Origin of the sequence: Agrobacterium sp. CCNWLW155, from assembly GCF_036888815.1 — a bacterium.
Taxonomy (GTDB): domain Bacteria; phylum Pseudomonadota; class Alphaproteobacteria; order Rhizobiales; family Rhizobiaceae; genus Agrobacterium; species Agrobacterium radiobacter.
This window is the reverse complement of record NZ_JBAKFW010000001.1, coordinates 785,448-896,829: the sequence shown is the minus strand read 5'-3', so window position 1 is coordinate 896,829 and position 111,382 is coordinate 785,448. Positions and strand designations below refer to the sequence as shown.

Annotated in this window: 115 protein-coding genes and 4 tRNA genes (2 of these 119 only partly in view); 67 read left to right on the top strand and 52 right to left on the bottom strand. The window is 59.5% G+C overall.

The window, feature by feature from the left end; all coding sequences use genetic code 11:
- A protein-coding gene (locus tag V6S97_RS04520) for a YhdP family protein (protein ID WP_080866246.1) crosses the window boundary here: on the top strand, positions 1-1,111 show its end. It extends 2,273 nt beyond the left edge of the window; the window shows 1,111 of its 3,384 coding nt (coding positions 2,274-3,384); its start codon lies off the left edge, out of view; the stop codon is at positions 1,109-1,111.
- Positions 1,112-1,156: 45 nt separating this feature from the next.
- On the opposite strand, the gene tyrS is transcribed toward V6S97_RS04520, so the two are convergent.
- Entirely contained in the window at positions 1,157-2,410 is a 1,254-nt protein-coding gene (tyrS, locus tag V6S97_RS04515; protein ID WP_003507941.1) for a tyrosine--tRNA ligase, read from the bottom strand.
- Between the two features lie 200 nt (positions 2,411-2,610).
- Here tyrS and V6S97_RS04510 point away from each other — a divergent pair, with 200 nt between their 5' ends.
- The gene (locus V6S97_RS04510; protein ID WP_003507950.1) at positions 2,611-3,732 is read left to right on the top strand and encodes an anhydro-N-acetylmuramic acid kinase; all 1,122 of its coding nucleotides are present in this window, start codon (positions 2,611-2,613) and stop codon (positions 3,730-3,732) included.
- Positions 3,733-3,957: 225 nt separating this feature from the next.
- On the opposite strand, the gene V6S97_RS04505 is transcribed toward V6S97_RS04510, so the two are convergent.
- The gene (locus V6S97_RS04505) at positions 3,958-4,635 is read right to left on the bottom strand and encodes an alpha/beta hydrolase (RefSeq protein WP_003507952.1); all 678 of its coding nucleotides are present in this window, start codon (positions 4,633-4,635) and stop codon (positions 3,958-3,960) included.
- Positions 4,636-4,846: 211 nt separating this feature from the next.
- Between V6S97_RS04505 and V6S97_RS04500 the strand changes: the two genes are divergently transcribed.
- The 7 genes from V6S97_RS04500 (at position 4,847) to sufA (ending at position 11,968) form a co-directional block, all read left to right on the top strand.
- Positions 4,847-6,016, top strand: a complete 1,170-nt coding sequence (locus tag V6S97_RS04500) for a cysteine desulfurase family protein (RefSeq protein ID WP_334426151.1) — start codon at positions 4,847-4,849, stop codon at positions 6,014-6,016.
- A gap of 200 nt (positions 6,017-6,216) precedes the next feature.
- Complete coding sequence (sufB, locus tag V6S97_RS04495) at positions 6,217-7,686, top strand: Fe-S cluster assembly protein SufB (RefSeq protein ID WP_003507956.1); 1,470 nt, start codon at positions 6,217-6,219, stop codon at positions 7,684-7,686.
- 72 nt (positions 7,687-7,758) lie between these two features.
- A complete protein-coding gene (sufC, locus tag V6S97_RS04490) occupies positions 7,759-8,514 on the top strand; it encodes a Fe-S cluster assembly ATPase SufC (RefSeq protein ID WP_003507958.1) in 756 nt (251 codons plus the stop codon).
- A gap of 24 nt (positions 8,515-8,538) precedes the next feature.
- Positions 8,539-9,810 (top strand): Fe-S cluster assembly protein SufD, encoded by a 1,272-nt coding sequence (gene sufD / locus V6S97_RS04485; protein ID WP_003507960.1) that lies wholly within the window; start codon positions 8,539-8,541, stop codon positions 9,808-9,810.
- A complete protein-coding gene (locus V6S97_RS04480; RefSeq protein ID WP_334426150.1) occupies positions 9,803-11,053 on the top strand; it encodes a cysteine desulfurase in 1,251 nt (416 codons plus the stop codon). Before sufD ends, V6S97_RS04480 begins: the two co-directional genes overlap by 8 nt.
- A 36-nt stretch (positions 11,054-11,089) precedes the next feature.
- Positions 11,090-11,473: an SUF system Fe-S cluster assembly protein gene (locus V6S97_RS04475; RefSeq protein ID WP_003507963.1), complete on the top strand. Its 384-nt coding sequence runs from the start codon at positions 11,090-11,092 to the stop codon at positions 11,471-11,473.
- 105 nt (positions 11,474-11,578) lie between these two features.
- Complete coding sequence (sufA, locus tag V6S97_RS04470; RefSeq protein WP_003507965.1) at positions 11,579-11,968, top strand: Fe-S cluster assembly scaffold SufA; 390 nt, start codon at positions 11,579-11,581, stop codon at positions 11,966-11,968.
- A 195-nt stretch (positions 11,969-12,163) separates the two neighbouring features.
- Here sufA and V6S97_RS04465 read toward each other — a convergent pair whose 3' ends face one another.
- The gene (locus V6S97_RS04465; RefSeq protein ID WP_003507967.1) at positions 12,164-12,439 is read right to left on the bottom strand and encodes a hypothetical protein; all 276 of its coding nucleotides are present in this window, start codon (positions 12,437-12,439) and stop codon (positions 12,164-12,166) included.
- 167 nt (positions 12,440-12,606) lie between these two features.
- Here V6S97_RS04465 and V6S97_RS04460 point away from each other — a divergent pair, with 167 nt between their 5' ends.
- Together V6S97_RS04460 and V6S97_RS04455 are read left to right on the top strand one after the other, a co-directional pair.
- A complete protein-coding gene (locus V6S97_RS04460) occupies positions 12,607-12,846 on the top strand; it encodes a hypothetical protein (RefSeq protein ID WP_003507969.1) in 240 nt (79 codons plus the stop codon).
- On the top strand, positions 12,824-13,333 hold the full coding sequence (locus V6S97_RS04455) for a DUF6714 family protein (protein WP_003507971.1): 510 nt from the start codon (positions 12,824-12,826) through the stop codon (positions 13,331-13,333). Before V6S97_RS04460 ends, V6S97_RS04455 begins: the two co-directional genes overlap by 23 nt.
- Positions 13,334-13,425: 92 nt before the next feature.
- Here V6S97_RS04455 and V6S97_RS04450 read toward each other — a convergent pair whose 3' ends face one another.
- The 3 genes from V6S97_RS04450 to V6S97_RS04440 are packed head-to-tail and all read right to left on the bottom strand — an operon-like array spanning position 13,426 to position 16,656.
- On the bottom strand, positions 13,426-14,634 hold the full coding sequence (locus tag V6S97_RS04450) for an ABC transporter permease (protein ID WP_003507972.1): 1,209 nt from the start codon (positions 14,632-14,634) through the stop codon (positions 13,426-13,428).
- Complete coding sequence (locus V6S97_RS04445; protein WP_003507973.1) at positions 14,624-15,343, bottom strand: ABC transporter ATP-binding protein; 720 nt, start codon at positions 15,341-15,343, stop codon at positions 14,624-14,626. The genes V6S97_RS04450 and V6S97_RS04445 overlap by 11 nt, the downstream gene beginning before the upstream one ends.
- A 14-nt stretch (positions 15,344-15,357) precedes the next feature.
- On the bottom strand, positions 15,358-16,656 hold the full coding sequence (locus V6S97_RS04440) for an efflux RND transporter periplasmic adaptor subunit (protein ID WP_003507975.1): 1,299 nt from the start codon (positions 16,654-16,656) through the stop codon (positions 15,358-15,360).
- Between the two features lie 237 nt (positions 16,657-16,893).
- Here V6S97_RS04440 and V6S97_RS04435 point away from each other — a divergent pair, with 237 nt between their 5' ends.
- Both V6S97_RS04435 and V6S97_RS04430 read left to right on the top strand, forming a co-directional pair.
- Positions 16,894-17,049: a hypothetical protein gene (locus V6S97_RS04435; protein ID WP_003507979.1), complete on the top strand. Its 156-nt coding sequence runs from the start codon at positions 16,894-16,896 to the stop codon at positions 17,047-17,049.
- A 71-nt stretch (positions 17,050-17,120) separates the two neighbouring features.
- A complete protein-coding gene (locus tag V6S97_RS04430) occupies positions 17,121-17,609 on the top strand; it encodes a VOC family protein (RefSeq protein WP_233282758.1) in 489 nt (162 codons plus the stop codon).
- A 7-nt stretch (positions 17,610-17,616) separates the two neighbouring features.
- Here the strand turns inward: V6S97_RS04430 and V6S97_RS04425 are convergent.
- Both V6S97_RS04425 and V6S97_RS04420 read right to left on the bottom strand, forming a co-directional pair.
- Positions 17,617-17,693 (bottom strand) — tRNA-Arg (locus V6S97_RS04425).
- A 48-nt stretch (positions 17,694-17,741) separates the two neighbouring features.
- Positions 17,742-18,047, bottom strand: coding sequence for an ETC complex I subunit (locus tag V6S97_RS04420; protein ID WP_003507982.1), 306 nt, complete (start codon positions 18,045-18,047; stop codon positions 17,742-17,744).
- A 266-nt stretch (positions 18,048-18,313) separates the two neighbouring features.
- On the opposite strand from V6S97_RS04420, the gene V6S97_RS04415 reads away from it, so the two are divergent.
- Positions 18,314-18,390 (top strand) — tRNA-Pro (locus tag V6S97_RS04415).
- Positions 18,391-18,443: 53 nt separating this feature from the next.
- On the opposite strand, the gene V6S97_RS04410 is transcribed toward V6S97_RS04415, so the two are convergent.
- The gene (locus tag V6S97_RS04410) at positions 18,444-19,586 is read right to left on the bottom strand and encodes a ceramide glucosyltransferase (protein ID WP_060726421.1); all 1,143 of its coding nucleotides are present in this window, start codon (positions 19,584-19,586) and stop codon (positions 18,444-18,446) included.
- A 214-nt stretch (positions 19,587-19,800) separates the two neighbouring features.
- Positions 19,801-20,070 (bottom strand): DUF982 domain-containing protein, encoded by a 270-nt coding sequence (locus V6S97_RS04405; protein WP_035213169.1) that lies wholly within the window; start codon positions 20,068-20,070, stop codon positions 19,801-19,803.
- 213 nt (positions 20,071-20,283) lie between these two features.
- On the opposite strand from V6S97_RS04405, the gene V6S97_RS04400 reads away from it, so the two are divergent.
- The gene (locus tag V6S97_RS04400; RefSeq protein ID WP_003507987.1) at positions 20,284-20,532 is read left to right on the top strand and encodes a BON domain-containing protein; all 249 of its coding nucleotides are present in this window, start codon (positions 20,284-20,286) and stop codon (positions 20,530-20,532) included.
- A 60-nt stretch (positions 20,533-20,592) separates the two neighbouring features.
- Here the strand turns inward: V6S97_RS04400 and V6S97_RS04395 are convergent, their stop codons facing one another.
- Together V6S97_RS04395 and V6S97_RS04390 are read right to left on the bottom strand one after the other, a co-directional pair.
- Positions 20,593-21,075, bottom strand: a complete 483-nt coding sequence (locus V6S97_RS04395; protein ID WP_003507989.1) for a DUF192 domain-containing protein — start codon at positions 21,073-21,075, stop codon at positions 20,593-20,595.
- Entirely contained in the window at positions 21,075-21,653 is a 579-nt protein-coding gene (locus tag V6S97_RS04390; protein ID WP_035213171.1) for a cold-shock protein, read from the bottom strand. Before V6S97_RS04390 ends, V6S97_RS04395 begins: the two co-directional genes overlap by 1 nt.
- Positions 21,654-21,845: 192 nt before the next feature.
- On the opposite strand from V6S97_RS04390, the gene V6S97_RS04385 reads away from it, so the two are divergent.
- Positions 21,846-22,286, top strand: a complete 441-nt coding sequence (locus V6S97_RS04385) for a VOC family protein (protein ID WP_003507992.1) — start codon at positions 21,846-21,848, stop codon at positions 22,284-22,286.
- Positions 22,287-22,442: 156 nt separating this feature from the next.
- On the top strand, positions 22,443-23,705 hold the full coding sequence (locus tag V6S97_RS04380; RefSeq protein ID WP_003507994.1) for a YcbK family protein: 1,263 nt from the start codon (positions 22,443-22,445) through the stop codon (positions 23,703-23,705).
- Positions 23,706-24,013: 308 nt separating this feature from the next.
- Here V6S97_RS04380 and V6S97_RS04375 read toward each other — a convergent pair.
- Positions 24,014-24,089 (bottom strand) — tRNA-Lys (locus V6S97_RS04375).
- Between the two features lie 282 nt (positions 24,090-24,371).
- On the opposite strand from V6S97_RS04375, the gene V6S97_RS04370 reads away from it, so the two are divergent.
- Together V6S97_RS04370 and V6S97_RS04365 are read left to right on the top strand one after the other, a co-directional pair.
- Positions 24,372-25,118 (top strand): cytochrome c biogenesis CcdA family protein, encoded by a 747-nt coding sequence (locus V6S97_RS04370; protein ID WP_003507996.1) that lies wholly within the window; start codon positions 24,372-24,374, stop codon positions 25,116-25,118.
- A gap of 34 nt (positions 25,119-25,152) precedes the next feature.
- A complete protein-coding gene (locus V6S97_RS04365; RefSeq protein ID WP_003507998.1) occupies positions 25,153-26,091 on the top strand; it encodes an AEC family transporter in 939 nt (312 codons plus the stop codon).
- Here V6S97_RS04365 and V6S97_RS04360 read toward each other — a convergent pair.
- On the bottom strand, positions 26,075-27,283 hold the full coding sequence (locus V6S97_RS04360; protein WP_131861174.1) for a UbiH/UbiF family hydroxylase: 1,209 nt from the start codon (positions 27,281-27,283) through the stop codon (positions 26,075-26,077). The genes V6S97_RS04365 and V6S97_RS04360 overlap by 17 nt on opposite strands.
- 209 nt (positions 27,284-27,492) lie before the next feature.
- Here V6S97_RS04360 and pcsA point away from each other — a divergent pair, with 209 nt between their 5' ends.
- From pcsA to V6S97_RS04310, 10 genes are all read left to right on the top strand, one after another.
- Entirely contained in the window at positions 27,493-28,218 is a 726-nt protein-coding gene (pcsA, locus tag V6S97_RS04355; protein ID WP_107675678.1) for a phosphatidylcholine synthase, read from the top strand.
- A gap of 212 nt (positions 28,219-28,430) precedes the next feature.
- Complete coding sequence (locus V6S97_RS04350) at positions 28,431-29,990, top strand: ABC transporter ATP-binding protein (protein ID WP_334426561.1); 1,560 nt, start codon at positions 28,431-28,433, stop codon at positions 29,988-29,990.
- Complete coding sequence (locus V6S97_RS04345; RefSeq protein WP_020809232.1) at positions 29,980-31,071, top strand: ABC transporter permease; 1,092 nt, start codon at positions 29,980-29,982, stop codon at positions 31,069-31,071. The genes V6S97_RS04350 and V6S97_RS04345 overlap by 11 nt, the downstream gene beginning before the upstream one ends.
- Entirely contained in the window at positions 31,071-31,991 is a 921-nt protein-coding gene (locus V6S97_RS04340; RefSeq protein WP_243016638.1) for an ABC transporter permease, read from the top strand. Before V6S97_RS04345 ends, V6S97_RS04340 begins: the two co-directional genes overlap by 1 nt.
- 35 nt (positions 31,992-32,026) lie before the next feature.
- Positions 32,027-33,100 (top strand): BMP family ABC transporter substrate-binding protein, encoded by a 1,074-nt coding sequence (locus V6S97_RS04335; protein ID WP_003508013.1) that lies wholly within the window; start codon positions 32,027-32,029, stop codon positions 33,098-33,100.
- A gap of 212 nt (positions 33,101-33,312) precedes the next feature.
- Positions 33,313-34,050 (top strand): FadR/GntR family transcriptional regulator, encoded by a 738-nt coding sequence (locus tag V6S97_RS04330; RefSeq protein WP_003508015.1) that lies wholly within the window; start codon positions 33,313-33,315, stop codon positions 34,048-34,050.
- 222 nt (positions 34,051-34,272) lie between these two features.
- Complete coding sequence (gene glmU, locus V6S97_RS04325; protein ID WP_003508017.1) at positions 34,273-35,634, top strand: bifunctional UDP-N-acetylglucosamine diphosphorylase/glucosamine-1-phosphate N-acetyltransferase GlmU; 1,362 nt, start codon at positions 34,273-34,275, stop codon at positions 35,632-35,634.
- A gap of 102 nt (positions 35,635-35,736) precedes the next feature.
- Entirely contained in the window at positions 35,737-37,563 is a 1,827-nt protein-coding gene (gene glmS / locus V6S97_RS04320) for a glutamine--fructose-6-phosphate transaminase (isomerizing) (protein ID WP_003508019.1), read from the top strand.
- Positions 37,560-38,063: a GNAT family N-acetyltransferase gene (locus tag V6S97_RS04315; RefSeq protein ID WP_334426141.1), complete on the top strand. Its 504-nt coding sequence runs from the start codon at positions 37,560-37,562 to the stop codon at positions 38,061-38,063. Before glmS ends, V6S97_RS04315 begins: the two co-directional genes overlap by 4 nt.
- Positions 38,064-38,076: 13 nt before the next feature.
- Positions 38,077-38,745 (top strand): DUF502 domain-containing protein, encoded by a 669-nt coding sequence (locus tag V6S97_RS04310; protein ID WP_334426140.1) that lies wholly within the window; start codon positions 38,077-38,079, stop codon positions 38,743-38,745.
- 3 nt (positions 38,746-38,748) lie between these two features.
- Here the strand turns inward: V6S97_RS04310 and V6S97_RS04305 are convergent, their stop codons facing one another.
- From V6S97_RS04305 to recG, 4 genes are read right to left on the bottom strand one after another with little or no spacing between them, the layout of a single operon-like run.
- Complete coding sequence (locus V6S97_RS04305; RefSeq protein ID WP_003508024.1) at positions 38,749-39,132, bottom strand: type II toxin-antitoxin system VapC family toxin; 384 nt, start codon at positions 39,130-39,132, stop codon at positions 38,749-38,751.
- Positions 39,129-39,386 (bottom strand): type II toxin-antitoxin system Phd/YefM family antitoxin, encoded by a 258-nt coding sequence (locus V6S97_RS04300; protein ID WP_003508026.1) that lies wholly within the window; start codon positions 39,384-39,386, stop codon positions 39,129-39,131. Before V6S97_RS04300 ends, V6S97_RS04305 begins: the two co-directional genes overlap by 4 nt.
- A gap of 54 nt (positions 39,387-39,440) precedes the next feature.
- Entirely contained in the window at positions 39,441-39,713 is a 273-nt protein-coding gene (locus V6S97_RS04295; RefSeq protein ID WP_262513080.1) for a hypothetical protein, read from the bottom strand.
- Between the two features lie 12 nt (positions 39,714-39,725).
- Entirely contained in the window at positions 39,726-41,831 is a 2,106-nt protein-coding gene (gene recG / locus V6S97_RS04290; protein WP_334426137.1) for an ATP-dependent DNA helicase RecG, read from the bottom strand.
- A gap of 188 nt (positions 41,832-42,019) precedes the next feature.
- Here recG and V6S97_RS04285 point away from each other — a divergent pair, with 188 nt between their 5' ends.
- The 3 genes from V6S97_RS04285 to V6S97_RS04275 all read left to right on the top strand — a co-directional run bounded on the left by V6S97_RS04285 (position 42,020) and on the right by V6S97_RS04275 (position 46,322).
- Positions 42,020-42,331: an FAD assembly factor SdhE gene (locus V6S97_RS04285; RefSeq protein WP_003508031.1), complete on the top strand. Its 312-nt coding sequence runs from the start codon at positions 42,020-42,022 to the stop codon at positions 42,329-42,331.
- 3 nt (positions 42,332-42,334) lie between these two features.
- On the top strand, positions 42,335-45,832 hold the full coding sequence (mfd, locus tag V6S97_RS04280; RefSeq protein WP_099085267.1) for a transcription-repair coupling factor: 3,498 nt from the start codon (positions 42,335-42,337) through the stop codon (positions 45,830-45,832).
- 148 nt (positions 45,833-45,980) lie between these two features.
- Positions 45,981-46,322 carry a hypothetical protein gene (locus V6S97_RS04275; protein ID WP_020809531.1) on the top strand — a complete coding sequence of 114 codons (342 nt, stop codon included), beginning with the start codon at positions 45,981-45,983 and terminating at the stop codon, positions 46,320-46,322.
- A gap of 55 nt (positions 46,323-46,377) precedes the next feature.
- Here V6S97_RS04275 and V6S97_RS04270 read toward each other — a convergent pair whose 3' ends face one another.
- Genes V6S97_RS04270 through V6S97_RS04260 form a run of 3 tightly spaced genes read right to left on the bottom strand, consistent with a single transcriptional unit; the run spans position 46,378 to position 49,917 of the window.
- Positions 46,378-47,310, bottom strand: coding sequence for a DMT family transporter (locus tag V6S97_RS04270; RefSeq protein WP_175280437.1), 933 nt, complete (start codon positions 47,308-47,310; stop codon positions 46,378-46,380).
- A 51-nt stretch (positions 47,311-47,361) separates the two neighbouring features.
- Positions 47,362-48,030, bottom strand: a complete 669-nt coding sequence (locus tag V6S97_RS04265; RefSeq protein WP_080866224.1) for a DsbA family oxidoreductase — start codon at positions 48,028-48,030, stop codon at positions 47,362-47,364.
- 39 nt (positions 48,031-48,069) lie between these two features.
- Positions 48,070-49,917, bottom strand: coding sequence for an extracellular solute-binding protein (locus V6S97_RS04260; protein ID WP_020809529.1), 1,848 nt, complete (start codon positions 49,915-49,917; stop codon positions 48,070-48,072).
- 306 nt (positions 49,918-50,223) lie between these two features.
- Here V6S97_RS04260 and V6S97_RS04255 point away from each other — a divergent pair, with 306 nt between their 5' ends.
- On the top strand, positions 50,224-50,880 hold the full coding sequence (locus V6S97_RS04255) for an invasion associated locus B family protein (protein WP_003508037.1): 657 nt from the start codon (positions 50,224-50,226) through the stop codon (positions 50,878-50,880).
- Positions 50,881-50,971: 91 nt separating this feature from the next.
- Here V6S97_RS04255 and hspQ read toward each other — a convergent pair whose 3' ends face one another.
- The 4 genes from hspQ to V6S97_RS04235 all read right to left on the bottom strand — a co-directional run bounded on the left by hspQ (position 50,972) and on the right by V6S97_RS04235 (position 54,232).
- Positions 50,972-51,301, bottom strand: coding sequence for a heat shock protein HspQ (gene hspQ, locus V6S97_RS04250; RefSeq protein ID WP_003508038.1), 330 nt, complete (start codon positions 51,299-51,301; stop codon positions 50,972-50,974).
- A 91-nt stretch (positions 51,302-51,392) separates the two neighbouring features.
- Complete coding sequence (locus tag V6S97_RS04245) at positions 51,393-52,313, bottom strand: DMT family transporter (protein ID WP_334426135.1); 921 nt, start codon at positions 52,311-52,313, stop codon at positions 51,393-51,395.
- Positions 52,314-52,412: 99 nt separating this feature from the next.
- Entirely contained in the window at positions 52,413-53,822 is a 1,410-nt protein-coding gene (gene glnA, locus V6S97_RS04240; protein WP_334426134.1) for a type I glutamate--ammonia ligase, read from the bottom strand.
- A 71-nt stretch (positions 53,823-53,893) separates the two neighbouring features.
- Positions 53,894-54,232 carry a P-II family nitrogen regulator gene (locus V6S97_RS04235; RefSeq protein ID WP_003508042.1) on the bottom strand — a complete coding sequence of 113 codons (339 nt, stop codon included), beginning with the start codon at positions 54,230-54,232 and terminating at the stop codon, positions 53,894-53,896.
- An 89-nt stretch (positions 54,233-54,321) separates the two neighbouring features.
- Here V6S97_RS04235 and V6S97_RS04230 point away from each other — a divergent pair, with 89 nt between their 5' ends.
- Both V6S97_RS04230 and V6S97_RS04225 read left to right on the top strand, forming a co-directional pair.
- The gene (locus V6S97_RS04230) at positions 54,322-54,594 is read left to right on the top strand and encodes a hypothetical protein (protein ID WP_077998371.1); all 273 of its coding nucleotides are present in this window, start codon (positions 54,322-54,324) and stop codon (positions 54,592-54,594) included.
- A complete protein-coding gene (locus V6S97_RS04225; RefSeq protein WP_334426133.1) occupies positions 54,591-56,066 on the top strand; it encodes an NAD(P)H-hydrate dehydratase in 1,476 nt (491 codons plus the stop codon). The genes V6S97_RS04230 and V6S97_RS04225 overlap by 4 nt, the downstream gene beginning before the upstream one ends.
- A 130-nt stretch (positions 56,067-56,196) precedes the next feature.
- Here the strand turns inward: V6S97_RS04225 and V6S97_RS04220 are convergent, their stop codons facing one another.
- Together V6S97_RS04220 and V6S97_RS04215 are read right to left on the bottom strand one after the other, a co-directional pair.
- A complete protein-coding gene (locus tag V6S97_RS04220; protein ID WP_003508044.1) occupies positions 56,197-57,234 on the bottom strand; it encodes a GlxA family transcriptional regulator in 1,038 nt (345 codons plus the stop codon).
- Positions 57,235-57,505: 271 nt separating this feature from the next.
- On the bottom strand, positions 57,506-57,724 hold the full coding sequence (locus V6S97_RS04215) for a DUF1127 domain-containing protein (RefSeq protein ID WP_003508045.1): 219 nt from the start codon (positions 57,722-57,724) through the stop codon (positions 57,506-57,508).
- A gap of 239 nt (positions 57,725-57,963) precedes the next feature.
- Here V6S97_RS04215 and V6S97_RS04210 point away from each other — a divergent pair, with 239 nt between their 5' ends.
- Positions 57,964-58,902 carry a LysR family transcriptional regulator gene (locus tag V6S97_RS04210; RefSeq protein WP_003508046.1) on the top strand — a complete coding sequence of 313 codons (939 nt, stop codon included), beginning with the start codon at positions 57,964-57,966 and terminating at the stop codon, positions 58,900-58,902.
- Positions 58,903-58,956: 54 nt separating this feature from the next.
- Here V6S97_RS04210 and V6S97_RS04205 read toward each other — a convergent pair whose 3' ends face one another.
- Positions 58,957-59,877 carry a methylenetetrahydrofolate reductase gene (locus V6S97_RS04205; RefSeq protein ID WP_060726322.1) on the bottom strand — a complete coding sequence of 307 codons (921 nt, stop codon included), beginning with the start codon at positions 59,875-59,877 and terminating at the stop codon, positions 58,957-58,959.
- Positions 59,878-59,968: 91 nt separating this feature from the next.
- Entirely contained in the window at positions 59,969-60,745 is a 777-nt protein-coding gene (locus V6S97_RS04200; protein ID WP_080866221.1) for a formyl transferase, read from the bottom strand.
- Between the two features lie 192 nt (positions 60,746-60,937).
- On the opposite strand from V6S97_RS04200, the gene V6S97_RS04195 reads away from it, so the two are divergent.
- Both V6S97_RS04195 and V6S97_RS04190 read left to right on the top strand, forming a co-directional pair.
- Positions 60,938-61,099: an entericidin A/B family lipoprotein gene (locus V6S97_RS04195; protein WP_003495552.1), complete on the top strand. Its 162-nt coding sequence runs from the start codon at positions 60,938-60,940 to the stop codon at positions 61,097-61,099.
- 107 nt (positions 61,100-61,206) lie between these two features.
- Positions 61,207-61,971, top strand: coding sequence for a phosphodiester glycosidase family protein (locus tag V6S97_RS04190; RefSeq protein ID WP_003508049.1), 765 nt, complete (start codon positions 61,207-61,209; stop codon positions 61,969-61,971).
- A gap of 9 nt (positions 61,972-61,980) precedes the next feature.
- Here the strand turns inward: V6S97_RS04190 and V6S97_RS04185 are convergent, their stop codons facing one another.
- Positions 61,981-62,331 (bottom strand): hypothetical protein, encoded by a 351-nt coding sequence (locus V6S97_RS04185; protein ID WP_003508050.1) that lies wholly within the window; start codon positions 62,329-62,331, stop codon positions 61,981-61,983.
- Between the two features lie 3 nt (positions 62,332-62,334).
- Between V6S97_RS04185 and V6S97_RS04180 the strand changes: the two genes are divergently transcribed.
- On the top strand, positions 62,335-62,475 hold the full coding sequence (locus V6S97_RS04180; RefSeq protein ID WP_003508051.1) for a hypothetical protein: 141 nt from the start codon (positions 62,335-62,337) through the stop codon (positions 62,473-62,475).
- A gap of 126 nt (positions 62,476-62,601) precedes the next feature.
- On the opposite strand, the gene V6S97_RS04175 is transcribed toward V6S97_RS04180, so the two are convergent.
- Entirely contained in the window at positions 62,602-62,991 is a 390-nt protein-coding gene (locus V6S97_RS04175; RefSeq protein ID WP_161974088.1) for a hypothetical protein, read from the bottom strand.
- Here V6S97_RS04175 and V6S97_RS04170 point away from each other — a divergent pair.
- Together V6S97_RS04170 and V6S97_RS04165 are read left to right on the top strand one after the other, a co-directional pair.
- Positions 62,990-64,393 carry an L-serine ammonia-lyase gene (locus V6S97_RS04170; RefSeq protein WP_003508052.1) on the top strand — a complete coding sequence of 468 codons (1,404 nt, stop codon included), beginning with the start codon at positions 62,990-62,992 and terminating at the stop codon, positions 64,391-64,393. The genes V6S97_RS04175 and V6S97_RS04170 overlap by 2 nt on opposite strands.
- A gap of 65 nt (positions 64,394-64,458) precedes the next feature.
- Entirely contained in the window at positions 64,459-64,893 is a 435-nt protein-coding gene (locus tag V6S97_RS04165) for a DUF1489 family protein (protein ID WP_020012781.1), read from the top strand.
- Positions 64,894-64,977: 84 nt separating this feature from the next.
- On the opposite strand, the gene V6S97_RS04160 is transcribed toward V6S97_RS04165, so the two are convergent.
- Positions 64,978-65,586, bottom strand: a complete 609-nt coding sequence (locus V6S97_RS04160; protein WP_003523403.1) for a transglutaminase-like cysteine peptidase — start codon at positions 65,584-65,586, stop codon at positions 64,978-64,980.
- 257 nt (positions 65,587-65,843) lie between these two features.
- On the opposite strand from V6S97_RS04160, the gene V6S97_RS04155 reads away from it, so the two are divergent.
- On the top strand, positions 65,844-66,104 hold the full coding sequence (locus V6S97_RS04155) for a hypothetical protein (RefSeq protein ID WP_003508055.1): 261 nt from the start codon (positions 65,844-65,846) through the stop codon (positions 66,102-66,104).
- A 247-nt stretch (positions 66,105-66,351) separates the two neighbouring features.
- On the opposite strand, the gene V6S97_RS04150 is transcribed toward V6S97_RS04155, so the two are convergent.
- Together V6S97_RS04150 and V6S97_RS04145 are read right to left on the bottom strand one after the other, a co-directional pair.
- Positions 66,352-66,969 (bottom strand): PilZ domain-containing protein, encoded by a 618-nt coding sequence (locus tag V6S97_RS04150; protein WP_003508056.1) that lies wholly within the window; start codon positions 66,967-66,969, stop codon positions 66,352-66,354.
- Positions 66,970-67,153: 184 nt separating this feature from the next.
- Positions 67,154-67,696, bottom strand: a complete 543-nt coding sequence (locus tag V6S97_RS04145; RefSeq protein WP_162724110.1) for a PAS domain-containing protein — start codon at positions 67,694-67,696, stop codon at positions 67,154-67,156.
- Positions 67,697-68,050: 354 nt separating this feature from the next.
- Between V6S97_RS04145 and V6S97_RS04140 the strand changes: the two genes are divergently transcribed.
- Together V6S97_RS04140 and V6S97_RS04135 are read left to right on the top strand one after the other, a co-directional pair.
- Complete coding sequence (locus V6S97_RS04140) at positions 68,051-68,788, top strand: rhomboid family intramembrane serine protease (RefSeq protein WP_020811297.1); 738 nt, start codon at positions 68,051-68,053, stop codon at positions 68,786-68,788.
- Between the two features lie 154 nt (positions 68,789-68,942).
- Entirely contained in the window at positions 68,943-69,377 is a 435-nt protein-coding gene (locus V6S97_RS04135; protein WP_003508059.1) for a CBS domain-containing protein, read from the top strand.
- A gap of 52 nt (positions 69,378-69,429) precedes the next feature.
- Here the strand turns inward: V6S97_RS04135 and V6S97_RS04130 are convergent, their stop codons facing one another.
- From V6S97_RS04130 to folE, 4 genes are all read right to left on the bottom strand, one after another.
- Positions 69,430-69,759: a hypothetical protein gene (locus V6S97_RS04130; protein ID WP_020811296.1), complete on the bottom strand. Its 330-nt coding sequence runs from the start codon at positions 69,757-69,759 to the stop codon at positions 69,430-69,432.
- Between the two features lie 68 nt (positions 69,760-69,827).
- A complete protein-coding gene (locus V6S97_RS04125) occupies positions 69,828-70,766 on the bottom strand; it encodes a patatin-like phospholipase family protein (RefSeq protein ID WP_003508061.1) in 939 nt (312 codons plus the stop codon).
- A 95-nt stretch (positions 70,767-70,861) separates the two neighbouring features.
- Positions 70,862-71,314, bottom strand: coding sequence for a phosphoribosyl-AMP cyclohydrolase (gene hisI, locus V6S97_RS04120; RefSeq protein WP_020811294.1), 453 nt, complete (start codon positions 71,312-71,314; stop codon positions 70,862-70,864).
- Positions 71,315-71,438: 124 nt separating this feature from the next.
- Positions 71,439-72,065, bottom strand: a complete 627-nt coding sequence (gene folE, locus V6S97_RS04115; protein WP_003508063.1) for a GTP cyclohydrolase I FolE — start codon at positions 72,063-72,065, stop codon at positions 71,439-71,441.
- 283 nt (positions 72,066-72,348) lie between these two features.
- Between folE and V6S97_RS04110 the strand changes: the two genes are divergently transcribed.
- The 4 genes from V6S97_RS04110 to thrS all read left to right on the top strand — a co-directional run bounded on the left by V6S97_RS04110 (position 72,349) and on the right by thrS (position 75,809).
- Positions 72,349-72,795 carry an iron-sulfur cluster assembly scaffold protein gene (locus V6S97_RS04110; RefSeq protein ID WP_026364143.1) on the top strand — a complete coding sequence of 149 codons (447 nt, stop codon included), beginning with the start codon at positions 72,349-72,351 and terminating at the stop codon, positions 72,793-72,795.
- A gap of 3 nt (positions 72,796-72,798) precedes the next feature.
- A complete protein-coding gene (gene yidD, locus V6S97_RS04105) occupies positions 72,799-73,158 on the top strand; it encodes a membrane protein insertion efficiency factor YidD (RefSeq protein WP_003508065.1) in 360 nt (119 codons plus the stop codon).
- Positions 73,155-73,679 carry a DUF1697 domain-containing protein gene (locus tag V6S97_RS04100; protein ID WP_334426129.1) on the top strand — a complete coding sequence of 175 codons (525 nt, stop codon included), beginning with the start codon at positions 73,155-73,157 and terminating at the stop codon, positions 73,677-73,679. Before yidD ends, V6S97_RS04100 begins: the two co-directional genes overlap by 4 nt.
- A gap of 126 nt (positions 73,680-73,805) precedes the next feature.
- Positions 73,806-75,809: a threonine--tRNA ligase gene (gene thrS, locus V6S97_RS04095; protein ID WP_111792196.1), complete on the top strand. Its 2,004-nt coding sequence runs from the start codon at positions 73,806-73,808 to the stop codon at positions 75,807-75,809.
- A gap of 259 nt (positions 75,810-76,068) precedes the next feature.
- Here the strand turns inward: thrS and V6S97_RS04090 are convergent, their stop codons facing one another.
- Positions 76,069-77,049, bottom strand: coding sequence for a hypothetical protein (locus tag V6S97_RS04090; RefSeq protein WP_334426125.1), 981 nt, complete (start codon positions 77,047-77,049; stop codon positions 76,069-76,071).
- A gap of 109 nt (positions 77,050-77,158) precedes the next feature.
- On the opposite strand from V6S97_RS04090, the gene V6S97_RS04085 reads away from it, so the two are divergent.
- The 3 genes from V6S97_RS04085 (at position 77,159) to V6S97_RS04075 (ending at position 79,617) form a co-directional block, all read left to right on the top strand.
- A complete protein-coding gene (locus V6S97_RS04085; protein WP_003508076.1) occupies positions 77,159-77,740 on the top strand; it encodes a nitroreductase family protein in 582 nt (193 codons plus the stop codon).
- Positions 77,740-78,357, top strand: coding sequence for a flavin reductase family protein (locus V6S97_RS04080; RefSeq protein ID WP_334426124.1), 618 nt, complete (start codon positions 77,740-77,742; stop codon positions 78,355-78,357). Before V6S97_RS04085 ends, V6S97_RS04080 begins: the two co-directional genes overlap by 1 nt.
- Positions 78,358-78,462: 105 nt before the next feature.
- Positions 78,463-79,617, top strand: a complete 1,155-nt coding sequence (locus V6S97_RS04075) for a DUF2336 domain-containing protein (RefSeq protein WP_111794200.1) — start codon at positions 78,463-78,465, stop codon at positions 79,615-79,617.
- A gap of 223 nt (positions 79,618-79,840) precedes the next feature.
- Here V6S97_RS04075 and V6S97_RS04070 read toward each other — a convergent pair whose 3' ends face one another.
- The gene (locus V6S97_RS04070) at positions 79,841-80,260 is read right to left on the bottom strand and encodes a hypothetical protein (RefSeq protein ID WP_111794198.1); all 420 of its coding nucleotides are present in this window, start codon (positions 80,258-80,260) and stop codon (positions 79,841-79,843) included.
- A gap of 106 nt (positions 80,261-80,366) precedes the next feature.
- Between V6S97_RS04070 and V6S97_RS04065 the strand changes: the two genes are divergently transcribed.
- Positions 80,367-80,822, top strand: coding sequence for a GNAT family N-acetyltransferase (locus tag V6S97_RS04065; RefSeq protein ID WP_080866211.1), 456 nt, complete (start codon positions 80,367-80,369; stop codon positions 80,820-80,822).
- 246 nt (positions 80,823-81,068) lie between these two features.
- On the opposite strand, the gene V6S97_RS04060 is transcribed toward V6S97_RS04065, so the two are convergent.
- Positions 81,069-82,301 carry an AI-2E family transporter gene (locus tag V6S97_RS04060; RefSeq protein WP_111794197.1) on the bottom strand — a complete coding sequence of 411 codons (1,233 nt, stop codon included), beginning with the start codon at positions 82,299-82,301 and terminating at the stop codon, positions 81,069-81,071.
- A 231-nt stretch (positions 82,302-82,532) separates the two neighbouring features.
- Here V6S97_RS04060 and V6S97_RS04055 point away from each other — a divergent pair, with 231 nt between their 5' ends.
- Entirely contained in the window at positions 82,533-84,266 is a 1,734-nt protein-coding gene (locus V6S97_RS04055; RefSeq protein ID WP_003508084.1) for an ABC transporter ATP-binding protein, read from the top strand.
- A 23-nt stretch (positions 84,267-84,289) separates the two neighbouring features.
- On the opposite strand, the gene V6S97_RS04050 is transcribed toward V6S97_RS04055, so the two are convergent.
- The gene (locus V6S97_RS04050; protein WP_003508088.1) at positions 84,290-84,517 is read right to left on the bottom strand and encodes a hypothetical protein; all 228 of its coding nucleotides are present in this window, start codon (positions 84,515-84,517) and stop codon (positions 84,290-84,292) included.
- A gap of 465 nt (positions 84,518-84,982) precedes the next feature.
- Between V6S97_RS04050 and V6S97_RS04045 the strand changes: the two genes are divergently transcribed.
- From V6S97_RS04045 to arsK, 3 genes are all read left to right on the top strand, one after another.
- A complete protein-coding gene (locus V6S97_RS04045) occupies positions 84,983-86,308 on the top strand; it encodes an Nramp family divalent metal transporter (protein WP_003508089.1) in 1,326 nt (441 codons plus the stop codon).
- 128 nt (positions 86,309-86,436) lie between these two features.
- Positions 86,437-86,805 carry an ArsR/SmtB family transcription factor gene (locus V6S97_RS04040; protein ID WP_020809330.1) on the top strand — a complete coding sequence of 123 codons (369 nt, stop codon included), beginning with the start codon at positions 86,437-86,439 and terminating at the stop codon, positions 86,803-86,805.
- Positions 86,771-88,006 carry an arsenite efflux MFS transporter ArsK gene (gene arsK, locus V6S97_RS04035; protein ID WP_174035330.1) on the top strand — a complete coding sequence of 412 codons (1,236 nt, stop codon included), beginning with the start codon at positions 86,771-86,773 and terminating at the stop codon, positions 88,004-88,006. Before V6S97_RS04040 ends, arsK begins: the two co-directional genes overlap by 35 nt.
- A 185-nt stretch (positions 88,007-88,191) precedes the next feature.
- Here the strand turns inward: arsK and V6S97_RS04030 are convergent, their stop codons facing one another.
- The 6 genes from V6S97_RS04030 to V6S97_RS04005 all read right to left on the bottom strand — a co-directional run bounded on the left by V6S97_RS04030 (position 88,192) and on the right by V6S97_RS04005 (position 95,226).
- The gene (locus V6S97_RS04030; protein WP_087744134.1) at positions 88,192-92,010 is read right to left on the bottom strand and encodes a vitamin B12-dependent ribonucleotide reductase; all 3,819 of its coding nucleotides are present in this window, start codon (positions 92,008-92,010) and stop codon (positions 88,192-88,194) included.
- Positions 92,000-92,131 (bottom strand): hypothetical protein, encoded by a 132-nt coding sequence (locus tag V6S97_RS04025; protein WP_020812850.1) that lies wholly within the window; start codon positions 92,129-92,131, stop codon positions 92,000-92,002. Before V6S97_RS04025 ends, V6S97_RS04030 begins: the two co-directional genes overlap by 11 nt.
- 350 nt (positions 92,132-92,481) lie before the next feature.
- A complete protein-coding gene (locus V6S97_RS04020) occupies positions 92,482-92,688 on the bottom strand; it encodes a hypothetical protein (RefSeq protein ID WP_153464134.1) in 207 nt (68 codons plus the stop codon).
- Positions 92,689-93,186: a xanthine phosphoribosyltransferase gene (gpt, locus tag V6S97_RS04015; RefSeq protein WP_111794193.1), complete on the bottom strand. Its 498-nt coding sequence runs from the start codon at positions 93,184-93,186 to the stop codon at positions 92,689-92,691.
- Positions 93,187-93,485: 299 nt separating this feature from the next.
- Entirely contained in the window at positions 93,486-94,331 is an 846-nt protein-coding gene (locus tag V6S97_RS04010; protein ID WP_087744131.1) for a universal stress protein, read from the bottom strand.
- A 103-nt stretch (positions 94,332-94,434) separates the two neighbouring features.
- Positions 94,435-95,226: a competence/damage-inducible protein A gene (locus tag V6S97_RS04005; RefSeq protein WP_080866189.1), complete on the bottom strand. Its 792-nt coding sequence runs from the start codon at positions 95,224-95,226 to the stop codon at positions 94,435-94,437.
- Positions 95,227-95,504: 278 nt separating this feature from the next.
- On the opposite strand from V6S97_RS04005, the gene wrbA reads away from it, so the two are divergent.
- Positions 95,505-96,104 (top strand): NAD(P)H:quinone oxidoreductase type IV, encoded by a 600-nt coding sequence (gene wrbA / locus V6S97_RS04000; RefSeq protein ID WP_334426116.1) that lies wholly within the window; start codon positions 95,505-95,507, stop codon positions 96,102-96,104.
- Between the two features lie 512 nt (positions 96,105-96,616).
- Here wrbA and V6S97_RS03995 read toward each other — a convergent pair.
- Both V6S97_RS03995 and V6S97_RS03990 read right to left on the bottom strand, forming a co-directional pair.
- On the bottom strand, positions 96,617-96,862 hold the full coding sequence (locus V6S97_RS03995; protein ID WP_003509748.1) for a DUF982 domain-containing protein: 246 nt from the start codon (positions 96,860-96,862) through the stop codon (positions 96,617-96,619).
- Between the two features lie 94 nt (positions 96,863-96,956).
- Entirely contained in the window at positions 96,957-97,259 is a 303-nt protein-coding gene (locus tag V6S97_RS03990; protein WP_003509745.1) for a hypothetical protein, read from the bottom strand.
- Between the two features lie 707 nt (positions 97,260-97,966).
- On the opposite strand from V6S97_RS03990, the gene V6S97_RS03985 reads away from it, so the two are divergent.
- From V6S97_RS03985 to exoR, 8 genes are all read left to right on the top strand, one after another.
- Positions 97,967-98,119 (top strand): DUF3309 family protein, encoded by a 153-nt coding sequence (locus V6S97_RS03985; RefSeq protein ID WP_003495626.1) that lies wholly within the window; start codon positions 97,967-97,969, stop codon positions 98,117-98,119.
- Between the two features lie 240 nt (positions 98,120-98,359).
- Positions 98,360-98,433, top strand: a tRNA-Cys gene (locus V6S97_RS03980).
- Between the two features lie 43 nt (positions 98,434-98,476).
- Positions 98,477-98,722, top strand: coding sequence for a hypothetical protein (locus V6S97_RS03975; protein ID WP_161974084.1), 246 nt, complete (start codon positions 98,477-98,479; stop codon positions 98,720-98,722).
- Positions 98,723-98,905: 183 nt separating this feature from the next.
- The gene (locus tag V6S97_RS03970) at positions 98,906-99,577 is read left to right on the top strand and encodes a protein-L-isoaspartate O-methyltransferase family protein (RefSeq protein WP_020810546.1); all 672 of its coding nucleotides are present in this window, start codon (positions 98,906-98,908) and stop codon (positions 99,575-99,577) included.
- A 391-nt stretch (positions 99,578-99,968) separates the two neighbouring features.
- Positions 99,969-100,955: a cell division protein PopZ gene (popZ, locus tag V6S97_RS03965; RefSeq protein WP_111794217.1), complete on the top strand. Its 987-nt coding sequence runs from the start codon at positions 99,969-99,971 to the stop codon at positions 100,953-100,955.
- 219 nt (positions 100,956-101,174) lie between these two features.
- On the top strand, positions 101,175-104,018 hold the full coding sequence (locus tag V6S97_RS03960) for a valine--tRNA ligase (RefSeq protein ID WP_003509740.1): 2,844 nt from the start codon (positions 101,175-101,177) through the stop codon (positions 104,016-104,018).
- A gap of 459 nt (positions 104,019-104,477) precedes the next feature.
- Complete coding sequence (locus tag V6S97_RS03955; RefSeq protein WP_003509739.1) at positions 104,478-105,767, top strand: outer membrane protein transport protein; 1,290 nt, start codon at positions 104,478-104,480, stop codon at positions 105,765-105,767.
- Positions 105,768-106,329: 562 nt separating this feature from the next.
- Positions 106,330-107,124 carry an exopolysaccharide production regulator ExoR gene (gene exoR / locus V6S97_RS03950; protein ID WP_003509731.1) on the top strand — a complete coding sequence of 265 codons (795 nt, stop codon included), beginning with the start codon at positions 106,330-106,332 and terminating at the stop codon, positions 107,122-107,124.
- A 45-nt stretch (positions 107,125-107,169) separates the two neighbouring features.
- Here exoR and xth read toward each other — a convergent pair whose 3' ends face one another.
- Both xth and erpA read right to left on the bottom strand, forming a co-directional pair.
- Positions 107,170-107,967, bottom strand: coding sequence for an exodeoxyribonuclease III (gene xth / locus V6S97_RS03945; RefSeq protein WP_334426114.1), 798 nt, complete (start codon positions 107,965-107,967; stop codon positions 107,170-107,172).
- 308 nt (positions 107,968-108,275) lie between these two features.
- The gene (erpA, locus tag V6S97_RS03940) at positions 108,276-108,608 is read right to left on the bottom strand and encodes an iron-sulfur cluster insertion protein ErpA (protein ID WP_003509729.1); all 333 of its coding nucleotides are present in this window, start codon (positions 108,606-108,608) and stop codon (positions 108,276-108,278) included.
- Between the two features lie 214 nt (positions 108,609-108,822).
- Between erpA and V6S97_RS03935 the strand changes: the two genes are divergently transcribed.
- Together V6S97_RS03935 and argS are read left to right on the top strand one after the other, a co-directional pair.
- A complete protein-coding gene (locus V6S97_RS03935; RefSeq protein WP_003509728.1) occupies positions 108,823-110,040 on the top strand; it encodes a deoxyguanosinetriphosphate triphosphohydrolase in 1,218 nt (405 codons plus the stop codon).
- Positions 110,041-110,116: 76 nt separating this feature from the next.
- A protein-coding gene (argS, locus tag V6S97_RS03930; protein ID WP_003509727.1) for an arginine--tRNA ligase crosses the window boundary here: on the top strand, positions 110,117-111,382 show its 5' portion. Its footprint extends 492 nt past the window's final position; only the first 1,266 of its 1,758 coding nucleotides appear in the window; it begins with the start codon at positions 110,117-110,119; its stop codon lies beyond the right edge, outside the window.

The window sequence follows — 111,382 nt, the reverse complement described above, 5'->3', positions numbered from 1 at the left end:
CATTCTGCCCGGGCTCGGCTGGAGCAAGGGTATCGGCATTCCCGCCAATGCCACCTTGACCATGGAAGTGGCTGATGGGCGCACGACGATCAGCGACTTCTCACTCGATGGTGACGGTTTCGGCGCTGCCGGCGATATCGCCTTCAGCAAGAACGGGCTGATTTCCGCCGATCTCAGCCGCGTGCAACTCTCGCCCTCTGACAATTACGCCGTTTCGGTCGCCGCGTCGAAGAACGGCTATATCATCAATGCATCGGGCAAATCCGCCGATCTCAGGCCCTTCATTTCGAAGCTGCGCAGCCCCTCCAGCGGCAGCGACGGCGCGTCCCGTTCGCAGCCCACACTTTCCGTCAAGGCGCAGTTCGACAAGGTTTACGGTTTCAACGACGAAATCCTCGGCAATGTCAGCGCCGATGTCAGCGTGCGGGACGGCAAGGTACGCTCGGTTGATTTCCGCGGTGTCACCGGCAACGGCCAGGCGGTCGTCGCCCAGACCACCAATCGCGGGGCGACGGGAACCGTAACGCTGACCAGCAGCGATGCGGGTTCGCTCGCCCGTTTTGCCAATATCTACAGCCGCATCCGCGGCGGCCTGCTCAATCTTGCGCTGACGACGTCCAATGGCAGCGACTGGAGTGGCTCGCTCGACCTGCGCAATTTTGCCGTCGTCAACGAAGCCAAGCTGCAGGACATCGTCGCCACACCGACGGGTGAGGACGGCAGGAGCCTCAACAATGCGGTGCGCCGCAATATCGATGTCAGTTCGGAAAAATTCCAGCGCGGTTTTGCCCGCCTCGTTTATGTCAACGGTTCGGTGGCGGTGGAAAACGGCGTCGTGCGCGGTGAACAGATCGGCGCGACATTCCAGGGGCTCTTGAAGGACCAGAGCGGCCGCATGGACATGACCGGCACCTTCATGCCTGCCTATGGTCTGAACCGGCTGTTCGGGGAACTGCCTTTCATCGGCATCTTCCTTGGCAATGGCCGCGACCGGGGTCTGCTCGGCATTACCTTCAAGCTGTCAGGCCAGACGGACCAGCCGAAGCTGACGATTAATCCGCTGTCGCTCATCGCGCCCGGCGTCTTCCGGCAGATCTTCGAGTTCCAATAAAAAGGGCCGCTTTCGCGGCCCTCAATAACAGCTTTGGTGCGGGTGTTACGCCGGGCGAACCAGAACGTGCTTCTTCTTGCCGACCGAGAGCTTGATGACGCCGTCACCGGTCACTTCGCCGGAACCAACGCTCTGACGCTCATCGGAAACGCCGATGTCGTTGATCTTCACCGCACCGCCCTGAACATGGCGGCGGGCCTCACCATTCGAACCGGCGAGACCGGCGCGCACGATGAGCGAGAGAACGCCGACGCCGGCTTCGAGTTCGGATGCCGGAACCTCGATGGAGGGCAGGTTTTCGGCGAGCGCGCCTTCCTCAAAGGTCTTGCGCGCGGTTTCGGCAGCTTCTTCCGCAGCGGCGCGGCCATGCAGGATCGCCGTTACTTCGGTCGCGAGGATTTTCTTCGCCTCGTTGATCTCCGATCCGCCGAGTGCTGCCAGACGGGCGATCTCATCCATCGGAAGCGTCGTGAAGAGCTTCGCGAAGCGAACGACATCCGCATCTTCCGTGTTGCGCCAGTACTGCCAGAAATCATAGACCGGCAGCAGGTCCTTGTTCAGCCACACGGCGCCCGATGCCGACTTGCCCATTTTCGCACCGGAGGAGGTGGTGAGCAGCGGCGAGGTCAGCGCATAGAGCTGCGGTGTCCCCATGCGGTGACCGAGGTCGATGCCGTTGATGATGTTGCCCCACTGGTCAGAGCCGCCCATCTGCAGGCGGCAGCCGGTACGCTGGTTCAGCTCCACGAAATCGTAGGCCTGGAGGATCATGTAATTGAATTCGAGGAAGGACAGCGACTGCTCGCGGTCGAGGCGCGTCTTCACGCTGTCGAAGGACAGCATGCGGTTGACCGAGAAGTGGCGGCCGACGTCGCGCAGGAATTCGAGGTAGTTCAGTCCGCGCAGCCAGTCGGCATTGTTGATCATCAGTGCCGGGTTCTCAGCGCGGTCATAATCGAGGTAGTTGGCAAAGACGTGCTTGAGCGAGGTGATGTTGTCCTCGATCATGTCGATCGTCATCAGCTTGCGGGCCTCTTCCTTGAAGGAGGGGTCGCCGACCATGCCGGTGCCGCCGCCCATCAGGGAAATCGGCTGATGGCCGGTCTTCTGCATCCAGTGCAGCATCATGATCTGGGTGAGGTGGCCGACATGCAAACTCGAAGCCGTCGGGTCATAGCCGATATAGGCGGTCACGGTTTCCTTGGCGAACAGTTCGTCGAGACCTGCCTCATCGGAGATCTGGTGAATGAAGCCGCGCTCATCGAGCGTGCGGAGGAAATCGGACTTGAACCTGGACATAACCTTTTACTTTCTGGTTTGATCTTTGCCGTCGCTGGAGCGCCGCACGTCCTTTCGGACGCGCAAAGGACGCTCCACAATGCCGTAAGCAGCCAATGAACGACGCGGCTTTATCATTGTTTTTTGAAATGTGCACCCGTTTCGGCCATGAATAACGGCGATTCACGTCATCATGATTCGATATTGAAGGGGAGCGGCGCATGGGCGAGGTCAAAACGGCGATCGGGCTGATGAGCGGGACATCGATGGACGGCATCGATATCGCCCTGTTGCGCACGGATGGCGAAAGCGTGGTGCGGCACGGGCCGAGCGGTTATTTCCCCTATGATCCGGGCCTGCGGGCCATCTGGCAGAAGGCGCTTGTGACAGCCAAATCCATTCGCGAACGGCGCGAGCGTCCCGGCGATCTTGGTGAGGCAGAGCGCAAGCTGACGCTTGCCCATGCCGCGGCGGTCAAATCCTTCCTCCACCGTCACCGGCTTGAAGCCGGCGATATCGATGTGATCGGTTTTCATGGCCAGACGGTGCTGCACCGCCCGGATGAGGCGCTGACCGTGCAGATCGGCGACGGGCCTCTGCTGGCGGAGGAAACCGGGATCGATGTGGTTTACGATATGCGCGCCAACGACATGGTGCATGGCGGGCAGGGTGCGCCGCTGATCCCTGCTTATCATATGGCGCTCTCCGCCAATCTGCCTGATGGCTTCGAAACGCCAGCCGTTTTCGTCAACATCGGCGGCATATCCAACCTGACCTATATCGGCGATGGCGGGCGGCTTGCCGCTTTCGACAGCGGCCCCGGCAACATGTTGATCGACCAGTGGATCGAGGCGCATACGGGCAAAGCCTTCGACAAGGGTGGCAGGACGGCGGCAGGCGGCAGTGTCGTTGCTTCCCTCGTCACGCGTTATATGGAAAGCCCGTTCTTCTCGGCCAATATCCGCCGCTCCCTTGATCGCAGCGATTTTGTGCCACCGCAAAAGGGCGAGGCCTCGTTTGCCGACGGCGCACGTACGCTGTCGCATCTGACGGGCGCTGCAATCCTCAAATCGGCGAGCTACCTGCCGGAAGAAGCAAAAACCTATGTGGTCTGCGGTGGCGGACGTCTCAACCCGGTGATCATGGAAGAGTTTGCAAACCTTGCCGCAAAGGTGGGGGCGCGGGTGATTGCGGCGGAAGAGGCGGGTTTCGATGGCGGGGCAATGGAAGCGGAGGCCTGGGCCTATCTGGCCGTGCGTTCGCTTAAAGGCCTGCCGCTGACCTATCCCGGCACGACGGGCGTGAATGAGCCGGTGACGGGTGGGGTTTTGGTGAGGGCGTAATAGACGACGGCGGGCTTGGCTTACCCCCTCTGCCCTGCCGGGCATCTCCCCCTCAAGGGGGGAGATCGAATCGTGGTGACCTTCCGGCCATCTTTAAGCAGCGTAGGCGAGGAGCAAGCGTCTAGCTGATCTCCCTCCTTGTGGGGGAGATGCCCGGCAGGGCAGAGGGGGGTGAGCCACACCCGCCGTCGATAACTATGGCCTGCCCAAACTATACGCCCCAAATCACCGAATACGCTTCGCTGCCGGTTCCGGCACCAGTTCACCATTCAGGCGGCGGTCGAGGTAGTCCTCGCATTCGCTCATCAGCTCATCAACCTTGCCGTTGAAGAAGTGGTTGGCGCCGGGAAGGGTGCGGTGGGTGATGAGGATGCCCTTCTGGGTCTTCAGCTTTTCGACCAGACCGTTGACGTCCTTCTCAGGCGCGACCTTGTCGGCGTCGCCATTGATGATGAGGCCGGAAGACGGGCAGGGGGCGAGGAAAGAGAAGTCGTAGGTGTTGGGCTGCGGCGCAATCGACATGAAACCTTCGATTTCCGGGCGACGCATCAGAAGCTGCATGCCGATCCAGGCGCCGAAAGAATAACCGGCGACCCAGCAGCTTTTCGAATCGGGATGCAGGCTCTGCACCCAGTCGAGAGCGGATGCGGCGTCGGAAAGCTCGCCGGCGCCATGGTCAAACTCGCCCTGGCTGCGGCCGATGGAGCGGAAGTTGAACCGGAGCGTCGTGAAACCGCGCTTCTGGAAAAGATAGAAGAGCTGATAAACGATCTGGTTGTTCATCGTGCCGCCGAACTGCGGGTGCGGATGAAGGATGATCGCTATCGGCGCGCTCTTTTCCTTGGAGGGTTGATAACGGCCTTCGAGGCGACCCGCAGGGCCGTTAAAAATGACTTCGGGCATTGGTACTCCGGTCGTGTTTTTTCATTCTCCAACCGCATTCTTCCGACGAGAAGACTTGACGAACTGTGTCATCTTTTCTAGAACGCAGTTTAGAATAATTCGAAACTTTGCGTGTGCTTAAGCACTCGGACCGTGTCATAAGGCAAGCGCAACTGTAATTTCAAGAAAAATGCGTTTTGGCGCATGGAAGATTGAGCGAAGCTTTTCCGCGATGACGGTTTTGACGCGCACATATATGGACTGGAACGCCACGGCGCCGCTTTTGCCTGCGGTGCGGGATGCTCTTGTCCGCGCTCTCGATATCACGGGTAATCCGTCCTCCGTACACCGGGAAGGGCGCGCAGCCCGTGCGGCCGTCGAGGCCGCGCGTCGTGACGTTGCTGTGGTCTGCGGCGCCCAGGCGTCGCATGTGACCTTTACGAGCGGTGCGACCGAAGCGGCCAATCTGGTGCTTTCGCCTGAGTTCAAGATGGGGCGCGCTCCCGTACGCTATGGTCGTCTTTACGTTTCGGCGATCGAACACCCTGCTTTTCGCGAAGGTGGCCGGTTCGACAAGGCTGACGTTACGGAAATTCCCGTTACGTCAGCGGGTGTCATCGATCTTGCGGCCCTTGAGGCGCTGCTGTCAGCGCACGACAAGTCCACTGGTCTGCCGATGGTCGCCTGCATGCTGGTCAATAATGAGACCGGCATTCTTCAGCCGGTGGCTGAAGCGGCGCGGCTTGCGCATGCAGCTGGGGGATTGATGGTCGTCGATGCCGTGCAGGCTGCCGGCCGCGTTCCGCTCGATATCAATGCATTGGAGGCCGATTTCCTTGTGATCTCGTCCCACAAGCTTGGTGGCCCGAAGGGTGCTGGGGCGCTGGTGTCCCGCGGCGAGGTGATGATGCCGAAGCCGCTGATCCATGGTGGCGGTCAGGAAAAGGGACATCGTTCCGGTACTGAAAATATCCTGTCGGTCATCGGTTTCGGTGCCGCCGCCGCTATTGCTGCGCAAAACCTCGAGACCGAAGCGACGCGTCTTGCAGCGCTGCGCGCAAGGCTGGAAGACGGCATGCGGGCAGTCGCGCCTGACGTGATCATCTACGGTGAGGATGTCGGCCGTGTCGGCAATACCACGTTTTTCACCTTGCCCGGTTTGAAGGCGGAAACGGGCCAGATTGCATTCGATATCGAAGGCATTGCGCTCTCGGCCGGTTCGGCCTGCTCTTCCGGCAAGGTGGGTGAAAGCCATGTGCTGACGGCGATGGGACGCGATCCCAAGCTTGGCGCACTCAGGATTTCCCTTGGTCATGCGACTGATGAGGCGGATATCGAGCACGCGCTCGCAGCCTTTACGAAAATTGCCGGGCGGCGCAGGCTAACCGGTCAGGCCGCTTAAAATGCGGCAAAGAATTGCGGAATAGCAATTTTCCGCTTGCCGGGATGTGTGAAAAGCGCCATCCCGCACTTACATGGGTATAAGCTCCGCCCCGTTTATACGGGCCCGGATTATTTGCCCGAAGATGGATGAAGGCGGCTATCCGCCTTGATACGTTGACAAGCCACCGGACCTTGGCTCCGGCGAGATTGGAGAACGACATGGCAGCGGTTCAGGAAACGATCGATCAGGTTCGCCAGATCGATGTGGACCAGTATAAATACGGCTTCGAAACCGAAATCGAAGTCGACAAGGCCCCGAAGGGCCTTTCGGAAGAGGTGATCCGCTTCATCTCGGCCAAGAAGCAGGAGCCGGAATGGATGCTGGAATGGCGTCTTGAGGCTTACAAGCGCTGGCTGACGATGGAAGAGCCGACATGGGCGCGCGTCAGCTACCCCAAGATCGACTTCAACGATCTCTATTATTATGCCGCACCGAAAAGCACGCCCGGCCCGAAGTCGCTGGACGAAGTCGATCCGGAGCTGCTGAAGGTTTACGAGAAGCTGGGTATCCCGCTGAAGGAACAGGAAATCCTGGCCGGCGTGGAAAACCGTCGTGTGGCCGTGGATGCGGTGTTCGACAGCGTCTCCGTTGTCACCACCTTCAAGGCGGAACTGGCAAAGGCCGGCGTGATCTTCATGTCGATCTCCGAAGCCGTGCGCGAATATCCTGATCTGGTGAAGAAATATCTCGGTTCGGTCGTGCCGCAGACGGACAATTTCTACGCAACGCTGAACTCGGCCGTCTTTACCGATGGTTCCTTCGTGTTCGTGCCGAAGGGCGTGCGGTGCCCGATGGAGCTTTCCACCTATTTTCGCATCAACGAAAAGAACACCGGACAGTTCGAGCGCACGCTGATCATCGCCGAAGAAGGCGCCTACGTCTCCTATCTGGAAGGCTGCACGGCACCTCAGCGCGACGAGAACCAGCTTCACGCCGCCGTGGTGGAACTGGTGGCACTCGACGATGCCGAAATCAAATATTCCACAGTCCAGAACTGGTATCCGGGCGACAAGGACGGCAAGGGCGGCATCTACAACTTCGTGACCAAGCGTGGCGATTGCCGTGGCAACCGTTCGAAGATTTCGTGGACGCAGGTTGAAACCGGTTCTGCCATCACCTGGAAATACCCGTCCTGCATTTTGCGCGGCGACGACAGCCGTGGCGAATTCTATTCGATCGCGGTTTCCAACGGCCATCAGCAGATCGACAGTGGCACCAAGATGATCCATCTCGGCAAGAACACGTCGAGCCGCATCATCGCCAAGGGCATTGCCGCCGGTTTCTCGGAAAACGTCTATCGCGGACAGGTCTCGGCTCACCGCAAGGCGACCAACACGCGCAACTTCACGCAGTGCGACTCGCTTCTGATCGGCGACAAGTGCGGCGCGCATACCGTGCCCTATATCGAGGCGAAGAACTCGTCTGCTCATTTCGAGCATGAGGCGACCACGTCGAAGATTTCCGAAGACCAGCTGTTCTATTGCCTGCAGCGCGGCATTCCCGAGGAGTCGGCCATCGCACTGATCGTCAACGGCTTCGTGAAGGATGTCATCCAGCAGCTGCCGATGGAGTTTGCGGTTGAAGCGCAGAAGCTGATCGGCATTTCGCTGGAAGGTTCGGTCGGCTGATCGTCATACGAATACGCACTTTGAGTGCGCGGTTTCGCGCACCTTCGCTCACACTATTCTTAGGATAAAACCATGCTTGAAATCATCGACCTGCACGCAAAGATCGCCGATACCGAAACCGAGATCATCAAGGGCCTCAACCTTAAGGTTGCTGCCGGTGAAGTTGCGGCCATCATGGGCCCGAACGGTTCCGGCAAGTCGACGCTGTCCTACATCCTGTCGGGCCGCGAAGACTATGAAGTCACCTCCGGTGACATCCTCTACAACGGCGAAAGCATTCTGGAACTGGATGCCGCCGAGCGCGCTGCCAAGGGTATTTTCCTGGCCTTCCAGTATCCCGTCGAAATTCCGGGTGTTGCCACCATGCAGTTCCTCAAGGTTGCTATGAACGAGCAGCGCAAAGCGCGCGGCGAGGCCGAGCTGACGACGCCGGACTTCATCCGTCGCGTCAAGGAAGCTGCCGGCGATCTGAAGATCGACATGGACATGCTGAAGCGTCCGCTGAACGTTGGGTTCTCCGGCGGTGAGAAGAAGCGCGCCGAAATCCTGCAGATGGCGCTGCTGGAGCCGAAGCTCTGCGTTCTCGACGAAACCGATAGCGGCCTCGACATCGACGCGCTGAAGATCGTGGCTGATGGCGTCAACGCGCTGAAGTCGCCGGATCGCGCCACTGTCGTCATCACCCACTACCAGCGCCTGCTCGATTACATCGTGCCTGATAGCGTTCACGTTCTTTACAAGGGCAAGATCATCCGTTCGGGCGACAAGGCCCTGGCGCTGGAGCTGGAAAACAATGGTTACGCCGACATCATCGGTGAAGCGGCCTAAGCAAGAGGCCAGGAGGTGATGTCCATGAACATTCAAACGACCAATCGGCTGACGCCAGCGGAAACCGCGCTGATCGACGCCTATACCGCCAAGTTCAGCGAATTGCCGGGCAATGGTGCGGTTGTCGCCGCCCGTGACGTGCTGTTCGACGATCTGAAGACCGGCGGTCTTCCGACCCGCCGCATCGAGGCGTGGCACTATACCGATCTCAAGAGCCTGTTGCGTGCCATTCCGGAAGACCAGCCCGCTCCAGTCATCGAGAAGGCCGCGTCCGTCATCGCTGGTTCGCCGGTCGCCTATGTGCTGCATGGCACGGCTAATGTTGGCAAGGTCGAGGATATCAGCGTTTCGAGCTTCGCTGAAAGTCTGCTCGACGGTTCCGCCGCCGCAGGTCTTGCCGAAGCCAGCAAGGACGACGTGATCGGCCGTATCAATGGCAGCTTCGTGCGCGACGGTCTGACGCTCGACATCCCGGCTGATGCCGATATCGAGAAGCCGATCGAATTGCAGGCCATCCATGGTGCCGGTCAGGTTCACAGCCGCTTTCCGGTACGCTTCGGCAAGGGTTCCAAGGCAACCGTTATCGAGCGTCACCTTTCGGTGACTTCCGATGCGGCCTTTGTTTCCTCCGTCACCGACATTGTCGTTGAAGACGGCGCGGAAGTGACCTGGATCATCCTGCAGCAGCAGGGTGCCGCCGATATCCATCTCGGCCAGCTGCGCATGAAAATCGGCGCGGATGCCAAGATTCGCCTGTTCGTGATCAATGCCGGCGGCAAGCTGGTGCGGCAGGAACTGCGCATCGACGTGGATGGCGAGGGTACTGACCTCATCGTTCGCGGCGTCAACCTGTTGGGCGGCGAAACCCATACCGACGTGACGATGGTTCTTGGCCACAACGTGCCGAACACGACCTCGACGGAAGTGTTCCGCAACGTGGTCTTCGACCGTGCAAAGGGCATTTTCCAGGGCATGATCCGGGTTGCCCCCGATGCCCAGAAGACCGATGCGAAGATGGCGTGTAATACGCTGCTGATGTCTGACGATGGCGAGTTCTCGGCAAAGCCGGAGCTTGAAATCTTCGCCGACGACGTTCAGTGCGGTCACGGTGCGACGGTTGCCGATATTGACGACAACCATCTCTATTATCTGATGGCGCGCGGCGTGCCGCGGGCAAAGGCGCGGGCGATGCTCGTCAATGCCTTCGTCGCTGAGATCGCCGAGGAACTGGAAGAAGAAAATCTGGTAGAGGCGCTGGAGACGATCATCTCCGGCTGGCTGGAACATCATGCCTGAGAGCGAACGCGCCGCACTGGCGGCCCCCTATGACGTCGAAGCAGTGCGGAAGGATTTTCCGATCCTTTCGCGCGAGGTCTATGGCAAGCCGCTGGTCTATCTCGACAACGGCGCGTCCGCTCAAAAACCGCAAGTGGTGATCGACGCCATTTCGCATGCTTATTCCAATGAATACGCGAATGTGCATCGCGGCCTGCATTTCCTCTCCAATGCCGCAACGGATGCCTATGAGGCATCGCGCGAAAAGGTGCGCCGTTTTCTGAACGCCGGTTCGGTGGATGAAATCGTCTTCACCAAATCCTCGACCGAGGCGATCAATACGGTCGCTTACGGTTACGGCATGCCTGTTATTGGCGAGGGCGACGAGATCGTCATCTCGATCATGGAGCATCACTCCAACATCGTGCCGTGGCATTTCATCCGCGAACGGCAGGGCGCCAAGCTCGTCTGGGTGCCGGTGGATGATGACGGCGCGTTCCATATCGAGGCTTTCGAAAAGAGCCTGACGGAGCGCACCAAGCTCGTCGCCATCACCCATATGTCGAATGCGCTCGGCACCATCGTTCCGGTCAAGGAAATCTGCCGCATTGCCCATGAGCGCGGCATTCCGGTGCTGATCGATGGTTCACAGGGCGCGGTTCACATGCCGGTCGATGTGCGCGATATCGATTGCGACTGGTATGTGATGACCGGCCACAAGCTTTACGGTCCCTCGGGCATCGGCGTGCTCTATGGCAAGGCTGACCGCTTGCGCGAGATGCGGCCGTTCCAGGGCGGCGGCGAGATGATCCTCGACGTTTCCGAAGACAACGTGACCTATAACGAGCCGCCGCATCGCTTTGAAGCGGGTACGCCGCCGATCGTGCAGGCCATCGGTCTCGGTTACGCGCTTGATTATATGGACAATCTCGGCCGTGCCGCGATTGCCGCGCATGAGGCAGATCTTGCGGCTTACGCCGCTGAGCGGCTGCGCGAGATCAATTCGCTGCGCATCATCGGCAATGCGCCTGACAAGGGCGGCATCTTCTCCTTCGAGCTCGAGGGCATCCATGCCCATGACGTCTCGATGGTGATCGACCGGCGCGGCGTTGCCGTGCGGGCCGGCACCCATTGCGCCATGCCGCTCTTGAAACGGTTCGGCGTCAACTCCACATGCCGGGCATCGTTCGGCCTTTACAATACCCGCGCCGAAGTAGACTCTCTTGTTGAGGCGCTGGAATATGCGCGCAAATTTTTCGCCTGATATCGGAATAAGAGATCAGGATTGAGGTTTAAGACCATGACTGCCGAAGCCACTGCAAAGACCCAGGATGCGACCGAAGCTCAGGAAAAGGTATCCACCATTCCGCCGGATGAGCTGGCGCGCCTCAGCGACGACGTGATTGCGGCGCTGAAAACCGTCTACGACCCGGAAATTCCAGCCGACATCTTCGAACTCGGTCTCGTCTACAAGATCGATATCGAGGACGACCGGATGGTCAAGATCGTCATGACGCTGACGGCCCCGGGTTGCCCGGTTGCAGGTGAAATGCCGGGCTGGGTGGAAAATGCCGTGGGTGCCGTCGAGGGTGTTTCCGGTGTTACCGTTGAAATGACCTTCGATCCGCCGTGGACGCCGGACCGCATGTCGGAAGAAGCGCAGGTCGCCGTCGGCTGGTACTGACGTGATTTTGACAGGTGTCATCCCTTGATGACACTCTCAGGCGCTATTAAGTTGAATTCCATAAGCATCGAGCCTTGAACTCGATTGTCGAAGGAGAATGGGCCGATGGGCTTTGCGATCATGACCATGACCGGGGCTGCCGCCTCGCGTGTTAAAGCAATCGTCGAAAATTCCGGCCCTGATGCCAAGGGCGTGCGCGTCGGCATCAAGAAGGGCGGCTGCGCGGGCATGGAATATACCATCGACCTCGTGACCGAAGCGGATGCGAAGGACGATCTGGTCGAATTCGAAGGCGCCAGGGTCTGGGTTCAGCCTTCTGCCGTGCTTTATCTGCTCGGCACGCAGATGGATTTCGAAGTGACCAAGATGCGCTCTGGCTTCACCTTCAACAATCCGAACCAGACATCCGCCTGCGGCTGTGGTGAATCGGTTGAGCTGAAGCCTGCCGATCTGGCAGCGCTGGCAAAGCAGCGCGAGGCAGAGGCCAGCGTCTGATTGGTTACGGCTATCTCTGCGATGGAGAGGCAGACCTTTCTTATGCACGCAGCGCTCCCACAAACGCGACGTCATCCCCGTCAAATCGCTTGAGACGTTTGTAGATCCTCGGGTCAAGCCCGAGGATGATGGATGAGAGGTTTGAGGTTCTTTTTCCGCAAACTGCGCCCGGCGTAAAAATCAGCTTTCGAAGGATCATGACTGCTGTTTGAGGGTTTCGATAAAATCCGCCAGCGGATGAATTGATGGCGTCGTCGTCAATAGAGGTTCGAGAGCCGCCGCGATCATCCCGCAATCCCCCGCGGAAAGTGGCCGAAGGCTTGAAGTGACCTTGTTATAGTCGGGCTTGCCGCGTGACGCGAGGGAACGATTGATCACAAACACTTCCGTCTGCCCGTCAGTTCGTTCCACGAAGAGAGCGAGCGAACCGCCGTCCGCGGCAGCGGCGCTGTCCGATACCGATTTGAACATCCAGACTCCATCCGATAAACTTGAGGGTGAGCCTATCCGATTGACGCCCTGAAGCAAGGTTATCGGATATTCCGCGAGGTTTGGCAGGAGGTGCGTGACCACCTGCCACCCATACTGAAAAGGTATTTCGGACAGCTGACAGGACTGATCGTGGGGAGGAAACCGGGATGGAAATCAATAGCGCCTCGATTGATATCTGGACCATAGGTCTGATCGTCGCCGGCGTCGTGGCTGGTCTGACGCTGATCGTCGGCATTATTTATCTTACATTTTACTGGGAGGAGAAGGCGCGCCTGCGAGCGCGGTCTGCGACATCCAAGGGTGACACGCAGAATGGCCTTCAGTTCGAGCGGACCGAGGGTGGAGAATGGCCGACGGTGCACGGTGACGGGGGAACGCATCATTGAACAGGCGGATTATTTGATGCGACCGGAGCCAGATATTATCGCAAACGCGAAAGCGGCGGTGAGAGAAGCATTCGCGGGTGTCACCCTGGGTGGTGGCGTCGGCCTTTCCGAGGCGCAGGCGCTTGACGATTATGCGAATAATGAGGTTCGCGCCGCGTGTCGTGCTGGCGACGAGAAGAATGACTGGGCCGCTATCCCCGTGGAGGACCTCAACAGACATTCCGGCAGCCCCGCCTTCCTTGATGCTGAAGGAATGCGATTTCATCTGCCCGCCTATATGACTGCTGATCTCGATGGCGACTACAGGCACGAATTCGCACCCTATTCGTGCGGGTGCCAGGAGAAATTTTCCTTACTGACTCTGCTGCAACGGAATGCCGTGGAAGCGTATCTCCGCGCTATCAGTGAGACGGAAAACCTGCCGCCCTATCAGGACGATATAGAGCGCGCGCTCGAAGAATGGGTGGATATGCGTGCTCCACGGTGAGCGATTAGAGCGGATCGGGTCAATCCCCAAGGAGGAGTTGCAGCTTGCCGTTTCTTCTCACACAAAGCCGGTTGCGGTTTGAACGCCGACTTTCACTCATGCCGCAACGCTTCTATCGGGCTCAGGCTTGCCGCCCGCCGTGCCGGGAAATACCCGAAAATCACCCCGATGGCCGCCGAAAAGGCGAAAGCGAGGAAGATGATCGAGGGGCTGGTGACAAAGGGCACGGTGAGATAGCTGACGACGGCATAAGCGAGGCCGAGGCCGGTAAGGATGCCGACGAGGCCACCGAAGGCCGACAGCATGACGGCTTCCACCAGAAACTGCGTCAGCACCTGTTTTTCCAGCGCGCCGATGGCAAGTCGAATGCCGATCTCGCGGGTGCGTTCCGTCACCGAAACCAGCATGATGTTCATGATGCCGATGCCGCCGACCAGAAGGCTGACGGCGGCGACCGCGCCCAGAAGCCCGGTCAGCAGCGTCGTCGTGCCGGTCATGGCGGAGGCAATCTGCGTCATGTCGTTGACGGTGAAATCATCCTCACGGCCGATGCCGATGCGGCGGCGCTCGCGCAGCAGGTTCTGCAGGTCGCTCTGCACCTTGGCGGTAGAAACGCCATCCTGCGCTGAAACCATGATCGAGGAAATGGTGGTAGTGCCGCCGATGCGCCGCTGGTGGATTTTAAGCGGCATGATGATCGTGTCGTCCTGGTCGTCACCGAGGCCGGACTGGCCTTTTCTGGCCAGCACACCGATGACGGGGCAGGAGATGTTGCTGACGCGGATCGTCTGTCCCACAGGGTTTTCTGCCCCAAAGAGTTCCTGACGCACCGTTTCGCCGATGATGCAGCCGATCTGACCGCCGCGATCTTCGGCGGGCTGGAAGTCGCGGCCGAGCGCAATGGTCCAGTCCTGCGCGATCAGATAATCGTTGGTGGTGCCGATGACACTTGTCTGGTGGTTCTTGCCGCCGAAAATGACGGTTGCGGCGGAACTGCGGTTCTGCGGCGCAACGGCACGGATGCCTGATATCTGGTTGCGGATGGCCTCGATATCGCGGTCGTCAAAGCGTTTGGCTTCGGTGCTCGCCCTTCCGGGGCCGAACTGGCCGGGACGGACGAACAGCATGTTGGTGCCGAGCCGTGACAGTTCCGATTTCACCTGTTCCGTCGTGCCATTGCCGATGGTGACCATGGCGATGACGGCGGCCACGCCGATGACGACACCAAGCACGGTGAGGAAGGAGCGCAGCAGGTTGCGGCTGATGGCGCGCAGCGCAAGACGCGACGTTTCAAAGAACATCTGATGTCTCCTTTTTGTCCGCGGCGCTATCGGAGGCGAGATGGCCGTCGACAAAGCGCAGGAGGCGTCCGGCGTGGGCGGCGATATCCTCTTCATGCGTGACCATGACGACGGTGATGCCCCTGTCACGATTGAGTGCGGTGATCAGTTCCATGATCTCGACACTGGTTTTCGTATCGAGATTGCCGGTCGGCTCGTCGGCCAGAAGCAGGGCAGGGCGGGTGACGATGGCGCGGGCAATGGCCACACGCTGCTGCTGGCCGCCGGAAAGCTCCTGCGTGGTGTGGTCCTCGCGGCCCTTCAAACCTACCTGCGCCAGCGCCTCCATGGCGCGCTCGCGCCGTTCCGAGGCTTTCATGCCACGATAGATCAGCGGCAGCTCGACATTTTCCATGGCCGAGGTGCGCGAGAGAAGATTGAAACCCTGAAACACGAAACCCAGCATGTGCCGGCGCAGCAGCGTCAAATGTTCATTGTCGAAACTGCTGGTCGGCACACCCTGGAACAGATATTCGCCTGATGTCGGCACATCCAGACAGCCGATGATGTTCATCGAGGTGGATTTGCCCGATCCTGACGGCCCCATGATGGCAACGAACTCCTTCTCGCGAATGGAGAGGCTGACGCCATCGAGCGCGCGGATCGTCGCTTCGCCGCGGCCATATTGCTTGACGACATCGCGGAATTCGATGAGCGGCGGCTGTTGCATGCGCTTGTCCTCCGTCAGCCGGCGTTGCGGGCCGTTGCGTCGGTGATCACCTGGTCATCGGCCTTCAACTCGCCCGATTTTACCACGGTATGCTGGCCGTCGGTGGAACCGGTTTCAATGGAAACGGAGACCGGATTGTTGTTGCGCAACACCCAGACCGTTCTTTTGCCTGTCGCAGCCTGGCCGGCGTCGCGGTTCTGCGAGCGGCCCATGCGGGGCGGGCGGAACAGGCTCATCAGCCCGCCGCCACGGGAGGCGGATTCGCGCGGCGGCGTATAACGAAGCGCGGAATTCGGCACCAGCAGCGTGTCCTTGATTTCCTCGACAATGATATTGGCGGTCGCCGTCATGCCGGGGCGCAGCAGCAGTTCCTCATTGTCGACAGTCAATATGCCCTTGTAGGTCACCACGTTGGACACAGTCTCGGACGCGAAGCGCACGGTCTCGATCTCGGCCGGGAAACTGCGGTCGGGATAGGCATCGACATTAAAATTGGCCTTCTGGCCGGTTTCGACCTTGCCGACGTCGGCCTCATCCACTGAGACCTGCAATTCCATGTGGCGCAAATCACCGGCGATGGTGAAGAGAACAGGGGCGTTGAGCGAGGAGGCGACGGTGGCGCCGGGATCGACGCTGCGGGTGAGGATGACGCCATCGATGGGCGAGACGATCTTTGCCTTGCCGAGATTGACCTCGGCGAGCCTCAGATCCGCCTCCGCTGACAGCACCGTTGCCTCGTTGACCTGCAGCGTGGCGGCGGCGGCATCATGGGTGAACTGCGCCGCATCCAGATCCTGCTGGCTGGACACCCGGTTCTGCACCAGCGATCTCAGGCGCTCCATCGAGGTTTTTGCCGAGCCGAGATCGGCGCGCGCCTTCAGCACATTGGCCTTGGCGGAGGCAAGCTTGGCGCGGGCGCTCTGCACATCGGCCTCCAGCTTGTTGGTATCCAGTTCCGCCAACACGTCTCCGGCCTTGACCGGCGTATTATAGGTGACGTTGACCTTGCGCACCGTGCCGGACAGTTCGCTCGATATATCGACCTGATCCGTCGGCTGAACCGAGCCCGTGGAGGTGACGATGACCGAGAGATCGCCCTGACGCGCGGCCTCCGTGGTGTAGCTATAGGCGACGCCGGCTGCGCGTGACTGGTAATAATAACCAAGGCCCCCGCCAATCAGCACAATGGCTGCTGCGGCATAGAGAAACCGACGCGACTTTTTCTTGCGGCCGTTTCTGTTCGTTCCCAGAATCTCGCGCAGATCGGGCTGGCTGTTTTTTGTATCGCTGCCACTCGTATTGGCGTCATTCATTCTCATCACCCGCAAAATTCAAAATACCACAGAGGGTTGTTTCCGCTCTCCGGTTTGTCCGTCCATCTGTCGCCGTTGTATTCCTCTGATTGTGGGAAGTGACATAGCTTGCCCTGAGGGTGAAGTGAAAACTTGGTAATATTTATGATAGTTCTGGTCTGTTAGAGATAAATCCGGAAATATCGATGCCATAAACGCGGCTGAGCTTTCAGCGGCGACATTCAGGACGATGATGAAATGAACGACAATGTGGTGAAGTTCCGCAAACCGGTGCCGCCGAAGAAGCCACGCGAACCGCTGGGGCCGAAAGCCAGGAAGGCCTTGACGATTGCGGCTGTCATCGCGTTTTTTGTGGCGGTGTGGGGGTATTTCACGCTGTTTGGGCAGGGGTAGGGCTGTGAGGGCCTGTTTATGACGGCTATGGCCTAAGCGGACTTTGTTCGGTGAGCGTGGGAAGCCTCGGAATGGTCACCCTGGAGACGAGGACGCCGAATGCCATGAGACTTGCTCACATCAATCTTGTTGCTCGCAATGTGGAAGCACTTGCCACGTTTTACGTGAACGTCATGAAATGCGATGTCCTTCGCGAACCGAGGACATTATCCGGCGAAAAGGTTTCCCGGGGAAACGGGCTTTCAAACTCAGAAATTCGTACAGTCTGGCTGAGATTCCCAGAACTGGAGCAGCCTTTTCTGGAGATTCACGAACACAGGGTCACCCATCCCCGTGAGCAGCCAAGGGTTAATGAACCCGGCTTTGGGCACTTAGCTTTCCAGATGGAAGATATTAGTGCGACCCTCTCCAGCATCATCGAAGCCGGCGGCGCACAGATCGGGCAGATTACTGATTTCGGGACGCCGGAGATGCCCTATCTGATCGCTTATGCACGCGATCCGGAAGGAAATGTGCTTGAGCTTGAACAGACCTCGACGGTCATTCATCTGAAATTGTGAGAAGCGGTGGCGACCCCTGCAGGACTCGAACCTGCGACCTACTGCTTAGAAGGCAGTTGCTCTATCCAGTTGAGCTAAGGGGCCATCATGCCGGGCAATCGATACTCCGGCAAAAACTTTGATCTTGGTGTTTCAGTGCGTCCAGGGCTGGGTGCGGTTGAAACGGAAATTGTCGGTGTAGGAAACCACCTTGCGGGTCGCTTCCTTCGGCTGGATGACGCGGTATTCGATGCCCTTGCGCTGGGCATAGGCTTCGGCCTGTTCCTGCGTCTCGAATGTCAGCTTGAGTTGCTGCTTCATGTCGGAACTGGAGGTGTAGCCCATGATCGGATCGATCTTGCGCGGAACTTCGGCGTCGAATTCCAGAACCCAGACATTGGTCTTCGCCTTGCCGGATTGCATGGCGGTTTTTGCAGGGCGGTAAATCTTCGCAGACATGTCGAAACTGCTCCGGTTGGACAGTGGGGCACAACACCCCGAATTATTCATCACGTACCTGAATAGAATAACCAAATCGTGTCAGGAACGTTGAATTTGAAATGGACTGACTTCAGGTGAGAGTCAAGACGATTATCCCCTTGCAGCCCGATCGCACTCCGCCGTTTCGGCGTCATGTTTTGCCCATCGGGGCCGCGGTTGAACAAAGATGAATTTCCCTGTTGCGGACTGCGGGTGAACCGTGTATTCCCCAGCCATCGCCTCGGCGGAGTGTAGCGCAGTCTGGTAGCGCATCTGGTTTGGGACCAGAGGGTCGGGAGTTCGAATCTCTCCACTCCGACCATTTTAAAGCAAAACATCAGCTTTCCGGCGTAACCCTATCCTAAAGATGACAATTTATTCTGCTGACGGACCGGCCAGTGTGCTCTCGGCCGTGCCGATCGTCATGACATTGCCACGCCAAGCGACCGCGCTGCCGATCCAGCTGCGGGCCCAGACGAGGGGCATGATCATATCCCTGCTGATCATGGCCGGCAGCGTGTAGAGCGAAACCGGCCAGCGGTTGAGGGCGGCAAGCGCGAGTTCCGGCACGTACATGAGGGCGAGGACGGCAAAGGCGGTTGCGGTAAGGTTCACGTCCATCATCGCAGCGGCGGCGAGCGCGAAGAGAAGCGGGGGAAGCGTGCCGGTCAGGATTTCCGGCGCGAAATATTGCGGGAAGGTCACGCGTCGCAGCCGCGCCCAGCGGGTCTGGCGCGACCAGATTTCACCGGCATGGCGCTGGCCGAGCGGTTGCTCGAACGGGGCGGAGACCAGATGCACCCTGCGGCCGGCGCTTCGCACCAGCTTCGTCGAGGCGGCGTCTTCGGCGATTTCGGCGGCCAGCGCGCGAATGCCGCCATTGTCCTCCAGGAACGGCTTGTTCCACAACATCGACTTGCCTTGCGCGAAACCCATGCCGATGGCTTCCGCCGCATATTGCCAGCGGCCCTGCGATCCGTTGAGGAAGGCGCATTCCACATGCGCCCAGAAACCCGCAGGCCGTGAACCGAGCGGCGGCGAGCAGACGAGCCCGCTGTCCTTCCGCCAGGCCGACATCATGGTGGCAATATAGGATTTCGGCATCAGCACGTTCGAATCGGCGAGAATCACCCATTCATGCCGGGCGGCGCGCCAGCCCTTCACGCAATTGTTCAGCTTTGGATTGGCGCTGATGCGGTCGTCACCGATGAGCAATTGTGTGGAAACCGAGGGAAAGGCGGCTTCAGCTTTGCGGACTTCCTCGATCACGGGATCGAATTCATCAGCGACGCAGAACAGCAGCTCGTAGTCGGGCCAGTTGAGCTGAAAGGCGCGCGATAGTGTCAGCGGCGTGAAGTTTTCCACGCCGCGCAGCGGCACGACAAGCGAGACAGGCGGTTTTTTCCGGACAAGATCGTTTTCCGCATCTCGTCTTGTCAGTCGCCAGCCGGCCAGAACGATGCCGAGAAGATTGAAGGCGAGGAGCAGGATTGCGCAAAGGGCAAAAACGGTTTCCATGCTGGCCAGTTCCACTCCCAAGCTTTCGGCGGTCCACCCGCCAATCGATTCCATGGAATTCGTCTCTGCCGATTATAACGTTTGCGTGACAGTTACATGTCATGATCGGACAGGCAGGGAGATCGAGCGGCGCATGAGAGGCGTCACGACGGCTGCGCTCAAAAGAAAAGCCCTCCGCATAGAAGGGCCCAATCGTCATGATGGTCGATGAATTTTAGTGGACGTTCAGGATATGGGCATGACTGCTTGCGACGAGAAACGATTCCCGTGCTTTCTCGATGTCGCATCTGCCGGCGATGGCATCGAGGCAGTTCCTGCGCGCTTCCTCATATTCCGGCCCATGTTCCTCGGGCCAGCGGTACATCAGCATATCAAGCGCCACCAGCGGGCTGTAGATTTCCACGGCCGCCGAAAGCGGCAGATGGATCGCCACCGGTTTCATCCACGCGGCGTGGTGACACGGCTCTGTTCTGTGAATCAGCATGTCATTTTCCTCCCTGTTTTACCTGGCTTGAAAGCCTCTCACACTCCCATGCGCGAAATGCCCGCCTCACGAAATGGTTCCCGATCACCTAAAATGTGATCGATCAGGGGGTTCCAATTTTCCAAGATGAATGGAAGATGAACAAATAGATGAACCGGAGATGAACAAAACTACCGCTACGGCGTTGGTATGTTCATAAGAAGGAGAACACATATGTTTAATTTGTCAGGCATTCAGGAAAGCTTCTTCGGAGACCGCATGGCCGGCGTATGCGAGGCGATCACCTCGGCTCTGGCCTTCGAATCAGGGCTCGAAAAGTCGCGCATTTCCGCAAGTGTCGAAAATGATGTGATTTATCTGGAAGGTACGGCCGATTCGGTCGAGGCGATCGATATCGCCATCAATCTTGCCGCTTCCATTTCCAATTGCCGGATTCTGAGCCATATCGAGCCGGTTTACTGAATATTGTGCCAGCCGGGCGAAACCTCGTCCGGCTCATTCAGACGCAATAACGCGGCAATGTCATTTCCGGTTGCCGATTTGCGCGCTGCGGACCATATCGCCGGGCTTGATGCCAGAACGTTTCGCGGCGCCGCCATTCAGCTCAAGCACAAATTTTACGGGTCCGCGGGAGCTGATGATCGCTTCCGAATGCGGAACGGCGTTTTCGTGAATATGGGTGATTCGGCCATCGCTGCCGATGAACAGCATATCGAGCGGGATGAGGGTGTTGCGCATCCACATGGCGACGGCGCGCGCCTCACCGAAATCGAACAACATGCCGTTTTCAGACGGCATGGATTTACGGAACATCAGACCCTGCGCGCGCTGGGCATCGTCCAGCGCCAGTTCGGCAACGAAGTCGTGCGTTTTCCCGGAAGCGGTTTCAATGGTGAGCGGCTCTGACGTGAAGGCCTGGCGTTCCTGAGCCTGCGCGGCACCGGCCAGCGTGAAAAAAAGAAGCGCCATAACGGCGCTTTTCACCATATGGCGCAGGGCGGACATCAATGCGACATCCCGATGGCAACCGGGTTGTCGGGATGGATTTCCGCCGCCATCAGGCCCTTGTCGCCATCGCCGAAGCGCACCAGAACCACCTGACCGGGACGAAGCTCCGTCAGGCCGAAACGGCGCAGCGTTTCCATATGCACGAAAATATCTTCCGTTCCTTCGCCACGCGTCAGGAAGCCGAAACCCTTGGTGCGGTTGAACCACTTGACGATGGCGCGCTCAAGCCCGCTCGAAGGCGTAACCTGCACATGGGTGCGCACCGGGGGCAGCTGCGAGGGGTGAACGGCGGTCGACTGGTCCATGGAGAGAATGCGGAAAGCCTGGAAACCGCGATCGCGCCGCTGGATGAGGGCGACGATGCGCGTGCCTTCGAGGATAGTCTGATAACCGTCGCGGCGCAGGCAGGAGACGTGCAGCAACACATCCTGCGTGCCGTTATCAGGCACGATGAAGCCGAAACCCTTGGCGACATCGAACCACTTCACGACGCCGGTGATCTCGGTCAGGTCCACGGCATCGCCCGAAAGGTCCTCGACATCGACTATCGTTTTCGATGACATCCTATCAGCCATATCCTGCCAACCCCTCGATTACGCGCCATACACCGGTCAACTGATTCCTGTGCGCCAGATTAACATCTTGGTAACGGTTTCACGCAAGCCCTAGTTTTTGATTTACGCAGCTGCTTTTATGTCGCCGTCCTTGTCCGGGGCTTGCCATCATGCGTTTAACGGCTTCGGACCCGTGTAATGGAGAGGAATAAAATGCGGTATCTGCACACGATGGTTCGCGTCAAAGACCTTGGCGAATCACTTAAATTCTATGTCGACCTGCTCGGTCTTACGGAAATACGCCGAATCGAGAACGAAAAAGGCCGCTTCACTCTGGTGTTTCTTGCGGCGCGCGACGACATTGCTGCGGCGAAGGAAAACAAGGCGCCGTGCCTGGAGCTCACCTATAACTGGGACACCGAGGATTATACCGGCGGCCGCAATTTCGGCCATCTGGCATACGAGGTCGACAATATCTACGATTTCTGCGCCCGGCTGCAGCAGAACGGCATCGTCATCAACCGGCCGCCGCGCGACGGACATATGGCCTTCGTGCGTTCGCCTGACGGTATTTCCTTCGAAATTCTGCAGAAGGGCGAAAGCCTCGCACCAGCCGAACCGTGGATATCTATGCAGAATACCGGTTCCTGGTAGGGATTTTCCGGTGAGTAGCGGCGTTTTCGGGTGCTCTTGCCTTGTCCTGAGGGGATGAGGCATAGTCCGCGAATCGAAACGGCCAGTCCCGTTTTGGGGAAGCACACGATTCCGTTCCCGTGCTGCTGTTGGAAATGCAAGATACGGAGGCCAGCCATGAAAACTGTCGAAAGCGCGAAAAGACGCCTTGTCCGTCCGCGTCTTGTCGTCGCGGTTTCGCTGCTTGGGCTTTCCGGCTGTGTTTCAGCGGTGACCGACGACGAGATGGCCGCCGCTACCAAGAAGCCGGAAATTGCCGCACAACAGAAGCCGCAAACCGCCGCTTCCGCCGCCGCCGGCGCGCAACCGGGACACTATGTGGATCCCGCCGTGGCATCGGCGGCCGGCGCGGCTGCGCCTGCCCAGACGCCGGGCGGCCCGGCGCAGGCTTATGGCGCCGCCGCCGATATTGGCGGATTGACGACGCAGCCCACGGCGATTTCCGCCGGGACGACAAGCATTTATTCCACTGTGGCGCCCGCCGGTGCTGCAGGTGCACCCGGCACGGCCGCCGCCACGGGCGCCCCCTCTCACAAAATCATTCCCGCGGTCAGCAGCGTCTATTCGGCGCCCATGCAGGCGGCGCAACCGCAGCCTCAGCCGGTATCAGCGCCGGTTCAGGTCCCGCCAGCCGGACAGGTGCCGGCGGAACAGCATAGCGAAAACCGTCAGCCGGTTCCTGTGCCCGCGCCGCAGTCCGCCTCGGAACAGCTCGCGGCTGTCGCGGCGCAGCCGGCCGTGGACGCTGCCAAGATGGTGGGCGAGGCGCAGGGAGGCGACGGTAAGGGCGTGACGCTTGCGGCATTTTTCGCCGGCGCGGCCAAGAAGCGCCTGCCCAAGATGATTGAAAGCGGCACGGCGGACAATACGCAGGTCGCATCATTGCCCGGAGCCGCGGACGGGACGATGGGCATTGCGCTTTCCGGCCGCTCTGTCATGTCCGATGAGTTTGACGATGCCCATCTCGATGAAGAGGATGACCAGCCGACAGGCCTGATGAAACTCGCCTCGCTCTCCGGCTTGAGCCGCGTCGCCCCGAATGGGCTTTTCCTGCAGACGGATCGCGTCGAAGTTGGCTGCTTCAAGCCGGAACTGGTGCGGATGATCAAGGATGTGGAGCGCCACTATAACAGCCCGGCGATCGTCACCTCGGGCTATCGTCCTCCAAAGGGCATAAGGCAGGGCTCCAAACACTATACCTGCGATGCCGCCGACATCCAGATCAAGGGCGTCTCCAAATGGGAGCTTGCGACCTATCTGCGTTCCCTGCCGGAGCGCGGCGGTGTGGGCACCTATTGCCATACCGAATCGGTCCATATGGACACGGGTGAGCCAAGAGACTGGAACTGGCGCTGCCGCCGTACCGCTGCGCGCAAGTGATCTCTGGCCGGGTTTGTAGGAATATCAAACCCGATGCTTTCCGAGCCTGAATTTATGCCTGAAGACTGTTCCAAACGTTTTAGAGACGGTCCGGTCGTCCTGGGGAGTTGGTGTTTGAGCCGATAGCCCTGATTGTTGCTACGCGGTGTGGGGCCGGTTGCCTGATTGATGCGCGCAGTGGGTATTCTGAAACCAGGCTTGCCATGGATACAGTCTAAGACTGCAAACGCATCTTTTCCGCTCACATCACAGTCCTGTCACTCGTGGTGATAACTCTTTGCAGAATATCAGAAAATGTAGATTTGAGGTGGTGAGAGCGCAGGGATTCGAACCCTGGACCTACTGATTAAAAGTCAGTTGCTCTACCGGCTGAGCTACGCTCTCCCGTGTCGGGGCTTGGTTGCCCTTCGGAAGTGCGCGGAACATATGTAGAGCGATCCGTTCGGTCAACCCAAAAAAAGCGCTTTCTACAATCAATCCGGTTTTTTTTGTCGCACCCCCGAAAAGGTGATTGGAGAGAGGGGGCGGCTGGGGATAAAACCGGCTGCAGACATGTCGGCCAGACGGGTGAAATCCTTTTGCAGCAATGACATGCATGAAAATGAAGCGTGAGGCGGCGGCGAATCCTAGGAATCGCGGCGGCTTTGCGGGATGCGGAGTTCTTTCTTGTCGATTGCCGATATTTCCCTGTTCAGCGCGCTTCTGGCCGGCGCTCTTTCCTTTCTGTCGCCCTGCGTCCTGCCGCTGGTGCCGCCTTATCTCTGTTATATGGCGGGCGTTTCGGTCGAGCAGTTCAGGACGGAAGATACAGCACCCCGGCCGGAGATTCGCAGGGCCGTGCTGTTTTCGGCCTTTTTCTTCACGCTTGGTTTCGCCACTGTTTTCGTGGCGCTTGGAGCAGGGGCCTCGACGATCGGTACGCTCCTTCGTCAGAATCTGGATATTCTCGCCAAGATCGGCGGTTTCATCATCATCCTTATGGGCCTGAATTTCCTCGGTGTCTTCCGCATCGGCCTGTTTTCGCGCGAGGCGCGGTTTCAGGGGGCGGGCAAGCCGGCCACGCTTTCAGGGGCCTATGTGATGGGCCTCGCCTTCGCTTTCGGCTGGACGCCCTGTATCGGTCCGGTGCTGGGCGCGATCCTGGGTGTCGCTGCCGCGCGTGATACGGTTGGTGATGGTGCGGCGCTGCTTGCCGTCTATTCTCTGGGCCTTGCCGTGCCGTTCTGGATCGCGGCTGCGTTCTCCGGTTCCTTCATGCGTTTCCTCGTCCGCTTCCGCCGCCATCTCGGCCTCGTGGAAAAGCTGCTGGGCGTATTGCTGGTGCTGACCGGTCTCGCTTTCATGTCCGGTTTTATCACCAATGTGGCGATCTGGTTCCAGGAGACCTTTCCGATCCTCATGAAAATCGGTTAAGCCTCCCGCCGGAGTTGCTTGCGGGGGAAACATAGTGACCGATATCGTCGGATTGCTTTTGCCGTTTTTCGGCCTGATCTTCATCGGTTATGGTGCGGCGCGCATAACGAAACAGCCGGTCGAGGCGATGGGCTGGCTGAACACCTTCATCATCTATGCGGCGCTGCCGGCGCTGTTTTTCAAGCTGGTGTCGAAAACGCCGGTTGAAGAGCTGGCGCGCATGGATTTCGTCGCTGCCAGCCTTGCCTGCACCTATGGCATTTTCCTGCTGGTATTTCTGATCGGCCGGTTCGTGCGGAAAAACAGTCTTGCCGAAACCACTATCCAGAGTTTTGCGGCCAGCTACGGCAATATCGGCTATATGGGGCCGGGCCTTGCGCTTCTGGCGCTCGGCGAAAAGGCGGCAGTGCCGGTGGCGCTGATCGTCTGCCTTGAAAACGCCGCCCATTTCATCGTCGCCCCGGCGATGATGGCGGTTGCCGGCGGCGACAAGCGCTCTCCGGCAAGGCTTGCGCTGGATGTGGCGCGCAAGGTCATTACCCATCCCTTCATCGTATCCGTCATCGCCGGTTTTCTGGCCGCATCGCTGTCATGGCAGCCGCCGGAGGCGGTGCAGCGGCTGGTGGATTATCTGGCGCAATCAGCAGCACCCTGCGCGCTATTTGCCATGGGCGTGACGCTGGCGCTTCGGCCGATGAAACGGGTGCCGGTGGAAATCAGCTATATCGTGCCGGCAAAACTGATCCTGCATCCGCTCGCCGTCTGGCTCGTGCTCTCGTCGCTCGGGCGATTCGAGCCGGTGTGGATCTATTCGGCCGTGCTGCTGGCAGCGCTGCCGACCGCAACGAATGTCTTCGTCATCGGCCAGCAATATCACGTCTGGCAGGAGAGGGCGTCTGCGACGATCCTGATTTCGACGGTTCTGTCGGTCTTCACGCTGACCGGCGTGGTGTATTTCATCCAGCCTTTTTGAAGCTGCCGAATAAAAGCGAGGGCAGGGCCTTCAGCCCGCGTCCCGGCTCGATGCCTTCGCGCATGACCATGCTTCTGAGCGTGCCGATTCCCGAGAGGACGTGCAGGCCCGCCGCGCGCGCCATCTGCACCGGCAGCAGGTCCGAAAGCAGTGAACGGTTGAGGAGATCGACACTGAGCGTGCGGCTATAGACGTCCGCACGCCGCCTGCGGTCGAAGCTGCTGCCGGCATCGGCCGCAATCGGGCGGTCGGAGACCGCGCCCAGCAGTTCCGTCAGCGCGATGATGTCGCGCAGGCTGAGGTTCAGCCCCTGCGCGCCGATGGGTGGAAAACCATGAGCAGCCTCGCCGATCAGGGCCACGCGGCCCTTGCCGAAGCGGTGTGCCGTCATGGAAGAGAGCGGCCAGGCCTGCACGCTGTCCTCTACTGTTACCGCGCCCAGCATGGACTGCATGCGCTCCTCGATCCGGAGGCTGAGTGTTTCCAGCGGCAGCGCCGTCAATTCCTCCGCTTGTTGCGGGGTAACGACCCAGACGAGGCTGGATCGGTTCCCGGGCAGGGGAACCTGGGTGAAAGGACCGGTTGGCGTGTGGAATTCCGTCGAGACATTGCCATGCGACCGGCTATGGCCGAAGTTCAAAACAATGGCCGTCTGCGGATAGGACCAGGATTTGACGCCGATGCCGGCTGCATCCCGCACCATCGACTTCCTGCCATCAGCGCCGATGAGGAAATCGGCCGAGAGTGTTTCGCCGTCTGCAAGTGTCACCGATACGCGGTCGTTGCCGATGTCGATCGTCTCGGCCGTGGCGTCGAGGCGGGTAATATTGTGTTCCTGCTCAACCGCTTCGCTCAGAACGCCAAGCAGCGCTTCGTTGGGAATGTTCCAGCCGAAGGCATCGAGCCCGATTTCGGAGGAGCGGAACTGCACGGTTGGCGCGCGTAGCAGGCGCTCGGTGCCGTCAATGATCTGCATGGTGGAAAGACGTGCGGCTGATGGCGCGATGCGTGACCAGAGGCCGAGACGGTCCATGAAGCGGATGGACTGGTCCATCAGCGCCGTGGTGCGCTGGTCCTTCCTGTCGCTTGAAGGTGCGATGAGCGCCACGTGGCGGCCCGCCCGCGCCAGCGCGATGGCCGCGATCTGGCCCGCAAGTCCCGCACCTGTTATGGCGATATCGAAGTGTCTCATGGTCCTGATCCGTTGTTATTTCCAAAGCATCATAATGGCTTTGCGCGGGTAAATCCACTTCGGCTCCGGAACATCCGGTTGCGAAGATTCGTTGGTTGCCCTGTTATATTAGTCCTAGGATAAGCGGATTGAGCCGGTTGCAAAGCGTGGTGAATGGCCGCATACCGGAATAAGCAGGGCGGATGAAAAACGGGGCGCAGACGCTGACCATGAAAATTTTCAACTACAAGCGTGTTCCCTACGCGGAAATCCGCGCCTTTTCCGTTCATATGCTCACGGCTTCCGGTTCGTTTCTGGCCTTTCTTGGCGTCGTTGCCGCGGCTGAACACCGTTTCGTCGACATGTTCTGGTGGCTGGGGCTTGCGCTTCTGGTCGATGGTATCGACGGACCCATCGCCCGTAAGGTGCGGGTGAAGGAAGTTCTGCCCAACTGGTCCGGCGATACGCTCGACAATATCATCGACTACGTCACATATGTGCTCTTGCCCGCCTTTGCGCTTTACCAGAGCGGCATGATCGGCGAGCCGCTGTCCTTCGTGGCGGCCGGCATGATCGTGGTGTCCAGCGCCATCTATTATGCCGATATGGGCATGAAGACGGACGAATATTTCTTCTCCGGCTTTCCGGTGGTGTGGAACATGGTGGTGTTCACCCTGTTCGTCATGGATGCCAGCGCAACGACGGCCATGATCGTCGTTACCGTCTCGGTGTTCCTGACATTCCTGCCGATCAATTTCCTGCATCCGGTGCGGGTGAAACGATTGCGGCCGCTCAATCTGGCTGTCGTGTTCATCTGGTGCGCGCTTGGCGGTTATGCGCTGCTGACGCACTTCGAAACCCCGAGCTGGGCCGTGATCGGCTTCGTGGTCAGTGGCATCTATCTTTATTGCGTCGGTGGAATATTGCAGTTTTTCCCCTCGCTCGGTGCGAAATAAGAAAAAGGTAAAGCCGTTTATTGCTTGTGCAAATCGCATTTAAGCGGCTTCTTTTTCAGTTGTGCGCAGCAGCAAAACCGTTATCAATAAGTCTTGATTGGATGAAATTGCATACGCATTGGCGTCCGATTGGGAACAATGACCGCGATCGTTAGAAACGCCTCGAAGAAGGCATGGATGGTCGGTGAGAGAGGGAACTCGTGACTGGAACTTTGGCGCCGGAGGCCGTGCCTCTCCTGTCCGTTCGCAAGCTGACCAAGCTGTTCGGCAATTTCGCTGCCTGCAACGGCATCGATCTCGATATTGCGCCGGGCGAAATTCATGCGCTTCTGGGTGAAAACGGCGCGGGCAAATCCACGCTCGTTAAGATGCTGTTCGGCGTTCTCGCACCCACCGAGGGTGATATTATCTGGCAGGGCCAGCCGGTTTCCGTGGGCTCGCCAAGCGAGGCCCGCCAACTCGGCATTGGCATGGTCTTCCAGCATTTTTCCCTGTTCGAGGCGCTGACTGTCGCTGAAAACATCGCCCTGTCGCTCGACCCTAAAATTTCATTGAAAGAAATCGCCAGGGAAGCGGAAACGCTGTCGCGGGCCTATGGCCTGCCGCTCGATCCCTATGCGCATGTAGCCGACCTTTCGGTGGGCGAGCGCCAGCGGATCGAGATCGTCCGCGCCCTGCTGCAGAACCCGCGCCTCATCATTCTCGACGAACCGACCTCGGTGCTGACACCGCAGGAGGCTGACAAGCTGTTCGAAACGCTGGAGAAGCTGAAGGCCGAAGGCCGCTCGGTGCTTTATATCAGCCACCGTCTGGAAGAGGTGCAGCGCATCTGCGACCGCGCCACCGTCCTGCGTCACGGCAAGGTGACCGGCGCCTGCGATCCGCGCAAGGAAACGCCGGCATCGCTGGCGCGCATGATGGTCGGCAGCGATGTCGCAAGCGTTTCGCGCCCGACGGGCGAGGCGCTCGGCCAACCGCAGATCGAGGTCATGGGGCTTTCCGTAGCGCCACGCACGCCCTTTGCCGTGGCGTTGAAATCGATTTCCATGCAGGTGCGCGCCGGGGAAGTGCTGGCGATTGCCGGCGTGGCCGGCAACGGGCAGGGCGAGTTGTTCGATGCGCTTTCGGGCGAATATCCGGTCTATAACAACGATGCCATCCATCTGCGCGGCAAGCCCGTCGGTCGCATCGGCATCAATGGTCGTCGTCTGATGGGCGCGGGTTTTGTGCCGGAAGAACGCCACGGCCACGCCGCTGTTCCCGGCATGAGCCTTTCCGACAACCTGCTGCTGGCGCGGGCGCGCTCCGACCGCAAGGCGTTTCTGACCGGCGGTTTCCTGCGCATCGTCAGGGGCTCGGCGATCAGGGCGGCGGCGCGGCGCATTTCGGAAACAATGGATGTACGCAAAAGCGGGGCCGATCCGCTGGCCGGATCGCTTTCAGGCGGTAACCTGCAGAAATTCATCGTCGGGCGCGAGCTTGATCGTCAGCCGACCGTGCTTGTCGTCAACCAGCCGACCTGGGGTGTGGATGCCGGTGCCGCAAGCCGCATTCGTCAGGCGCTTGTCGATCTTGCCAAGGCGGGCTCGGCCGTCATCGTCATCAGCCAGGATCTCGATGAAATTTTCGAGGTTGCCACCAATATCGCGGTCATTTCCGACGGCAAGCTTTCCGAGGCCTATCCGGTGGAAGACATGACGCTTGAAACGATCGGCCTTTTGATGGGCGGCATTAACGCGTCACATTCGGGAGCCGCCCAGCATGCGCATTGAGCTTGAAAAACGGGCAGGGGTCTCGAAGCTTTTCACCCTTATTTCGCCGCTTCTGGCGCTTGTGCTGACGCTGCTCGTCGGCGCCGTCATGTTCGCCATGCTCGGCAAAAATCCGGCTCATGCGCTTTATGCCTTTTTCGTTGAACCGCTGCTCGAAGTCTGGTCGCTGCACGAGCTGGCGATCAAGGCCGCACCGCTGATCCTGATCGGCGTTGGGCTATCGATCTGTTATCGCTCCAATAACTGGAACATTGGCGCGGAAGGGCAATTCACCATCGGCGCGATCACCGGTTCCATACTGCCGGTTCTTTATCCCGACTGGCATTCGCCGCTCATCCTGCCGTTGATGATGGTGATGGGCGCCATCGGCGGCGCGCTTTATGCCGGTATTCCGGCGCTGTTGAAGACGAAGTTCAACACCAACGAAATCCTCGTCAGCTTGATGCTGGTCTATGTCGCGCAGCTTTTTCTCGACTGGCTGACGCGCGGCATCTGGCGCGATCCCGGCGGCTACAACTTCCCGCAGACCAAGCCCTTCAACGAAAGCGCCGTCTTGCCGGAAATGCTGGCCTCGGGCCGGGCGCACTGGGGTTTCGTTTTCGCCATCGTCGCGGCAATCGCGCTGTGGTTCATGATGCGCTACATGCTGAAAGGCTTCGAGGTCACCGTGCTTGGGCAATCGGCGCGGGCCGGGCGTTTTGCCGGTTTCTCGTCAAGCCGCATGGTGTGGTTTTCGCTGTTGCTGTCAGGTGCACTGGCAGGGCTTGCGGGCATATCTGAGGCCTCCGGCTCCATCGGCCATCTACAGCCCAGCATTTCGCCGGGCTATGGTTTCACCGCCATCATCGTCGCCTTTCTCGGCCGTCTCAATCCGCTTGGCATCATTCTGTCAGGGCTGGTGCTGGCGCTGACCTATCTCGGCGGCGAGGCGGCGCAGCTTTCGATTGGTGTGTCGGACAAGGTGACGCGTGTGTTTCAGGGGCTGATGCTGTTCTTCGTGCTGTCCTGCGATACGCTGATCTTCTATCGCATCAGGGTCGTCTTCACCGGCAAGGCGCATAACAGCCAAGGAGCGGCATGATGGATATGCTTCAGGCCATTCTCCTCACCGTCATTACTGCCGCCACACCGCTGGTCATCGCCGCCTCCGGCGAGCTGGTGACGGAGCGTTCCGGCGTCCTCAATCTCGGCGTAGAGGGCATGATGATCATGGGCGCGGTCTGCGCTTTTGCCACTGCACATATGACCGGTTCTCCCTATCTCGGCATTCTGGCCGGCATCGCCTCTGGCGCGGTTTTCTCGCTGCTGTTCGGCTTCCTGACACTGACGCTGGTGACCAACCAGGTAGCGACAGGCCTTGCGCTTACCATTCTCGGCCTCGGCGTTTCCGGCATGCTGGGCGAAAGTTTCGTCGGCCTGCCGGGCGTCAAGCTGCAGCCCATCGTCTTTCCGTTGCTGTCGGATATTCCCTTTATCGGCCCCTTGCTGTTCCGGCAGGATCTGATCTTCTACATGTCCATCGCGCTGGTTTTCGGCACTGGCTGGTTTCTGTTCAAAAGCCGCGCGGGCCTGAAAATCCGCGCCATCGGCGACAGTCACGCTTCCGCCCATGCGCTTGGCATCAACGTCATCCGCACGCGTTATCTGGCTGTGATGTTCGGCGGCGCCTGTGCCGGTCTTGCCGGTGCGCAGCTGTCGCTCGTCTATACGCCGCAATGGGTGGAAAACATGTCGGCCGGGCGCGGCTGGATTGCGCTGGCGCTCGTCGTTTTCGCGTCATGGCGTCCATGGCGGGTTCTGGCGGGCGGTTATCTGTTCGGCGCCGTCTCCATCGGGCAATTGCATGCGCAGGCATTCGGCATCGGGGTGCCGTCGCAACTGCTTTCGGCGCTACCTTACCTTGCAACTATTGTCGTGCTGGTCATCATCTCGCATAATCGCCGCACGACCTTGATCAATACACCGGCATCGCTGGGCAAATCCTTCGTGCCGGACAGGTGAAGCATTCTCACGTCTCCAAACCAACAGGGGTAAAAATGAAAAAACTGGTCATCGCACTTGCCGCTTCCATCGCGGCGCTTGGAGGCGTTGTTTCCTCCGCTGAAGCCGCCGACGCCAAGAAGGTCTGCTTCATCTATGTCGGCAGCCGCACCGATGGCGGCTGGACGCAGGCGCATGAAATCGGCCGCGAAGAGCTGCAGAAGCACTTCGGCGACAAGATCGAAACGCCGTTCCTCGAAAGCGTTCCGGAAGGCCCGGATGCCGAACGCGCCATCGAGCGCATGGCCCGTTCCGGCTGCGAACTGGTGTTCACCACCTCCTTCGGCTTCATGGATGCGACCGTGAAGGTTGCCCAGAAGTTCCCCAAGGTGAAGTTCGAGCACGCCACCGGCTTCAAGACCGCTGAAAACGTCGCGACCTACAATTCGCGTTTTTATGAAGGCCGTTACATTCAGGGCCAGATCGCCGCGAAGATGTCGAAGAAGGGTGTTGCCGGCTACATCGCGTCCTTCCCGATCCCGGAAGTGGTGATGGGCATCGATGCCTTCGTTCTCGGCGCGCAGTCCGTCAATCCCGAGTTCAAGGTCAAGGTCGTCTGGGCCAATACCTGGTTCGACCCCGGCAAGGAAGCCGATGCCGCCAAGGCGCTGATCGACCAGGGCGTCGATATCCTGACGCAGCACACCGACACGACAGCGCCGATGCAGGTTGCAGCGGAACGCGGCATCAAGGCCTTCGGTCAGGCTTCGGACATGATCAAGGCCGGTCCGGAGACGCAGCTGACCGCGATCAAGGACACTTGGGGCGCATATTACATCAAGCGCACGCAGGCTCTTCTGGACGGCACCTGGAAGTCCGAATCCATCTGGGACGGCCTGAAGGACGGCATCCTGACCATGGCGCCCTACACCAACATGCCTGATGACGTGAAGAAGATGGCCGAGGAAACCGAAGCCAAGATCAAGTCGGGCGAGTTGCATCCTTTCACCGGTCCGGTGAAGAAGCAGGACGGTTCGGAATGGCTGAAGGCTGGCGAGAAGGCTGAAGACAAGGTTCTGCTCGGCCTCAACTTCTACGTTGCCGGCGTGGACGACAAGCTGCCGCAATAATGCGGGTTATCTATCCTTATTGAGGCAAGGCCGCACATGTGTCATGTGCGGCCTTGCTTATTTTCATGCGTTTTACTGCATGGATGAAGTTTACCTTTGCTTTTCACGCGACTTGATGTTTTTCACTATAATCTGACTTGAGATACACACGTCTGGCGCGATTTTTTCGAGATCGCCAGCCGAACGGAAGGATATGGCACTTGCAGCGCGGAATGCTCGATGCGGCGATCGGTTTTCGAAAGCTGCGGACAAATCATGCACAGGTCGTTCACAAGCTCGGTCTCGATATCGTCTCCGGCACCTTCAAGACGGGTGACATCCTTCCCGGTGATGCCGAGCTGATGGAGCGTCTGAAAGTGTCGCGCACAGTGCTGCGCGAAGCGATGAAGACGCTCACCGCCAAGGGCATGATTTCACCCAAGGCGCGTATCGGCACCCGGGTGACGGAGCGCGAGAGCTGGAACATGTTCGACAGCGAAGTGCTGCTCTGGCATTTCGAGGCTGGTGTCAGCGATGAGTTTCTGCTGCATCTTTATGATATCCGCCAGGCTTTCGAACCCTATGGCGCGGGCCTTGCCGCCATCAGGGCAAAGGACACCGATATCACCAAGCTTGCCGCCTATGCCAACGAGATGGGCAACACGGCCTATTCCAAGGAAAAACGCGCTCTTGCGGATATGAACTTCCATGTGCTCATCACCGAAATGTCGGGCAACCCGTTCATGCGCACCGTCGGTTCGCTGATAAAGGCGGCTCTGGTGGGCATTTTCCGGATGAGCAACCCGGACACCGATCCCAATGAGATTTCCGATGTCTCCGCCTCTCACCTGAGGCTCGTCGAGGCGTTTCGCCTGCGCGATGAGGCAGCGGCGCGCCGTGAAATGGAAAGGCTGATTGAAAACGGCCGCCAGCAGGTGCTGGAATTCACTGCCCGCAATACCCCGCGATAACTCAAACTGCGGGAGCGGGATGCGACCCTCTCCCAATCACGTTTGATGAAAATCGGTGCGGAAATTTGGTGCAGATTTGCATGGTTTCTTAAGTGGGCCGCCGTTATAGCAATTCCGGAATGAAGTTACCGATGCGCCCGTTCGTTTGCCGGACGGCGTGAAGTCAAACATATGCCGCCGTCCTGGCCGCCATGCGGCCGGTGACAGGGTGTTGGAGGTCTTATGGAGCGCAGCTCTCTAGCCATTATTCTCGCAGCGGGCGACAGCACGCGCATGAAATCGTCGAAGTCCAAGGTGCTGCATCCGGTCGCCGGGCGTCCGATGATCGCGCATGTGGTGGAGGCGGTGGCTGGATCTGGCGTCGGCACGGTGGCGCTGGTGGTCGGGCGCGATGCCGACAATGTCACCGCGGCCGCAAGCATGAAGGGCATTCAGGTCGAAGCTTTCCTGCAGACGGAACGCAAGGGCACCGGCCACGCGGTTCTTGCCGCACGCGCCGCCCTCGAACGCGGTTTCGATGATCTCATCATTGCCTATGGCGATGTGCCACTTATCACCTCCGCAACGCTCGACCGGGCGCGTGAGGCGATTGCCGCCGGCGCCGATGTCGCTGTCATCGGTTTCCATACCGATCGCCCGACCGGTTACGGCCGGCTTCTGGTCGAGAATGGTGAACTTGTCGCTATCCGCGAGGAAAAGGACGCCACCGATGCGGAGCGCAAGGTCACCTGGTGCAATAGCGGCCTGATGGCCATCAACGGCCGCAACGCGCTGGACCTGCTTGACCGGATCGGCAACAGCAATGTGAAGGGCGAATATTATCTGACTGACGTCGTCGAGATCGCCCGCTCTCTCGGACGCCGCGCCGTCGCCATCGACGCGCCGGAAGCCGAGCTGGTCGGCTGCAACAACCGTGCCGAACTCGCCTTTATCGAGAAGCTCTGGCAGGAGCGTCGCCGCCACGAATTGATGGTGGACGGCGTTTCGATGATTGCCCCCGAAACCGTCTTCCTCTCCTTCGACACCAAGATCGGTCAGGACGTTCTGATCGAGCCGAATGTCGTCATCGGTCCCGGCGTCACGATCGAGCCGGGCGCCGTCATCCACGCCTTCTCGCATCTGGAAGGGGCCCATGTCGCGGAAGGTGCGGCCGTTGGTCCCTATGCGCGGTTGCGCCCGGGTGCGAACCTGCATGCCAATTCCAAGGTGGGCAATTTCTGCGAGGTCAAGAAGGCCGAGATCGGCGAGGGCGCCAAGGTCAACCATCTGACCTATATCGGTGACGCCTTTATCGGCGCAGGCAGCAATATCGGCGCGGGCACCATCACCTGCAATTACGATGGCTACAACAAGGCCGAAACGCGCATTGGTGCGAACAGTTTCATTGGTTCGAACTCGTCGCTGGTCGCTCCTGTCACCATTGGAGAGGGGGCCTATATCGCCTCCGGCAGCGTGATTACCGATGACGTGCCTGATGATGCGCTGGCTTTTGGACGCGCGCGTCAGGAAGTGAAACCGGGCCGGGCAACCGTCGTGCGCGAGCGGGCAAAAGCGCTGAAGGAAGCGAAGAAAAAGTCCTCTTGAAAGACGTTACCAAGCGATACCGAAAGTGACCGGCGGCGTAATTGCCGATTTCAGGGAAACGATTAGTAGTTTCGGCGAAGAGATCGCCGTCTGGAGAAATATATGTGCGGAATTGTCGGAATTGTCGGAACCCAGCCCGTTGCTGAACGGCTTGTCGATGCGCTGAAGCGTCTCGAATATCGCGGTTACGATTCGGCGGGTGTCGCCACCATCGACAATGGCGCGATGGACCGCCGCCGTGCGGAAGGCAAGCTGTTCAATCTGGAGAAAAGGCTCTCTGAAGAGCCGCTGCCTGGTGTCGTTGGCATCGCACACACCCGCTGGGCGACCCACGGCGTTCCGAACGAAACCAACGCCCACCCGCATTTCGTCGATGGCGTTGCCGTCGTCCATAACGGCATCATTGAAAACTTCTCCGAATTGCGCGACGAACTGAGCGCCGAGGGTGCAACCTTCACCACCCAGACCGACACCGAAGTGGTGGCGCAGCTTCTGGCGAAATACACTCGCGAAGGACTTGGCCATCGCGAGGCGATGCTGAAGATGCTGAACCGCGTGACAGGCGCCTATGCGCTGGTGGTGATGTTCAAGGATGATCCCGACACGCTGCTTTCGGCGCGCTCCGGCCCGCCGCTTGCCGTCGGTTACGGTAGGGGCGAAATGTTCCTCGGCTCCGACGCCATCGCGCTGTCGCCCTTCACCAACGAAATCACCTATCTGGTGGATGGCGATTGTGCCATCTTGACCCGCCAGGGTGCTGAGATCATCGATTTCTCGGGCAAGCCGGTGAAGCGCGAGCGTCAGATTTCACAGGCGACGGCCTTCGTGGTCGACAAGGGCAACCATCGCCACTTCATGGAAAAGGAAATCTACGAGCAGCCGGAAGTCATTTCCCACGCGCTCAGCCATTACGTGGATTTCGCCTCCAAGACCGTGAAGCAGGCCGACACGGCAATCGACTTCGCCAAGCTTTCCGGCCTTGCGATTTCCGCCTGCGGCACGGCCTATCTGTCCGGCCTGATCGGCAAATACTGGTTCGAACGTTACGCGCGTCTGCCGGTGGAAATCGATGTCGCCTCGGAATTCCGCTATCGCGAAATCCCGCTTGTTCCCACGCAGGCCGCGCTGTTCATTTCGCAATCGGGGGAAACTGCCGATACGCTGGCGGCCTTGCGTTATTGCCAGCAGGAGGGCCTGAAGATCGGCGCGGTGGTCAATACGCGTGAATCGACCATGGCGCGTGAATCCGATGCGATCTTCCCGATCCTCGCCGGTCCTGAAATCGGCGTGGCCTCCACCAAGGCCTTCACCTGCCAGCTTGCCGTGCTCGCTTCGCTTGCCGTTGCCGCCGGAAAAGCGCGAGGCACCATCACGCCTCAGCAGGAAACCGAGCTGGTTCGCCATCTTACCGAGATGCCGCGCATCATGAGCAAGGTTCTCAACAGTATCCAGCCGCAGATCGAAGCGCTGTCACGCGATCTGTCGCGTTTCAAGGACGTGCTTTATCTCGGCCGCGGCACCAGCTTCCCGCTGGCGCTGGAAGGCGCGCTGAAGCTCAAGGAAATCTCCTATATCCACGCCGAAGGTTATGCCGCCGGCGAGCTGAAGCATGGGCCGATCGCGCTGATCGACGAAAATATGCCCGTCATCGTCATCGCGCCGCATGACCGCTTCTTCGAAAAGACCGTTTCGAACATGCAGGAAGTCGCTGCACGCGGCGGCCGCATCATCTTCATCACCGACGAGAAGGGGGCTGCCGCTTCCAAGCTCGACACGATGGCGACGATCACGCTGCCCAATGTCGATGAGCTGATCGCGCCGATGGTTTTCTCGCTGCCGATCCAGCTGCTGGCCTATCACACCGCCGTCTTCATGGGCACGGATGTGGACCAGCCGCGCAATCTGGCGAAATCGGTAACGGTGGAATGATTGTCCGACCGGAACAGCAGGGCGACGAGGAAGCGATCGCTCGCGTTACGGAAGATGCCTTCCGTAACGCCGAGCACAGCAGCGGGACAGAACAGCTGATTGTCGCGCGGTTGCGGGATGCCGGCGCACTGACGGTTTCACTGGTGGCGGAAGACAGCGAAGGCGTCATCGGCCATGTCGGCTTCTCGCCGGTGACGCTGTCGGGCGGCGAGACCGGCTGGTTCTGCCTCGCGCCGCTCTCCGTGACACCGGAAAGGCAGGGAGAAGGTGTCGGTTCGCGGCTGGCGCGTGAAGGGCTTGCCGCACTGGAGCGGCTGAGCGCTGCCGGCTGCGTCGTTGTCGGTGATCCCGCCTATTACGGCCGCTTCGGTTTTCGCCATGTCGAAGGGGTGAGTGCGGAAGGGATTCCTGACGAATATTTCACAGTTCTTCGCTTGCATGGTGGAACTCCATCCGGCATTGTCGGTTTTCATCCGGGTTTCGATGGCGACAACGCTTAATTCCGAACGGTAAATGACCGATATTCCAGTCAAAATTTCATTCGCAGCCCGCCTGCGCAATAGTTTCCTCACGGGCGTTCTGATCCTCGCGCCCGTCACCATCACCATGTGGCTGGTGTGGAGTTTCCTGCAATGGGCGGATAGCTGGGTGAAGCCCTATATTCCGGCCCGTTACGATCCCGAGCAATATTTCGATGTGGCAATCCCCGGTTTCGGCCTGCTGATCGCCGTCATTGGCATCACGCTCATCGGCTTTCTCGGTAATAACCTCATCGGCAAATGGATTTTCGGCGTCGGCGAATCCATCCTTAATCGCATGCCGCTGGTGCGGCCGATCTACAAAAGCATCAAGCAGCTGTTCGAATCCGTCCTGAAAGAGCATTCGAACTCCTTCAAAAAGGTCGGCCTGATCGAGTTTCCATCGTCAGGGACCTGGGCCATGGTTTTCGTCGCCTCCGAGGCCAAGGGCGAACTTGCTCACCGTTTCAACGAAATGGGCCAGCAGATGGTCGCCGTCTTCCTGCCGCCCACACCGGTGCCGACGGCAGGTTTTCTGCTCTTCGTGCCCAAAAACAAGATCGTGATGCTGGAGATGACACCGGAGGATGCGGCGAAACTGCTGATTTCCGGCGGTCTGGTGGCGCCCGATTTCACGCCGCCCAAGATGATCGCGCCGGTTTGACGGTTAGAGAGCGCCGAGGATGTCCGTCTGCGAAAAGTCGTTGCCGACATAAAGCAAAGGGCAGCCCTCGGTTTTCGCCAACTCGTAGGCAAAACAGTCACCGAAATTCAGCCCTGCGGGATGAATGCCTTTGCCCCAGATACGATAGGCTTCGGAAATGCCTTGTGCTGATTTCGGGGTGACATTCCTGATTTCAACTACGAGTCCTTCGATCAGCATGTCCAGTTCCTGACCGCGTCCACGGCGCTGCGCCACGATCATCGCTTCTGCCAGGGTGCCTGCGGAAATGAGGAGAGGTTCGTCCGTTTCGAGCGCCGCCGCGCAAGCATCCGCTTTGGGTTCGTTTAGCAGGATCGCCATCAGTGCTGAAGTATCGATGACGATCATTCAGGCAGGCCGTTTTCGTCATAGAGGAAATCCTGACTATGCGCGGCATCGGGGCCATCATTGGTTTTGTTTGCGACTGCCTTGCGCACCTTTTCCAGCGTGGCACTGCGGGATTTCTTGTCCGCTACGGCAGCGACCGGAACAAGCAGCACTGCTGCATGACCATGCCGGGTGAGAATGATTTCATCTCCCGCCTCGGCGCGGCGCACCAATTCGGTCAGTTGGCCCTTTGCGTCAGTGACAGAGATCTGCATGGCTTGCTCCAGGAATTAAGGCACTCCGCAGACTAGTCCATTCAATGGACCATATCAATCCTCGTCATCCAGATCATCCACTTCCGTCCCCGCATTGGTCGCGTGGAAAACGGGAACGAAAAGCCGCATATAGACCAGGCGCACGCTCCAGCCTGCCTCCAGCGCCTCGCTCCAGGCTTTCTTGCGGCCGGGCTTCTTGAACGCCTTGCCGATCGCCTTTTTCTCACTCTTCGCAAATGTCTCGGGTTGCAGGATATTCTGCGGCGAGCACAGCGCATAACCCTTGCGGAAGGCGGGTGGTGGACGGCGGGGGGCGATCATGTTCATGACAGGTCACTTTCAGCCGGCGTGCAGGAAGCGGATCGCTTCGTCGCGGCGGTGCAGGTAGAGCAGGGTGCGCAGCGCATTGCCGCGCGGGCCCGTCAGTTCGGGGTCGCGCTCGATGACGTAGGCCGCGTCCTTGCGGGCGATTTCCAGAAGGTCGGCGTGGGCTTCCAGGCTGGCGATGCGGAATCCCGGCGTGCCGGACTGGCGGGTGCCGAGCAACTCGCCTTCGCCGCGCAGCTTCAAATCCTCTTCCGCGATCAGGAAGCCATCCTCGCTGTCACGCAGGATGGAAAGCCGGGCGCGGCCGTTTTCGCTGAGCGGGCCTTTGTAGAGCAGGATGCAGGTGGAGGCCTCGTCACCGCGCCCCACGCGTCCGCGCAGCTGGTGAAGCTGGGCAAGGCCGAAACGTTCGGCATGTTCGATGACCATGATCGTCGCGTCAGGCACATCGACGCCCACTTCCACCACCGTCGTTGCCACCAACAGCCGGGTTTCGCCGCTCTTGAAGGCGAGCATGGCGGCGTCCTTCTCCGGGCCGCTCATGCGGCCATGGATGAGGCCGATATTCGCGCCCAGCATCTGCGAGAGAACCGCATGCCGCTCCTCCGCCGACATCAGGTCGGATTCTTCCGTTTCTTCCACCAGCGGGCAAATCCAGTAGGCCTTCTTGCCTTCCTTCAGCGCGGCACGCAGTCGCTCGACGATATCGCCGATCCGTTCCGTGGGGATGGTCACCGTCTGGATGGGTTTGCGGCCGGCAGGCTTTTCGGTGAGCTTGGAGACATCCATATCGCCGAAGGCGGCCAGCACCAGCGTGCGCGGAATGGGGGTGGCGGTCATAACAAGCATATGCGGCGTGATGCCCTTGGCGGTAAGGCGCAGGCGTTGATGCACGCCGAAACGGTGCTGTTCATCCACCACGGCCAGCACGAGGTTCTTGTAACTCACGCTGTCCTGAAACAGCGCATGGGTGCCGATGACGATCTGCGCTTCACCTGATGCGACGCGCTCCTCGATCTCGCGCCGCTCCTTGCCCTTGGTGCGGCCGGTCAGCACTTCGACGGTAATACCCGCTGCCTGAGCGAGTTTGGAAATGGTGGCGTAGTGCTGCCGGGCGAGAATTTCGGTCGGGGCCATCAGCACGGCCTGTCCGCCGGCCTCCACGGCCGTTGCCATCGCCATCAGCGCCACCAGCGTCTTGCCTGCGCCGACATCGCCCTGCAGCAGGCGAAGCATGCGGTCTTCGCCGGCCATGTCAGTCAGAATATCCTTCACCGCAGCGCTCTGGCTCGGTGTCAGCGAGAAGGGCAGTTGCGAGAGGATTTTCGCGGCGACATCACCCCTGGCGCGGACTGGCTGGCCAGCCACCTTGCGCAGCCGCTGGCGCACCAGCGCCAGTGACAGCTGCCCGGCAAGGAACTCATCATAGGCAAGCCGCCTGCGCGCCGGAGCCTGCGGCTCGATATCGGCGCTGTCGCGCGGGTCGTGCAATTCACGGAAGCTAGAAGCGACATCACCGAAGCCCTGACGGGTTTTCAGCGTTTCATCGATCCATTCCGGAAAGACCGGCAGCTTCGACAGCCCGCCTTCGATTGCCCGCCGCAGCACCTTGGGCGATAGACCGGCGGTCATGGGGTAAACGGCTTCCACCAAAGGCAGGTTTTCGGCTTCGGAAATCTTCACCATGAAATCCGGATGCACCATGGAGGCGCGGCCATTGAACCAGTCCACCTTGCCGCTGACGAGAACCTCCTCATCGACGGGCAGCGCCTTGGACAGCCAGTCGCCCTTGGCGCGGAAGAAGGTCAGCGCCAGTTCGCCGGTCTCGTCATGCAGGAAGACGCGATAGGGCGCGGAGCGGTTTCCCGGCGGTGGCGGCTGGTGGCGGTCCACGCGTCCCTGAATGGTGACAATGGCGCCGGGCGCGGCCAGCGCGATGCCGGGGCGGTTTCGGCGGTCGATGACGTTCGATGGCGCGTGGAACAGGAGATCAATCACGCGGGTGTCTTCGGCATTTTCCCGGCTCAGGAGTTTGGCCAGAAGGTCGGCAAGCTTCGGCCCTACACCGGCAAGGGTGGAGACGGAAGCAAACAGCGGATCGAGAATGGCCGGGCGCATGGTCAGCAAAATCGGGGAAGGGCACGGCTTATGCAAGACTTCGCAGGTCACAAAGGCGGGTTATCACCGGCAGTTTTTAGCCGTCGTGGCATTATTTCGATAAAAACCGGTTCCCAAGCGTTCGCCTCCTGTTCTATAGGAGGTCGCAGTCAACATCCTGTTGAATAGCCAACCGAAAGGTGAATGCGATGACTGGACTGGTGCGCACGAGTGCCGACCTCGATCCGAGACGCCGGCGGATACTTTACCGCTGCTGGCACCGGGGCATTCGCGAGATGGATCTGGTGCTCGGGCAATTTGCGGAAGACAATATTGCCGGGCTTTCCGATGATCAGCTCGATGAGCTTGAGATCATCATGGCGGAAGAGGATAACGACCTCGTCAAGATGGTGACGGGTGCCCTTGCCATACCGGAAAAATTCCAGACACCGCTGTTTGAAAAGATCGCCTCCTACCGTCCCGATTTTGATCTCGTCACCGCCGAAACCCTGAAGGCCTGAAACATGATAGCCGGATTCGATGCAAAGCTGGTGGCGTCGGCAGATACGCCGCTGACCATCGGAAATGTGCCCTCCGGCATGGAAGCCCTGCTTCTGGCCGATATGGCGCGGGCGGGGACATCGGTCGCCTATGTCATGTCGGATGGCCAGCGGGTTGCCGATCTCGAACAGATCCTCGGTTTCGTCGCGCCTGACATTCCGGTCATGACGCTGCCGGCCTGGGACTGCCTTCCCTATGACCGCGTGTCACCGAGCGCCGACACCTCGGCGCGCCGGCTGGCGGCGCTCTCCGGTCTCATCAGCCACGCCAGGAAACCGCATCCGGCCATCGTGCTGGTCACCGTCAACGCCATGCTGCAGAAGATGGCGCCGCGCGACATTATCGAGAGCCTCGGCTTTTCGGCGAAGCCCGGCAACCAGATCCGCATGGACGACATCGCCGCACGGCTGGAGCGCAACGGTTTCGACCGTGTGGCGACGGTGCGCGAAGTCGGTGAATTCGCCGTGCGCGGCGGCATTCTCGATGTCTTCGTGCCGGGCACGGAAGAGCCGGTGCGGCTCGATTTCTTCGGCGACACGCTGGAAAGCATCCGCACCTTCGATCCGGCCAGCCAGCGCACCATCGGCCAGGCGCGCTCGCTCGATCTGAATCCGATGAGCGAAGTGACGCTGACGCCGGATACGATCAGCCGTTTCCGCAAGAATTACCTGTCGCTGTTCGGTGCCGCGACGCGTGACGACGCGCTTTATCAGGCCGTCTCTGAAGGCCGCCGTTATGCCGGCATGGAGCACTGGCTGCCGTTGTTTTACGAGAAGCTGGAAACCGCCTTCGATTATCTCGAGGGTTTCCGCATCGTCACCGATCACACGGCGCGGGAGGCGGCAAAAGAGCGCTCCAAGCTGGTGCTCGATTATTACGATGCGCGCCGCAGCTCCGGTGAAACCAAGGGATCGACGCAGGGTGCGCCCTACAAGCCGGTTTCGCCCGGCCAGCTCTATCTCGACGGCAAGAGTTTCGATGCCGCACTGGTCGCCGTCAATGCGGTGCGTCTGACACCCTTCAACGAGCAGGATAGCGAAGGCCGCCCGGTCGCCACGCTCGACGCCCATGTCGGGCCGCGCTGGGCGCGTCCGCCAACCGAAGGCGAGAGCGAAGAACGGGTCAATGTTTTCGATCTGGCGGTGAAGCATATTGCCGAGCGCCGCGCCAAGGGCTGGAAGGTGCTGATAACAGGCTGGTCGGAAGGTTCGCTCGACCGACTGCTGCAGGTGCTGAACGAGCACGGGCTTGAGAAGATCAAGCCGGTCGCCTCGTTGAAAGAGGTGGAAAAGCTCGGCAAGGGCGAGGCGGCCTCGGCGGTGCTGAGCCTTGAGGCGGGTTTCGAAACCGGGACGCTCGCGGTCATCGGCGAGCAGGATATTCTCGGCGACCGCATGGTGCGGCGTTCGAAACGCCGCAAGCGCGGTGCGGATTTCATCTCGGAAGTGGCGGGGCTGGACGAAGGCTCGCTGGTCGTCCATGCCGAACATGGTATCGGCCGCTTTGTCGGCCTGCGGACAATCGAGGCAGCGGGTGCGCCGCGCGCCTGCCTGGAACTGCATTATGCCGACGATGCAAAGCTGTTCCTGCCGGTTGAAAACATCGATCTTCTTTCCCGTTACGGCTCCGATGCGGCGGAAGCCACGCTTGACAAGCTGGGTGGCGGCGCATGGCAGATGCGCAAGGCCAAGCTCAAGAAGCGCCTGCTCGACATGGCCGACGAGCTTATCCGCATCGCGGCCGCGCGTCTGGTGCGGCACGCGCCGGTTCTGGCGGCACCCGATGGGCTTTACGACGAGTTTGCCGCCCGTTTCCCCTATGACGAGACTGAGGACCAGCTGAACGCCATCGAGGCGGTCCGCGAGGATCTGGGTGCAGGCCGGCCGATGGATCGCCTTATCTGCGGCGATGTCGGTTTCGGCAAGACCGAAGTGGCGCTGCGCGCCGCCTTCCTCGCCGCCATGAACGGCGTTCAGGTGGCGGTGGTGGTGCCGACCACTTTGCTCTCTCGCCAGCATTTCCGCACTTTCTCCGAACGTTTCCGCGGCCTGCCGATCCGGGTGCAGCAGGCGTCGCGCCTTGTCGGCTCCAAGGAATTGACGCTGACGAAAAAGGAAGTGGCTGATGGCAAGACCGATATCGTCGTCGGCACCCATGCGCTGCTGGGCGCAGGTATCAACTTCGCCAATCTCGGCCTGCTCATCATCGACGAAGAGCAGCATTTCGGGGTGAAGCACAAGGAGCGGCTGAAGGAACTGAAGAGCGACGTGCATGTGCTGACGCTCTCTGCGACGCCCATTCCGCGCACCCTGCAGCTGGCCATGACGGGCGTGCGCGAACTGTCGCTCATCACCACGCCGCCGGTGGACCGCATGGCGGTGCGCACCTTCATTTCGCCCTTTGATCCGCTTGTCATCCGCGAAACGCTGATGCGTGAGCATTATCGTGGCGGCCAGAGTTTCTATGTTTGCCCGCGGCTTGCCGATCTTGCGGATATCCATGCCTTCCTGCAATCGGATGTGCCGGAGCTGAAGGTGGCGGTGGCGCATGGGCAGATGCCGGCAGGCGAACTCGAAGACATCATGAACGCCTTTTACGACGGCAAATATGACGTGTTGCTTTCGACCACCATCGTCGAATCCGGCCTCGACGTGCCGACCGCCAATACGCTGATCGTGCACCGTGCCGACATGTTCGGTCTTGCCCAGCTTTACCAGCTGCGTGGTCGTGTCGGTCGTTCAAAGGTGCGTGCCTTTGCGCTCTTCACCCTGCCGGTCAACAAGGTGCTGACGACGATGGCGGAGCGGCGGCTGAAGGTGCTGCAATCGCTCGACACGCTCGGCGCCGGTTTCCAGCTGGCGAGCCACGACCTCGATATTCGCGGCGCAGGCAATCTGCTCGGCGAAGAACAGTCCGGCCATATCAAGGAAGTCGGCTTCGAGCTTTACCAGCAGATGCTGGAAGAGGCGGTTGCCGAAGTGAAGGGCGACGAACAGGTGCAGGATAGCGGCTGGTCGCCGCAAATCTCGGTCGGCACCTCCGTTATGATCCCGGAGGATTATGTTCCCGATCTGCATCTGCGCATGGGCCTTTACCGCCGTCTCGGCGAGCTTGCTGACATCAGCGAGATCGACGGTTTTGGCGCGGAAATGATCGATCGTTTCGGCCCCTTGCCGAAAGAGGTTCAGCACCTGCTCAAGATCGTCTACATCAAGTCGCTCTGCCGTATCGCCAATGTCGAGAAGCTGGATGCCGGGCCGAAGGGCGTCGTGGTGCAGTTCCGCAACAAGGAATTCCCCAATCCGGCAGCGCTTGTTGGCTATATCGGCAAACAGGGCACGATGGCGAAGATCCGGCCGGATCACAGCCTGTTCCTCACCCGCGATCTGCCCACGCCTGAAAAGCGGTTGACGGGTGCGGCGATGGTCATGACGCAGCTTGCGGAACTGGCGCGTTCCTGACCATGACGTCCGCAGGTGGGGGCCGACGTCCACATTACAGCGATGTAACTAAACGGACATGTGCCGGTAGTTTTCGCGGGCGTAATCTCCATTTCATACCCGGTGCGGCGGATCTGTAGATGCCGCCGGGTCATGAAGGAGCAGGACGATGTGGACCAACATCAACAGGTTTGCCACCGCTGGTCTGGTTGCTTTGACAATTGCGGGCACCACAATTGCCACCACCAGCCAGGCGGAAGCGCGCAATAATTTCGGCCGCGGCCTTGCGGCCGGCATTGCCGGCACGATCATTGGCGGAGCGCTGATTGCGGGTGCAAGACACCCGGGTTACGCCTACGCTCCGGCCTATGGTCCGGCTTACGGTCCTCCCGTCTACGCTGCGCCTGTTTATGGCCCGCCGGTCGCGTATGAACCCGTCTATCCGCGCTGCCACGTTGCCTGGCGACAGAATGCCTGGGGCGACATGTATCGGGTCAGGGTTTGCGACTGACAGCTGAGAGCGCCGGCGGCAGGAACAGTCGCCGGTAGTTCCGTATTCTTGTGACCTAAGTCTCGTCTTCCGGTGTGATGCCGACGGCCACGTTCTGATCGGTTGCGGCGATCGAGGCGGGCAGCGGCACTTTTCTCTGCTTCTCGCGGATCAGCGTCAATAGGCCGGAGCCGACGATGAGGGCGATGCCGAAGAGCATCCAGCCATCGATACGGTCGCCGAAAATCAGATAACCGAAAAGGATGGCCCAGAGCATCTGGCTATATTGCGTCGGGCCAATCATGGCGGCGGGCGCATATTGGGCGGCATACATGACCAGCACGTTGCCAAGTGCGCCGAGCAGGCCATATCCCGCCAGCAGCAGCCATTGCTCGCCTCCCGGCATGACAAAGGTGGGCACCATGGCGACGCCGCTGATGGTGAGACAGCCCAGCACACCCGCCCCATAAAGCGAGACATTCTTTTCCGACGGGCCCATGGCGCGGAAGATGACGATGCTGAGCGCGCCGCTGAAGCCGCCGATGATGGCGCCGAGATGGCCGATGCCCAGTTCACGGAAGCCCGGCCGCAGGATGACCAGTACGCCGAGGAAACCGATGATGACTGCGGACCAGCGACGGATGCCCACCTGTTCCTTCAGAAATACCACCGACATGATGGTGACGAAGGAGGGCAAAAGGAAGATCAGCGCAAAGGCTTCGGCCATGGAAAGATGGGTAAAGGCGGTCACGCTGCCGACAGCACCGGTGCCGGCGGCAAAAAAACGGATGATCCACAAAGGACGGTTCGTCGTCTTCACCACATCCACCCAGCGATCATTGCGCTTGCGGATGAAGGGCAGGGCGACGAGCCCGAACAGGGCGCCGAAGAAGGCCGATTCGATCGGCGAAATCTGGCCTTCTATAAGTTTAACGCTGGCATCGCTCCAGGCGTAGGCAGCGAAGGCGGCAAAGGCGAGCAGAATGCCTTTCAGGGTCTGGTCGGACACGGAAACACCGGGGGAAAATCGAGTTGCAGAAAACCGCCGGTGGTTTGGCCGTCAGTTCATCGATCTATGCTCGTCCGCCTTGATTTTTGCAATATCCCGCAATGCAGCAATCAGGACATCTGGCGTTTGTGCACCGCTTATGGCGTATTTCTGGTCGATGATGAAGAAGGGTACGCCGGCCACGCCCATCTGCTGCGCCGCATCAATTTCAGCGATGACCGTGTCCTTGTCCGCGTCCGAGGCGAGAAGCCGTGCCACCACCTGCGCGTCCATGCCCGCCTTTTCGGCTACATCGATCAACACGGCGTGGTCGCCGATATTGCGGCCTTCTTCGAAATTGGCCTTGAACAGCCCGGTCACCACCTTCTCCTGGATATCTCGGCCTTCGGAATGCGCCCAGAGCGACAGGCGGTGCGCGTCGAGTGTGTTCGGGCCGATCTTGATCGCATCAAAATCGTAATGGATGCCGACGTCCTTGCCGAGCTGCACCAGCGTGGCATGGGCCTGTTCCAGACGCTCCTTGCCGAGTTTTTCCTCGAGAGCTGCTTTCTGGTCGACGCCTTCAGGCGGATAGTCGGGGTTGAGGCGATAGGGACGCCAGTTCACGTCGACGCTGATTTCATCCTGCACCTCGGCTATGGCAAGATCGAGCCTTGCCTTGCCGAGATAACACCAGGGGCAGACCATATCCGATACGACGTCGATAACGATGCGTTCCATGGCTTTATCTTCCCTTGTCCTGGACCGGGCAGGGGCGGGTTACTGCGCCCGCGCATCCCACCAGGTCTGTTTCTGATTGCCTGATATCGGGGTCATATCCGGGCGGTCGATATATTTCCAGCGCGCAACCCATTGCGCACCGATATAATAGAGCGGAATGATGTAGTGGCCGGCCACCAGAAGGCGGTCATAGGCGCGTACGGCGGCCTGGAAATCTTCCGTCGAGCGCGCCTGCAGCAGCGCTTCGATCATCCGGTCAATATCGGGATTGGCGGCACCCGCATAGTTGAAGCTGCCCTGCGCATCGCGTGAGAGCGAATTCCAGCGGTTGAGCTGCTCCATGCCCGGCGAAAGCGACGACGGCAGGGAGCGGATGATCATGTCGTAATCGAAGCTGTTCGAGCGGGCCTGATATTGCCCGTCATCGACCGAGCGGATGCCCATGGCGACGCCGATCAGATTGAGAGAACGCTGATAGGCAAGCGCGATGCGCTCCTGAGCGGGGTTCTGTGTCATGATCTCGAAGGCGAGCTGGCGGCCGTTGGCGTCGGACATCCTGCCGTTCCTGATGCTGTATCCGGCCTCTTTCAGCTTGTCGACGGCCATTTTAAGGACCTTGCGGTCCGCACCGGTGGCGTCGGTGGTCGGCAAGGCATAGGTGCCGGCCAGTAGCTGCGGAGGCATGGTCTTAGCCGCGTCGCCGAGCAGCGCCAGCTCGCGTTCGTCCGCGGCATTGCCATAGGCGCCGAGCGGCGAATTCTGCCAGTAACTCTGTGTGCGCTTGAAGGAGCCGCCGAGAATGTTTCTGTTCATCCACTCGAAATCGAACGCGTAGGTAAGGCCTTCGCGCACCTTCTCGTCGGCGAAGACGGCGCGGCGGGTGTTGAAGACGAGACCGAACATGCCTGTCGGCAGGCGCGGCTGGAAGACGTCCTTGACGATGTCGCCGCGATGGACGGCGGGGAAATTGTAAGCCTGTCCCCAATGGGAGGTGTCGGAGGTGCCGTTGATGGCGTCGCCTTCGGGATAGATGTCGATATCGCCCTTCTTGAAGGCCTCGAACATGGTGGTGACCTGCAGGAAATAGGTCACGCTGATCTCGTCGTAATTGTCGAAGCCGACCTTGCCCGGAATGTCCTTGCCCCAATAATCCGGATTGCGCTCCCAGATGATTCGTTCGCCCGGCCGCAGGGTCTTGATTCGGTATGGACCCGAGCCGACGACTGCGCCGAGGCCCGCCTGTTCGAATTTTTCCGGATCGATCGCATGTTTTGGCAGGATCGGGGTGGAGGAGGCGAGAATGAGCGGCGTTTCGCGGTTGGCCTTGTCGTTGAAGGTGAAACGCACGCTGCGATCACCGATCTTTTCCAGCTTCGCCACACCGTCCAGACGGCTGTTGAAGGGCGGGCGGCCTTTTTCCTTCAGAAGATTGAAGGTGAAGATCACGTCATCTGCGGTCACCGGCTCGCCGTCGGACCATTTTGCCTTCGGGTTGATGTTGAACTGGACGAAGCTTCGCTCCTCATCCCACTCCACTGTTTCGGCCAGCAGGCCGTAAAGGCTGAAAGGCTCATCGCTGGAGCGCAGCATCAGGGGTTCGTAGAGAAGATTGCCGAATTCCGGGTCCCAGACGCCGCGCGCCGTGGTGCGCATTCCCTTGAGAACGAAGGGATTGAGGCTGTCGAAGGTGCCGACGACGCCATAGGAGATGCGGCCGCCTTTCTTCACATCCGGATTGACATAAGGAAGGTGCCTGAAGTCTGCGGGGAGCTCCGGCGTGCCGTGCATGGAAATGCCATGCAGCGGCTGCGCCAGGGCGTTCCCGGCGGGAAGCAGGGATGATCCCAAAAGGAACAATGCGGGGATGAGGGCCGCAAGGTTGCGCATGTCACTGTCCTGTCTCAACTGTCCGTCCGATGTGCGTCACGACCGTTTATCATCATGATTCTGGCAGATATGTAGCACACGGACATGGTGCGACCCATCCAAGCGCGGGAAATCTTGGGTCAGCTCAAGAAAAAGTTAAAGAAGTGCTGGATATCGCCGCGATCGGCATGTAACAGGGTGGCCGGAAGAGACGGGTCACGCATTTGCCTCATTTAAACGACAGTTGAACGGGCAGAAGGATACCGCCATCGACGAACAGGGCCTTAACGGTTCTGTTCTGGCAGACATTCAGGAGACGGAACTCTTATGATGCAAAAGGCAAACACATTCACCCGGACGGCTCTGTCCGCTCTGGTCCTCTCTCTGGGCGCGGTTTCCGCTCCGGCCATCTCGCAGGCACAGGATGCTGCTCCCGCCGCTCAGGGCGCCGGCGCTCCGCCGCTCGGCTGGTTCAAGACCTGCTCCAAGCAGGAAGACAACGATGTCTGCGTCGTGCAGAACGTGGTTCTCGCCCAGAACGGCCAGATGATCACCGCTGTCGGCCTCATCACCGTTGAAGGCAAGGTCAACCGCAAGCTGCTGCAGGTTTCGGTTCCGACCGCGCGTCTCATTCCTCCTGGTGTGATGATGCAGATCGACGGCGGCAAGGGTCAGAAGCTCGATTACGCCGTATGCCTTCCCGACAAGTGCACGGCCGAAGTTCCGCTGACGGACGCCATGATCGCTTCCCTGAAGAAGGGTAGCGAGGTGGTCTTCACCTCCATCAACTTCCGCCGCGCGCCGAACCCCATCAAGATCGCGCTCTCCGGCTTCACCGGCGCCTTTGACGGCCCGGCGATCACCCAGTCGCAGCTGGCCGAAAGCCAGCGCAGCCTGCAGGAAGGCATGCAGAAGAAGGCTGAAGAGGCTCGCAAGAAGCTGGAAGCCGCTCAGGATGCCGCCAAGGGCGCTCCGAAGCCCTGATTGCAGCGTAAGCGCTAAAAACAGAAAACCGGTCTGGCGACAGACCGGTTTTTTTATGTCCCTGGGAGGGTGGGGAGATGGTTGGCGGGCGTCAATGCGCCGTTGACATTTTCGGGCGCCATTCGCCGTTCGGCGCCTTGTCGAAGATGCGGCCGATATTGGGGTTTCGGAGCGGCGTCTCGTTTTCGTCGTGGACGAGGTTCTGCTCGGAAACATAGGCGACATATTCCGTCTCCTCGTTTTCGGCCAGAAGATGATAGAAGGGCTGGTCGCGATCCGGCCTGATTTCCGCGGGAATGGCGTTCCACCATTCCTCGGTATTGGCATATTCCGGGTCGACGTCGATGACCACACCGCGGAACGGAAACACCTTGTGGCGGACGATCTCGCCAAGCGTGAATTTTGCGTCTCTTTGTTTCATGGCATGAACTTCCTTTCCCACTAATAGTTGGGTGCGGAACGCAAAATATCAAGGGCTAGGGGGTATCCCGGCCCTTTCTCTCTATATGGGCTCAGGCTCCGCGGCCGAGCGGCGCGGTGGCGATGATGATGCCGCCGGTGACCAGCACGATGCCGATGGCGTGGTAGGTCTCGAACGTCTCCCCGAGGAACAGCGTGGCCATCAGGATCGAGACGGGCGGCATCATGTAAAGCGTGATGCCGGCCGTGGCGGGGCCGAAGACGCGCACCGTATGGGTGAAGCAATAAAAGGCAAGCAGCGAAGCGAACAGGATGATGCCGCCGATCTTCGCCCATGCCATTGGCGTAGCGGGCAGCATGCCGCCCTGCGCCAGTTCCAGCGCCGCCGGCGGCAGAAGCACCAGCGCGCCGGAAAGCGCGATCAGACCAAAAAGGCTGAAGGACGCCATCTGCCGCGCCGCCGGCTCGCGCAGCAGCAGCGAATAGACGGCAAAGGCGATGGCCGCCGTCAGTATGGCGAAATCGCCGATGTTGAAGTTCATGTGCCGGAGAGCTGCGATATCGCCCTTGAGCACGATGGCCGCCACGCCGGCAAAGGCGATGATCATGCCTGCCACCTCAAGCTTTCTGATGGGGCGGCCCTGAAAGATGCGCTGGAACAGGATGATGAACAGCGACGATGTCGTGTAGATCAGCGTGCCGTTGGCGGCCGTGGTCATGGTGAGGCCCCAATAGACCACGCCGCCGCAGATGCCCATGCCGAGAATGCCGAGAACGAGCCAGAGAAGCGTTTTGCGCCTCAGGAAGGCAAGGCAGTTGCGCCAGTCGGCGATCATGAAGGGCGCGATGATGAGGGTCGATCCGATCCAGCGGATGAAGGCGGCGATGAAGGGCGATACCTCACCGACGACGCCGCGACCGAAAATGACGTTGCTGGAGAAAAAGAACGGCACCGCCAGAAAGATGAGCCAGTCCGTAAGGCGCGTTTGCTGAGTGGCTGGCTTGTTCGACATTCTTCGCGACATGGCTGGGCTTCAAAAGAAAACGGCGGCTTTCCGGGGAAAACCGCCGAAATGGATCGAGCGCCCCCGAGGGAGCGCTCGAAAGGCCGATCAGGCCGAGTAGTACATGTCGAATTCGACCGGATGCGGGGTCATTTCGAAACGCATGACTTCCTGCATCTTCAGCTCGATGAACGAGTCGATCTGGTCGTCGTCGAACACGCCGCCGGCGGTCAGGAACTTGCGATCCTTGTCGAGGCTTTCGAGAGCTTCGCGCAGCGAGCCGCAGACGGTCGGGATCTTCTTCAGTTCCTTTGCAGGAAGGTCGTAAAGGTCCTTGTCCATCGGCTTGCCGGGGTGGATCTTGTTCTTGATGCCGTCGAGGCCGGCCATCAGCATGGCCGCAAAACCGAGATAGGGGTTCTGGGTCGGGTCCGGGAAGCGGACTTCGACGCGTTTTGCCTTCGGGTTGGAGCCGAAGGGAATACGGCAGGATGCGGAACGGTTGCGCGCGGAATAGGCGAGCAGAACCGGCGCTTCATAACCCGGCACCAGACGCTTGTAGGAGTTGGTGGTGGGATTGGTGAAGGCGTTGATGGCCTTGGCGTGCTTGATGATGCCGCCGATGTAATAGAGGCAGTTCTCGGAGAGGCCGGCATATTCGTCGCCTGCGAAGGTCGGCTTGCCGCCCTTCCAGATCGACTGGTGAACGTGCATGCCCGAGCCGTTATCGCCGAAGATCGGCTTCGGCATGAAGGTTGCCGTCTTGCCATAGGCATTGGCGACCTGATGCACGACGTACTTGTAGATCTGCATCTTGTCGGCGCTGGAAACCAGCGTGTCGAACTTCACGCCCAGCTCGTGCTGTGCGGCAGCCACTTCGTGGTGGTGCTTTTCAACGACGACGCCCATTTCGGCCAGAACCGTCAGCATTTCGGAGCGCATGTCCTGCAGGCTGTCGATCGGCGGAACCGGGAAATAACCGCCCTTGACGCGCGGACGGTGGCCGAGGTTGCCGGTTTCATAATCCGTGTCTCCGTTGGACGGCAGTTCGGACGAGTCGAGCTTGAAGCCGGTGTTATAGGGGTCTGCCTTGTACTTCACGTCGTCGAAGACGAAAAATTCGGGCTCCGGGCCGACGAAGACGGTGTCGCCGATGCCCGAGGCCTTGAGGTAGGCTTCGGCCTTCTTGGCGGTGCCGCGCGGGTCGCGGTTATAGGCTTCGCCCGAGACCGGGTCGAGAATGTCGCAAAGGACGACCAGGGTGGACTGGGCGAAGAACGGGTCGATATGGGCGGTGGCCGGATCGGGCATCAGCACCATGTCGGACTCGTTGATGGCCTTCCAGCCGGCGATCGAGGAGCCGTCGAACATGACGCCGTCGGCGAACATGTCTTCGTCCACACAGACAACATCCATGGTGACGTGCTGCAGCTTGCCCTTGGGGTCGGTAAAGCGCAGGTCCACGAACTTGATGTCGTTATCCTTGATCTGCTTCAAGATATCGTTTGCGGTCGTCATTTAAACGTTTTCCTTGAGTGTGATGATGACGAGGTGAAAACCCAAGCCTCCCCGGCTCGGGACGTTCTTGATTATATGGCGTCCACGCCTGTTTCACCGGTACGGATGCGGATGACTTCCTCGATATTGGAAACGAAAATCTTTCCGTCGCCGATACGTCCGGTCTGCGCCGCATTGCGGATCGCCTCGATGACGGCTTCCGCGTTCTCGTCCGCCAATACGACTTCGACTTTCACTTTCGGCAAAAAGTCCACAACGTACTCTGCACCGCGGTAGAGTTCCGTGTGGCCCTTCTGACGACCAAAGCCTTTTGCTTCCGTGACCGTGATGCCCTGAAGTCCGACTTCCTGAAGGGCTTCCTTCACTTCATCGAGCTTGAAAGGCTTAATGATCGCTTCGATCTTTTTCATGAGAAAATATCTCTCCGCTTCTCCCGTTAAAGCAGGTTATTCCCGCTCTGCCACAAGAATGCACGTATTGTGCCAGATCGGAAGCGGGCTTGAAGAAAAAACTTCGATCCCCCGGCCTTCCGACACAAAATGCATTCGGTTTTGGCGGTTTTCCAGCCAATTTCTCTCGGGAACCCGAAAAATCCATCAGCATTTCTGCCAATTCTTATTATTTTAGATGGTTTGAATATTTGAGAATGCGCGGGTGTGATGAAGTTGGTTTGTTTATATTTTATGCATTTGATTATTATTTGGACTTGGCTATCTGCTTATTTTTGTATCGATTGCCTTTCCGGCGTTTTGAAGGGATGATTGAGGCATGACATCCCTCTCTGACCTCTCCCTTTTTGACCCGTCTGTTATGGCCCGCATCGATGCGGCGGCCGGTCAATCCGGCATTCCGCTTTATGATCTGATGGAGCGGGCGGGGCAGGCGGTTGCCGCCTCAGCGCTTCGCCACTATCCGCAGGCGCTGCGTTTCGTCGTGCTTTGCGGCGGCGGCAACAATGGCGGTGATGGTTACGTGGCGGCGCGGGCGCTTGTGGAAAGCGGCGCGGTCGTTGTGGTTCATCATCTCGGTGATGCCGGTACGCTCAGGGGCGATGCGCGGATGGCTTTCGAGCGCAGCGGGATGGCGCCGCTGCCGCTTGGCGACTATGCGCCTCTTGCCGGCGACGTGGTGATTGACGCAGTCTTCGGGGCCGGGTTGTCCCGCGATATTCCTCGGGAACTTGCGCGGATAATCGAGGTGGTGACCAGCGCGAAGGTGCCGGTTCTCGCCGTCGATCTGCCCTCCGGTCTCTGCGGCCGGCGGGGCGTGCCGCTTGGTGCCTCGTTCAGGGCCGAACGGACGGTGACCTTCATGGCGCGCAAGCCGGGTCATCTGCTGATGCCGGGGCGGGAGCTTTGCGGGGCGCTCGAGGTGTTCGATATTGGCATTCCCTCCCGCATCCTCACCGATCACGCAGGCCCGGTTGCGGAAAACCATCCGCTGGTCTGGCGTGATGCCTTGCCCGCGAGCGATATCGAGACGCATAAATTCCGCCGCGGCCATCTGACCGTCTTTTCCGGCCCGGCCCATGCGACGGGTGCAAGCCGCATGACGGCGCTTGCGGCGCTGAAGGCAGGGGCGGGTATCGTCACTGTCGCCGCTCCGAGGCGGGCGCTCGACGTGCTGTCCGTGACGCTGACGGCCGTGATGAATGCGCCGATGGACGATGCCGATGATCTGCGGCTCTGGCTGGACGACCGGCGTCATGGAGCCTTCGTTCTCGGTCCCGGTTTCGGCGATCTGGAAAAGGCGCGGCAATTCGTGTCCCTGCTTGGAGACAGGGCGGCTGTGCTGGATGCCGATGCGATCACGGCTTTCAAGGATTATGCGGAGACCTTGTTCGAGCGCGTCACTTCAGGCGCGGGAAAATTCGTGCTGACGCCGCATGAGGGCGAGTTTGCGCGTTTGTTTCCCGATCTTGCCGCCGACGGGACGCTGAGCAAGATCGAGAAGGCGCAGGCCGCCTCGGCGCGCAGCGGCGCTGTGCTGATCTATAAAGGCGCAGACACGGTGATTGCCGCACCTGATGGCCGGGCGCTGGTCAACACCAATGCGCCGGCGAGCCTTGCGACGGCCGGATCAGGTGATGTGCTGGCCGGTATCATCGGTGCGCTGCTGGCGCAGGGAGCCCCCGCCTTCGAAGCGGCTGCGGCCGGTGTCTGGCTGCATGGGCAGGCGGGCCACAGGGCGGGTGACGGCATGACGGCGGAAGACCTTGCCCATGCGGTTCGGCCGTTTGGGTGAATTGGTCTGATTATGTTCGCTGTTTGCTGGCCGCTGATAGATCCGGTGGTTTGGCACAGTTCCACCATCCCCACTCCGTCCACACAAGTCGGCATGACGGAGGTCGTATTTCAGGCGCTAATGCCAGCACTCAATGCGCGGCTTTGCCCTGGCCCGCCATTGCCATTCGCGAGGCGCTGATCAAGAGTTTGCGTTCGGCACGCTCCTGCTGCGGGGTGCGATTGTAGATTTCGCGATAACACTTGGAAAAATGCGAAGCCGAGACGAAACCGCAGGCGACGGCGACCTCGACAACCGGCATGGCAGACTGCACCAGCAGGTGGCGGGCGCGGTCGAGACGGATTTCAAGGTAATAGCGGGCGGGCGAACGGCCCATTTCCTGGCGGAAGAGGCGCTCCACCTGCCGGCGGGACAGATCGGCGGCGTCGGCGATATCAAGCAGCGACAGCGGTTCGGCGAGATTGCCTTCCATCAATTCGATGATCGACAGGACCTTGCTGTTCTGGACGCCGAGGCGGGCGCGCAGCGGCAGGCGCTGGCGGTCGTTCGGGCTGCGCACCCGGTCGGTCAATTGCTGTTCGCAGACACGGTTGACGAGGTTTTCGCCGAAATCCTGGCCAATCAGGCTCAGCATCATGTCCAGCGAGGCCGTGCCGCCGGCGCAGGTGTAGATGTTGCTGTCGACTTCAAAGAGGTCGGCATAGACTTCCACCTGCGGGAAGGCTTCGGAAAAGCCGGGCAGGTTTTCCCAGTGGATCGCGCAGCGCTTGCCGTTCAGGAGGCCAGCCTGTGCGAGGATATGGGCGGCGGTACAGAGGCTGCCGATGGCGATGCCGCGATTATAGGCTTCGCGCAGCCAGGCATTGACGGACTTGTTGATGTGTTGATCCACATCGATGCCGGAACAGATGATCGCCATTTCCGGGCGGTTCTCGCCGCTGACATAACGCCGCTCGTCGGCAAGACAGGTATCGGCCTCAAGACAGATGCCGCTTGACGACATGACCTTCTGGCCGTCTAGGGAGGCAAGGCGCCATTCATAGGCCTGATAGCCCAACATTCGGTTGGCGATGCGAAGCGTTTCAACCGCTGCGGCGAATGGCAGCATGGTAAATTGCGGAATGAGAAAAAAGACGATTGAGCGTTTCTTCTGGGAGTTTCTGCTCATTTGCCCGTGCTCCGTTGCGAATACGCAATTCCTCCCTTGGAATTGGTCTTCTGGATGTCCTGATTACGACATCTTTAACGAAAAATACGCCTCGGAATCGGAGCTGTCAAAAAATAGCTTTTGAAATATGCAAATTTCGCGACAAGCCTTTAAAAAAGGCGATGTGTCGCATGCAAAACAGGCAGGCTGTTTTGCGCCCCCATCCTGCCGTTTGGGCGCGGGCAGGGATGGCTCGCAAGACGCGCAATGGTTGCGAGCCATCGGTTGGACATCATTTGCGGATGGTGTGTATGCGGGTGGTGTCGGTGGTCGGCCATCCGATATCCTTCAATGTTTCAGGCGGCAATGCCTCCAGTGCGCGGAGCATCCTGGCGCGGCGCCATTCTGCGTAACGGGCGGAAACCTGGTCCGACAGGCGATGGAGCCAGCCAATGGGTGAAGGACGGTGCGTAGAACGGTTCGTCACCGGGAGATAATGTATCATGGTCATGTCTTGATCCTTTCGTGAACCACGATCCTGTTTGCGACTTCGATATGCGCTTGCCTGTTTCATCAAGCAAGATAATGAATCTTATGTCATTCATCAGTTTTTGGAATGAATTGCCGGCGACGCCTGCGGGGAAAATTCCAATCCGCGAGATCGTCAGTGCTTCATTCCGACGAGGCTCAATTCGCCCCGTCAATCGATGTCCCGGATGGTGCGCGCTTGTTGACATTCAATCAAACGAAATGATATCCATCTATAAATCAAAATATTTGAAGGTGCGTGCCATGACCGTGACTTTCCGCCAACCGCTGCCGTTGCTGGATAACGACATATTGAGAACCTTCGTCGCCATTGCGGAAACGGGAAATTTCTCCACCGCCGCTGAAGTGGTGTTCAGAACGCCTTCCGCCGTTTCCATGCAGATCAAGAAACTCGAGGAGCAGTTGAAGACGACGCTGTTCCTGCGCGATGCCCGCTCAGTCACATTGACGGCGCATGGGGAGACGCTGCTGACCTATGCGCGGCGCATGATTGCGCTCTCCAACGAGGCCGTGTCGCGTTTCGTCATGCCGGAACTCTCAGGTGTCGTCCGGCTCGGCGCGCCGGAGGATATTGGCGAGCGTGGCCTGCTGCCGGGTATTCTCAAGCGTTTTGCCGAGGCTTTCCCCGGCATCATGATCGACGTCACCATCGATTCCAGTTCCAATCTCTACAAGCGCATGGACGAGCAGCGGCTCGATCTCGCCCTCGTCAACTGTGCCTCGCATCCGCTGCGCGACACCGGCGAGGTGCTGATGCGCGAACGTCTGGTCTGGGCGGGCGCGAAATGTGGCACGGCCTATCTGCGCGATCCGCTGCCCATTTCCATCTGGGAAGAGGGCTGCATCTGGCGCTCGGAAGCGATCAATTCGCTGGAACGGCGCGGGCGCAATTTCCGCGTGGCCTATCTCAGCGGCCATACCATGGCGCAGCGCGCGGCGATTGCCGCCGATCTCGCCATTGCGCCGTTGCCGCGATCCTATGTGCTGAACGACATGGTCATTCTGGGCGACAAGGAAGGCCTGCCGGAACTCGGTTCTTTCGATATCCGCCTGATCATGGGCGACAAGGCGTCGCGCCCTGTTCTTGCCGTGGCTGAAAGCATTCGAAACGCTTTTGTCGAGGTCGCCAAGGCGGCCTGAGGTCCTGATAATGCGCGGCGGCCGTGGCCCGTCGCGCTGTCAGGATGGCGGCTTTTAGCCTGCTATCGAATCCTGTGATGCCGAACGGTCCGCGCCGCCGGTTTGCCAGCTTCCACGCTTGACCAGCCAGTCGGCTGAATTCTGCAATCCGCCAAAGGGAAAGACGTGAATCTGCCGTATAGGCCCCTGCGGATTGGCCTGCCAGTGCCGCTCGATCGGCCCGACGATGCTTTCCGGCGAATGGCCCTTCGCCAGCGTCGTCAGGGAAAGCGCGTTTTTCTTGAGATAGGCAATGGAATTGCCGACGCCGCAGAGTGCGGCATATTTCAAGAGCGTCGTGATCTTGGCCGGGCCGGAAACGCCGATATGCACCGGCAAATCGATGCCTGACGCCTTTAGTCCTTCCGCCCAGGCGATGAAACGTGCGGGATCAAAACCGAACTGCGTGACGATGCGCATTGCGGCATCGCTTCTTTCTGCAAAATCGCGTTTCAGCCTGAGTGCGGCCATCGCCGTGTCGTCGTTGAAATCCGGGCTGCCTTCCGGGTGGCCGGCGATGGCGATCTGCCTTATCCCGCAACGGTCGAAAATGCCTGACGACAGCATGTCCATGCTGGATGCGAAGGGACCGGCCGGCCGGTCGACACCACCGCCGACAACCAGAACATCCGTGACACCCGCTTCTCCGGCAAGCCGTCTCACCTGTTCCTCAAACCCCGTGCGGGAAGCTATGCGCCGCGCTGCAAGATGCGGCACTGGCTCGTAACCGAGGTCGCGCAAATGTCCTGCGGCATCAACGAGCCTTTCCTGCGAGGCAGCTCCGGTGTCGGTGAGATAGACGCGGACACCCTGCGGAAAGAGACCGGCAAGGTCGCTCGCGCCAAGTACCTGCGCGGGCGAGGCTTCGATGGAGGCGGGAATGATGGAAGCGGCGGAAATATCGGGCAATTTGTGCATGATCCTTTTTATTATCATGCACCGATTTTTCGGCGAAGTCTGTGCCTGTTGCGGCAAGACAGGCTTGCATCTGCGACGAAGCTCAACCCCGGTTCGGAGAGTTTCGGTTTCACCAGATCCGTTTCGTCAGGCCGTTCCACAGCCAGGTCCAGATGGTCGGCGGAAAACGCAGCACCGATTTGCCGGGTGAGGGCGGCTGCGGCGCAAGGCTGCCGGAAAGGGCGTCCTCGATGGCGCTGACAGCGATATCCACCGAAGCGGCGGTCAAAAGCAGCGGATAGGTGGCGATCGTGTCGGAAGGCGATGGTTTCAGCCGCTTCTCGTAGAGTGTTGCGCCGGTATCCACACCCTTGTCGACCAGATGCACGGTCGCGCCGAAATTGCCTCGGTCCTTTTCCACCAGCGCCCAGTAGCCGCCCATCTGCCCGCGATAGGCGGGGTTGATGCCGGCGTGGAAATTGATGACCGGGCATTGCAGGGCCTGCAGCGTGGCAGGTCTCAGCAGACGGCAGGAAATGGTGAAGATTGCAGCCGGTTGCAGCAGATTGGCGACCTTGCGGCATTCCTCATCGTTGAGCGAGGCGAATTGCGTAACGGGAAGGCTGTGGTGGAGATCGGGAGAAAGACCGTGTTCGGCGATGATCTCGTTGCTTCTGCGAACCGTGAAGCGTTTGCCGAGCCGCGAGGCGATCATCGTCGCTATCTGGCCCGCAGCGACAATCCAGCCAAGCCGTCTCGCGCGTCGCCTGAGAATGACCGACTTGCTTTCCGGCTGCTCCATGAAGACGTGGATATCGGGAAATCGGGCAGCCAGAGCATTGATCATGACGTTCGGGTTCACGCCGCCCGCCGTCATCACCAGAAGCCGATTGTTGATGTCAGTCATATCACCCACGGGATTTTCCTAAGCCATGATGCAGTTGCCGAGTGTCACTCGTGAACTTCAAAACCATGTTAATTTTCATCGACAGGATTTTTTGAAATGCCGCTGGAACCGTTTTTTGGGACTCACGTTATTGTGACGCATATCACATTGGCGCTTGCCTTTGGACGGCAAGTCATAGGGGAGTAGTTTCACATGATCACACGTATTCTTTCGACCGTTTTCGTGGCTTTGCTGACTGTCGTCACCCTCAGCTCCTGCGGCAATACCATTCGCGGCATGGGCCGGGATACGGCAAACGCCGTTGACGCGACGCAGGATGCCGGCCGCAACGTGGACCGCGCAGCGCGTCGTTAATCAAGGCTCCCCTCCCGGAAAGGCGTTACCCGAAAACCCGGGTGACGCCTTTTCTTTGACCGAATTTCCCTGCGAATGTTCGCCTGACGAGAATCAAAGGGGCGGGCATGATTTCATCGATGAAGAAACTGGCAAAGGCGCTGCTGCCGTTGTTGTTGCCATTTTCCGCGCAGGCCGGTGGGCAGCCGGATTTCTGCAAGGCCATCGACCATGCGGGCGGGCGCTACACCGTCTGCAGTTTCGATCCGGCAAGGAACGCCATCCGCATTTATGACCGCGACCATGTCTCCGGGCAGGGATACCGCAGTTTCGCCGACCTGTCGTCGGCCTTGTGGCGGCAGCACATGTTCAGCATCTTCGCCATGAATGGCGGCATGTATCATTCCGACTATTCGCCCGTCGGCCTCTACATTGAAAATGGGGTGGAGCGTTCGCCGCTCAGCACCCGGGGCGGCTGGGGCAATTTTCACCTTTTGCCGAACGGCGTGTTTTATCTGAAGGGTGCAAAGGCTGGCGTGCTGGAAACCGCAGCCTATCTGGCGGCGGATCCGAAAGCCGATTTCGCCACCCAGTCCGGGCCGATGCTGGTAATCGACGGCAAGCTGCATCCGCGCTTCCTGCCCGATAGCGACAGCCTGAAGCGGCGCAACGGCGTCGGCGTCTCCCGCGACGGCATGGTGCATTTCGCCATTTCGGAAAATACCGTGCGCTTTTACGATTTCGCCACGCTGTTCAGGGACGTGCTGGATGCGCCGAATGCGCTCTATCTCGACGGCACGATATCCAGCGTCGATATTCCTGCGATGAACCGCCGGGATTCGCTGTTTCCCATGGGGCCGATCATCGCCGTTGTCGATCGGGTGCCGGATTAGCCGAAAAGATCAGATCGGCGCCTTGGGATAGGCTTTTTCGAGACCGGCCGATGCCGTCAGCCCTTTGCGGAAGGCGAGATAGGCGGGGTGCTGGCTCGCTCTTGCGGTTTCCGTGATGCGGATCTGCAACCGGGAAGGGGCATTGCCGCCAAGCCATTCGCCGGTCGTTTCCAGCTTCAGGCTGTTCAGGAAACGGGCGTTGGTCTGCTGGTCGAGATAAAGATTGAGGCCAGCCAGCAGGTTTTCGTCCTGCAGGGCGTTTTCCATCAACAGCAGCACCCACGCTTTATCTTCGCTTGTCAGCGAAGTGAGCTTCGACGCGACCGTTTCACGGTCGGGAAAAGAGGATGCCTGCTGCATGGGGTGACTCGCATCGTTGCCGTTGCCATCGTCGATAAAGCAGCACTGGCGGCCTTTCAAGGCGCGACGCTTCAGTGGAAGAAATTCGACTGCAACGTGTTCGGTCGCGAGGGTTTTCAACAGGCGTTTGTAGGAAAGCTTTAAATAACGGTTACACTTTAGCCTAAATTGCGGCGAAGCCCGAAATGACGTCTTTTTGCGCGCCGCGCTAACACCTTGTTTTTTCACATACCTATGCACGGGGCGAATGGCAGCCCATCGAAAACGCCTTCATTTAGCCGCTTTTTGCATTTGCGTTCGCCGCCGGATTTTAATAAATGCTTGCCTCAACGGGCCGGGTCTTGAAGATCCCCCGGAGAGTGAATAGCTGGAGTAATCATGGAAGAAACCGCTCAGAAATCCTGCTGGGGCGTCACCTTGCGCGCACTTGCAGGCTTTGCCGCTTTTCTCGCATTGACGTACATTTTTGGCAGCCCATAAGCATCTCTCCTGAATGACGGGTTTTGAAACGGCGCGGTTTTCCTCTGGAAACCGTGCTGTTTTCGTTTCTGGGACGCTCATGTCGCAGCTGCGCAAACCGCTGACGCTCTTTTGTGGCGATCCGTTTCGGCTTTGGATATGATGATGCAGGAATCCATTCTTATTCAGGGCGAACTTCATGTTTCTTTCGGTCTTTGACGTCTTCAAGATCGGTATCGGTCCTTCGAGCTCCCACACGATGGGGCCGATGACGGCTGCAAACCGCTTCCTGGCGCTGATCCTCAGCGATGAGTGGCCGCGACCGGCGGGTGCAGCCGTTGCGCAGCTGAAGGTCAGCCTGCATGGCTCTCTCGCCTTTACCGGCATTGGCCACGGCACAGGGCGTGCCGTCATTCTGGGCCTCACCGGCGAGCGGCCGGACCTTGTCGACCCCGATGCGATGGACGCCATTATCGATGCGGTGGAGAAGGCCGGCACGGTAACGCCGCCCGGCCATCCGTCCTATGAGTTTCGGCCCGCAGAAGATCTGATCTTCGACAAGAAGAACCCGCTGCCCGGCCATGCCAACGGCATGATCTTCTCCGCCTTCGACAATCAGGGCAGGCTGCTCATCAAGCGCATCTATTATTCCGTCGGCGGCGGTTTCGTCGTGACCGATACGGAACTGGAGGCGATCAAGCAGCGCGGCAAGACCATCGATAATGGTCCGCGCGTGCCTTATCCCTTCGGGACGGCGCGGGAAATGCTTGAGATGGCGGCCCGTTCCGGCCGCACCATCGCCCAGATGAAGCGCGCCAATGAGGAGACGGTGGTTTCCCGCGAAGAGCTGAACGAGCGCCTCGACCAGATCTGGGAAGCCATGAACGGCTGCATTGAGCGCGGTCTGAAAGTGGACGGCATCATGCCTGGTGGCCTGAAGGTGCGCCGCCGCGCCCGCTCCATTTACGAGAAGCTGAATGCGGAATGGCGCAGCAACCGGCTGAACCCTGTGATGGCCAATGACTGGCTGAGCGTTTACGCCATGGCCGTGAACGAGGAAAACGCCGCCGGCGGCCGCGTGGTGACCGCGCCGACCAATGGTGCGGCAGGTGTCGTTCCGGCGACCGTCAGATATTTCCGGCATTTCCACGAGGATGCGAGCGTCGACGACGTGCGCGACTTTTTGCTGACGGCGGCCGCCATCGGCGGCATCATCAAGCACAATGCCTCGATTTCAGGCGCGGAAGTGGGCTGTCAGGGCGAGGTGGGTTCGGCTTCCGCCATGGCGGCGGCGGGTCTTGCCGCGGTCATGGGCGGATCGCCGGAGCAGGTGGAAAATGCCGCGGAGATCGCGCTCGAGCATCATCTCGGCATGACCTGTGATCCGATTGCCGGGCTTGTGCAGGTGCCGTGCATCGAACGTAATGCCATGGGCGCAGTGAAAGCGGTGACGGCGGCCTCGCTGGCGCTGAAGGGCGACGGCCAGCATTTCGTGCCGCTCGACGCCTGTATCGAGACGATGCGCCAGACCGGCAATGACATGAGCGAGAAATACAAGGAAACCTCCACCGGCGGCCTTGCCGTGAACGTTGTGGAGTGCTGAACGGGCAGGGCGTCCGGCATGGTTGCCATGCTTGACGCCCGCTGCAAAAAGGCATTGATAGAACCATGCCTTTACATCTCATCAAACTTTGCGTCGGCGCGGATTCAATCCAGGACTTGAGAGACTGGGTCGCGCATCGCGCGCTGACCGCAATTGCCGCAGGCCTTGAGCCGCACAGCGTTCACACCACCCGGATGATCCCGAAACGGGTCGAGGAATTGCTCGAGGGCGGTTCGCTCTACTGGGTTATCAAGGGACAGGTACAGGCGCGGCAGAAACTTCTCGATATCCGCTCCTTCAAGGGCGAAGACGGTATTTCCCGCTGTGACCTCATTCTCGGCCCCGAAGTCATCGAAACCTCACCTGCGCCAAAGCGCCCGTTTCAGGGCTGGCGTTACCTGAAGGACGATGAAGCTCCACGCGATCTCGGCGGCGGTGCAGGCGGCGAGGACATGCCTTCCGATCTCAGGCGTGAACTGGCCGAGCTTGGTCTGCTCTGACGCCTGACGGATGAAAATGAAAAAAGCCGGCCCCTTTTAGGGAGCCGGCTTTTTTCGTTTGGGGAGACGGGTTGTTTTCTGGCTTCAGTTGATGCCGCCGACCGCGGTGGTGGCGCGACCATCCTGAATTTTGACCCAGCGGCCGGGGTTGGCGGTGTCCTGACGCTTCAGGTAGGTATATTCGGTTTCCGACCAGTTCATGACCTTGTTGCGCATGTTGTCGAGAACGAAATCGCCACGATCGGTGCGGACGGTCAGAACGGCATGGCCTTCGCCATTCGGCTGCAGAACGACCGTGATCAAGAGGTTGGAGGCGGAGAAGCCCTTGTTCATCAGCATCTTGCGCTTCAGAAGCACGAAGTCTTCGCAATCGCCCACCGTGGTCGGATAGGCCCAGCGCTCTTCGACGCCATAGATTTCCATGTCGGTCATCGGCGTGATGGTGGTGTTGACCGTGTAGTTGACGTCGAGCATCGTCTTCCAGCGCTCTTCAGTCAGTTTCATCGGGCCGTTATCCAGCGATGTCGGCTGGCATTCGCTCTGATAGGTCTGGCAGAATTCATAGTGGCCGATCGGCGGATTGGCCTTACCGATGACGCGCATGACGGCGGCCGGCGACGCGCTTGCCTGATGCGCGAAGGCGCTGACGATGAATGCGATCAGAGTGAAAACGAAACGGTTGTTCTTGTTCATTGCTTGTCTCCCCGTGTTGAGGAGACATTCGCAGGTATATTTTGACCCGGCGGAAATTTGCGAAGCGCAATTTGAGCTTAAATTTCAGCAAATTAGCCGTTGTTTTGAACTGTATTCGAATTAGTTTTTATGCGTGTTTGAAGCAAATTTTATTACAATTTTACGCATCTCACCCTTAGGCTTTTGGTAGCCATTTAGGCCCCTGTATTGAAAGCAATTTTCGGCACGGAGATATTTCCGGAGCGCTGTACAGCCAGTTGGCGAACGGTACCAAAGGCGTGGATTTCTCGTTTTGGGATGGCTGTCTCAGGCTGGGACAGGCCGGAAAAAGCGGCAAAAAAACTTCAAAAAAACTGCATTTTTTCTGGAAAAAAGTTTTGCGGGTCGATTTTCGTGCCGTGGATGATCTGATCAAGGGCGTGACATGTTCCGCCGCGTTTATCCTTTTCGCCGAATATGGTGGACCGATCTGCCGCACAGCTGTCCCTGGTAGTTACGTTTTCCGTCCGGCACGCTGAGCATGCGCAGGATGTCGTGCGCGGTCGGGGCATGAAATGGAAAGGTTCGGCAGCGAGAAAGCAGAGAATGGAGCGCCGGAAGCTATCAGCGGCTCGTGAACCCGATACAGCCGCGAAGGACAAAGCATAGACTGCCAAACCGTGGTCCGGGAATCGTCTCAATCATGCGACTAGGGCGAGCGCAAAGCACGTCAAATGCCGCACGTATTCGTACGGGCGCAGAACCTGCCGCGTTTGGTGGAACGTCCTAGAGAAATTCAATCAGTGCGTCGGGCGACTGGACGCGGTCGAATTCGACGGCGACGCCTTCCATGAAATGGCGCACGATCTTGCCGCTCATGTTTTTGCCGAGCTGGACCCGGCTTCCGAGTGGCGGCCGGTTTTCGATCTCGATTGCCGCACCCGACAGGGAAAGGTCAATCAGTCGGCAGGCGACAAGCACGCCGTCTTCCAGAACAAGCTGGGCTCTCGCGTTGCGCGGCGTCAGGCGGTCGTGGCGGCGGTCTTCCGGCAGGCCGAGCAATTGACGCTTGGCGATCCATGCCAGCTGGGCGGCAAGTTTTTCCCGCTTGCGCTCCGGCGCGTTGATGGCGATGAGAAAGCCCGATGCGGTGAGCGATGTCACCGTGCCTTCGATCCGGCCGATATGCTGGAGATAAGCGATGACGCGGTCTCCGTGGCGGGCAATACCCGAGCAGGTGAACTGCGCTCTTTCGGCGGTCATCTCGGTCGCGGTGCAATCATATTCTTCATGGTCGGGCAACATGAGGCGGCCGGTGAAGGACACGCGGACGGCGTCGTCAAGATGAGCTTCCTCAACCGGACGCAGGATTTGGGCGGTGTTGACCGAACGGGACGAAAACATGAGCAGCGCAATTGTAATGAATGATGATGGTAAGTTTCTACCTTGCGCGAGTTAACAGACTGTATTGTTTAATCTCTACAATTTTTCTGATCGGCAATATCGTTACAGTTCTGACCTATTTTTTTGAGGTTTCGACGCCGCCGCACCTTTTCCAGACGGGTTTGGGAGCGGTGAAACAGGTCGGTCAGCAGCTTTCGGCGCGCTGCGTATCCATCGGATATTCTACGGGCGCGATGTCCAGGCGCAGCAGGCGGCTGCTTTTCATTGACAGATGCTGGATGGGCGCGGCGAATTCGTGTCGCGGCCGCTCCGCAAGCAGGGCCCCGAGCAACCTTGGAGCGGCGTCCGGATCCGTGCGCAGCGGCAGGAGCAGCATTTCATATGCCAGCGGTGCGGCGCCATGGCTGTCCTCCGCCTCGAGATCGAAGACCACGGGCAACTGATGATGAAGGATGCCGCGGGCAACGCGGCAGGGGAAGGTGGCATTTGCAGGCTGCCACAGTTCCGAAAACGGGCGATCCCGCAGCTCGCGGCCGAAGAGGTCGCAGAGACGTGTGCCGGCAAGGCGGAAGAACGGGGTGTTCTCTCCCTTGTCGGTGAGGATGAAAAGATCGCCGAGGTGATGTTTCAGCTTTGCGGGATCGATGTCCTCGCGTCGAGGGGCCGATCGCTTGCCGCGCAATTCATCCCAATAGGCATATATGTCCAGTCCGGCCATGCTCTTCATAGCATCTCTCCATGTTCGTTTTTGGGACATCATGTCCATCCGAACGTCTGTATTCTGAGGTGTAGCGATTTTCGTGCCAACTGGATTTGTTAAGGTTAACAAATGGTTGATGTTGAATGGCGGCAATGGCCGTGGCATCGGTGCGGCCATGTCGGGGAAAGCTCCGTCAGCACAATTCGATGGCGCCGCCCGTTATTTTACGGCGGGCCCGCAAGCCGGACCGTCCCTGGCCCGGCGTCTTGACCGATTGCGGTTTGGACGTCGCGCGCTTCAAAGGCGGGACGGCTTTTTTTTCGTTCGGGCTTCCTATATTGCTCGGGGAACGCAAAATTCGACCAAGACAGGGATGGGATCATGTCCTACGGGGACGGCGAACAGCCGCCGGTTTCGGAAACACCAGAGCCGAAAGACGATACGAGTAATCCCGTCTTCAACCTGCCATCGCTGCTGGTCGGCATACTGGCCGCGCTGATCATCGCTTATGTGGTTCCCGCCTATCTTCTGTCGGAGGAAGGCAATGGCTGGTTCATCTTCACCTTTGGCTTCATTCCGCTGCGTTATGCGGTGCCTTTTTCGCAGCAGGGGCTGGAATGGCTCTGGACACCGGTGACCTATTCTTTCCTGCATGGCGGTATCGAGCACATTCTCTTTAATGGCTTGTGGCTGATGGCCTTCGGCGCGCCGGTTCTGCGCCGGATCGGAACAGTGCGCTTCGTGCTGTTATGGTGCATTTCCGCCGCTGTTTCGGCCTTTGGTCATGCCGCGTTGAACTGGGGTGATGTGACGGTACTGATCGGCGCATCCGGTGTCGTTTCGGCGCTGATGGGGGCGGCCTGCCGCTTCGCATTCCCCGCGCGTGGCGGATATAGCGCCTCCTTCGGCCATCTGATGCCGAGGCAGAGCATTCTTGCGGCGCTTTCCAACCGCACGGTGCTGATCTTCACGCTGATGTGGCTGTTCGGCAATGTGCTGATTGCGGTGGGCGTGCCGCTGTTCGGCGATGTCGGCGGTGAAATTGCCTGGGACGCCCATGTTTTCGGTTTTCTGCTCGGCTTTCTGTTCTTCGGCCTTTTCGATCGTCCGTTACGCTAGGCCGATCACGCTCCTTGTCGGCCGTGGCGCAAATTTGCTTTCGTACGCCCCATGCGGGATTGCATTCATGCGGGCCTCAGCGCACCATATCTCATGATTTGCAACCGCCGGGGGAGACTGCGGCACTGCGGATCGCTGAAAAGAGGAGGAAGGCATGCCTACATTCGTAAAGGATCTTCTCGACCGCAAGGGCCGGGACGTCGTGACTGTCGGTCCGGAGGTCAGCATCGGTGAAGCGGCGGCAACGCTTAATGCGCATAAGATCGGTTCCGTCGTCGTGACCGACGCCGACGGTGTCGTTCTCGGCATCTTCACGGAACGCGATCTGGTGAAGATCGTGGCGGGCCAGGGTGCCGCTTCCCTCCAGCAATCCGTTTCGGTGGCCATGACCAAGAATGTCATTCGCTGTCATCACAATTCCACCACCGATGAGCTGATGGAAATCATGACGGGTGGACGTTTCAGGCATGTTCCTGTTGAAGAAAACGGCCGCCTTGCCGGCATCATCTCCATCGGTGACGTGGTGAAGGCGCGGATCGGCGAGATCGAAGCAGAAGCGGAGCACATCAAGGCTTATATTGCCGGATGATCTTGCGTCCCGGCGTCAGATGGCTGGAAAAGGTTCAATCTCGGGCCGGGACTCACGCATCGCCCTTGGTAACAAGTCGCCATTGAAGAAAGTCGGCTATTTTCGCCGATATTTCCACGTAGAAGTTTTGCGTCTCATAATCAGAGCAGACAATTTCAACCCGATTGAACTGTGAAATGAATTTGCCGCTGCTGGACCAGTTGCCATCGGCCGCTTCTTTCACGATGACGATGTCGATCCAGGGCTGACCGTCCGCCGACGTAAAGGTGACGTCGTTTGTCCGTTTGAGCTCAGGCTGTCCCTCCAGAAACCCGATCAATCGATTCGTGTCGCACAGTATGTTTTTGTCGGTCGGGGGCAGGACTGAGATATACCAATACATGGTCTCACCATCTCCGGGCGTTTCATCTATTCATTCTGGGCTTTGGAGACGTTTTTGAAAGTGGCGTATTAGCGCCGGAACGCCTGCTGCATGCGCTCAAGCTCCGGAATACGGGAGCGCGTTTCCTCATATCCCCGGTCGATGGCTTCGCTGGCGCGATGGAATTCCGAGAGGCCGATATGGTTGATGCGGGGATGAAGCATCAGATCGGGCGGGTCGCCCGCCAGACGTGAGCGCGAAATCCGGTCCTGAATGATGTTGAAGGCCTGCACCATGACGCCCGGCAGGCCGGGACGCGGCGCCGTTTCCACCGGCGGTGTGCCGCCGCCATGCGGTGAGGCCGCGTGCTTGACCACGGCGGAACGGCCAAACAGATCGTAGTTGAGGTTCACGGCGACGACCAGCGCCTGCTCATAGGCGCGGCAGACGGAAACCGGCACGGGATTGACGAGCGCGCCGTCAATCAGCGTACGGCCGTTGCATTGCACGGGTTCGAAAATGCCGGGCAGGGCATAGGATGAACGCAGTGCGGTAACGAGATCGCCCTGATGGATCCACACTTCGTGGCCCGTGCGCAGCTCCGTGGCGACGGCGATGAAGGGATGATCGAGGTTTTCGACGCGCAGGCCTTCGAGATGCTCCTGCATGCGCTTGGTCAGCCGCATGCCGCCAAAAAGACCGCCGCCGCCGATCGTCAAATCGAGCAGGCCGGCAATGCGGCGCATCGTCAGCGAACGGGCGAATTCCTCCAGCTCATCGAGCTTGCCGGCGAGATAACAACCGCCCACCAGTGCGCCGATCGATGTGCCGGCGATCATGCCGATCTTCACGCCGGCCTCGTCCAGCGCCCGCAGGACGCCGATATGGGCCCAGCCGCGGGCCGCGCCGCCGCCAAGGGCGAGCGCTATGCGGTGTTTGTCGACGATCTGGGTGACGGGCGGCTCATTGCCGGTGGCTTCGGGATTTCCAGCCGCAAGATGATTGTGACGATTTCCCCATCCCAACATGACCGCACTCCCTGCCAATTCTGTGAAGCTCCGCCCTTATCCCCGGAGCCCGCTATATTGGTAGCAAATTGGTGCGGCCGATGGAAGGTAGCCGTTTATTTGTCCGAATAGGTGGTGGCCGGATCGAAATGGCGGGTATCGTCGGTGATCTTCGTCACAGCATCGCCATTGGAGAGCTCGACGGTGCGATAAAAGCAGGAGCGGCGACCGGTATGGCAGGTCGCATCATGGCCGGCGACGGAGACCTTCAGCCACACCGCGTCCTGATCGCAATCAGTGCGGAATTCCTTCACCGTCTGCAGGTTGCCCGATGTTTCGCCCTTCTTCCAGATCTTGTCGCGTGAACGGCTGTAATAGTGGGCGATACCGGTCTCGAGCGTCAGCGACAGGGCTTGCGCATTCATATGTGCGACCATCAGCAATTCGCCGTCGCGTGCATCGGTAACCACGGCGGTGACAAGGCCGTGGGCATCGAATTTCGGCGAAAAGAGACCTGCGTTTTCGAGCACTTCCTTGTCCGCAGGCGCGGACGGAAACGAAATGGACATGGCTACCCCGGGAGAAAAGCGGAAGGTTTCAGAGCGGCGGGGAAAATGAGATCACTCCGCCACTCCAAAATTTGTCTGAGCATCGGGTTTTCAAAAAACCGCGCTACACTTTTCGGTCCGATGCCTAGCGGTTGCGCACCATGGTCATGAAGCGCACCTGCTCGGCCGGATCGTTCTTGAACGTGCCGGTGAAGCTGGTGGTCAGCGTCGTGGACCCCTGCTTGTTCACGCCGCGCATGGACATGCACATATGTTCGGCGTCGATCATGACGGCCACGCCGCGCGGTTTCAGGGTTTCTTCGATCGATCTTGCGATCTGCGCTGTCATGTTTTCCTGCGTCTGCAAGCGGCGGCCGAAGATTTCAACGACGCGGGCGATCTTCGACAGGCCGAGCACGCGGCCGGCCGGAAGATAGGCCACATGCGCCTTGCCGACGATCGGCACCATGTGGTGCTCGCAATGGGAGAAGAATGGGATGTCGCGCACCAGCACCACATCGTCATAACCGCCGACTTCCTCGAAGGTCGTGCCGAGCACGTCCTGAACGTTCAGCTCATAACCGGCAAAAAGCTCGCGATAGGCCTTGGCGACGCGCTTCGGCGTATCCAGAAGTCCTTCGCGGGCGGGATTTTCTCCTGCCCAGCGCAAAAGAACGCGCACTGCTTCTTCCGCTTCGGCCTGGCTTGGGCGAGCTTCTGCCACGTCGGTTTTTGCGCCAGCGCCGGGGAAATTCTTCACGATCGCATCCATTCCGTCTCTCCCGATGCGGGTAAAGGCCGCACCTGAATTCGTTTTTCATCGCGAACATTTGTTCGCAGTTGCTGCTATCTGGTTGTTTTACAGCATTTTGGCAAGACCGATGCTGTTATTTCGGTATCGGAGCCGTTAATTTCATCACGGCTTGATGTCCAGAAAGCTCGTTAGCATATAATGAGAATGAAGGGCAGGAAAGCTTCACTGCGACAAACGCTGTGTTTGAAAAATTTGACCTGTCCTGTTTTTGGGCAATCTTGAGCGCGCCGGGCACCTGACGATGGACGACATCTACAATAATCGCATTCTGGACTTTGCCGGGAATATTCCGCTGACGGGTGTTCTTGAAGATGCCGACGCCAGCGCCGAAAAACACTCGCGCCTGTGCGGCTCTAAGCTCAAGGTTTATCTGAAGGTCGAAGGCGGCATCGTGACGGCGTTTTCCCACGAGGTGCGCGCCTGCGCGCTCGGCCAGGCCTCCGCCTCCATCATGGCGCATCACATCATCGGCGCTTCCAGCGGCGAAATCCGGCAGGCGCGGGAAGACATGCTCGCCATGCTGAAACAGGGCGGCGAAGGGCCGGCGGGCCGTTTCGAAGATATGCGGGTGCTTCAGCCCGTGCGCGATTTCAAGGCGCGCCATGCCTCCACCATGCTGACCTTTGAAGCGGTGGTCGATGCTCTCGACCAGATCGAAGGCCGGCCGGCTTTGAACGCCGCAGGTTAGGTGATGTGCGGCGAACCGGGCTGCCGGCATCAGCAGACGGCGGAAAAAGCGGGCCGATCCCGCAACTGGGCGGGCAGCTTTGCCAAAACGCCGGGGCGGTTGTTTGGTGTCGGCCTTATCCGGCTTTATCAATTGACGCTTTCCGGCTTCATCGGAAACTCCTGCCGTCACATCCCCACCTGTTCCGAATATGGCTATGAGGCCATCGCCCGCCACGGGCTGTGGGCCGGCGGATGGATGACCCTGTTTCGCGTTGCGCGCTGCGGCCCTGGCGGCACGAGCGGACTGGACCCGGTGCCGGAAGCGCTCGGCAGCACGAGGCGCTGGTGGGCGCCGTGGCGTTACTGGAGCCTGCATCGATGAAGGATCACGTGGCGCTGCTGCACAGCATCGTCCTTGGCGCGGGCAAGCGGCTCATCATGGCCGATCTGCGCGCAATGGCTGAAGAACTGGGATTTGCCGAGTGCCGGACGCTTGTAGCCACCGGAAACCTGGTCTTTCGTGCGGAGGATGCTCCAGTTCGCGAGATTGAGGACAGGCTTGAACGCGCCTTCGAAAAGCGTTTCGACAAACATGTCGATATCATGGTTCGCCCGGCTCGCGACTGGCTGAAACTGGCGGCTGAGAATCCGTTTCCGGATGGCAATCCATCCGATGTCTGCGTTCGGGTGATGCGGGAGCCGCTCGGCGAGGACGTTCTCGGATTTCTCGAAAAATATCGCGGGCAGGAGAAGATCGCCGTGATTGGTGGCGATTTATGGATCGATTTTCTGGGAAAGCCGAGCGAGAGCCGGCTTCTCCCGGTCCTGACCACCAGGAGGCTCGGCATAGGCACGACCCGCAACGCCAATACCGTCAATGGTCTCGCGGAAATGCTTCGCTGAACGACCCTTCACCTTTGACTGGAATGGCAAAAGCCTTTATCAGGCTGCCTGTCCGTTTTCAGCGGGCAGATCATTATTCCAACACCACCCGCATTCGTTGGCGGGACTGGACAGGAGCACTAGACGATGTCTGAAGCCATTTCCCTTACATTTCCCGATGGATCCGTCCGCAGCTACGCCCCCGGCACGACCGGCCGCGAGGTTGCCGAATCCATTTCCAAATCGCTTGCCAAGAAGGCCGTCGCCATTGCGCTTGACGGCACCGTGCGCGATTTGTCCGATACCATCACCGATGGCAAGATCGAGATCGTCACGCGTGAAGACAAGCGTGCGCTGGAACTCATCCGCCACGATGCCGCTCACGTCATGGCCGAGGCCGTGCAGGAGCTTTGGCCCGGCACGCAGGTGACGATCGGCCCTGTCATCGAGAACGGCTTCTATTACGACTTCGCCAAGAACGAGCCCTTCACGCCCGAAGATCTGCCGAAGATCGAAAAGCGCATGAAGGAAATCATTCAGCGCAACAAGGCGTTTACCCGCGAAATCTGGTCGCGCGAAAAGGCCAAGGAAGTCTTCGCCGCCAAGGGCGAGAATTACAAGGTCGAGCTGGTTGATGCGATCCCCGAAGGTCAGGACCTGAAGATCTATTACCAGGGCGACTGGTTCGATCTTTGCCGTGGCCCGCATATGGCCTCCACGGGGCAGGTCGGCACCGCCTTCAAGCTGATGAAGGTGGCGGGTGCTTACTGGCGCGGTGACAGCAACAATGCGATGCTGTCACGTATCTACGGCACCGCCTGGGCAACGCAGGAAGAGCTGGACAATTATCTGCACGTTCTGGCCGAAGCCGAAAAGCGCGACCACCGCCGTCTCGGACGCGAAATGGACCTGTTCCATTTCCAGGAAGAGGGGCCGGGCGTCGTCTTCTGGCACGGCAAGGGCTGGCGCATGTTCCAGACGCTGACGGCCTATATGCGCCGCCGGCTCGCCAATACCTATCAGGAAGTCAACGCGCCGCAGGTGCTGGACAAGTCGCTGTGGGAAACCTCCGGTCACTGGGGCTGGTATCAGGAAAACATGTTTGCGGTGAAATCCGCCCATGCCTTTACCCATCCCGATGACGAGGAAGCCGATCAACGCGTCTTCGCACTGAAGCCGATGAACTGCCCCGGCCACGTCCAGATCTTCAAGCATGGCTTGAAGTCTTACCGCGAAATGCCCGTGCGTCTTGCAGAATTCGGCAATGTCCATCGCTACGAAGCATCGGGTGCTCTGCATGGCCTGATGCGCGTTCGCGGCTTCACGCAGGACGATGCGCATGTCTTCTGCACGGAAGAGCAGATGGCGGCGGAATGCCTGCGCATCAACGACCTCATCCTCTCCGTCTATGAGGATTTCGGTTTCAGCGAAGTCGTCGTCAAGCTCTCCACGCGCCCTGAAAAGCGCGTCGGTTCCGACGATCTCTGGGATCGCGCCGAAAGCGTGATGATGGATGTTCTGAAGACCATCGAGGAGCAGTCTGGCGGCCGCATCAAGACCGGCATTCTGCCGGGAGAGGGTGCGTTCTACGGGCCGAAGTTCGAATATACGCTGAAGGACGCCATCGGCCGTGAATGGCAATGCGGCACGACACAGGTGGACTTCAACCTGCCGGAACGCTTTGGCGCCTTCTATATCGACCAGAACTCCGAAAAGACGCAGCCGGTGATGATCCATCGCGCCATCTGCGGCTCGATGGAGCGCTTCCTCGGTATTCTCATCGAGAACTTCGCCGGCCACATGCCGCTGTGGTTTGCGCCGCTTCAGGTCGTCGTCGCCACGATCACCTCGGATGCGGACGATTACGGCCGCGAGGTCGCCGAAGCGCTGCGCGAGGCGGGCATGGCAGTCGAGACCGACTTCCGCAACGAGAAGATCAATTACAAGGTCCGCGAGCATTCGGTGACCAAGGTTCCGGTCATCATCGTCTGCGGCCGCAAGGAAGCGGAAGAGCGCACCGTAAACATCCGCCGTCTCGGTTCGCAGAACCAGACGTCGATGTCGCTCGAAGACGCGATTACAAGCCTCGTGGACGAGGCGACGCCGCCGGATGTGAAGCGCAAGCTTGCGGCGAAGAAGCAGGTTGCGTGATAAATGACAACGGCCCCTTCGGGGGCCGTTTTTGTTTGTGAACGATGTGCTGTAGCAGCGCTATGATTGGCAGAGGGCGGGGCATCCGCACTCCGTCACCCCGGACTAGATCCGGGGGCCAGTGCGATCAAGTCCTTGATCGCGAAAGACTCGTCCCTCACGGCGCAGACGCGCCGTGGCTGGATGCCGGATCTAGTCCGGCATGACGGAAGAGAAGTTTCGGACGTTATCGCTGGCGTCGCGGCCGGCTCAATCAGACTTACTCGAAATCCCCGGTCATATCTTCCGGCGCCTGATCTTTCATCAGCACTTCCACATCCGAATCCCGGCCCGACGTGACCTTGAAGTTACGCTGGTAGACCTTTTCCTTGTTACGGGCGATGGCGGTATATTCGCCTTCCGCCAGAACCATGGTCGAAAACGCGCTGACGCTTTCGTTCACCACATCGCCGCCGCCGTTCAGCACGGACCAGGCCGTATCGGCAATGGCTTCGCCACCCTCTTCGGACACCAGCTTGAGGGTGATCTGCGCGGCCTGGTGCTGCAGCGTCGCTTCTGTCAGCTTGCCGGCTTCCACCTGAATGTCGGCGCGCACCACCGCATTGACGTTGCCGTATTCGGAAACCACGTGATAGGTGCCGGCATTCAGCCGCACGATGGTGTTGGGCTTGATATCGGCCATGACGAGGCCGCGTTCGCCATCCGGCCGGGCGTCCGACGAATAGACGGAAAATTTGAGCTGGGTGCTGGAAATCTGCTTGTCGGACCCTGCGACCGCGTTCAGCACGAAGCCGCCGGCATCGAGAATCAGCACCTGTTTCTGAACGTTGCCGGACGTTGGGACATTGAGTTTCTTGGTGACGCCGGCGCGGCCGAAGGCGACGTTGACGAAATATTCGCCGGGTACCAGATTGAAATGGGCCGAGCCGCCCTCGGAGCTTGCCAGCATCGGCAATTTGCCGTCAGCGCCGGGAATGGGGCTGAAAACGCGCCAGGACAGGCCTTCTTTCACCGCCTCGCCTTCGCTCGTCAGCTTGGCTTCCATGGCGATATCGCGGGCGGTGCTTGCGGGGGCATTGGGTGCGGAAGGGGCGGTGAAAGCGTTGAGTTTCGGCATTTTCGGCGTGCCGCCGAGCTGCTTGAAGTCTTTAAAGGCATCCTGCGAAAAAGCGGCCTGTGATAAAAGGCCAAGCGCAACACATGCAATGGCCAGACGTGCCGCGATTTTGATTGCCGACATTTTCGATACCGATTGACTTCTTGATTTTCCCGCATCACTTCAAAACCAATGCCATGGCTATTTCAAGGCCCATGTTTCGCGATGACAGCAGAATGGAAGATTTTTGATCATGACAAGTGATATCAAGCTCCTCGATTATCTCAAGGCTCGCCGCTCTACGCCGGCCCTGCAACTTGCCGAGCCGGGACCTTCGAAGGGGCAAATCGAGGACATCCTGCGCCTTGCCGTGCGCGTGCCTGACCATGGCAAGCTCGCGCCGTGGCGTTTCGTGGTTTATCGTGGCGAGGAGCGTGTGCGTCTCGGTGAAGCGGCGCTCAGGATCGCGCTTGAGAAGAACCCGGAACTGGACCTGCAGCAGCAGGAAGCGGAGCGCACGCGCTTCACCCGCGCGCCCGTCGTTATCGCCGTCATCAGCACCGCCAAGCCGCATTTCAAGATTCCGGAATGGGAGCAGGTCATGTCCGCCGGCGCGGTGTGCCTCAACCTCATCTTCGCGGCCAATGCCAGCGGTTTTGCCGCGAACTGGCTGACGGAATGGCTTGCTTTCGACCCGGCATTCCTTGCTGAGACCGGCGTCAGCGGGGAAGAGAAGGTCGCGGGCTATATCCACATCGGCTCAACGACATTCCCGCCGGTGGAGCGGCCGCGGCCGGAGCTTGCCGATGTCGTCACCTGGGTCGGGGACGTCTGATGTTCTACACCACGGACACCAACCAGCACGGCCTGCCGCATGATCCGTTCAAGGCCATCGTCGCGCCGCGGCCGATCGGCTGGATCGGCTCCAAGGGCAGGGACGGTTCCATGAACCTCTCGCCCTATTCCTTCTTCAACGCGATTTCGGACCGGCCGAAGCTCGTCATGTTTTCCTCGAGCGGCAGGAAGGACAGCCTGCGCAATGTCGAGGAAACCGGCGTCTTCACCGCCAATCTCGTCAGCCGTCATCTGGTGGACCGGATGAATGCGTCTTCTGCACCTGTTGCTTATGACGTTGATGAATTCTCCCTTGCCGGCCTTACCGCCGTCAATGGGCGGGTGGTGGACGCGCCGTTCGTCGGCGAAGCCCTGGCTGTTCTGGAATGCCGGGTGACGCAGATACAGCAACTCGGGGATCTCGACGGCAAGCCGACGGATTCGTGGATGGTGATCGGGCAGGTCATGGCGATCCATATCGATGAAACGATCATTCGTGATGGCCGCATCGACATGGCGCTGTCGCGCCCCGTGGCGCGCATGGGTTACATGGATTACTGCGATGGCGGCAGCGATGTGTTCCAGCTGCAGCGCCCCTCTACTACGCCGTCAATATAATCCTTCGCCGACAAGGGTTAAATTTTATGGTGAACCAAACGTAAACCATTTGCGCCTAGAGTTTTATACATGGTGGCGGCGATGATGCCGCCATCCATTGTATGAATGTGTTTCGAGGCTCAGGTGATCGTACAGGCATTTCTTCGCTGGTCTGAAAAGGCTGGATCGACCGAGCGGGCGAAAGCTGCCAATGCGCTCGGCCGTGCCTATCTGCAGTCCGACATGGCGCGGGAAAACCGCGATGCCGCCTATATGGCGATGACCTATCTTCTCGATGACCCTTCACCGCGTGTGCGGCTGGCGCTCGCCGAAGCGCTGGCGGATGCCCAAGACGCACCGCGCGCCATTCTCGTTTCGCTTGCCGAAGACCAGCCGGAAATCGCCTGCACGGTGATTGCCCGTTCACCGGTTCTCAGCGAGGCCGACCTGGTTGATCTGGCCGGACGCGGCGAAAGCCTGACGCGCGCGCTCATCGCCGCAAGGCCCGGTCTGCCGCGCGGGGTCTGCGCCGCACTCGCCGAGGTCGGCGATCTGCCCGAAACTATCATCCTGCTCGAAAACGACGATGCATTCATCACGCCGTTCTCGCTGCGTCGCATTGCCGAGCGCCATGGCCGCGACGCCGATATTCGCGACCTCCTGCTGCGCCGCGAGGCGTTGCCGGCCGATGCGCGGCACCTGTTGATGGGCCGCATCAGCGAGGCGCTCGCCGGCTCGGCGCTGGTTCACGCGATGATCGCGCGCAACCGTGCTGACAGTATTTTTCGCGAGGCGGAAGATTCAGCCACCATCCTCATCGCATCAAGCGTTTCCTCACCGGAACTGCCGGCGCTGGTGGAGCATCTGCGCCAGCGGCTGGAACTGACGCCGGCGCTGCTCATCCACGCCGTCTGTTCGGGCCGGCTGGAGTTCTTCACGGCGGCGATGGTCAATCTCTCCGGTCTCGACGACCGCAAGGTGCGCGCCATTCTGGCGACGGGGCGGCCGCATGCGCTGAAGGCCCTGTTCCAGTCCGTCGGGCTATTTGGCGATGTCGTCGACGTCTTCATCGAGGCGACGCTGATGTGGCGCCGCGCCGCTCGCTCGCAGCTTTCTGAGGCGGCAGCATCCGTCTCAGCCGAGTTGCTGGCGCATTTCAGCGACGTCAACGGTTCCGAAACGCTGTTCGAACTGCTGCATGCCGTGCGCAAGCTTGCCATTGCCGAAGAACGGCAGAAGGCGCGGTATTATGCGGAAGCGCTGACGTTCGAGGCGGCGTAAGGCCCGGGGTTCCGCGGGTGCGTCTTCTCACCCTCATTCCTGTGCTGGTCACAGGAATCCAGCCAGCCCAAGTCTTTGGGCTGAGAGGCCTCTTTTCGCCGCGCAGACGCGAGTCGACTGGATTCCTGTGACAAGCACAGGAATGAGGGCAGTGGGCGCTTTCCTGTCAGAGGAAACCTCTGCATTGCAGCGGCAAAGAAAGCTGGCGTGGCGTTTCCCGCAATCATTTATCGAACCGCTTGGCGATCCATGAATAGCTGTTTTCGACCATCCTGACCGGCGTTCCCAGGAGGTGCTTTATGCCTTCTGTGGACGGCAGGATACGGCTGACGCGGCCGATCGCCTGCCTGGTGAGGCTCTCTTCTTCCTTCGGCGTTACCTCTGCGGTCGCCTGCTGCGTTCCGGCAGGTGCTGCCGCGCCGGGCGTATTGCCCGCCGTCTGCGGGGCCTGCTCACCCGGTGTCTGGCACACGGCCACCACGACCGGGTAGGGCGCATTGGCGTAACGCTCCAGCTCCTTTTCCGATACGGCGTCACACAATTCGATGCTCGTCCAGCGCTGCTGCGAGGTGGCGATGTAATGGCAATCGGTGGCGCTGTCGTCACAGCCAAGGAAGGTCATGAGAACGAGGGCTGTTTTCATGGGGTGTGTTGCCTCTGTCGGGAATAATGCTCTAGAAACTCATCTATCCCGATTGCAGTGACATTACGACGAAATACGCATTTTTATAGAGAAGGCAGGCATCGCATTGGCCACCGAAATCAAGCTTGAAACACCACGGCAGGACGCGGTTCTGCGCCTCATCGATCTCTCCAATACCTATATGGCGTCGCTTTATCCCGCCGAGAGCAATCATCTGGTCGATATCGGCCAGCTGGAAAAGGACAATGTCTCCTTTTTCGTGGTGCGACACGATGGCCGCGTGGTCGGCTGCGGCGCGCTGGTGGAGGCGGGTGATGGCACGGCGGAGGTCAAGCGCATGTTCGTTGATCCCGAGGCGAGGGGATTGCGGATCGGCAAGCTGATCATGGATACGCTTGTCGCGCGCGGTACCGAACTCGGCCTTTCCGCCATCCGGCTGGAAACCGGGATCAGCCAGCCGGAGGCGATCGGCCTTTACCGCAAGGCTGGGTTTGTGGAGATCGAGGCCTTTGCGCCTTATAAGCCTGACCCGCTCAGCCTGTTCATGGAAAAGGCGCTTTAAGGCGAAGGCACCGATCGGTCGGATGGGCTGGCGATGTGACTGTTTGAGGTATAGCCGCAGCATCCGCCCACGTCACCCCGGACTAGATGCGGGTCCAGCGCGATCAAGTCTTTGATCGCGGAAGACTCTTTCACTGAGCCATGGCTGATGCCGGTATCCAAGCCCGGCATGACGAAAGAGAGGGAAGCGGCCTTGGCCTGTCGGCTGGCGCTCCACGTCATCGCCGCTCACCGCAGGCTTCACCAGTCAAAAGGCAGCTTTCCGAAATGCCGTCGTTTCCTCGCTATCGTCTTCGAGCGCGGCAACCTCATCAACGGGATCGTCCTCTGTCGGCGGCGGGGCCTCGGTGGTGGTGGCGGCGGACAGTTCCACCTCGCGCACCCATTCGCGCCAGATTGCCACCAGCAGCGCCATCAGCACCGGGCCGATGAAGAGGCCGAGGAAACCCATGGTCTTGACGCCGCCGACAAGGCCGAAAAAGGTGGGCAGGAACGGCAGCTTGATCGGTCCGCCGACGAGTTTCGGGCGGATGGTCTTGTCGACGATGAAGAGTTCGACCGAGCCCCAGACGAAGAGCGCCAGCCCGTGGGCGGGCGAGCCACTGGCGACCAGATAGATCGACACCAGCGTAAACGAGAGCGGCGCGCCGCCGGGAATGAGCGCCATGACGCCGGTCAGCACGCCGAGCGTGACGGGCGAGGGCACGCCGGCGATCCAGTAGGCGATGCCGAGGATGATGCCTTCGCCGATGGCGATCAGCGTCATGCCGGTTACGGTCGAGCTGATGGTGGCGGGCACGACCCTCGAAATGCGTTCCCACCGTGTCGGCAGGATGCGTTCACCCACCAGATCGACCTGACGGGTGAAGCCTGCGCCATTGCGGTAAACGAAGAACAGCGCGATCAGCATGAACAGCAGGGTCAGCACGAGATGGAACGCGCCGTTGCCGGCGGCGAGGATCGCCCGGTAGATATTACCGATATTGGCGCCGCTGACGAGCTGGATGAGCTCGCCGATGGCGCCCGGCGTGCCGATATATTTCACCCATTGTTCGCCGAGCCAGGGGCCGACGGCGGGAAGGGCGGCGATCCAGTCCGGCACGGGCGCGCCCGTCTTGTTGACGTGCACCGCCCAGCCGAACCATTCGCGGATTTCGGTTGCCGTATAGGAGGCGGCGATGAAGATCGGCACCACGAGGAAGGCAATGATGAGGATGATGGCGATGGTGGCACCGAGCGTCGTGTTGCCGCCCACCTGCCGCAGAAGCCGCGTATAGACCGGCCAGCTGGCGAAACCGATGACGAGGGCGGCGAGAACCGGAACCAGAAAGCCGTTGAAGAAATAGATGCCCGCAAGGACGACCAGAAGGAGCAGCCAGCGCGCAGCCGAAATAGGCGGGATCAGGGCGATCCGCGTCGGGCTGGCGGGACCAAGCCATCTCGGTTCGCCACTGGGCTTACGGCTGTCAATGTTACTCACGGCAGGCTCTTTCTCGCATTCTCCCCGCAAGGGGTGCATTCACTCTGTCACACCGATACATATAAGTGCAATATAACCCGATCACATTACCGTTGTGTGTTTATTGCTGAACCTATTGAACGATTTTGGTAAAAATAGAACATCGGTCTTGGCGCGCGCATTGAAATATGACAATTAAACTCCGTTTTTATTGCGGCGTAAGGTTGCCGCGCCCGATCTCCAGGTCATGCCATGCTGCGCCGTTTCTTCGCCTATTACCGTCCCTATCGCGGTCTGTTCATTCTCGATTTTTCCTGCGCGGTTTTGTCGGGCGTACTCGAACTTGGCTTTCCGATGGCCGTGAAGACCTTTGTGGACGTGCTGCTGCCGGGCGGTGAATGGGCCATCATCCTCGCCGCTTCGGTCGGGCTGCTCGTCATCTATGTGCTGAATACCGGGCTGATGGCGACCGTCACCTATTGGGGACACATGCTCGGCATCAATATCGAGACCGACATGCGGCGTCTGGCTTTCGATCACCTGCAGAAGCTCTCCTTCCGTTATTTCGACAACCAGAAAACAGGCCATCTGGTCGGGCGGCTGACGAAGGATCTCGAAGAGATCGGCGAGGTGGCCCATCACGGCCCCGAAGACCTGTTCATCGCCATCATGACCTTCATCGGCGCCTTCCTGCTGATGCTGTCGGTGAATGTGCCGCTGGCGCTCATTACCGCCGCCGTCGTGCCCGTCACCGCCTGGGTGACCAGCCGTTACGGCGGCCGCATGACGCAGAATTTCCGCGCGCTTTATGGCCGTGTGGGGGATTTCAATGCCCGTATCGAGGAAAATGTCGGCGGCATGCGGGTGGTGCAGGCCTTCGCCAACGAGGACCACGAGCGCGCGCTGTTCGAGAAGGACAACCAGAAATACCGCCGCACGAAGCTCGATGCCTACAAGATCATGGCGGCCAGCACCTCGCTGAGCTACATGAGCATGCGGCTGACGCAGATGATCGTGATGATCTGCGGCGCATGGTTCGTGCTGACGGGCGGTCTCACGGAAGGCGGCTTCGTTGGCTTCCTGCTGCTGGTCGGCGTGTTTTTCCGCCCGGTGGAAAAGATCAATTCGGTCATCGAGACCTATCCGAAGGGCATTGCCGGTTTCCGCCGCTTCACCGAACTTCTCGACACAGCGCCTGACATTGTCGATGCGCCTGATGCGGTGGACGCGCCGCTGCTGCGCGGCGATATCGAATATCGCCATGTCGGTTTCGGTTATGCCGAGGGCAAGCAGGTTCTCACCAATATCGACCTGACGATCAGCGCCGGCGAGACGGTGGCCTTCGTTGGTCCTTCGGGCGCGGGCAAGACCACGCTCTGCTCGCTTCTGCCGCGATTTTATGACGTTACCAGCGGCGCGATCACCATTGACGGCATCGATATCCGACAAATGAAACTCGCTTCGCTGCGCAACCAGATCGGCATCGTGCAGCAGGATGTCTTCCTGTTCGGCGGCACGATCCGCGAGAACATCGAATATGGACGGCTTGGCGCATCGGATGCGGACATCATGGAGGCGGCGCGGCGTGCCCGTCTCGATGGCGTCATCGAGGCCATGCCGCTCGGGCTCGACACCGTCATCGGTGAACGCGGCGTTAAATTGTCCGGCGGCCAGAAACAGCGTCTCGCTATTGCCCGCATGTTCCTCAAGAACCCGCCGATCCTCATTCTCGATGAGGCGACCTCCGCGCTCGACACGGAAACCGAGCGCGCCATCCAGCAATCGCTGACCGAGCTTGCCAAGGGGCGCACCACGCTCGTCATCGCCCACCGGCTGGCGACGATCCGCGATGCCTCGCGCATCGTGGTGGTGGACCAGACCGGCATTGCCGAAACCGGCGCCCATGCCGAGCTTCTGGCCGCCAAGGGCCATTACAGCCGCCTGCATGAGGCGCAGTTCAGCGGCCATCTTGCGGGCTTGAGCTGAGAGCGGCGCGTTTGCGCCGCAGCTTACCCGCCGTTCTCCGCTGCCTGTTCCTCCACGATGCCGGGGTTTGGCTCCGGCTTGCCGGGATGGCTGGTGACGAGATAACCCATGGCAACCGCGGCGGCGACGATGAACAGTAGCACGATGCCGCTGATCGTCATCAGCCAGTCGCGCGGCCTTCGATACGCCATGATATATTTCGGCCATCGGCTCGGATGGTTCACCAGGCTGAATTTATGGCCATGTCGCATGAACTTCCCCGGTATTAGAGTGTTCCTGAAATATAAACGCAGACAAGTGCGGCGCTGTTCCGCAAGGGCGGAGCAGGGGCGATGACAAGGCCGTGAGCCCGGCTGGCTGTAGCTCCGTCGTCTACACCTGTCGGCATGGCGGTTTCCGTATTTGCTACCACCCTTTCTCATCCGACCTCCGTCATTCCGGCCCTGAGCCGAATTCAGCAGAGGCGCGTCTGCGCGGCGAGACGAGTCTTTTTAACGGCAGGAACTGGGCTGGGCACTGGCAAGGGTCGGAAGGACGGGAAGGAGGGGTGTCGGCCCCCCAACGGGAACGTGGAGGTGCGCCGGATTGCGTTCAAACCGTACAGGTTCCCCCGGCACCGTCTGCATGGCTGCAAAAACTCCCCTTGTCAGCCGCTATTGCTTATGCGAATGATTTGCAACTGCACCAATTCAACCTTCCCTTTGAAAGCGCATAAAATGGACAAGCCAGTCTTTGGATGGCGACGAAACGGCGACGACCTCTCGTTATCCGACGTTCACAGTTCGATCAGGATCAATCCGAATGCCGGCACGTTTCGCCGGGCGATGGCGTTTTTCGGCCCCGGATATCTCGTTGCCGTCGGTTATATGGATCCCGGGAACTGGGCGACGTCGCTCGCCGGCGGATCCAAATTCGGTTACACGCTGCTGACGGTTGCGCTGGTCTCGAACATCATGGCGATTGTGCTGCAATCGCTCTGCGCGCGTCTTGCGATCGCATCCGGCCGTGATCTTGCACAGGCCTGCCGTGACGCCTATCCGAAACCGGTGGCAATGGTGCTCTGGCTGCTCGCGGAAATCGCCATTATCGCCACCGATATTGCCGAGGTCATCGGCACGGCCATCGGCCTCAACCTCATCTTCGGCATTCCGCTCGAACTCGGCGTCCTCATCACCGCGCTCGATGTGTTTCTGATCCTCTATCTGCAGAAGCTCGGCTTCCGCTGGGTGGAGGCGCTGGTCATCACGCTGCTTGGCGTCATCGCCGTGTGTTTCGCCATTCAGGTGGCGCTGGCTGATCCCGACTGGGGGCAGGTGATCCTCGGTTTTGCGCCGACGACTGAGATCGTCACCAATCCTGATATGCTCTATCTGGCGCTCGGTATTCTCGGCGCCACCGTCATGCCGCATAATCTCTATCTGCATTCGGGCATCGTGCAGACCCGCGAAATCGGCGAGACAGTTGCCGAAAAACGCGAGGCGCTGAAATTCGCCACCCTCGATTCCACCATCGCGCTGATGTTCGCCCTGCTCATCAACGCCTCGATCCTCATCCTCGCAGCGGCGACCTTCAACAAGACCGGGCAGACGAATGTCGCCGAACTCGGTGAGGCGCATAATCTGCTCGCGCCGCTGCTCGGCCTTGCCATTGCGCCGACGTTGTTCGGCGTGGCGCTCTTATGCTGCGGCATCAATTCCACCGTCACGGCAACACTCGCCGGCCAGATCGTGATGGAGGGTTTCCTCAAGATGCGGCTCGCCCCCTGGCTGCGCCGCCTCATCACCCGCGCCATCGCCATCGTCCCCGCCGCCGGCGTCACCATCTTCTATGGCGACAGCGGCACGGCCGAACTCTTGATCCTGACGCAGGTGGTGCTCAGCCTGCAACTCTCCTTCGCCGTCTTCCCGCTCGTCATGTTCACCGCCGACCGGACGAAGATGGGCGAGCTGCGCTCGCCGCTCTGGCTTTCGGCCTTCGCCTGGCTGATCGCGGTGGTGATTGCGGCGCTGAATGTGAAGCTGCTGGTGGATTTTATGGGATGATAGAGGGGGGCGGGCCGCGCCTTTTCGAGGCGCGGCTGCCGCATCCCGTACGACGTCGACATAATCGTCTTGTCGGCCTCGATAATCTGCGTTATCCATCGATACAATAATTCAAGGATTGTTGAAATATGGATGAGCGTCAGGCCCTGCTGTCATTTTCGGCTCTCTCGCAGGAGACCCGTCTGTCCATCGTGCGAGCACTTGTTATCGCGGGACCTGAAGGATTGGCCGCGGGCGTGATCGCCGAGCGCATGGGCGTCTCGGCAACGAATGTGTCGTTCCATCTCAAAGAGCTGGAACGGTCTGGTTTGATCTCACAGCGACGCCTGTCGCGATCGATCCTCTATAGCGCGAGCTACGATACTCTGGCGTCCCTCGTGAAATTCCTGATGGAAGACTGCTGCGCCGGGCATCCGGCCGTCCGGGAGGATGTCGAGCGTGGCAACAGCTGCCACCCTGCCGATGGCCGTGCTGAAGAGGGCAACATCGTTGCGTGATTTCAGGGCGTCTGCGGCCACCGTTTCTGCGCTCGGCCTTACACAGATCGTGGGTTATGGCACCCTCTATTATAGTTTCAGCATCCTTGCGCCCGGCATGGCGAAAGATCTGGGCCTGACGCTCTCTCAGGTGTTTGCGGTTTTTTCGGTATCCCTTTTTATCGGCGGTCTTTCGGCAACCTATATCGGTAGGCAGATGGACCGGATCGGCGCCGCAACCATGATGACAATCGGTTCGTTTCTTGCGGCATTGACACTGGCGCTCTGCGCTTTATCGCCCTCGGTTGCGATCTTTGCCGCTGCGGTCATCCTGCTCGAAATATCCTCCGGTATGGTGCAATATCAGGCGGCGTTTGCGGCTCTGGTGGAAAACAATCCTCGTTCGGCGTCCCGAAACATCACCTATCTCACTCTCATCGGTGGTTTCGCATCGACCATTTTCTGGCCGATCTCGGCTGCGTTAGCCGTCCACCTCGATTGGCGGGAGATCTATCTCGTCTTCGCGGGACTTAATCTTTTTCTTTGTATGCCGCTTCACTTCTGGATTATGCGCGCAGGAAAGACGGGACCGAGTGCCGACACGACGAGCCGCGCGCGCGAGACCGTCGTGGGTGCTCTCCCTTCGCATACGAGACGCCGTGGGATGATCTTGGTCTCCTTCGCTTTCGCGATACTGGGTTTTACTCTCTCCGCCATCCTCGCCCATATGGTGCCGATGCTTGGAACCGTGGGGCTGGGAGCGGCTGCTGTCGTGATCGGCTCTCTTTTCGGTCCGGCTCAGGTTCTCAGTCGCTTGATCAACATGATCTTCGGCAAGAGCCTCCCGCCGCCAGCACTTGCGGTGCTTTCCGCTGTTTTAATCGTGCTGGGCATATTGATCCTGCTGGTGACAGCCAGCTGGCTACCGGGGGCGGTTGCCTTCGCCATCTGCCTTGGTCTGGGCTCAGGCATCAACAGCATCGCACAGGGAAACCTGCCGCTCTATCTATTCGGATCCGAAGGCTATGGGGCAATTACAGGAAAGATGGCAGCCGCTCGGCTTGCGGTGGGTGCCGGCGCGCCGTTCGTCTTTGCGGCGCTTACGGAGAATCTTGGCTTGAGCTTCGCACTGACGCTTAACGCGTGTCTCGGGCTGGTCAGTATCGCCGCATTCGTTGCGGTTGCGGTTTATGCGAAGGCATCTGGAACGCCAACTATTTGATCCAATCGATGTCAGACTAATGGCGCTTCAAGGCCCGTTGCTTCTTAGCCGCTCCGGTGTAGCGGGTCGCAGGTGGCAGGTCATGGTCATTCAAAAAGAAAAATCCGGGCACTTTTCAGTGTCCGGATTTCCATCATTTGCGCGATTGGCCAATTTCAGGTGCCGAGAAACCTTGTTGCCCCTGCTTAGCTGCAACCACTCGTCGCACCGCAGGTATCGCACTTCTCGCAAGTGCCGTTCCGCACCATCGTGAAGTTCTGGCATTCCGAGCACATGTTGCCCGTATAACCCTGTGCAATGGACCGCATGCGGCGTTCGTTTTCCTTCTTCTTGGCTTCCGCCTTGGCCGATGCCGCGTCGGCGGCGGCCTTGTCGGAGAAGAGGGCGGTGGCGGTCTGCTTGGCTTCCTGAACCACGTCGTCGATTACCTCTTCGGCAATCTCTTCCGCCAGTTCCTTGGCGCGTTCTTCATAATCGCGCTTGAAGGAGACGATTTCCGAGGTGGAGATCGCGACTGTCGGTTCCAGCTTGCGGGCGGCTGAGCCTGCAAAGGAAGTGACGTTGGCCGAGGCGCGGGCGGGGGCTGCCGTTGCCGAGCCCTTGGGTTCGGAAGCAGCACGTTCGCCTTCGTTGTTGGAAACCAGCGTCGGCTTGTAACCGCGTGTCCAGCCGGTGGAGAGCAGATTGGTCTTGCCTTCCTGGATACCCTTGCCGAGTGCCGTATTGGAGAAGTCAGACGTATCGACATGAGCGAGGTCGTGGCGGCCGAGATAGGATACGGCGAGTTCGCGGAACACGTAGTCGAGGATCGACGTGGCGTTCTTTATCGCGTCGTTGCCCTGCACCATGCCGGCCGGCTCGAACTTGGTGAAGGTGAAGGCCTCCACATATTCTTCCAGCGGCACGCCATATTGCAGGCCAAGCGAAATGGCGATGGCGAAGTTGTTCATCATCGCACGGAAGGCAGCGCCTTCCTTGTGCATGTCGATGAAGATTTCGCCGATGCGGCCGTCACCGAATTCACCGGTGCGCAGATAGACCTTGTGACCGCCCACCGTTGCCTTCTGGGTGTAACCCTGACGGCGGTTCGGCAGCTTTTCACGCTCGCGCGATACCCGCTCGATGACGCGCTCGACGATCTTTTCGGTGATCGTCACGGCCTGCTGGGCGAGCGGCTGCTGGACCAGTTCCTCGACGAAATCTTCGTCGTCCTCGTCTTCCACCAGCGAGGCGTTGAGCGGCTGGGAAAGCTTGGAACCATCGCGGTAAAGGGCGTTGGCCTTCAGCGCCAGCTTCCAGGACAGCATGTAGGCTGCGCCGCAATCTTCCACCGTCGCGTCATTCGGCATGTTGATCGTCTTGGAGATTGCACCCGAGATGAAGGGCTGTGCCGCCGCCATCATGCGGATGTGCGATTCGACCGAGAGGTAACGCTTGCCGATCTTGCCGCAGGGGTTGGCGCAATCGAAGACCGGCAGGTGCTCGTTCTTCAGGAACGGTGCGCCTTCCAGCGTCATCGCGCCGCAGACGTGAACGTTCGCCGCTTCGATGTCCTTCTTGGCAAAGCCGAGATGCTCCAGCAGGTTGAAGCTCATGTCGGAGAGCTGCTCGTCGGAAACCTTGAGCGTCTCCTTGAGGAAGTCAGCGCCGAGCGTCCACTGGTTGAAGACGAACTTGATGTCGAAGGCGCTCTTCAGCGCAGCGTTGACGGCTTCGATCTTCTCATCGGTGAAGCCCTTGGCCTTCAGCGTGGAGGGGTTGATGGCCGGCGCCTGGTTGAGATTGCCATGGCCGACGGCATAGGCCTCGATCTCGGCGATCTGGCTTTCGGAATAACCGAGCGAACGCAGGGCATCCGGAACCGCGCGGTTGATGATCTTGAAGTAACCGCCGCCGGCGAGCTTCTTGAACTTCACCAGCGCGAAGTCGGGCTCGATGCCGGTCGTGTCGCAATCCATCACGAGGCCGATCGTGCCGGTCGGCGCGATAACTGTCGTCTGGGCGTTGCGGTAGCCGTTCTTTTCGCCAAGTTCCAGCGCCTTGTCCCAGGCGGCTGTCGCATGGGCGATAAGGTCCTGATCCGTGCAATCGGCGTGGATGAGTGCAACCGGGTTGACCGAAAGGCCCTCATAACCATCCGACAGGCCATGGGCGGCGCGGCGGTGGTTGCGGATGACGCGCAGCATGTTGTCGCGGTTCGGCGCAAAGCTCGGGAAGGGGCCAAGCTCGCCGGCCATTTCAGCCGAAGTTGCGTAGGAGACACCGGTCATGATCGCGGTCAGTGCACCGGCAATGGCGCGGCCCTCATCGCTGTCATAGGGAATGCCCGACGACATCAGCAGGCCGCCGATATTGGCGTAACCGAGACCAAGCGTGCGGTATTCATAGGAGCGTTCGGCAATCTGGCGCGACGGGAACTGCGCCATCATCACGGAAACTTCGAGCACAACGGTCCACAGGCGGACGGCATGTTCATAGTCGGCGATGTCGATGCGCTTCGTCGCCTGATCCTTGAACTGCAAGAGGTTCAGCGAGGCAAGGTTGCAGGCCGTGTCGTCGAGGAACATGTATTCCGAGCACGGGTTCGAAGCGCGGATCGGGCCTTCGGCCGGCGAGGTGTGCCAGTCGTTCATGGTGGTGTTGAAGTGCAGGCCGGGATCGGCCGACGCCCAGGCGGCGTGGGAAATCTTTTCCCAGAGGTCGCGGGCCTTCAGCGTCTTCATCACCTTGCCGTCCTTGCGGGCGGTGAGGTTCCAGTCACCGTCATTCTCGACAGCGCGCAGGAAGTCATCCTTCAGCGAGACGGAGTTATTGGAATTCTGGCCGGAAACCGTGAGGTAGGCTTCCGAATCCCAATCCGTGTCATAGGTCTTGAACTGAATGTCCTTGTAACCCTGTTCGGCGAACTGGATGACGCGCTTGACGTAGTTTTCCGGCACCATGTCCTTTTTGGCGGCGCGGATTTCGCGCTTCAGGGCAGGGTTCTTGGCCGGGTCGAAGCAGTCACCATTGTCAGCTTCGCAATTGACGCAGGCCTTCATGATCGCCTTCAGGTGCTTGGCGACGATCTTGGAGCCGGTCACGAGAGCAGCAACCTTCTGCTCCTCGTTCACCTTCCAGTCGATATAGGCTTCGATATCGGGATGGTCGGCATCAACAACCACCATCTTGGCGGCGCGGCGGGTGGTGCCGCCGGACTTGATGGCGCCGGCTGCGCGATCGCCGATCTTGAGGAAGCTCATCAGGCCGGAGGAGCGGCCGCCGCCGGAAAGCTTTTCGCCTTCGCCGCGCAGATAGGAGAAGTTGGAGCCGGTGCCGGAACCATATTTGAACAGGCGCGCTTCACGTACCCACAGGTCCATGATGCCGCCTTCGTTGACGAGGTCGTCTTCGACGGACTGGATGAAGCAGGCATGCGGCTGCGGATGTTCGTAAGCGGATTTGGACTTGGTCAGCTTGCCGGTGAAGGGATCGACATAGAAATGGCCCTGGCCGGGGCCATCAATGCCATAGGCCCAGTGCAGGCCGGTGTTGAACCATTGCGGGGAGTTCGGCGCAACGCGCTGGGTGGCGAGCATATAGGCAAGCTCGTCGCGGAAGGCCAGCGCATCTTCTTCGGACGAGAAATATTTGCCCTTCCAGCCCCAATAGGCCCAGGTGCCGGCCAGACGGTCGAAAACCTGGCGCGCATCGGTCTCGGAACCGAAACGTTCGGCTTCCGGAACGTCCTTCAACGCCTTTTCATCGGGAACGGAGCGCCACAGGAAGGAAGGAACGTCGTTTTCCTCAACCTTCTTCAGGAACTTCGGCACACCGGCCTTGCGGAAATATTTCTGCGCCAGAACGTCTGTGGCAACCTGGGAAAACTGCGCGGGAACGTCGATGTCAGCCAGACGGAACACGATCGATCCATCCGGGTTCTTGATTTCACTGACGGCCTTGCGGAAGTCGATCTCCGCATAAGGCGATTGGCCGGGCTTCGTGAAGCGGCGTTCAATGCGCATGGTTTCTGTCCTCGTCCATTGGGCGCCCGGTGGAGGGCGCAAAAATCCGGTCCAGCCGTGCGATGCCTTCGCGCAGCCGGTTGTTGCCGATCTGTAAGGGATGTTCATCCTTGGATGTCATCCCTGTATCTCGTGGCTTATTCGGCTGCAAGCATGTCATGGAATACTAAATATAGTATCAACAGCTTCCTGCCGCCAGTCCCCGCGTCATGTTTTTGGCGGTTTCCGAAAGGCGCGCAAAAGTCTGCGGCGAACCGCCCCCTCATGGTCGGGACCGCCGTTTGGACATGCGCGCTGAAGATGGAGAGGAACCGGCCTCGTTACTTTCCGGTCCGTTGCCGCCGCAACATAAATGTCACTTTCCTCTCGCGGCACAGATTCGTCAAGCCATAGATTGAAACCCATTTTTAACCACAAGATATTGTGTGAAGTGCCTGTGGAAAACGGGGATAGGAAAAGCGATTAGAAAAATCAGTGACTTGGCGGGAAAATTTGAAGCTTGCGCGAGACTGGTTTCCGCAACGGAAAGACAAAACCCCGCATTTCCGGGGTGAGGCATAATGGCGACACTGCGGTTTTTCCGTGTTTTTCCGCCGTCATCAAAGAAGGATTTTCTCCCAAAAAACCGCCCTCGGCGGGGCGGTTTTTCCTGTCCGATTTTTTAATGACGGCCGGCAATCAGCCGCGCGATCCCTTGGCGATCGGCTCCTGATAGGTGAAGCCCATGTCCCAGGGAAAATAAATCCAGGTATCCTGGCTGACTTCGGTGACGAAGGTGTCAATGGTCGGCACGCCCTTCGGCTTGGCGTAAACACAGGCGAAATGCGCCTTCGGCAGCATTTCACGCACTTCCAGCGCCGTCTTGCCGGTGTCGGTCAGATCGTCGACGACGAGCACGCCTTCGCCGCTGTCGGACATCAGCTCCGGGGCCACGCCCTTTAGCAGAACCGTGTCGCCCTGGTTCACATAGTCATGACGCGTGGCGATGCAGATCGTGTCGATCATGCGGATATTCAGTTCACGGGAAATGATTGCCGCCGGCACGAGGCCGCCGCGGGTGATGCAGACGATTGCCCGGAACTCTTTGTCGAGACCGGCAAGACGCCAGGCAAGCGCACGGGCGTCGCGGTGGAACTGGTCCCAGGAAACGGGAAAGGCTTTATCGGGAAGGGACATGTCGTCTACCATCTGGTCAAAATTGTCGATGGCTTTGGCTAATAGCCGCAAGACCGGCAAAAAGGCAAGCTTTCCGCTAAAAGGACAGGGCGGGAGATTGCCGCCTGTTTCTTCTCCCCGCCGGGGAGAAGGTGGCCCGAAGGGTCGGATGAGGGGAAAGCCTCATCGCATATCTCGACTGTCGCCCCCTCATCCCGCTGCCGCGGACTTCTCCCCGGCGGGGAGAAGAAACAAGCGGTGATCGCTCGTATAATGCGGGATGCGGAGGGGATGCGGCACTGTTTGCGCCGCATCCTTATTCAACGCGACAGCAGCGTCATTGCGGTCATGGAATCGAGCAGCGTGCGCGTCACGCCGCCGAACAGCAGCTCCCACCAGCGGGAATGGCCATAAGCGCCCATGACCAGAAGGTCTATGCTGTTATCGGACAGGCGGTTCTCGATGGCGGCCTGCGGCGAGATCCCTGCGATCTTTTCCTGCGAGGTGACGGTGACATTGACGCCGTGGCGGGCGAGGGTTGCGGCCAGTTCCGCGCCGGCAAGGCCGGAAGACTGGGTTTCGCTTTCGGCCTGATCGACGGAGAAAATCTCAACACTGTCTGCGGCCTTCAGGAAGGGCAGGGCGTCGAAGGTCGCGCGGGTCGCCTCGCGCGAGCCGTTCCATGCGATCAGGACGCGCTTGATCGGTTTTGCAACGGTCAGCACATGCGGCACGAGAAGAACGGGGCGGCCGCTTTCATAAAGGAAGCCGTCAATGTCCGAGCGGCTGTCTGACAGTGCCGAGGAGCTGCTCTGGCGGGCGACGATGAGATCGGCGCAACGCGCGCTGTCGATCGCCGATGCGGAGGCGTAACCCACCGAGGTGACGAAGCTGCGCCATTCATGCGAGATGCCATTGGCGGACAGGGTGTGCTCGAAGATAGTCCCGACGTCGGTGGTTTCCTTGTGCGCCACATCCTGCAGCGCCTGCACGGTGGCGGGATCGGGAATCTCCATCGGCGCGACGAGCGGAACGGCGGCCAGCGTTTCCATGTGCAGGCCAATCACATGCGAGGAAAACTGGTCGGCAAGGCTCACCACGAATTCGCCGAGCTTCTGCGTGTTCGAAACATTATCGACCACTGCCAGTATCGTTTTGTAACCCATTTCTCTCTCCTCGGTGACATGTCTTTTCTAGGGGGAGAGTGGCCGTCTTTGCCGATGGCCACCTTGATTTTGGTCAAACTTTTTTGTTTCAGGCCTTTTCGTTTCAGGCGGTTGCATCGCCCTTGCTGGCGGCCAATTGTTTCTCCTGGCCGATGGTTTCGATCATGGCCGCAACCGCTTCGGTCGCCGCCTTCAGCACGCCAGCGTCGCGGGCGCGCACGACGATCTCCGTCGAAAAACGCTGCCCGTCATATTTCGGATAGGAGCCGATGCTGGTTTCGGGATGCGCCTTCTGGATGGCCGTCAGCGGCGTGCCGATATCACCTTCGCCATAGGGCGAACGCACCGCCTGCGACATGACTTTCGCGCCGGTGCGCAGCGTCGGCATGACATTGTCGAGCATGGCCTGGAACACCTGCGGCACGCCGGCCATGACGTGGACATTGCCGATGACGAAGCCGGGGGCGACGGAAACGGGGTTGGCGATATGGGTCGCACCTCTCGGCATGCGCGCCATGCGCTTGCGCGCCTCGGTGAATTCCATCTCGCGGACGCGATACATGTCACCGAGCAGGCGCAGCGCCTCGGCGTCGTGTTCGCAGGGCAGGCCGAATGCCGCAGATACCGCATCCGCTGTGATGTCGTCATGGGTCGGACCGATGCCGCCTGATGTGAAGACATAATCAAAGCGGCTGCGCAGCGCGTTCAGCGCTTCCACGATCGCTTCCTCCTCGTCGGCGACGATGCGCACTTCCTTCAGGTCAATTCCGGACATGGTGAGCACATCCGCGAGGTGCCCGATATTCTTGTCCTTGGTGCGGCCCGAAAGCAGTTCGTCGCCGATGGCAAGCATGGCGGCGGTAACAACGGAGGAGGTGGAGGAGGGGTTGGACATGGGTGCACTCGTCATCTGTTTTGTCAGACGTTAACGCCGCGCCAGTGCGAATGCAAAGCGGTTTTAAAGAAACGCAAAACGGGGATTGGTTGACGATGGCATCGAGTGTTCACTCATCGTGAACAGTGCGTATGCCAATCCCCGGCTGGCGAGAGACCGATCCGTCCGCTACGTTTTTGTCATACGGTTTTTACAGGTCAACGCCGATGATCATCGAGTTTTTAAAGAAGCTTGTCGCCGGTACGCCGGAAACAGTTCCAGCAAAGGAAACGAAGAGAATGACGAAGGTTCTGGTACTTTATTACTCCTCTTACGGCCATATCGAGAAAATGGCCTATGCGGTTGCCGAGGGCGTGAAGTCCACCGGCGCGGAAGCCGTGGTCAAGCGCGTTCCCGAACTCGTTCCGGAAGAGGTTGCCAAGTCCTCCCACTTCAAGCTGGACCAGCCGGCTCCGGTGGCGACGGTGGACGAACTGGCGGATTACGATGCGATCATCGTCGGCGCCGGCACGCGTTTCGGCACGGTGGCGTCGCAGATGCGCAATTTCTGGGACCAGACCGGTGGCCTGTGGTTCAGTGGCAAGCTGGTCGGCAAGGTCGGCTCGGCCTTCACCTCGTCCGCCACCCAGCATGGCGGTCAGGAATCCACCATTCTCGGCTTCATCCCCACCTTCCTGCACCACGGCATGGCCGTTGTCGGCCTGCCCTATGCTTTCCAGGGCCAGATGGGCGTTGATGAAATCAAGGGCGGTTCGCCCTATGGCGCCTCCACCATCACCGATGGCGATGGTTCGCGTCAGCCTTCCGAAATCGAGCTGGAAGCCGCTCGTTATCAGGGCGCCCATGTCGCCAAGCTGGCCACCAAGCTTTCTGCCTGACGTGATGATGTGTTGAAACAGAAATGCGGCCCAAAAGGCCGCATTTTTTATGCCGGAACGTCAAGTCGCCGGTTCTGCCGGAGATAGATTTTTGAGGTGGGTCAAATCGGCAGGTTGACCATGAAAAGGCAGCTTGCGACCACGAAGCCGATCATCGAGATTTCGAGAAAACCGTTCAATCCGTCACGCATTCCAACCCTCCTCCTGTTGAGTGAAAAGAGAACGGTCAAAGTTTATCGCGGTTCCATAACGAAAGAATGAAATTCAGGAAATTCTAAAATCCAGCCTCTCCGCCTTTCGACGGAGGGCGTTTTCACGCTTCAGCCTGTGACGACGAAGGCGACCACGAGGTGGCCGAGAAGGCCGATCGCCAGGCAGGAGAGGAGAAAAATGAACAGGGCTTTTTTCATGTTTCCGGAAGCTTCCATCTGTTGCGATCCATCGAACCTGTCTTGTTGAAAACGTAGCGCTGCAGGCGGCATTTATAGTCTGCGGCCCCAGTTATTGCGCCATCAGGCCTTGATATCGAGGCCCGCTTCGATTGCGGCTGCGATGAAGGCCTTGCGCGCGTCCTCGGGCTTTTTCCGGCCTGCATCGACGGCGGCGCAGATCAGCAGCGCCTTGTCCAGCGCATCGCCGTCTTCTATCGGCCAGTCCTCGATCAGCGCCCAGGAGGCGGCCTGCGTGGTTTCGATGCTCGTGTAATCGCCCGGCGTTTCGAACGCGATCAGGACGGGTTTTTGCCAGCGCGTATTCATCGCCTATCCATCGTGGTTGTTGCGCCCGGCTCTAAACGAAGCGGTCAGGATGCGCAATCCCGTTGCGGATGCGTTTCTGCCGGTTGCGGTGCGGTCAGTCGTCGCGCCCGAACAGCCAGTCGCGAATGATGCGCCGGTCGATGAGTTCCAGCGAGCGGTCGGGCGCAATGCGATAGGTTTCCACCGCCCTTGTGCTGCCGTCTATGCGGAATTCGTGGCTGAAGGTGCTGCCGATCGGTGATTTCGTCAGCTTTGTGCGCGGCTGGCCCCTGTAGATGATGCTGCCGGGGATGGGTTCGACATAGGGCGCGGGGCCGACATAGGCGGTCGTGCCGGCGGTGCATCCAGCAAGTGCCAGTGCAAGCGCTATAGTGGCCGATGATGCGAGCGTTTTCATCCTGTCCTCCGAAGTGCGTCTGTGAAAACGAGATGGAGGCGCGGCGGTTCCCGGCGGGCAAGGGGCCGGAGGCGATTTTCCCCGACTATTTGCTTTTCGGATTCTGAATGTCGCGCGCGACCCAGCGAAAGAAAAAGTAGACGAGCAGGCCAAAGATGAAAAGCGGGATGAGGTTCGCAAAACCGGACATATGATTCTCGTTTCTCCCTCCCGGCACGGGGTCTAGCCGGACTGAAACCGGCAAGGCAAGGCAAAGGCGTGACACGGTCGGTAAAATATCCGTGTGCCTGCAAAGGAGAATTTGAGGCCCTTGGGGAGGGGCGGGAGAGATCTGGCGCACTGCCAGTGATGCCAGATCTCTCCGTCTCCCGCCAGTTTCAGGGTACGGGGGACTGGCGCTTAATATGACGGACAACTGCCGATAGACATAGGCCGAGAAATTACCACGAATAAATCGCTGGTTTGGTCGATCCGCGTGAGGGCAGGCCTGTCATTCGCATCCGGAGCTTCCCGCCGCGATATAATTAGCCAGAGAATTACTTCAGGAGACGGGAGCAAGGGCCGCATTCTTGAACTGCCGGTGTAACCCGTTGAAACGGAACAGGATGCCTGCCTGCAATTATGCTGCCGGACCTGCAGGAAAGGGAACTTTTTGCGCGTTTCATCATTCAATCAGGCAGACACATGCCAACAGTGGAGGGTTACACATGCTCGGCACCATCCTCGTCATCCTGCTCATTCTTTTCCTGATCGGCGCGCTGCCCAGCTGGGGTTACCATAATTACGGCTACGGCCCCTCAGGTGGTCTCGGACTGGTTCTGGTCATCGTCTTGATCCTGGTCCTGCTTGGACGGATCTGACCGATCGGCATATAAGATGCAGCATTGCCCGCGACGGCGCAAACGCGCCGGATGCGGGCTTTGTTTTCTTCCGAGATATGAAGCAGATACAAAAAGCTTCGGAATCTTAAGCGCTTAGGTGACCCACCTTTGCTGCGTGCCGGTCCTATCCGAAAAAACACTACATTCGGAACGAACCCTCTTGCGCCCATAATGGATTCGTTCTAAATGCCCGCCATCGCTTGATTGATGAGCGTGTGAGGCCTCGTGGCGGAGTGGTGACGCAGAGGACTGCAAATCCTTGTACCCCGGTTCAATTCCGGGCGAGGCCTCCAAATTTCTCCACCATCGGCATTACATCAGATCTGCGACCCGTAGATGACGCGCATGCGCGCTGTTTTTTTGGCCAGAATGCAGGAGGAGAGCGTGGATCAGGATCGGCAGGACAAGGCAGGCAACGGCAGGAAGCGCAGGCTCTGGCCATGGCTGCTCCTCGGTGTCGTGACTGTCTTGGCGATCTATGCCTATGTGACGACGATCCAGATGATCGAGGACCTGACGCAGCTTTGGAGCGATCTCGTTCAGCTTTTCTGGTGGATCATGCCGGATATTCCTGCTTCCTGACGATGCGATTCACGCCAATCGCGGGAAATTTACATCACCCTCCGGTGCTTTTTAGGACCCCAGCCAATGAGCGCGCTTGAAAGCGCAGCCTCTGGCAATTATGAGATTGTTTTAACGGTCGGCTGCATCTTCCGACTTGGGCTGGTTTTTGGCCCCTATCCGTGAAATTGAGGCGATAAGGACATGATGGATTTCGAAACCGCACGCGCCAATATGGTCGACAGCCAGTTGCGCACGACCGACGTGACGTCGCATTCCGTGCTGAAGGCGTTTTTGAGCGTGCCGCGCGAGGCTTTCGTGCCGGCGGGCGTGCGGCAGATTGCCTATGTGGACGAGGACCTGCAGATCTGTCCCGCCCGCGACGGCCGCCCGGCCCGTTATGTCATGAAGACTTCGCCGCTGGCGAAGCTGCTGCAGCTTTCGGCCGTATCGAAGGAAGACGTCGTCCTGGAAGTCGGCGGTGGTGCAGGTTATGCGGCTGCCATTCTTTCCCAGCTTGCCGGTTCGGTGGTTTCGCTCGAAAGCGATGAGGCGCTGGCCGCACAGGCGACCGAGACGCTGGCTTCGCTCGGATATGACAATGTCGCCGTCGTGACCGGCGATCTCGAAAAGGGCTATGCGGGCGAAGCGCCCTATGACCTCATTTTCATCAATGGCTCGGTGGAAGAAGTGCCGGCGGCGTTGATCGATCAGCTCCGCGACGGCGGACGTCTGGTTGTCGTTGTCGGATATGGCGGAGCCGCGAAGGCCACCGTCTATCGCCGCGATGGTAACGGCACATCGGCCGCTACCTTCTTCAATGCGTCGGTCAAGCCGGTGCCGGGTTTTGCCAAGGCGGCTGAATTCGTTTTCTGATCGGCAAACGATCATCGTCTTTTTGACGCCGGGGTGGACTTTCCGCCCCGGCGTTTTTGCGTTTGGTTTGCCGGAAGAGCGCTTCCTCCCGGCCGCTCTCACAAAGCTGTGCATCATCACGAAACTTGTCGAATCAGTGATTTAGTTCCTCGCTATGCTGACCTAAACTAAGGGTGATTCGGGGTGTGCGTATTTCTGCCCCGCATGATCCTGTGACAGGGACGGCAAAATTGCTCAAGCGCTTTGGCCGACCATGTTTCAGAGCATCGGTGTGACGATCGATTTTGGTTGTCGGAAACGCGATGTGCGAATTGAACAGGTCAAGGAGCGCTTCATCCGATGTCCGTGGGATGCGGTAAGGGCGCTCGAAGAGTGGAAACCGGGGATTGATATGGCTCAGCCAAGCGTAGCGCGTGAACCGTCCATGGAAGAGATTCTGGCGTCTATCCGCCGGATCATCGAAAGCAACGAGACCGGACCCACCGGCGCGTTTTCCGGGCAGTTGCCGCCGGTCTATGACGATGAAGACGAGGCTGCAAGCGAAGCGGCCTTCGTGGCGGAGCCCATCAGCCCGCCGGCACGCGTTCCCCCCGCCGCAAACCAGGCTTTTGGCGCACGGCCTGCGCAGGATTTTTCGCCGATTTCTGAAGGGCCCATGGCTGAACGGCAGGAAAGCTCTGCCGAGAAGACCATGTCGCTTGCCGATGTCGCCGCCCGTGTGCGTGCTGCCGCCGACCGTAACGCCGCCATGGGACCGCAGGCTTTCGCCGCGCAGGCGCAGCGTGGCGCGGCCGAGACCGGGTTGCCGGCCGCAGCCGCCCCGAATGTATCGCAGCCTTCGTCCGTATCGTCTTCCGACCGCGCCGCGCCGCAGCGTCCGACGGATGTTCGGCCGCTGATGGCAGCCGTGGTGGCCGCAGGTGTGAACGAGCAGCCGGCATCTTTTGCCGCTGAGGATCGCGCCGCCGCTGCCGCCGTCGAAAGCGCGCCTTCGGCCGAAAGCCGTTTCGATCAGCTTACTCTGCGCGGTGCTATTGAAACGCCGCTGACAGCGGAGCGTTTCGACATCGCGGTGCTGAACCCTGTCGTTGAGACGCCGACATTCGATCTGGCCGAGGTGGAGGCAAAAGACGAGGCGGATGTTGAGGGCGGCCTGTCGCTCAATCTGCTTTCCGCCGCTGCCGGTGCGCAGATCGCCCGTTCCTTCAGCGAACTGGCGGAGGTTTTTGACGGTGTCGAGCGGCGCTCGATCGAGGATATGGCCGCCGAGATGCTACGCCCGATGCTGCAGGACTGGCTGGAAGACAATCTGCCGACGCTGGTGGAGCGTCTCGTGCGCGAGGAAATCGAGCGCGTGGCGCGCGGTTCGCGCCGCTAAGTCCCGCTCTTGTCGCATCTGCAATTGCTGATGATGCGATGAAACAGCGGCCGCTCCGGCAACGGGGCGGCTTTTTTGTTGAAGATGAAGGTGTTATGGGGTCATAGTCACCCGTGGGTCCGCTCAATGGTTGGCTCGCGGGCGGGTTTCTGTTGACTCTCTCCCGTCCATCCTTATTTAAAAAAATCCACACAAGAACTCTAAAATTCAGGTCAGGAAATGCTCGAAAAGACCTACGATTCCGCATCCGTCGAACCGAAGATCGCCAAAGCCTGGGACGAGGCTAATGCTTTTCGTGCCGGCGCCAACGCCAAGCCGGGCGCGGAAACCTTCACCATCGTCATCCCGCCGCCGAATGTGACCGGCTCCCTGCATATGGGCCACGCGCTCAACAACACGCTGCAGGATATTCTGGTCCGCTTCGAGCGTATGCGCGGCAAGGACGTGCTGTGGCAACCGGGCATGGACCATGCCGGCATCGCCACGCAGATGGTCGTCGAGCGCAAGCTGATGGAAGGCCAGCTTCCCGGCCGCCGTGAGATGGGCCGCGAGGCTTTCGTGGAGAAGGTCTGGGAATGGAAGGCCGAATCCGGCGGTCTGATCTTCAACCAGCTGAAACGCCTTGGCGCATCCTGCGACTGGTCGCGTGAGCGCTTCACCATGGATGAAGGTCTCTCCGAGGCTGTACTCGAAGTTTTCGTCACACTCTACAAGCAGGGCCTGATCTATAAGGACAAGCGTCTGGTCAACTGGGACCCGAAGCTGCTGACCGCGATTTCCGACATGGAAGTCGAGCAGATCGAGGTCAAGGGTAATCTCTGGCACCTGCGCTACCCGCTCGAAAAGGGCGTTACCTATCAGTATCCGATCGCTTTCGATGAGGAGGGCAAGCCCACCGAGTTCGAGACCCGCGATTATATCGTCGTCGCCACGACGCGTCCGGAAACGATGCTCGGCGATACCGGTATTGCGGTGAACCCTGAGGATGAGCGTTACAAGGGCATTGTCGGCAAGCACGTCATCCTGCCGATCGTCGGCCGCAAGGTCCCGATCGTTGCCGATGACTATGCCGATCCGACCGCCGGCACGGGCGCCGTGAAGATCACGCCCGCGCATGACTTCAACGATTTCGAAGTCGGCAAGCGCTGCGGCCTGCGCGCCATCAATGTCATGAATATCGACGGCACGATCACCATCAAGGAGAACGAGGATTTCCTCGAAGGTCTCAGCCATCCCGCTGCGCTGCACGGCGCATGGGATCGTCTGGAAGGACAGGATCGCTTTACCGCGCGCAAGATCATCGTTGAAATCTTCGAAGAGGCCGGGCTGCTCGACAAGATCGAGCCGCACAAGCATGTGGTGCCGCATGGCGACCGCGGCGGCGTGCCGATCGAGCCGCGCCTGACCGACCAGTGGTGGGTGGACAACAAGACGCTGGCGCAGCCGGCGATTGCCTCGGTTCGCGAAGGCCGCACCAATTTTGTGCCGAAGAACTGGGAAAACACTTACTTCCAGTGGATGGAGAATATCCAGCCGTGGTGCATCTCGCGGCAATTGTGGTGGGGACACCAGATTCCCGCATGGTATGGCCCGGACGGGCAGGTCTTTGTTGAGAAGACCGAAGAAGAGGCCCTGCAGGCCGCCATCCAGCACTATATCGCCCATGAAGGTCCGTGGAAGGCCTGGGTCGAGGAGAAGCTTGAGAACTTCGCGCCGGGCGAAATCCTGACGCGCGACGAAGACGTGCTCGACACCTGGTTCTCGTCGGCGCTCTGGCCGTTCTCGACGCTCGGCTGGCCCGAACAGACGCCGGAACTGGCGCGTTATTACCCGACCAACGTGCTGGTTACCGGCTTCGACATCATCCCCTTCTGGGTGGTGCGAATGATGCAGATGGGCCTGCATTTCATGAAGGACGACGCCGGCAATCCGGTTGAGCCCTTCAGCACGGTCTATATCCACGCGCTGGTTCGCGACAAGAACGGCCAGAAGATGTCGAAGTCCAAGGGCAACGTCATCGACCCGCTGGAACTGATCGACGAATATGGCGCGGATGCGCTGCGTTTCACGCTGGCCATCATGGCGGCGCAGGGTCGCGACGTGAAGCTCGATCCGGCACGTATCGCCGGTTACCGCAACTTCGGCACCAAGCTTTGGAACGCCACGCGCTTTGCCGAGATGAATGGCGTCAAGCGCGATCCGCACTTCCTGGCTGAAACCGCATCGTTGACCATCAACCGCTGGATCCTGACCGAGCTTGCCAATACGGCGCGCGACGTGACGGCGGCGCTTGAGAATTTCCGCTTCAACGATGCGTCAGGCATTCTCTATCGCTTCGTCTGGAACCAGTTCTGTGACTGGTATCTGGAACTGCTGAAGCCTGTCTTCAGTGGCGAAGACGAAAAGGCGAAGCGGGAATCCCAGGCCTGTGCGGCCTATGTTCTGGAAGAAATCTACAAGCTCCTGCATCCCTTCATGCCCTTCATGACCGAAGAGCTGTGGGCGCACACGGCGGGCGAGGGCGAGGAGCGGGATGATCTGCTGTGCCTCACCGACTGGCCGACGCCGGAGTTTCGCGATGATGCCGCAGCTGCGGAAATCAACTGGCTGATCGATCTCGTTTCCGGCATCCGCTCCGCGCGTGCCGAAATGAACGTGCCGCCGGGCGCCACCGCGTCGCTTGTGGTCGTCGGCGCCAATACCTCCACCGAAGCACGGCTCGACCGCCACGCCGCCGCCATCCGGCGTCTGGCGCGGGCGGATGAAATCCGTGCCGCCGAGGTTGCGCCGAAGGGTTCCGCGCAGATCATCGTCGGCGAGGCTACTGTCTGCCTGCCGCTCGGCAACCTCGTTGATCTCGCGGCTGAGCAGACCCGTCTCGAAAAGGCGATCGGCAAGGTGGATGCGGAAATGGAACGCATCGACAAAAAGCTGTCGAACGAAAAATTCGTGGCCAATGCCGATCCGGAAGTGGTTGCTGCCGAGCGCGAGCGCAAGGCCGAGCTGGAAGTGCAGCTTGCAAGCCTGAGAACGGCGCTCACACGGGTCAGCGAAGCGGGGTAATACCGCTTACGGCTTTGGAGAAACAAAAACGCCCCGTTTGAAACGGGGCGTTTTTTTGCTTTGGCGTAACAAGTCGTCTCGATTGATTGCTGCACTGCAATGGCGAATCATGTGCGCTCGAATGAGCGATTATTTCACGCCATTTTCAGCAAGAAACTGTCCGAACAGTTAAAAAAGCCAACAAAAACGGCCTGATAAGCGCGTTTCCTCGGGAAACCCGTGAGTGTGGTTATTTGGAGACAATTCCTGTCTCAAGTGGGAATTTGTTTCATTTTATGTCGGATTGCTTCAATTGGATTAGAAAAATAACCTAAAATGACTATGCAAGGGGATCGACATCAAATTCTTACGTAAAAAATGGAGAAGTGTCGCAGAACTGTGCCAGTGTGCGGCAGATTGTCATTTGCTGCGAAGCGCTTCACTCTTTTGATGATCACATTGCCTTGATTGGGGAGAGAGATGGCAAAAACTGCAATTTTTCGCGGCGCGGTATGTTTCGCAGTCAGCATCGCGGCGGTAACGCCTTCACTGGCGGGTGGCCTTGAGCGCGGTGGTTACAATATCGACCTGCTGTTCGATCCGTCCGATTATGTTCTCGACAGTTCCGCGACCTTTGTCGCGCCGCAGCGCAAGGTGGAGAATGCGCGTGACAATCCGCTGAAGAGCGGTCCTTTGCCTGCGGCCTGGTCAAGAAGCGCAGATGACTCTGAAAACTTCTGGTCGACCCGCGTCGGCGCCAAGGCGGCAATCGGCGATTTCGGCGACTGCATGTTCGACTATTCGCAGCCATGGGGCGCGCATCTCAATCCCGGCATCTGGCAGGGATCGAGCTACAATATCGAAACCAAGGTCAAGTCGCACAATTACGCCACCACCTGCCGGGTGAAGTTCGATCTTGGCAAGGGTGACTTCTCGATCATCGGCGGCGGCTTCTATCAGGAATTGAGCGGTTATAAATACCGTCAGGTTCTCGGCCCGGCCGTTCTGGGCCTCAATCCGGCCTGGTCCAGCTTCAGCGGCGTCGGCAAACTTGAGATGGAAGGTGACGGCTGGGGCTGGCGCGCCGGCATGGCCTATGAGATTCCCGAGATCGCGTTCCGTGCGAGCCTCGTTTACAACAGCGCCGTCGATCACGACCTGACCGGTTTCGCCGACGTCAGGGCGATCCCGCAGACGCCGCCGTCCATATCTCCCACGCTTGCAAAATACGGCGGCAAGCTCGTGCCGATCTATGGCTCTGTTTCCATGCCAGACAGTATCGAGCTCAAGGTGCAATCCGGTATTGCGCCGGACTGGCTTGCTTTCGGTTCGGTCAAGTGGACGGACTGGAGCCAGATTCAGGTCATTCCTTTCTGCGCGGTCGGCACGTCTCCCTGCGTTCCGAGTGGCGCAGACACGCTGAATACGCTCGACCTGTTTTATCGCGACGGCTGGACGATTTCCGGCGGCGTTGGTCACAAGTTCAACGAACAGTGGAGCGGTGCTGTAAGCCTGACCTGGGATCGCGGTACATCGACCGTCATCGGCACCCAGACCGATACCTGGACGCTGGGTACGCAGATCGTCTACTCCCCGAACAAGAACATCGAGTTCAAGATTGCCGGTGCTCTCGGCCTTCTCACCTCGGGTAGCTCGTCCATCAATGGCGGACCGTGCGGCGCAGGCTTCACCTGCGGCAACGAGGCGGGCTACGACTTCGGTAACGACCTCGTCGCAGCAATCTCGACCGGCGTGAAGGTCAAGTTCTGACACCATCCTTCCGCAGATGCTAAAATAAAGGTCCGGTTTACCAACCGGGCCTTTTTTCATGCGCGACTATGATTCCTGCTCGATAAAATTTTCTAGCCCGAAAGTTTTGTGACGATTTGGCAACACTTTTCTGCAAGCGTGTGGTCGCGTTGGAATGTGAGCATATCTGTCCATTTCCCGCCACAAACAGGGTGCTTGGCTTATGTTTAGGGACGCGGGAATGAAAGAACATGCAGGCTTTTGATGTGGTGGTGCGCAAGGCCAGAAAGTGAAAACGGGTTTGGATTCAGGGTTTAAGCAAGTAATACGGGAATTGGGTCCGGCTTTCTTGTTTGGCGCTGACCGGTGGACGGTGAAATGCCGTTATATTGCCGGAAATTATGCCTATATCTGTCTCACTGGAAAATGAGGGCAATTGCCGCAGATGACCACCGGTGGTGCGCTGGAAAGTGCTGCCGGAAAGACGCAGTGTGTTCGAAAAATCGCGACCCGGCGGGTTCGGCTTTGCAGTATTCCGCAAGTATTGGCTATATGCCGGGAAGAGTGAGAGAAGTTCGCTGAAATGCTGAAATGTGAAGCCAACGTTTTAAAGCCGCTCCTCATGGGCATGTTGCTTGCGTCGCTCGCAATGCCTGCTGCGGCTTTTGACATCAATGCGGGCGTGACCAAGGAATCCGGCCCCTTCGACCTGTTCAAGTTCGGCTTCAAAGCCTACAAGAACGGTAACAAGGGTGAAGCCGTCGAGGCCTATCGCTACGCGGCTGAAAAGGGCCATACCGGCTCGCGCTGGGCGCTGGCCAATATGTACGCCTATGGCGACGGCGTCGCCAAGAACGACTTCGAAGCTTTCAAGATCTACAGCGAAATTGCCAATCAGGGCGTCGAGCCGGGTTCGGAAGATACCGGCTTCTTCGTTAATGCGCTGCTTTCTCTCGCCGATTATTACCGTCACGGCATTCCCGGCAGCCCTGTCAAAATGGACCTTTCGCAGGCCCGCCAGCTTTATTTCCAGGTGGCCTCCACCTTTGGTGTTGCTGAAGCGCAGTTCCGTCTGGCGGAGATGATTCTCGCCGGCGAGGGCGGCCGCGCTGATGTGCAGCAGGCCAAGAAGTGGCTCAACCAGGCCCGCAAGCACGGCCATGCCGGCGCCATGTCGATCTTCGGCAACCTGATCTTCCAGGAAGGCCAGACGACGCAGGGGCTGGCCTTCATGACGGCCGCGCTCGACAAATGCACGGCGGCGGACTGCACCTGGATACAGAACCTGCAGGAGCAGGCTTTTTCGCTCGCCGGCGAGAATGATCGCCGCGCGGCAATCGCCATGGCGCAGAACATGCAGTTCAACGATCCGGATTGAGAATGGCGATCAGGGCGGCTTCTTCCGCCTGAAGAGGGCCGGTCGTCAGCCGGCAGGACTGAACGCAAAATAACCGCAGACCGGCACATGGTCGGACGGTTTTTCCCAAGCCCGCACATGTTTTTCGATGTTGACGGATTGCAGCCTGTCGGCAGCTTCGGCCGATAACATCAGATGATCGATGCGGATGCCGTTGTTTTTCGGCCATGCGCCGGCCTGATAATCCCAGAAGGAATAAAGTCCTGCTTCATCCGTCGTAGCCCGCGCGGCATCGGTGAAGCCCAGATTCTCCAGCTTGCGGAAGGCTGCGCGGGTCTTTGGCAGGAACAATGCGTCGCCTTCCCACACGCGTGGGTCGTGGCAATCGAAGGGCTCGGGAATGACGTTGTAGTCGCCGGCCAGAATGAGCGGTTCCTCGAGCGCGAGGCGATCTTCGGCAAAACGCCGCAGCCGCTCCATCCAGGCAAGCTTGTAGGGATATTTGACCGGATCGTCAGGCGGATTGCCGTTCGGCAGATAGAGCGAGCAGACGCGGATCGCGCCGCGTTCGACGGAAAACACGCCTTCGATGAAACGCGCCTGTTCATCGGTATCGTCGCCCGGCAGGCCGCGATTGACCTCGTCGGGCTTTACCTTCGAGAGCAGCGCGACGCCATTGAAGCCCTTCTGGCCGTGAGTCTCGACGTGATAGCCGAGCGCTTCCAGCTCAAGCCGGGGAAAACCCTCATCGACCGATTTGATTTCCTGAAGGCAGACGATGTCAGGCGATGAATCCTTCAGCCACTGGCAGAGGTTTTCGATACGCGCCTTGACGCCATTGATGTTCCAGGTGGCAATCTTCATCGGAGTTTCCCTTTTGTGAGGGTACTTTTACCCGATGCAAAATCGATTGCCACCGTTTTTGGAAAATGGCCGTGCGGATGTGGTGGAAAGACGCCGGGCGGGCGGGATCGCTGCGTTTTTTCCTCCCTCATTGCTGTGCTTGTCACAGGAATCCAGCCAGCCCAAGTCCTTGGGCTGAAAGGAGTCCCCGCCGCGCAGACGCGCGTCGACTGGATTCCTGTGACAGGCACAGGAATGAGGGGAGGAGAGAGGCGAGTTACTTCAAAGCTTGGTGGCTGGCATGCGGATTGCGCGCCGGTATTTCCAACTCAAATCGAGAAGCTTGTGCCACAGCCGCAGCTTGCCACGGCATTGGGGTTCTTGATCTGGAAGGATTGGCCGAGCAGATTATCCACAAAGTCGATTTCGGAGCCGGCCATATAGACAACCGAGAGGCTGTCGATCAGCACCTTGGCGTCGCCGCGCGCAATCACGATGTCGTCATCGGCTTTGTCTTCGGCCAGATCGAACTTGTAGGAGAAGCCCGAGCAGCCGCCGCCTTCCACCGAAACGCGCAGCGCCTGTTTGCCGGCGTCGGCCGCGACGATCTGGGCGATTCGCTTCGCCGCTGCTTCCGAAAGGGTAATGTCGCTGTTTTCCATGTCGTTTCTCCTGCCGGGGTCAAAAACCGGAGAGCAATAATCTCGTTGTCACCATTATAAACCGGTCAAATTACCGGTCTATAGCCTGTGTGAAGGCGGTCAGCGCGGCGATGATGCTTTGCGCTGACCTCTGCGATAGGTATGAAGGGTGAATGAAAAGGTCAATGGCCGAGACCAAAGGAAGTGCCGGCCAGAGAAGACAACAGGTGGATGCATGATCATAGACCAGCGCGCATTGGGTTTCGGAAGCGGCGAGAGGGCGGTTTTCGCCTCTGATCCATGGACCACGCGCGGACGTCTTTTTCCGGAAGAGGGAAGCCTGACGCGTTCCGAATTCCAGCGCGACCGTGACCGCATCGTCCACACGACAGCTTTTCGCCGCCTGAAGCACAAGACGCAGGTCTTCATCAGCCCTGACGGCGACCATTATCGCACGCGTCTCACCCACACCATCGAAGTCGCGCAGATTGCGCGAGCGCTTGCCCGCGCGCTGAAGCTGGACGAGGATCTGGCTGAGGGCGTGGCGCTGGTGCATGATTTCGGCCACACGCCTTTCGGTCATACCGGCGAAGACGCGCTGGATGCCGTGCTGTTGCCCTATGGTGGTTTCGACCACAATGCGCAATCGCTGCGCATCGTCACCAAGCTGGAGCGCCGCTACGCCGAATATGACGGTATCAACCTCACATGGGAAACGCTCGAGGGTCTCGTCAAGCACAACGGCCCGCTGGTCAATGCCAAGGGCGAGGGGATCAAGGGACCGGTTCCGCTGCCCATCCTCGAATATTGCGAGCTGCAGGATCTGGAAATCGGCAGCTATGCCAGCCTCGAGGCGCAGGTCGCGGCGATTGCCGATGATATCGCCTATAATACCCACGACATCGATGACGGCCTGCGCGCCGGTTATCTCACCTTCGAGATGCTGGAGGAGGTGCCTTTCCTCAGTGGACTGATGGCGCAGGTGCGGGCGAAATATCCCGTGCTCGACAAGGAGCGTTTCGCGAATGAGATCATGCGCCGGCAGATCACCCACATGGTCGAGGATGTGATCGGTGTGGCGCAGCAGAATCTTGCCCGCCTGAAACCGCGAAGCGCCGCCGATATCCGCGCTGCCGATTTCACCGTCGCGACCTTCTCGCCTGAAATGGCCGAAACCGACCGGCAGATCAAGAAGCTGCTGTTTGGCCATATCTACCGGCATCCGGAAATCATGCGCATCCGCGCCGGTGCGACACAGATCGTTACCGATCTTTTCCACCGTTATATGGAAACGCCGGCGGAAATGCAGAGCCACTACTGGGTGGACAGCATTTCCGGCATGAGCGTGGCCGCAAAAGCCCGGCATGTGGGCGACTATCTGGCCGGCATGACCGACAGTTATGCACTGCGCGCCCACCAGCGTCTGTTTGACCACACCCCCGATTTGCGATAGGGCAGCGGGCAATCGCGGAGCCGACCCGGTTATGATGGCCGGACATAAACAGAAGCCCTTCGCGCAGGTTGGAACGATGAACATTTTTGCTGATTTCGATACCAGGATCAAAAACGCGCTCGAGACCCTCGATCTCGTGAAAGAGAACCGCGAAAAGGTCGATTTCAGTCGAGTTACGGTCGAATCCCCGCGTGATCTGAGCCACGGCGATGTAGCAACCAATGCCGCCATGGTGCTGGCGAAGCCGCTCGGCACCAATCCACGCGCGCTTGCCGAACTCATCGTGCCCGCACTTCAGGCGGATGGCGATGTCGACAGCGTCAATGTCGCCGGTCCGGGCTTCATCAATCTCAAGGTTTCGGTCGGTTACTGGCAGCGTCTTCTGGCCGATATGATCAGTCAGGGCATCGATTTCGGCCGCTCCACCGTCGGTGCTGGCCAGAAGATCAACGTCGAATATGTCTCCGCCAACCCGACCGGCCCGATGCATGTCGGCCATTGCCGTGGCGCCGTTGTCGGCGACACGCTGGCGAACCTGCTCGCTTTTGCGGGTTACGGCGTTACCAAGGAATATTACATCAACGATGCCGGCTCGCAGATCGATGTGCTGGCCCGTTCGGTGTTCCTGCGTTACCGCGAGGCGCTTGGTGAAGATATCGGCACCATTCCGTCCGGTCTCTACCCCGGTGACTATCTCGTTCCCGTCGGCCAGGCGCTGGCGGATGAATATGGCATCAAGCTGCGCGCCATGCCCGAGGAAAAATGGCTGCCGATCGTAAAGGACAAGGCGATCGACGCGATGATGGTGATGATCCGTGAGGATCTTGCGCTGCTCAACGTCAGGCACGACGTGTTCTTCTCGGAGCGCACGCTGCATGAGGGCAATGGCGGTCCGATTCTCTCGGCCATCAACGACCTCACCTTCAAGGGCCATGTCTACAAGGGCACGCTGCCGCCGCCGAAGGGCGAATTGCCTGAGGACTGGGAAGACCGCGAACAGACGCTGTTCCGCTCCACGGAAGTGGGCGACGATATGGACCGCGCGCTGATGAAGTCGGACGGTTCCTACACCTATTTCGCCGCCGACGTTGCCTATTTCAAGAACAAGTTCGATCGCGGTTTCTCCGAGATGATCTATGTGCTCGGTGCTGACCATGGCGGTTACGTCAAGCGTCTTGAAGCCGTTGCGCGCGCCGTCTCCGAGGGCAAGTCGAAGCTGACGGTTCTTCTGTGCCAGCTCGTCAAGCTGTTCCGTGACGGCGAGCCGGTGAAGATGTCGAAACGCTCCGGCGACTTCGTCACGCTGCGCGATGTTGTCGACGAAGTGGGTCGCGATCCCGTG

Coding starts and splice junctions, on each gene's coding strand:
- V6S97_RS04210 (WP_003508046.1), top strand. CDS start 57,964: ATGATATCCATCTATAAATCAAAATATTTGAAGGTGCGTGCCATGACC.
- V6S97_RS03975 (WP_161974084.1), top strand. CDS start 98,477: ATGACGCGCATGCGCGCTGTTTTTTTGGCCAGAATGCAGGAGGAGAGC.
- pcsA (WP_107675678.1), top strand. CDS start 27,493: ATGAAAATTTTCAACTACAAGCGTGTTCCCTACGCGGAAATCCGCGCC.
- V6S97_RS04045 (WP_003508089.1), top strand. CDS start 84,983: ATGGACAAGCCAGTCTTTGGATGGCGACGAAACGGCGACGACCTCTCG.
- V6S97_RS04200 (WP_080866221.1), bottom strand. CDS start 60,745: ATGACTGACATCAACAATCGGCTTCTGGTGATGACGGCGGGCGGCGTG.
- mfd (WP_099085267.1), top strand. CDS start 42,335: ATGATAGCCGGATTCGATGCAAAGCTGGTGGCGTCGGCAGATACGCCG.
- V6S97_RS04085 (WP_003508076.1), top strand. CDS start 77,159: ATGACAAGTGATATCAAGCTCCTCGATTATCTCAAGGCTCGCCGCTCT.
- V6S97_RS04130 (WP_020811296.1), bottom strand. CDS start 69,759: ATGTATTGGTATATCTCAGTCCTGCCCCCGACCGACAAAAACATACTG.
- yidD (WP_003508065.1), top strand. CDS start 72,799: ATGTGCGGCGAACCGGGCTGCCGGCATCAGCAGACGGCGGAAAAAGCG.
- V6S97_RS04260 (WP_020809529.1), bottom strand. CDS start 49,917: ATGCGCAACCTTGCGGCCCTCATCCCCGCATTGTTCCTTTTGGGATCA.
- V6S97_RS04165 (WP_020012781.1), top strand. CDS start 64,459: ATGCCTTTACATCTCATCAAACTTTGCGTCGGCGCGGATTCAATCCAG.
- sufC (WP_003507958.1), top strand. CDS start 7,759: ATGCTTGAAATCATCGACCTGCACGCAAAGATCGCCGATACCGAAACC.
- V6S97_RS04315 (WP_334426141.1), top strand. CDS start 37,560: ATGATTGTCCGACCGGAACAGCAGGGCGACGAGGAAGCGATCGCTCGC.
- V6S97_RS04170 (WP_003508052.1), top strand. CDS start 62,990: ATGTTTCTTTCGGTCTTTGACGTCTTCAAGATCGGTATCGGTCCTTCG.
- V6S97_RS03970 (WP_020810546.1), top strand. CDS start 98,906: ATGATGGATTTCGAAACCGCACGCGCCAATATGGTCGACAGCCAGTTG.
- recG (WP_334426137.1), bottom strand. CDS start 41,831: ATGCGCCCGGCCATTCTCGATCCGCTGTTTGCTTCCGTCTCCACCCTT.
- V6S97_RS04140 (WP_020811297.1), top strand. CDS start 68,051: ATGTCCTACGGGGACGGCGAACAGCCGCCGGTTTCGGAAACACCAGAG.
- gpt (WP_111794193.1), bottom strand. CDS start 93,186: ATGTCCCTTCCCGATAAAGCCTTTCCCGTTTCCTGGGACCAGTTCCAC.
- V6S97_RS04195 (WP_003495552.1), top strand. CDS start 60,938: ATGATCACACGTATTCTTTCGACCGTTTTCGTGGCTTTGCTGACTGTC.
- V6S97_RS04110 (WP_026364143.1), top strand. CDS start 72,349: ATGGACGACATCTACAATAATCGCATTCTGGACTTTGCCGGGAATATT.
- hspQ (WP_003508038.1), bottom strand. CDS start 51,301: ATGAAACAAAGAGACGCAAAATTCACGCTTGGCGAGATCGTCCGCCAC.
- sufA (WP_003507965.1), top strand. CDS start 11,579: ATGGGCTTTGCGATCATGACCATGACCGGGGCTGCCGCCTCGCGTGTT.
- xth (WP_334426114.1), bottom strand. CDS start 107,967: ATGAAGATTGCCACCTGGAACATCAATGGCGTCAAGGCGCGTATCGAA.
- V6S97_RS04215 (WP_003508045.1), bottom strand. CDS start 57,724: ATGACCATGATACATTATCTCCCGGTGACGAACCGTTCTACGCACCGT.
- V6S97_RS04285 (WP_003508031.1), top strand. CDS start 42,020: ATGACTGGACTGGTGCGCACGAGTGCCGACCTCGATCCGAGACGCCGG.
- V6S97_RS04300 (WP_003508026.1), bottom strand. CDS start 39,386: ATGCAGATCTCTGTCACTGACGCAAAGGGCCAACTGACCGAATTGGTG.
- exoR (WP_003509731.1), top strand. CDS start 106,330: ATGCTGAAATGTGAAGCCAACGTTTTAAAGCCGCTCCTCATGGGCATG.
- V6S97_RS04460 (WP_003507969.1), top strand. CDS start 12,607: ATGGAAATCAATAGCGCCTCGATTGATATCTGGACCATAGGTCTGATC.
- V6S97_RS04405 (WP_035213169.1), bottom strand. CDS start 20,070: ATGCTGATTCACAGAACAGAGCCGTGTCACCACGCCGCGTGGATGAAA.
- V6S97_RS04410 (WP_060726421.1), bottom strand. CDS start 19,586: ATGGAAACCGTTTTTGCCCTTTGCGCAATCCTGCTCCTCGCCTTCAAT.
- sufD (WP_003507960.1), top strand. CDS start 8,539: ATGAACATTCAAACGACCAATCGGCTGACGCCAGCGGAAACCGCGCTG.
- V6S97_RS04445 (WP_003507973.1), bottom strand. CDS start 15,343: ATGCAACAGCCGCCGCTCATCGAATTCCGCGATGTCGTCAAGCAATAT.
- V6S97_RS04510 (WP_003507950.1), top strand. CDS start 2,611: ATGGGCGAGGTCAAAACGGCGATCGGGCTGATGAGCGGGACATCGATG.
- V6S97_RS04055 (WP_003508084.1), top strand. CDS start 82,533: ATGCTGCGCCGTTTCTTCGCCTATTACCGTCCCTATCGCGGTCTGTTC.
- V6S97_RS03985 (WP_003495626.1), top strand. CDS start 97,967: ATGCTCGGCACCATCCTCGTCATCCTGCTCATTCTTTTCCTGATCGGC.
- thrS (WP_111792196.1), top strand. CDS start 73,806: ATGTCTGAAGCCATTTCCCTTACATTTCCCGATGGATCCGTCCGCAGC.
- V6S97_RS04335 (WP_003508013.1), top strand. CDS start 32,027: ATGAAAAAACTGGTCATCGCACTTGCCGCTTCCATCGCGGCGCTTGGA.
- V6S97_RS04080 (WP_334426124.1), top strand. CDS start 77,740: ATGTTCTACACCACGGACACCAACCAGCACGGCCTGCCGCATGATCCG.
- glmS (WP_003508019.1), top strand. CDS start 35,737: ATGTGCGGAATTGTCGGAATTGTCGGAACCCAGCCCGTTGCTGAACGG.
- V6S97_RS04305 (WP_003508024.1), bottom strand. CDS start 39,132: ATGATCGTCATCGATACTTCAGCACTGATGGCGATCCTGCTAAACGAA.
- V6S97_RS04435 (WP_003507979.1), top strand. CDS start 16,894: ATGAACGACAATGTGGTGAAGTTCCGCAAACCGGTGCCGCCGAAGAAG.
- popZ (WP_111794217.1), top strand. CDS start 99,969: ATGGCTCAGCCAAGCGTAGCGCGTGAACCGTCCATGGAAGAGATTCTG.
- V6S97_RS03995 (WP_003509748.1), bottom strand. CDS start 96,862: ATGAATACGCGCTGGCAAAAACCCGTCCTGATCGCGTTCGAAACGCCG.
- V6S97_RS04100 (WP_334426129.1), top strand. CDS start 73,155: ATGAAGGATCACGTGGCGCTGCTGCACAGCATCGTCCTTGGCGCGGGC.
- V6S97_RS04070 (WP_111794198.1), bottom strand. CDS start 80,260: ATGAAAACAGCCCTCGTTCTCATGACCTTCCTTGGCTGTGACGACAGC.
- V6S97_RS04310 (WP_334426140.1), top strand. CDS start 38,077: ATGACCGATATTCCAGTCAAAATTTCATTCGCAGCCCGCCTGCGCAAT.
- V6S97_RS04235 (WP_003508042.1), bottom strand. CDS start 54,232: ATGAAAAAGATCGAAGCGATCATTAAGCCTTTCAAGCTCGATGAAGTG.
- V6S97_RS04245 (WP_334426135.1), bottom strand. CDS start 52,313: ATGTCGAACAAGCCAGCCACTCAGCAAACGCGCCTTACGGACTGGCTC.
- V6S97_RS04340 (WP_243016638.1), top strand. CDS start 31,071: ATGGATATGCTTCAGGCCATTCTCCTCACCGTCATTACTGCCGCCACA.
- V6S97_RS03960 (WP_003509740.1), top strand. CDS start 101,175: ATGCTCGAAAAGACCTACGATTCCGCATCCGTCGAACCGAAGATCGCC.
- V6S97_RS04160 (WP_003523403.1), bottom strand. CDS start 65,586: ATGAACAAGAACAACCGTTTCGTTTTCACTCTGATCGCATTCATCGTC.
- V6S97_RS04030 (WP_087744134.1), bottom strand. CDS start 92,010: ATGCGCATTGAACGCCGCTTCACGAAGCCCGGCCAATCGCCTTATGCG.
- V6S97_RS04475 (WP_003507963.1), top strand. CDS start 11,090: ATGACTGCCGAAGCCACTGCAAAGACCCAGGATGCGACCGAAGCTCAG.
- V6S97_RS04135 (WP_003508059.1), top strand. CDS start 68,943: ATGCCTACATTCGTAAAGGATCTTCTCGACCGCAAGGGCCGGGACGTC.
- V6S97_RS03990 (WP_003509745.1), bottom strand. CDS start 97,259: ATGAAAACGCTCGCATCATCGGCCACTATAGCGCTTGCACTGGCACTT.
- V6S97_RS04275 (WP_020809531.1), top strand. CDS start 45,981: ATGTGGACCAACATCAACAGGTTTGCCACCGCTGGTCTGGTTGCTTTG.
- V6S97_RS04380 (WP_003507994.1), top strand. CDS start 22,443: ATGAAAACTGTCGAAAGCGCGAAAAGACGCCTTGTCCGTCCGCGTCTT.
- sufB (WP_003507956.1), top strand. CDS start 6,217: ATGGCAGCGGTTCAGGAAACGATCGATCAGGTTCGCCAGATCGATGTG.
- V6S97_RS04330 (WP_003508015.1), top strand. CDS start 33,313: ATGCTCGATGCGGCGATCGGTTTTCGAAAGCTGCGGACAAATCATGCA.
- V6S97_RS04125 (WP_003508061.1), bottom strand. CDS start 70,766: ATGTTGGGATGGGGAAATCGTCACAATCATCTTGCGGCTGGAAATCCC.
- V6S97_RS04185 (WP_003508050.1), bottom strand. CDS start 62,331: ATGCAGCAGGCATCCTCTTTTCCCGACCGTGAAACGGTCGCGTCGAAG.
- V6S97_RS04390 (WP_035213171.1), bottom strand. CDS start 21,653: ATGGCTGATAGGATGTCATCGAAAACGATAGTCGATGTCGAGGACCTT.
- V6S97_RS04025 (WP_020812850.1), bottom strand. CDS start 92,131: ATGACATCCAAGGATGAACATCCCTTACAGATCGGCAACAACCGGCTG.
- erpA (WP_003509729.1), bottom strand. CDS start 108,608: ATGGAAAACAGCGACATTACCCTTTCGGAAGCAGCGGCGAAGCGAATC.
- V6S97_RS04345 (WP_020809232.1), top strand. CDS start 29,980: ATGCGCATTGAGCTTGAAAAACGGGCAGGGGTCTCGAAGCTTTTCACC.
- V6S97_RS04225 (WP_334426133.1), top strand. CDS start 54,591: ATGACATCCCTCTCTGACCTCTCCCTTTTTGACCCGTCTGTTATGGCC.
- V6S97_RS04295 (WP_262513080.1), bottom strand. CDS start 39,713: ATGAACATGATCGCCCCCCGCCGTCCACCACCCGCCTTCCGCAAGGGT.
- V6S97_RS04220 (WP_003508044.1), bottom strand. CDS start 57,234: ATGAGCAGAAACTCCCAGAAGAAACGCTCAATCGTCTTTTTTCTCATT.
- V6S97_RS04005 (WP_080866189.1), bottom strand. CDS start 95,226: ATGTCCAACCCCTCCTCCACCTCCTCCGTTGTTACCGCCGCCATGCTT.
- V6S97_RS04430 (WP_233282758.1), top strand. CDS start 17,121: ATGGTCACCCTGGAGACGAGGACGCCGAATGCCATGAGACTTGCTCAC.
- V6S97_RS04010 (WP_087744131.1), bottom strand. CDS start 94,331: ATGGGTTACAAAACGATACTGGCAGTGGTCGATAATGTTTCGAACACG.
- V6S97_RS04395 (WP_003507989.1), bottom strand. CDS start 21,075: ATGTCCGCCCTGCGCCATATGGTGAAAAGCGCCGTTATGGCGCTTCTT.
- V6S97_RS04450 (WP_003507972.1), bottom strand. CDS start 14,634: ATGTTCTTTGAAACGTCGCGTCTTGCGCTGCGCGCCATCAGCCGCAAC.
- V6S97_RS04150 (WP_003508056.1), bottom strand. CDS start 66,969: ATGTTTTCGTCCCGTTCGGTCAACACCGCCCAAATCCTGCGTCCGGTT.
- V6S97_RS04505 (WP_003507952.1), bottom strand. CDS start 4,635: ATGCCCGAAGTCATTTTTAACGGCCCTGCGGGTCGCCTCGAAGGCCGT.
- V6S97_RS04145 (WP_162724110.1), bottom strand. CDS start 67,696: ATGAAGAGCATGGCCGGACTGGACATATATGCCTATTGGGATGAATTG.
- V6S97_RS04050 (WP_003508088.1), bottom strand. CDS start 84,517: ATGCGACATGGCCATAAATTCAGCCTGGTGAACCATCCGAGCCGATGG.
- folE (WP_003508063.1), bottom strand. CDS start 72,065: ATGGATGCGATCGTGAAGAATTTCCCCGGCGCTGGCGCAAAAACCGAC.
- V6S97_RS04400 (WP_003507987.1), top strand. CDS start 20,284: ATGTTTAATTTGTCAGGCATTCAGGAAAGCTTCTTCGGAGACCGCATG.
- V6S97_RS04205 (WP_060726322.1), bottom strand. CDS start 59,877: ATGATAATAAAAAGGATCATGCACAAATTGCCCGATATTTCCGCCGCT.
- V6S97_RS04360 (WP_131861174.1), bottom strand. CDS start 27,283: ATGAGACACTTCGATATCGCCATAACAGGTGCGGGACTTGCGGGCCAG.
- V6S97_RS04040 (WP_020809330.1), top strand. CDS start 86,437: ATGGATGAGCGTCAGGCCCTGCTGTCATTTTCGGCTCTCTCGCAGGAG.
- V6S97_RS04190 (WP_003508049.1), top strand. CDS start 61,207: ATGATTTCATCGATGAAGAAACTGGCAAAGGCGCTGCTGCCGTTGTTG.
- hisI (WP_020811294.1), bottom strand. CDS start 71,314: ATGTCCATTTCGTTTCCGTCCGCGCCTGCGGACAAGGAAGTGCTCGAA.
- glnA (WP_334426134.1), bottom strand. CDS start 53,822: ATGACGACCGCAAACGATATCTTGAAGCAGATCAAGGATAACGACATC.
- wrbA (WP_334426116.1), top strand. CDS start 95,505: ATGACGAAGGTTCTGGTACTTTATTACTCCTCTTACGGCCATATCGAG.
- glmU (WP_003508017.1), top strand. CDS start 34,273: ATGGAGCGCAGCTCTCTAGCCATTATTCTCGCAGCGGGCGACAGCACG.
- V6S97_RS03955 (WP_003509739.1), top strand. CDS start 104,478: ATGGCAAAAACTGCAATTTTTCGCGGCGCGGTATGTTTCGCAGTCAGC.
- V6S97_RS04265 (WP_080866224.1), bottom strand. CDS start 48,030: ATGGAACGCATCGTTATCGACGTCGTATCGGATATGGTCTGCCCCTGG.
- V6S97_RS04420 (WP_003507982.1), bottom strand. CDS start 18,047: ATGTCTGCGAAGATTTACCGCCCTGCAAAAACCGCCATGCAATCCGGC.
- V6S97_RS04075 (WP_111794200.1), top strand. CDS start 78,463: ATGTGTTTCGAGGCTCAGGTGATCGTACAGGCATTTCTTCGCTGGTCT.
- V6S97_RS04500 (WP_334426151.1), top strand. CDS start 4,847: ATGACGGTTTTGACGCGCACATATATGGACTGGAACGCCACGGCGCCG.
- V6S97_RS04385 (WP_003507992.1), top strand. CDS start 21,846: ATGCGGTATCTGCACACGATGGTTCGCGTCAAAGACCTTGGCGAATCA.
- V6S97_RS03935 (WP_003509728.1), top strand. CDS start 108,823: ATGATCATAGACCAGCGCGCATTGGGTTTCGGAAGCGGCGAGAGGGCG.
- V6S97_RS04175 (WP_161974088.1), bottom strand. CDS start 62,991: ATGAAGTTCGCCCTGAATAAGAATGGATTCCTGCATCATCATATCCAA.
- V6S97_RS04440 (WP_003507975.1), bottom strand. CDS start 16,656: ATGAATGACGCCAATACGAGTGGCAGCGATACAAAAAACAGCCAGCCC.
- V6S97_RS04090 (WP_334426125.1), bottom strand. CDS start 77,049: ATGTCGGCAATCAAAATCGCGGCACGTCTGGCCATTGCATGTGTTGCG.
- arsK (WP_174035330.1), top strand. CDS start 86,771: ATGGCCGTGCTGAAGAGGGCAACATCGTTGCGTGATTTCAGGGCGTCT.
- V6S97_RS04465 (WP_003507967.1), bottom strand. CDS start 12,439: ATGTTCAAATCGGTATCGGACAGCGCCGCTGCCGCGGACGGCGGTTCG.
- V6S97_RS04255 (WP_003508037.1), top strand. CDS start 50,224: ATGATGCAAAAGGCAAACACATTCACCCGGACGGCTCTGTCCGCTCTG.
- V6S97_RS04480 (WP_334426150.1), top strand. CDS start 9,803: ATGCCTGAGAGCGAACGCGCCGCACTGGCGGCCCCCTATGACGTCGAA.
- tyrS (WP_003507941.1), bottom strand. CDS start 2,410: ATGTCCAGGTTCAAGTCCGATTTCCTCCGCACGCTCGATGAGCGCGGC.